The organism is Rhodococcus sp. NPDC127527, assembly GCF_042672245.1.
GTDB lineage: Bacteria > Actinomycetota > Actinomycetes > Mycobacteriales > Mycobacteriaceae > Rhodococcus_G.
In genome coordinates this window covers 166599-265638 of sequence record NZ_JBHXVP010000001.1, presented here as the reverse complement: position 1 = coordinate 265638, position 99040 = coordinate 166599, and the positions used below count along the sequence as shown (strand labels likewise).

Annotated in this window: 86 protein-coding genes, 3 tRNA genes and 1 pseudogene (1 of these 90 running past the window's edge); 38 read left to right on the top strand and 52 right to left on the bottom strand. The window is 69.3% G+C overall.

The features are described 5' to 3' along the window. The 4 genes and pseudogenes from ACFVH2_RS01210 to ACFVH2_RS01195 all read right to left on the bottom strand — a co-directional run. Window positions 1–737: pseudogene (locus ACFVH2_RS01210) on the bottom strand (Ig-like domain repeat protein); the annotation flags it as partial. Window positions 738–966: 229 nt separating this feature from the next. Further along, entirely contained in the window at window positions 967–2421 is a 1455-nt protein-coding gene (locus ACFVH2_RS01205; RefSeq protein WP_378420745.1) for a glutamate synthase subunit beta, read from the bottom strand. After that, a complete protein-coding gene (gltB, locus tag ACFVH2_RS01200; protein ID WP_378420743.1) occupies window positions 2414–7015 on the bottom strand; it encodes a glutamate synthase large subunit in 4602 nt (1533 codons plus the stop codon). The genes ACFVH2_RS01205 and gltB overlap by 8 nt, the downstream gene beginning before the upstream one ends. A 379-nt stretch (window positions 7016–7394) precedes the next feature. Then, complete coding sequence (locus ACFVH2_RS01195; RefSeq protein WP_378420741.1) at window positions 7395–7976, bottom strand: TetR/AcrR family transcriptional regulator; 582 nt, start codon at window positions 7974–7976, stop codon at window positions 7395–7397. Window positions 7977–8029: 53 nt separating this feature from the next. On the opposite strand from ACFVH2_RS01195, the gene ACFVH2_RS01190 reads away from it, so the two are divergent. Beyond that, window positions 8030–9046, top strand: a complete 1017-nt coding sequence (locus ACFVH2_RS01190; protein ID WP_378420739.1) for an FAD-dependent monooxygenase — start codon at window positions 8030–8032, stop codon at window positions 9044–9046. A gap of 217 nt (window positions 9047–9263) precedes the next feature. On the opposite strand, the gene ACFVH2_RS01185 is transcribed toward ACFVH2_RS01190, so the two are convergent. Next, window positions 9264–9512, bottom strand: coding sequence for a hypothetical protein (locus ACFVH2_RS01185; RefSeq protein WP_378420737.1), 249 nt, complete (start codon window positions 9510–9512; stop codon window positions 9264–9266). A 108-nt stretch (window positions 9513–9620) separates the two neighbouring features. After that, a complete protein-coding gene (locus tag ACFVH2_RS01180) occupies window positions 9621–9944 on the bottom strand; it encodes a hypothetical protein (RefSeq protein ID WP_378420735.1) in 324 nt (107 codons plus the stop codon). Between the two features lie 206 nt (window positions 9945–10150). On the opposite strand from ACFVH2_RS01180, the gene ACFVH2_RS01175 reads away from it, so the two are divergent. Then, window positions 10151–10630 (top strand): hypothetical protein, encoded by a 480-nt coding sequence (locus ACFVH2_RS01175; protein ID WP_378420733.1) that lies wholly within the window; start codon window positions 10151–10153, stop codon window positions 10628–10630. Window positions 10631–10866: 236 nt separating this feature from the next. Here the strand turns inward: ACFVH2_RS01175 and ACFVH2_RS01170 are convergent, their stop codons facing one another. The 3 genes from ACFVH2_RS01170 to ACFVH2_RS01160 form a co-directional block, all read right to left on the bottom strand. Then, complete coding sequence (locus ACFVH2_RS01170; RefSeq protein WP_378420731.1) at window positions 10867–11724, bottom strand: DUF1707 domain-containing protein; 858 nt, start codon at window positions 11722–11724, stop codon at window positions 10867–10869. A 35-nt stretch (window positions 11725–11759) separates the two neighbouring features. Then, complete coding sequence (locus ACFVH2_RS01165) at window positions 11760–12620, bottom strand: DUF1707 domain-containing protein (protein ID WP_378420729.1); 861 nt, start codon at window positions 12618–12620, stop codon at window positions 11760–11762. Window positions 12621–12755: 135 nt separating this feature from the next. Next, window positions 12756–12841: transfer RNA gene (locus ACFVH2_RS01160), tRNA-Leu, on the bottom strand. A gap of 162 nt (window positions 12842–13003) precedes the next feature. Here ACFVH2_RS01160 and ACFVH2_RS01155 point away from each other — a divergent pair. From ACFVH2_RS01155 to pknB, 7 genes are all read left to right on the top strand, one after another. After that, window positions 13004–14296, top strand: a complete 1293-nt coding sequence (locus ACFVH2_RS01155; RefSeq protein ID WP_378420727.1) for an FhaA domain-containing protein — start codon at window positions 13004–13006, stop codon at window positions 14294–14296. 172 nt (window positions 14297–14468) lie between these two features. Next, a complete protein-coding gene (locus ACFVH2_RS01150; RefSeq protein WP_378420724.1) occupies window positions 14469–14933 on the top strand; it encodes an FHA domain-containing protein in 465 nt (154 codons plus the stop codon). Next, window positions 14930–16411 carry a protein phosphatase 2C domain-containing protein gene (locus ACFVH2_RS01145; protein WP_378420722.1) on the top strand — a complete coding sequence of 494 codons (1482 nt, stop codon included), beginning with the start codon at window positions 14930–14932 and terminating at the stop codon, window positions 16409–16411. The genes ACFVH2_RS01150 and ACFVH2_RS01145 overlap by 4 nt, the downstream gene beginning before the upstream one ends. After that, window positions 16411–17865, top strand: coding sequence for an FtsW/RodA/SpoVE family cell cycle protein (locus ACFVH2_RS01140; RefSeq protein ID WP_378420720.1), 1455 nt, complete (start codon window positions 16411–16413; stop codon window positions 17863–17865). The genes ACFVH2_RS01145 and ACFVH2_RS01140 overlap by 1 nt, the downstream gene beginning before the upstream one ends. Continuing rightward, the gene (locus ACFVH2_RS01135; RefSeq protein WP_378420718.1) at window positions 17862–19352 is read left to right on the top strand and encodes a peptidoglycan D,D-transpeptidase FtsI family protein; all 1491 of its coding nucleotides are present in this window, start codon (window positions 17862–17864) and stop codon (window positions 19350–19352) included. The genes ACFVH2_RS01140 and ACFVH2_RS01135 overlap by 4 nt, the downstream gene beginning before the upstream one ends. A gap of 3 nt (window positions 19353–19355) precedes the next feature. Further along, entirely contained in the window at window positions 19356–20726 is a 1371-nt protein-coding gene (locus ACFVH2_RS01130) for a serine/threonine-protein kinase (RefSeq protein WP_378420716.1), read from the top strand. Further along, window positions 20723–22651, top strand: coding sequence for a Stk1 family PASTA domain-containing Ser/Thr kinase (gene pknB / locus ACFVH2_RS01125; RefSeq protein ID WP_378420713.1), 1929 nt, complete (start codon window positions 20723–20725; stop codon window positions 22649–22651). Before ACFVH2_RS01130 ends, pknB begins: the two co-directional genes overlap by 4 nt. A 115-nt stretch (window positions 22652–22766) precedes the next feature. Here the strand turns inward: pknB and ACFVH2_RS01120 are convergent, their stop codons facing one another. Then, complete coding sequence (locus ACFVH2_RS01120; RefSeq protein WP_378420711.1) at window positions 22767–23426, bottom strand: aminodeoxychorismate/anthranilate synthase component II; 660 nt, start codon at window positions 23424–23426, stop codon at window positions 22767–22769. Window positions 23427–23508: 82 nt separating this feature from the next. Continuing rightward, the gene (locus tag ACFVH2_RS01115) at window positions 23509–24255 is read right to left on the bottom strand and encodes a DUF881 domain-containing protein (protein ID WP_378420709.1); all 747 of its coding nucleotides are present in this window, start codon (window positions 24253–24255) and stop codon (window positions 23509–23511) included. Between the two features lie 222 nt (window positions 24256–24477). Between ACFVH2_RS01115 and crgA the strand changes: the two genes are divergently transcribed. Both crgA and ACFVH2_RS01105 read left to right on the top strand, forming a co-directional pair. Then, on the top strand, window positions 24478–24741 hold the full coding sequence (gene crgA, locus ACFVH2_RS01110; protein ID WP_378420707.1) for a cell division protein CrgA: 264 nt from the start codon (window positions 24478–24480) through the stop codon (window positions 24739–24741). A gap of 92 nt (window positions 24742–24833) precedes the next feature. After that, on the top strand, window positions 24834–25304 hold the full coding sequence (locus tag ACFVH2_RS01105) for a PH domain-containing protein (RefSeq protein ID WP_378420705.1): 471 nt from the start codon (window positions 24834–24836) through the stop codon (window positions 25302–25304). A gap of 55 nt (window positions 25305–25359) precedes the next feature. Here the strand turns inward: ACFVH2_RS01105 and ACFVH2_RS01100 are convergent, their stop codons facing one another. Together ACFVH2_RS01100 and ACFVH2_RS01095 are read right to left on the bottom strand one after the other, a co-directional pair. Next, window positions 25360–26316, bottom strand: a complete 957-nt coding sequence (locus tag ACFVH2_RS01100) for a rhomboid family intramembrane serine protease (protein WP_378420703.1) — start codon at window positions 26314–26316, stop codon at window positions 25360–25362. A gap of 16 nt (window positions 26317–26332) precedes the next feature. Further along, complete coding sequence (locus ACFVH2_RS01095; RefSeq protein ID WP_378420701.1) at window positions 26333–26893, bottom strand: peptidylprolyl isomerase; 561 nt, start codon at window positions 26891–26893, stop codon at window positions 26333–26335. A gap of 16 nt (window positions 26894–26909) precedes the next feature. Between ACFVH2_RS01095 and ACFVH2_RS01090 the strand changes: the two genes are divergently transcribed. Then, complete coding sequence (locus tag ACFVH2_RS01090; protein WP_378420700.1) at window positions 26910–27365, top strand: hypothetical protein; 456 nt, start codon at window positions 26910–26912, stop codon at window positions 27363–27365. Between the two features lie 45 nt (window positions 27366–27410). Here ACFVH2_RS01090 and ACFVH2_RS01085 read toward each other — a convergent pair whose 3' ends face one another. The 20 genes from ACFVH2_RS01085 to dnaA form a co-directional block, all read right to left on the bottom strand. After that, the gene (locus ACFVH2_RS01085) at window positions 27411–28715 is read right to left on the bottom strand and encodes a lipase family protein (protein ID WP_378421369.1); all 1305 of its coding nucleotides are present in this window, start codon (window positions 28713–28715) and stop codon (window positions 27411–27413) included. Window positions 28716–28918: 203 nt separating this feature from the next. Next, window positions 28919–29614: a hypothetical protein gene (locus ACFVH2_RS01080; RefSeq protein WP_378420698.1), complete on the bottom strand. Its 696-nt coding sequence runs from the start codon at window positions 29612–29614 to the stop codon at window positions 28919–28921. Window positions 29615–29704: 90 nt separating this feature from the next. After that, window positions 29705–29777: transfer RNA gene (locus ACFVH2_RS01075), tRNA-Ala, on the bottom strand. 7 nt (window positions 29778–29784) lie between these two features. Next, window positions 29785–29895, bottom strand: a complete 111-nt coding sequence (locus tag ACFVH2_RS01070) for a DLW-39 family protein (protein ID WP_378420696.1) — start codon at window positions 29893–29895, stop codon at window positions 29785–29787. 27 nt (window positions 29896–29922) lie between these two features. Next, window positions 29923–29996 (bottom strand) — tRNA-Ile (locus tag ACFVH2_RS01065). Between the two features lie 100 nt (window positions 29997–30096). Beyond that, entirely contained in the window at window positions 30097–31527 is a 1431-nt protein-coding gene (locus tag ACFVH2_RS01060) for a DUF3566 domain-containing protein (protein ID WP_378420694.1), read from the bottom strand. Then, window positions 31528–34041, bottom strand: a complete 2514-nt coding sequence (gene gyrA, locus ACFVH2_RS01055) for a DNA gyrase subunit A (protein ID WP_378420692.1) — start codon at window positions 34039–34041, stop codon at window positions 31528–31530. It abuts the gene before it with no gap. Window positions 34042–34245: 204 nt separating this feature from the next. Continuing rightward, window positions 34246–34797 carry an ATP/GTP-binding protein gene (locus ACFVH2_RS01050; RefSeq protein ID WP_378421367.1) on the bottom strand — a complete coding sequence of 184 codons (552 nt, stop codon included), beginning with the start codon at window positions 34795–34797 and terminating at the stop codon, window positions 34246–34248. A 16-nt stretch (window positions 34798–34813) separates the two neighbouring features. Then, window positions 34814–35188: a DUF742 domain-containing protein gene (locus ACFVH2_RS01045; protein WP_378420690.1), complete on the bottom strand. Its 375-nt coding sequence runs from the start codon at window positions 35186–35188 to the stop codon at window positions 34814–34816. Between the two features lie 13 nt (window positions 35189–35201). Then, the gene (locus ACFVH2_RS01040) at window positions 35202–35642 is read right to left on the bottom strand and encodes a roadblock/LC7 domain-containing protein (protein ID WP_378420688.1); all 441 of its coding nucleotides are present in this window, start codon (window positions 35640–35642) and stop codon (window positions 35202–35204) included. Continuing rightward, the gene (locus tag ACFVH2_RS01035) at window positions 35639–38320 is read right to left on the bottom strand and encodes an ATP-binding protein (RefSeq protein WP_378420686.1); all 2682 of its coding nucleotides are present in this window, start codon (window positions 38318–38320) and stop codon (window positions 35639–35641) included. Before ACFVH2_RS01035 ends, ACFVH2_RS01040 begins: the two co-directional genes overlap by 4 nt. Before the next feature lie 321 nt (window positions 38321–38641). After that, a complete protein-coding gene (gene gyrB, locus ACFVH2_RS01030; RefSeq protein ID WP_378420684.1) occupies window positions 38642–40651 on the bottom strand; it encodes a DNA topoisomerase (ATP-hydrolyzing) subunit B in 2010 nt (669 codons plus the stop codon). Between the two features lie 187 nt (window positions 40652–40838). Further along, window positions 40839–41792, bottom strand: coding sequence for an alpha/beta fold hydrolase (locus tag ACFVH2_RS01025; protein WP_378420682.1), 954 nt, complete (start codon window positions 41790–41792; stop codon window positions 40839–40841). An 11-nt stretch (window positions 41793–41803) separates the two neighbouring features. Further along, complete coding sequence (locus ACFVH2_RS01020; protein ID WP_378420680.1) at window positions 41804–42910, bottom strand: PDR/VanB family oxidoreductase; 1107 nt, start codon at window positions 42908–42910, stop codon at window positions 41804–41806. Between the two features lie 25 nt (window positions 42911–42935). Then, the gene (locus ACFVH2_RS01015) at window positions 42936–43844 is read right to left on the bottom strand and encodes a metal-dependent hydrolase (protein WP_378420678.1); all 909 of its coding nucleotides are present in this window, start codon (window positions 43842–43844) and stop codon (window positions 42936–42938) included. Window positions 43845–44006: 162 nt separating this feature from the next. Then, window positions 44007–44558 (bottom strand): DUF721 family protein, encoded by a 552-nt coding sequence (locus ACFVH2_RS01010; protein ID WP_378420676.1) that lies wholly within the window; start codon window positions 44556–44558, stop codon window positions 44007–44009. A gap of 37 nt (window positions 44559–44595) precedes the next feature. Then, window positions 44596–45786 (bottom strand): DNA replication/repair protein RecF, encoded by a 1191-nt coding sequence (recF, locus tag ACFVH2_RS01005; RefSeq protein ID WP_378420674.1) that lies wholly within the window; start codon window positions 45784–45786, stop codon window positions 44596–44598. Beyond that, window positions 45787–46680 (bottom strand): phosphogluconate dehydrogenase (NAD(+)-dependent, decarboxylating), encoded by an 894-nt coding sequence (gnd, locus tag ACFVH2_RS01000; RefSeq protein WP_378420672.1) that lies wholly within the window; start codon window positions 46678–46680, stop codon window positions 45787–45789. Window positions 46681–46728: 48 nt separating this feature from the next. Next, window positions 46729–47913 carry a DNA polymerase III subunit beta gene (gene dnaN / locus ACFVH2_RS00995; protein ID WP_378420670.1) on the bottom strand — a complete coding sequence of 395 codons (1185 nt, stop codon included), beginning with the start codon at window positions 47911–47913 and terminating at the stop codon, window positions 46729–46731. A 699-nt stretch (window positions 47914–48612) separates the two neighbouring features. Beyond that, window positions 48613–50175 carry a chromosomal replication initiator protein DnaA gene (dnaA, locus tag ACFVH2_RS00990; protein WP_378420668.1) on the bottom strand — a complete coding sequence of 521 codons (1563 nt, stop codon included), beginning with the start codon at window positions 50173–50175 and terminating at the stop codon, window positions 48613–48615. A 561-nt stretch (window positions 50176–50736) separates the two neighbouring features. Between dnaA and rpmH the strand changes: the two genes are divergently transcribed. From rpmH to ACFVH2_RS00945, 9 genes are all read left to right on the top strand, one after another. Continuing rightward, window positions 50737–50880, top strand: a complete 144-nt coding sequence (gene rpmH, locus ACFVH2_RS00985; RefSeq protein ID WP_072754329.1) for a 50S ribosomal protein L34 — start codon at window positions 50737–50739, stop codon at window positions 50878–50880. 21 nt (window positions 50881–50901) lie between these two features. Next, complete coding sequence (rnpA, locus tag ACFVH2_RS00980) at window positions 50902–51279, top strand: ribonuclease P protein component (RefSeq protein ID WP_378420666.1); 378 nt, start codon at window positions 50902–50904, stop codon at window positions 51277–51279. Continuing rightward, window positions 51276–51656, top strand: a complete 381-nt coding sequence (gene yidD / locus ACFVH2_RS00975) for a membrane protein insertion efficiency factor YidD (protein WP_378420664.1) — start codon at window positions 51276–51278, stop codon at window positions 51654–51656. Before rnpA ends, yidD begins: the two co-directional genes overlap by 4 nt. Window positions 51657–51660: 4 nt before the next feature. Next, window positions 51661–52722, top strand: coding sequence for a membrane protein insertase YidC (yidC, locus tag ACFVH2_RS00970; RefSeq protein WP_378420662.1), 1062 nt, complete (start codon window positions 51661–51663; stop codon window positions 52720–52722). 35 nt (window positions 52723–52757) lie between these two features. Beyond that, a complete protein-coding gene (locus ACFVH2_RS00965; protein WP_378420659.1) occupies window positions 52758–53321 on the top strand; it encodes a protein jag in 564 nt (187 codons plus the stop codon). Window positions 53322–55334: 2013 nt separating this feature from the next. Continuing rightward, on the top strand, window positions 55335–56006 hold the full coding sequence (gene rsmG, locus ACFVH2_RS00960) for a 16S rRNA (guanine(527)-N(7))-methyltransferase RsmG (protein WP_378420657.1): 672 nt from the start codon (window positions 55335–55337) through the stop codon (window positions 56004–56006). A 61-nt stretch (window positions 56007–56067) separates the two neighbouring features. Further along, complete coding sequence (locus ACFVH2_RS00955; protein WP_378420655.1) at window positions 56068–57072, top strand: ParA family protein; 1005 nt, start codon at window positions 56068–56070, stop codon at window positions 57070–57072. Next, window positions 57072–58169 (top strand): ParB/RepB/Spo0J family partition protein, encoded by a 1098-nt coding sequence (locus ACFVH2_RS00950; RefSeq protein ID WP_378420653.1) that lies wholly within the window; start codon window positions 57072–57074, stop codon window positions 58167–58169. The genes ACFVH2_RS00955 and ACFVH2_RS00950 overlap by 1 nt, the downstream gene beginning before the upstream one ends. A 234-nt stretch (window positions 58170–58403) precedes the next feature. Next, window positions 58404–59084 (top strand): GNAT family N-acetyltransferase, encoded by a 681-nt coding sequence (locus ACFVH2_RS00945; RefSeq protein ID WP_378420651.1) that lies wholly within the window; start codon window positions 58404–58406, stop codon window positions 59082–59084. A gap of 122 nt (window positions 59085–59206) precedes the next feature. Here ACFVH2_RS00945 and ACFVH2_RS00940 read toward each other — a convergent pair whose 3' ends face one another. The 5 genes from ACFVH2_RS00940 to nox all read right to left on the bottom strand — a co-directional run bounded on the left by ACFVH2_RS00940 (window position 59207) and on the right by nox (window position 63942). Continuing rightward, a complete protein-coding gene (locus ACFVH2_RS00940; protein ID WP_378420649.1) occupies window positions 59207–60406 on the bottom strand; it encodes an N-acetylmuramoyl-L-alanine amidase in 1200 nt (399 codons plus the stop codon). A 108-nt stretch (window positions 60407–60514) separates the two neighbouring features. Continuing rightward, the gene (trxA, locus tag ACFVH2_RS00935; RefSeq protein ID WP_378420648.1) at window positions 60515–60838 is read right to left on the bottom strand and encodes a thioredoxin; all 324 of its coding nucleotides are present in this window, start codon (window positions 60836–60838) and stop codon (window positions 60515–60517) included. A gap of 82 nt (window positions 60839–60920) precedes the next feature. Further along, window positions 60921–61910 (bottom strand): thioredoxin-disulfide reductase, encoded by a 990-nt coding sequence (trxB, locus tag ACFVH2_RS00930; protein WP_378420646.1) that lies wholly within the window; start codon window positions 61908–61910, stop codon window positions 60921–60923. Window positions 61911–61954: 44 nt separating this feature from the next. Beyond that, the gene (locus ACFVH2_RS00925; RefSeq protein WP_378421365.1) at window positions 61955–62566 is read right to left on the bottom strand and encodes a TetR/AcrR family transcriptional regulator; all 612 of its coding nucleotides are present in this window, start codon (window positions 62564–62566) and stop codon (window positions 61955–61957) included. 146 nt (window positions 62567–62712) lie between these two features. Then, entirely contained in the window at window positions 62713–63942 is a 1230-nt protein-coding gene (gene nox, locus ACFVH2_RS00920; RefSeq protein WP_378420644.1) for a 4,4'-dithiodibutanoate disulfide reductase, read from the bottom strand. A gap of 96 nt (window positions 63943–64038) precedes the next feature. Here nox and ACFVH2_RS00915 point away from each other — a divergent pair, with 96 nt between their 5' ends. Continuing rightward, window positions 64039–64608, top strand: a complete 570-nt coding sequence (locus tag ACFVH2_RS00915; protein ID WP_378420641.1) for a TetR family transcriptional regulator — start codon at window positions 64039–64041, stop codon at window positions 64606–64608. A 17-nt stretch (window positions 64609–64625) separates the two neighbouring features. On the opposite strand, the gene ACFVH2_RS00910 is transcribed toward ACFVH2_RS00915, so the two are convergent. From ACFVH2_RS00910 to ACFVH2_RS00890, 5 genes are all read right to left on the bottom strand, one after another. Continuing rightward, window positions 64626–65366 carry a hypothetical protein gene (locus ACFVH2_RS00910; RefSeq protein WP_378420639.1) on the bottom strand — a complete coding sequence of 247 codons (741 nt, stop codon included), beginning with the start codon at window positions 65364–65366 and terminating at the stop codon, window positions 64626–64628. 92 nt (window positions 65367–65458) lie between these two features. After that, window positions 65459–66055 (bottom strand): RNA polymerase sigma factor SigM, encoded by a 597-nt coding sequence (gene sigM, locus ACFVH2_RS00905; RefSeq protein ID WP_378420637.1) that lies wholly within the window; start codon window positions 66053–66055, stop codon window positions 65459–65461. A gap of 68 nt (window positions 66056–66123) precedes the next feature. Further along, a complete protein-coding gene (murJ, locus tag ACFVH2_RS00900) occupies window positions 66124–69804 on the bottom strand; it encodes a murein biosynthesis integral membrane protein MurJ (protein WP_378421363.1) in 3681 nt (1226 codons plus the stop codon). Window positions 69805–70127: 323 nt separating this feature from the next. Continuing rightward, complete coding sequence (locus ACFVH2_RS00895) at window positions 70128–72539, bottom strand: glycoprotein (protein WP_378420635.1); 2412 nt, start codon at window positions 72537–72539, stop codon at window positions 70128–70130. Then, a complete protein-coding gene (locus ACFVH2_RS00890) occupies window positions 72536–73093 on the bottom strand; it encodes an NUDIX hydrolase (RefSeq protein WP_378420633.1) in 558 nt (185 codons plus the stop codon). Before ACFVH2_RS00890 ends, ACFVH2_RS00895 begins: the two co-directional genes overlap by 4 nt. Before the next feature lie 113 nt (window positions 73094–73206). Here ACFVH2_RS00890 and ACFVH2_RS00885 point away from each other — a divergent pair, with 113 nt between their 5' ends. Continuing rightward, a complete protein-coding gene (locus ACFVH2_RS00885) occupies window positions 73207–74658 on the top strand; it encodes a CCA tRNA nucleotidyltransferase (protein WP_378420631.1) in 1452 nt (483 codons plus the stop codon). Between the two features lie 20 nt (window positions 74659–74678). On the opposite strand, the gene ACFVH2_RS00880 is transcribed toward ACFVH2_RS00885, so the two are convergent. After that, complete coding sequence (locus tag ACFVH2_RS00880) at window positions 74679–75401, bottom strand: hypothetical protein (protein ID WP_378420629.1); 723 nt, start codon at window positions 75399–75401, stop codon at window positions 74679–74681. Between the two features lie 17 nt (window positions 75402–75418). Continuing rightward, window positions 75419–76945 (bottom strand): DUF4185 domain-containing protein, encoded by a 1527-nt coding sequence (locus ACFVH2_RS00875; RefSeq protein ID WP_378420627.1) that lies wholly within the window; start codon window positions 76943–76945, stop codon window positions 75419–75421. A 175-nt stretch (window positions 76946–77120) separates the two neighbouring features. On the opposite strand from ACFVH2_RS00875, the gene ACFVH2_RS00870 reads away from it, so the two are divergent. Further along, window positions 77121–77558, top strand: a complete 438-nt coding sequence (locus ACFVH2_RS00870; RefSeq protein ID WP_378420625.1) for a hypothetical protein — start codon at window positions 77121–77123, stop codon at window positions 77556–77558. A 36-nt stretch (window positions 77559–77594) separates the two neighbouring features. Here the strand turns inward: ACFVH2_RS00870 and ACFVH2_RS00865 are convergent, their stop codons facing one another. Together ACFVH2_RS00865 and ACFVH2_RS00860 are read right to left on the bottom strand one after the other, a co-directional pair. After that, window positions 77595–78884, bottom strand: a complete 1290-nt coding sequence (locus ACFVH2_RS00865; protein WP_378420623.1) for an MFS transporter — start codon at window positions 78882–78884, stop codon at window positions 77595–77597. A 9-nt stretch (window positions 78885–78893) separates the two neighbouring features. Further along, window positions 78894–79841, bottom strand: coding sequence for an NAD-dependent epimerase/dehydratase family protein (locus tag ACFVH2_RS00860; RefSeq protein WP_378420621.1), 948 nt, complete (start codon window positions 79839–79841; stop codon window positions 78894–78896). A gap of 132 nt (window positions 79842–79973) precedes the next feature. Here ACFVH2_RS00860 and ACFVH2_RS00855 point away from each other — a divergent pair, with 132 nt between their 5' ends. From ACFVH2_RS00855 to ACFVH2_RS00815, 9 genes are all read left to right on the top strand, one after another. After that, window positions 79974–80672 (top strand): TetR/AcrR family transcriptional regulator, encoded by a 699-nt coding sequence (locus ACFVH2_RS00855; protein WP_378420619.1) that lies wholly within the window; start codon window positions 79974–79976, stop codon window positions 80670–80672. Between the two features lie 58 nt (window positions 80673–80730). Then, window positions 80731–81336 (top strand): YqgE/AlgH family protein, encoded by a 606-nt coding sequence (locus ACFVH2_RS00850; RefSeq protein WP_378420617.1) that lies wholly within the window; start codon window positions 80731–80733, stop codon window positions 81334–81336. Window positions 81337–81513: 177 nt separating this feature from the next. Next, complete coding sequence (locus ACFVH2_RS00845; protein WP_378420616.1) at window positions 81514–82020, top strand: sigma-70 family RNA polymerase sigma factor; 507 nt, start codon at window positions 81514–81516, stop codon at window positions 82018–82020. After that, window positions 82017–82739, top strand: coding sequence for an anti-sigma factor family protein (locus ACFVH2_RS00840; protein ID WP_378420614.1), 723 nt, complete (start codon window positions 82017–82019; stop codon window positions 82737–82739). The genes ACFVH2_RS00845 and ACFVH2_RS00840 overlap by 4 nt, the downstream gene beginning before the upstream one ends. A gap of 83 nt (window positions 82740–82822) precedes the next feature. After that, window positions 82823–84559, top strand: a complete 1737-nt coding sequence (locus tag ACFVH2_RS00835; protein ID WP_378420612.1) for a thiamine pyrophosphate-binding protein — start codon at window positions 82823–82825, stop codon at window positions 84557–84559. Next, window positions 84556–85227 (top strand): SRPBCC family protein, encoded by a 672-nt coding sequence (locus ACFVH2_RS00830; RefSeq protein ID WP_378420610.1) that lies wholly within the window; start codon window positions 84556–84558, stop codon window positions 85225–85227. The genes ACFVH2_RS00835 and ACFVH2_RS00830 overlap by 4 nt, the downstream gene beginning before the upstream one ends. Window position 85228: 1 nt before the next feature. Then, on the top strand, window positions 85229–86272 hold the full coding sequence (locus ACFVH2_RS00825; protein WP_378420608.1) for a 3-oxoacyl-ACP synthase III family protein: 1044 nt from the start codon (window positions 85229–85231) through the stop codon (window positions 86270–86272). Continuing rightward, window positions 86269–87348: an aminotransferase class I/II-fold pyridoxal phosphate-dependent enzyme gene (locus tag ACFVH2_RS00820; protein ID WP_378420606.1), complete on the top strand. Its 1080-nt coding sequence runs from the start codon at window positions 86269–86271 to the stop codon at window positions 87346–87348. The genes ACFVH2_RS00825 and ACFVH2_RS00820 overlap by 4 nt, the downstream gene beginning before the upstream one ends. Before the next feature lie 78 nt (window positions 87349–87426). After that, window positions 87427–87765, top strand: coding sequence for a hypothetical protein (locus tag ACFVH2_RS00815; protein ID WP_378420604.1), 339 nt, complete (start codon window positions 87427–87429; stop codon window positions 87763–87765). Between the two features lie 7 nt (window positions 87766–87772). Here ACFVH2_RS00815 and ACFVH2_RS00810 read toward each other — a convergent pair whose 3' ends face one another. Next, window positions 87773–88777, bottom strand: a complete 1005-nt coding sequence (locus ACFVH2_RS00810; RefSeq protein WP_378420602.1) for a bile acid:sodium symporter family protein — start codon at window positions 88775–88777, stop codon at window positions 87773–87775. A gap of 85 nt (window positions 88778–88862) precedes the next feature. On the opposite strand from ACFVH2_RS00810, the gene ACFVH2_RS00805 reads away from it, so the two are divergent. Further along, window positions 88863–89723: a LysR substrate-binding domain-containing protein gene (locus ACFVH2_RS00805; RefSeq protein ID WP_378420600.1), complete on the top strand. Its 861-nt coding sequence runs from the start codon at window positions 88863–88865 to the stop codon at window positions 89721–89723. A gap of 84 nt (window positions 89724–89807) precedes the next feature. Here the strand turns inward: ACFVH2_RS00805 and ACFVH2_RS00800 are convergent, their stop codons facing one another. Together ACFVH2_RS00800 and ACFVH2_RS00795 are read right to left on the bottom strand one after the other, a co-directional pair. Further along, a complete protein-coding gene (locus ACFVH2_RS00800) occupies window positions 89808–90767 on the bottom strand; it encodes a DUF1648 domain-containing protein (protein WP_378420598.1) in 960 nt (319 codons plus the stop codon). A 58-nt stretch (window positions 90768–90825) separates the two neighbouring features. Further along, complete coding sequence (locus ACFVH2_RS00795; RefSeq protein WP_378420596.1) at window positions 90826–91305, bottom strand: SdpI family protein; 480 nt, start codon at window positions 91303–91305, stop codon at window positions 90826–90828. A gap of 99 nt (window positions 91306–91404) precedes the next feature. On the opposite strand from ACFVH2_RS00795, the gene leuS reads away from it, so the two are divergent. Then, window positions 91405–94266, top strand: a complete 2862-nt coding sequence (gene leuS, locus ACFVH2_RS00790; RefSeq protein ID WP_378420595.1) for a leucine--tRNA ligase — start codon at window positions 91405–91407, stop codon at window positions 94264–94266. Between the two features lie 69 nt (window positions 94267–94335). Here leuS and ACFVH2_RS00785 read toward each other — a convergent pair whose 3' ends face one another. Next, the gene (locus tag ACFVH2_RS00785; protein WP_378420593.1) at window positions 94336–95775 is read right to left on the bottom strand and encodes a lipase family protein; all 1440 of its coding nucleotides are present in this window, start codon (window positions 95773–95775) and stop codon (window positions 94336–94338) included. 438 nt (window positions 95776–96213) lie between these two features. Here ACFVH2_RS00785 and ACFVH2_RS00780 point away from each other — a divergent pair, with 438 nt between their 5' ends. Continuing rightward, the gene (locus tag ACFVH2_RS00780; protein ID WP_378420591.1) at window positions 96214–96588 is read left to right on the top strand and encodes a nuclear transport factor 2 family protein; all 375 of its coding nucleotides are present in this window, start codon (window positions 96214–96216) and stop codon (window positions 96586–96588) included. Between the two features lie 157 nt (window positions 96589–96745). Here the strand turns inward: ACFVH2_RS00780 and ACFVH2_RS00775 are convergent, their stop codons facing one another. Then, window positions 96746–97351 carry a hypothetical protein gene (locus tag ACFVH2_RS00775; protein ID WP_378420589.1) on the bottom strand — a complete coding sequence of 202 codons (606 nt, stop codon included), beginning with the start codon at window positions 97349–97351 and terminating at the stop codon, window positions 96746–96748. 223 nt (window positions 97352–97574) lie between these two features. Here ACFVH2_RS00775 and ACFVH2_RS00770 point away from each other — a divergent pair, with 223 nt between their 5' ends. Continuing rightward, window positions 97575–98738: a Rieske 2Fe-2S domain-containing protein gene (locus ACFVH2_RS00770; RefSeq protein ID WP_378420587.1), complete on the top strand. Its 1164-nt coding sequence runs from the start codon at window positions 97575–97577 to the stop codon at window positions 98736–98738. A gap of 43 nt (window positions 98739–98781) precedes the next feature. Beyond that, window positions 98782–99040, top strand: the start of a protein-coding gene (locus ACFVH2_RS00765; protein WP_378420586.1) for an acyl-CoA dehydrogenase family protein. Its footprint extends 923 nt past the window's final position; the window shows 259 of its 1182 coding nt (coding positions 1–259); it begins with the start codon at window positions 98782–98784; its stop codon lies beyond the right edge, outside the window.

The window sequence follows — 99040 nt, the reverse complement described above, 5'->3', positions numbered from 1 at the left end:
ACCGTCACCGGCCCACCGATGTTGTTCGCACCGTCCTTGAACTGCACCGAGCCGACCGCATTCGCCGGACCGACGTTCGCGGTCAGGTCCACCGACGTGCCGGTGACCGCACCGGGCGGAACCGACAGCGTCGTCGTGGTCGCCGCGTCCGGAGCGACGACACGCACCCACGCGCCGGCCGGGTTGGCGCCCGACTGCGTACTGAAAGCGTAGACGTCGAACACGAAGCCGGCGTTGTAGTCGCCTACCGCCTGGGTCGTGGGGACCTTGTAGGTGACGGCGAAGTCCACGTTGTCGAGGTAGCCCTTGGTGCCCAGAAGCGGCACCGAGCTGCAGCCGCCCCCGGAACACGTCGCCTTGACGCCCGCGGCGCCCTCGTTGGTGACGTTCGACTGCTTGCTGATCGTATTCGAGACGTACTCGAAACCGGCGGGCTGGATCTGACGGATCGCGGTCATGTACCGGCCGATGCCACTGGTCTTCCAGATCTTCGCGGTGTAGGTGACGGTGTCGCCCGGGTGGACGATATTCACACCCGGCTGGGCGGGGTTGACCGTGGTGCCGTTCACCGCGGTCAGGCCCAGGTTCCACCGGAGGTTGTCCACCGACTTGTCGCCCGACGACGCGGGCGGCGGATCGTCCGCGGCGGCGATGCCGGCTGCACCGAACATCAGTGTCATCGCGGCACCCGCCGCGATGAGAGGTGTCGCCAGGCGACGGGTCTTGGACAAGAGCACGGTTACCTCCTGAGCGGCCCACCCGTGGTGGGTTTGCAGTGGCGTGACTCACATCACAGAATCGCCGCGAAGCCTAGTCATCACGAAACGATCACGTGGGCAGTCCTTGAACATTCATCCAATTGACGGACACCACTCCAACCCAAACCCGGAAACGGGCAAACCCGCCGTCCAGGCTGGCTGGACGGCGGGTTTGTCGAGAAGGTGCCGGTCGCGACCGGCTCGTTACCTAGCGCTGCGGAAGATCCGTCGGCTTGATCGGCGACGGCAGCGAGGTGGTGCCGCCCTCGAGGAAGGCGTCGACGGCGGCCGCGCAGGAGCGACCCTCCGCGATGGCCCACACGATCAGCGACTGACCGCGGCCCATGTCACCGGCGACGAACACGCCGGGGACGTTGGTCGCCCACTCGCTCGACCGGGCGACGTTGCCGCGGTCGGTGAGGTCGACGCCCAGGTCCGTGAGCAGACCCGGCTTCTCCGGGCCGACGAAGCCCATCGCCAGCAGCACCAGGTCGGCCTCGAGCTCGAACTCGGAGCCCTCGACCCGCTCGAAGCGGCCGGCCTTCATCTCGACCTCGTGCGCCTTGAGCGCCGTGACCTTGCCGTTCTCGCCGACGAACTCCTCGGTGTTGACCGAGAAGACCCGCTGGCCACCCTCCTCGTGCGCCGAGGACACCCGGTACATGAGCGGGTAGGTGGGCCACGGGGTGGAGTCCGCGCGGGACTCCGGCGGGCGCGGCATGATCTCGAACTGGTGCACGATCTCCGCGCCCTGACGCAGGGAGGTGCCCAGGCAGTCCGCACCGGTGTCGCCGCCACCGATGATGACGACCTTCTTGCCCTCGGCCGTGATGGTCGGGGCGTCGAGATCGCCGTTCTGTACACGGTTCGCGATCGGCAGGAACTCCATCGCCTGATGGATGCCGTCGAGCTCGCGGCCGGGGATGGGCAGGTCGCGGGCCTCGGTGGCACCGCCGGCCAGCACGACCGCGTCGAAGTCGGCGCGCAGCTGCTCGACCGAGATGTCGACGCCGACGTTGACGCCGGTGCGGAAGACGGTGCCCTCGGACTCCATCTGGACCAGGCGCCGGTCGATGTGGCGCTTCTCCATCTTGAACTCGGGGATGCCGTAGCGCAGCAGGCCGCCGATGCGGTCCTCGCGCTCGAACACCGTCACCGTGTGGCCGGCGCGCGTGAGCTGCTGCGCGGCGGCCAGACCCGCGGGGCCGGAGCCCACGATGGCCACCTTCATGCCGGTCAGGCTGGACGTGCGGACCGGCTTGACCCAGCCCTCGTCGAAGGCGCGGTCGATGATCTCGACCTCGACCTGCTTGATGGTGACCGGGTCCTGGTTGATGCCGAGGACGCACGACGCCTCGCACGGCGCGGGGCACAGCCGCCCGGTGAACTCCGGGAAGTTGTTCGTCGCGTGCAGCCGGTCGATGCCGTCCTGCCAGCGATCCTTGTGGATCAGGTCGTTCCACTCGGGAATCAGGTTCCCGAGAGGACAACCGTTGTGGCAGAACGGAACACCGCAGTCCATGCATCGGCTGGCCTGGGTGCGGAGGGTCTTCGAATCGAAGTCCTCGTACACCTCCTTCCAGTCCATCAGGCGCAGCGGCACCGGCCGGCGGACCGGCAGTTCACGCGAGGTGTGCTTGAGGAAGCCTGTCGGGTCACCCACGAGCTGCCTCCATGATTGCCTCGTCCACGTCAGTTCCGTTCTTCTTCGCGGTGTCGATCGCCACGAGCACCTTCTTGTAGTCGCGCGGCATCACCTTCGCGAAGTGATTGACCTGCTGAGACCAGTCCGAGAGGATGCGCGCGGCAACCTCGGATCCGGTCTCGTCCCGGTGCCGTTCGATGGCACCCTTGAGCCAGACGAAGTCCTCGTGCTCGAGATCCTCGAGATCCACCAGTTCGGTGTTGAGGTTCGCCTCGAAGGACTTGTCGGCGTTGTAGACGAACGCGACACCGCCGGACATGCCGGCACCGAAGTTGCGTCCCGTCGTGCCCAGGATCACCACGCGGCCACCGGTCATGTACTCGCAGCCGTGGTCGCCCACGCCCTCGACCACCGCGGTCGCGCCCGAGTTCCGAACCGCGAACCGCTCGCCCGCGATGCCGCGGATCAGGGCCTCGCCGCCGGTGGCACCGAACAGGATCACGTTGCCCGCGATGATGTTCTCCTCGGCGACGAACCCGGCCGCGGTCTCCAGCGGCGGGCGCACCACGATGCGGCCACCCGACAGGCCCTTGCCGACGAAGTCGTTGGCATCGCCGTGGAGCCGCAGCGTCATGCCGCTCGGCACGAACGCACCGAAGCTGTTGCCCGCCGAGCCCGTGAACGTGATGTCGATGGTGTTCTCGGGCAGGCCCGCACCGCCGTGCACCTTGGTCACCTCGTGGCCGAGCATGGTGCCGACCGTCCGGTTGACGTTGGTGATCTTCGACTCGAACTGCACCGGCACGCCGTCGTCGATGGCCGCACGACTCTGTGCGATCAACTGCTGGTCGAGTGCCTTCTCCAGCGCGTGGTCCTGGCTGCCCGTGCAGTACAGGTCCTGGTCCATGAACGCCGACTCGGTCTGCGCCAGGATCGGCGACAGGTCGAGCTTGGAGGCCTTCCAGTGCTCGAGCGCCTTGGTGGTGTCCAGTGCGCCGACCTGTCCGACCGCCTCGTTGAGGGTGCGGAAGCCGAGCTCGGCGAGGAGCTCACGCACCTCCTCGGCGATGAACATGAAGAAGTTCTCCACGAACTCGGGCTTGCCCGCGAAACGCTTGCGCAGCACCGGGTTCTGGGTGGCCACACCGACGGGGCAGGTGTCCAGGTGGCACACCCGCATCATCACGCAGCCCGAGACGACCAGGGGCGCGGTCGCGAAACCGAACTCCTCGCCGCCGAGCAGCGCGGCGATGACCACGTCGCGGCCCGTCTTGAGCTGGCCGTCGACCTGCACCACGATGCGGTCGCGAAGACCGTTGAGCAGCAACGTCTGCTGGGTCTCGGCCAGGCCGAGCTCCCACGGCGCGCCCGCGTGCTTGACCGAGGTCAGCGGGGTGGCGCCGGTGCCGCCGTCGTGACCGGAGATGAGCACCACGTCGGCGTGCGCCTTGGAGACGCCCGCGGCGACGGTGCCGACACCGATCTCGGAGACCAGCTTCACGTGGATGCGGGCCTGCGGGTTGGCGTTCTTCAGGTCGTGGATCAGCTGTGCGAGATCCTCGATCGAGTAGATGTCGTGGTGCGGCGGGGGCGAGATCAGACCGACGCCCGGCGTGGAGCCACGCACCTCGGCGACCCAGGGGTACACCTTGTGCGGCGGCAGCTGGCCGCCTTCGCCCGGCTTGGCGCCCTGCGCCATCTTGATCTGGATGTCGGTGCAGTTGGACAGGTAGTGCGAGGTGACGCCGAAGCGTCCCGACGCGACCTGCTTGATCGCCGACCGTCGCCAGTCGCCGTTCTCCTCGACCTCGAAACGGGAGGGATGCTCGCCACCCTCGCCCGAGTTCGACCGCGCGCCAAGACGATTCATCGCGATGGCGAGGGTCTCGTGCGCCTCGGCCGAGATCGAGCCGTAGCTCATCGCGCCGGTGGAGAACCGCTTGACGATCTCCGAGGCCGACTCGACCTCGTCGATCGAGATCGGCTCGCGCACACCCTTCTTGAACTCGAACAGGCCGCGCAGCGACGCCAGTCGCTCCGACTGGTCGTCGACGAGCTTGGTGTACTCCTTGAAGATCGAGTACTGGCCGGTGCGGGTCGCGTGCTGGAGCTTGAACACCGTGTCCGGGTTGAACAGGTGGTACTCGCCCTCGCGACGCCACTGGTACTCGCCGCCGACCTCGAGCTCGCGGTGCGCGCGCTCCTCCTTGCGGGGCAGGTACGCCGAGGCGTGCCGGACCGCGATGTCCGCCGCGAGCTCGTCGAGCCCGATGCCGCCGAGGCTCGAGTTCAGGCCGGTGAAGTACTCGTCCACGAGCTCCTGCGACAGGCCGATGACCTGGAACAGCTGCGCGCCGGTGTAGGAGGCGAGCGTGGAGATGCCCATCTTGGACATCACCTTGAGCACGCCCTTGCCTGCCGCCTTGATGTAGTTCTTGACCGCGGCGTCGAAGGTGATGCCGGTGAGCTCGCCGCCCTCGATCATGTCCTCGATGGTCTCGAAGGCCATGTACGGGTTGACCGCGGCCGCACCGAAGCCGACCAGGGTGGCCATGTGGTGCACCTCGCGGGCGTCACCGGCCTCCACGACCAGGCCGACCTTGGTGCGCGAGCGCTCGCGCACCAGGTGGTGGTGCACCGCCGAGGTGAGCAGCAGCGACGGGATCGGGGCGAAGGTCTCGTTGGAGTTGCGGTCGGTGAGCACGATGATGCGTGCGCCACCGGCGATCGCCTCGGAGACCTGGAAGCGAATGTCGTCGAGGGCCTTGCGCAGGCCCTCGCCGCCGGCCGCGGCCCGGTACAGGCCGGGGATGACCACCGAGCGGAAGCCGGGGAACTCACCGTCGTCGTTGACGTGAACCAGCTTCGCGAGGTCGTCGTTGTGCAGGATCGGCTGCGGCAGCGCCAGCAGTCGGCAGGACTCCGGGCCGGGGTTGAGCAGGTCGCCCTCCGGTCCCAGGCTGCCGCCGAGGCTGGTGACGACCTCCTCGCGGATGGCGTCCAGCGGCGGGTTCGTCACCTGGGCGAACAGCTGCGAGAAGTAGTCGAACAGCAGCCGCGGGCGGGACGAGAGGACCGCGATCGGGGTGTCGGTGCCCATCGAACCGAGGGCCTCGGCCCCGGTCTTGGCCATCGGCGCGACGAGGACGTTGAGCTCCTCGTTGGTGTACCCGAACACCTGCTGACGGATCAGCACGCGCTCGTGGTTCATGTGCACGACCTCGCGGGCCGGCAGGTCTTCCATCTTCACCAGGCCGGCGTCGAGCCACTCCTGGTACGGGTGCTCGGCCGCGAGCTGGGACTTGACCTCGTCGTCGCTGACGATGCGTCCCTGCGCGGTGTCGACCAGGAACATCCGGCCCGGCTGCAGGCGGGTTTTGCTGACCACCTTGGCGGGGTCGATGTCGAGGACGCCGACCTCGGAGGCCATGACGACCAGGCCGTCCTCGGTGACCCAGATGCGGCTGGGGCGCAGACCGTTGCGGTCGAGCACGGCGCCGACGACGGTGCCGTCGGTGAAGCACACCGACGCCGGTCCGTCCCAGGGCTCCATGAGGGTCGAGTGGTACTCGTAGAACGCCCGGCGGGCCGGGTCCATCGTCTCGTGCCGCTCCCAGGCCTCCGGGATCATCATCAACACGGCGTGCGGCAGGCTGCGGCCGCCGAGGTGCAGCATCTCGAGCACCTCGTCGAAGCGCGCGGTGTCGGAGGCGCCGGGGGTGCAGACCGGGAAGATCTTGTCGAGGGCGCCGTCGCCGAACACGTCGGAGGAGATGAGCGCCTCACGCGCGCGCATCCAGTTCTCGTTGCCGGTGACGGTGTTGATCTCGCCGTTGTGCGCGACGCGGCGGAACGGGTGCGCCAGGGGCCACGACGGGAACGTGTTGGTGGAGAAGCGCGAGTGCACCAGGCCGAGGGCACTCTCCATCCGCTCGTCCTGCAGGTCCAGGTAGAAGCCCTTGAGCTGCGGCGTGGTGAGCATGCCCTTGTAGACGAACGTCTGCCCGGACAGGCTCGGGAAGTACACCGACTCGCGGCCGGGAGCGTCCTGACCGGCGCCCTCGTCGCCGAGCTCGTGCTCGACGCGCTTGCGGATCACGAAGGCGCGGCGCTCGAGGTCCATGCCGGTGACCGCCGCGTCCGCCGCCGCCACGAAGAGCTGACGGAAGGTCGGCATCGCGTCGCGGGCCAGGGCGCCGAGCGAGGAGTCGTCCGTGGGGACCTCGCGCCAGCCGAGGACCTGCAGGCCCTCCTCCACGACGATCCTCTCGACCGCCGCGACGGCCTCGTCGAGGTCGTCGTGGGCCTGCGGGAGGAACGCGATGCCGGTGGCGTACGCGCCCTCGGCGGGCAGCTCGAAGTCGACCACGGCGCGGAAGAACGAGTCCGGGACCTGGAGCAGGATGCCGGCGCCGTCGCCGGTGTTCGGCTCGGATCCGGCCGCTCCGCGGTGCTCGAGGTTGACCAGCGCGGTGATCGCCTTGTCGACGATGTCGCGGCTGCGCCGACCGTGCATGTCGACGACGAACGCGACACCGCAGGCGTCGTGCTCGTTCGCGGGGTCGTAGAGGCCCTGGGGTCCGGGAGACCGGTGGCCTGGAAGTTGCTTCATACCTAGCCTTCGTGTGCGTCAGATGCACAGACGACCAGCAACGCTGATGGCCATCACGTGGCAATACAAGCGCCGACACAGCGTCGGGTCGGCGCGCCTCGTCAACGGCGGCGGCGGACGGCGGTCGGGATGTGATCCCGCCTCCGGCGACGACGCTGACTGACTATCTGGACGGTTGTGTGTCCAGCATGTTCCGAAAACGATAATTCAGAACCCCAGGTTTGCGCCAACTTAGGGTAGCCTGGCACCCCTTCTGACCTCGGGTTCGACCGGCGGCTCGGCGGCCCGCGAGAGGGCTCGGCAACAGGGTCGACCGCGTAACAAAGCCGTGCCGTCGGGGGTCGCCGGGAGAGTGATGCACCGTCGGCGCCCCGACGGGCTACCCCGTCACCCGTGTCGCGCCGGCATCGGGCACGAGCGCCCCGAGAACGGTCGCGATACCCGGACCCGGATCGAATTCCATTGCAGGGGTTGACAACTGGTGAAAGATCACACCGTCGAGATAGTCCACCAGGATCCGGCAGCCACGGGCGGGCTCGTCCGAACCCAGTGCGGCGAGCATCCGCGTACCCCACTCGACCAGGTCCGCCCGGCCCGCGGCGAGCGGCTCGGCAAGACCCGGGACCGACACCGCCTCGGCGAACAATGCGATCCGGGCGGCGGTCCGCACCCGGTTCGCACCTGTGGCGACAAACACGTATCCGGTCAGCCCGTCGGCCAGGTCGCGCACCGTGGCGGGGATCGGCCGCACCCCGAGCAGCCGCCAGTCCTCGCGGTCACACTCGACCAGTCGCAGGATCAGCGCCTCGAGCAGGGCAGCCCTGGTCCGGAAGTAGTTCGACGTGGATCCCTCCGGCATGCCGGCCGCCGCGTCGACCCCGCGATGGGTCAACCCGCGCAGACCGCGGGTACCGAGCAGCTCGATCGCCGCGTCCAGGACCCGTTCACGCTTGTCCGCCATGCCTGCACACTACATCGGTAGTAAATTCACTACATCGGTAGTACCTTCGGTTCATGCGTGGAACAGCGACGGTCATCGGCGGCGGCATCGGCGGGCTCACCGTGGCGAACTACCTCGTGCGCGCGGGCTGGGAGGTGCGCGTCCACGAGCGCGCCGACGGCCCCCCGGCGACGGGGACGGCGCTCGGCATGTGGCCGCAGGCACTGGCCGCCCTCGACGAGGTCGGCCTCGGCGACCAGGTCCGGGCGCGCGGCGTGCCCCAGTCGTCCGGAACCATCCTGAGACCCGACGGTTCGACGATCGCGCGCGTCGCGGTTCGCGGTGGCACGACCCGACTGATCTCCCGCCCGGCGCTGCTGCGAATCCTGGCCGAGCCGGCGTCCAGGGTCCTGCGCTACGGCAGCGCCGTCACCGGTCCGGCCGGCTACACGTCCGACGTGGTGATCGGGGCGGACGGCATCAACAGTCGGGTCCGGCACGCGCTGTTCGACGACCGCCGCCCGCGCCCGCTACGGATGGCCGCCTGGCGCGGTTGGACCCCGGGAAACGCCGTCGGAGCCTGCGAAACCTGGGGCGAGGGTGCACTGTTCGGAACGACCCCGCGCGACGGAGACCTCACCAATTTCTTCGCCGCCGTCCGCATCGAACCGGGTGCCCTCGACGGTGGGATCGAGTTCCTGCGCGCGAAGTTCGGCGCCTGGCACCCCGGGGTCCGCGAGATCCTCGACCGCCTCGACCCCGCCGCCGTGCTGCACCACGACCTGTACGACTCCCCCGCGCTGCCGTCCTACGTACGCGGGAACGTCGCACTCATCGGTGACGCCGCGCACGCGATGGCGCCGAACCTGGGCCGCGGCGCCTGTGAGGCGATCGTCGACGGGGTGGCGCTGGGACGGGCACTGACCGAGAGCCCGGACGTCGCGGGCGCCCTGCGCCGCTACGACCGCGCCCGACGCCTCCGGACCCGCATGCTCGTGCGCGCGTCGGCCACGATGGCGCGGGTGGCCACGGCCGGACGTGGACGACGGGTGCGGGACGGGGCGCTCGGGCTGGTGACAATGCGCCGATGACGGCGAAAAGGGCCCTGAAATGACTACTGACCGCAGCGAATCGTGTCAGCTGCGGTCAGTGCTGACGTAACCATAGCGTGACCGGATCGTGACTTCGCGGGATTGTGGGGAGGGTCACTCTCGTGGGTCGTCCGACACTCACCGATCTCAGCCGGCAGGTCGCGCGCATCGCCGGCACCGCCCTGGTCCAGTCTCGCGAGCCGCGGGGCGACCCCAGTCAGCGTCCGGAGCGTGCTGCACGCCAGACGGCGTGGTCGACCTCCCACGGGGTGACCGGGCCGCCCTCCGATGCGCTCAGCTCTCGCGCGATGTCCTCGAGCAGGGTGCGGGCCGAGTCCACGGTGACCGTCGCGCCGTGGCGGGCGAGCCAGCGCAGCACCATCCGATCGGGTTTGACGGTCTGCTGGTCCCCGATCAGCACATCCACAGGTAGTCCCGGCGGTTCGATGCTGTCGTCGACGTGCACACCCCGGAAGTTAGCCGCCCCGTCCGACAGGACCGGTGATCTCCGGTCTCGACACCGGCCCGCTCCCCAGGCATGAACTCCCCACGGTCGCGAACGGGACTTGTGGACTCAGCTGAGCTCTTCGAGCGCGAGGCGGCGAGCGTGCCCGGCTGAGGATTCGGGATCGCGCCCAGCGGTGACGATGTCGGTCATGTCCTCGTCCTCGGCGATCAGATCGAGGACCTCGGTGACCGTGTCCGGGGACAGGTTCAAGGGGTCCTCGTCCGGGTCCTCGACGTCCTCGGGCATCGTGGCCGGCGCCCTCAGGATCAGCGGGAGCTCGTCACCGAGCACAGTGGTCGTGATCCGCGTCAACTCGCCGCCCCGGATCTCGCGTAGGTCAGGGTCCGCGGCGATCGCCTCGACAGCGGTGGAGCCCGTCACGGGCGTCACGCCGCCGTCGTGGTTGCGCCGGCGCACTGCCGTCCCGTCCGACACCAACTCGAACCGCTCGACGAGGCGGTCGCCATCGTCGCGGTAGCGGGCAATCTCGTAAACCTTCGTGGTCGCTCATGAACGCGGTCCCCTCTCTCGGATCGGCGGTGATTCGGCTCGTTGTTGGGCGGCAACGGAATCCAGCGTCAGACGCAGGTGGTCGCATGGGCTCCTTCGGCAAGGGTGAGTCGGTGCAGGTCGACGAGTGTCGTCTGGTCGAGGCGGGATCCGATGTAGCCGCCTGCCAGGACGAAGGCGACAGGCAGTCTCCGTTGACGGCACCAGTCGAGACGATCCGCTCGCGTTGCCCGAGAACCTCGGGCGGTGATCCCGTCCAGGCCGCCGATACCGCACCCCAGATAGGGGTGCATGCCTGCGTTGTACAGGCACAGGTCGAACGGGCCGATCCGGTCGGCTTGTGCCACAGCCTGTTTGACGGTGAGCAGGTTGTGACTGACGCCGTAGTTCGACTCGTGAGTGTTGGATGGCCAACAAAAAAACGAGGCCGCGACCTCGTTCGAGTTCGTGACCTCGTTCGTCGCAGTTCGTGGAACTGCTGGTGGCGTGAGGTTCGCGTTGCCTGGTCACAGGCGGTTTCTGATTCGTCGATCCAGAAGATCTATCCGCGATTTCCAGAGAATTGACCACCTAGTCGCAAGGAGACGGGCAAGCGCCCCTCACCGGCCACTCGGCCGTTTCGCGGGAGTCAACCGTTGAGCGGGAGCGCACTTCGTAGACCGGGGTTGTGGCTCAGTCTTGTCTGCCGATCATCCAGCCGGGCCGTGCTGTGCCTGGTGCTGCGGGCTGCGGGCTGCCGCGGCGTGTTACCTGGGGTGGTGGGTCACCCGTACCCGCGACCTCGCCTGATGCTGGTCCGCGCTCACTGGTCCGCTCGGTGGATTCGTCGGATGACCCCGTCGAACCCGACGCTGAGGTAGCCCCTGGTGCCCTGCTCGTCATTCGTCAGGTTCATCTCGACGATCGGCCCGCTCGCTCCGATGATCACGTGCGCCGAGGTCGGGTTCTCGACCCGGAGGGTCCGGTCTGCTCCGGAGAACAGCCCGATCAGGCGAGGCAGGTTCTGCCGGAGCGGAGCGAGATCGTTGGGCACCGCGTCACTGCTACGCGAGGACGTGCCCTGGTCGGTGAGTTCTCCTGTACCGGCGGTGATTCGGTAGCGGTAGCTCTGGTCCTGGCCGGGCTTGCCGGAGATGGGCCGTTCGATCTCAGCGCGGTCAGGGTAGATCGTGATGCGGTCGACTACCAGGTCACCGAACTCACGCTGCATGGCGTCGAGCATCTGTCCGAACCCCGCAACCGTGAACAGCGCATTGCGGTCCGACGTCTCGGGCGACGCCCAGTTCTTTCCCGAGTGGGGGGCCTTGCCCACCAGCGTCACGAACAGCAGCCCACCGACGAGTGCCGCGCCGGCCAGGACCACAGCGCGGCGCCGTGGCGTCGGCCTCAGGGGCGTCGCCGCGGTAGGAGTCGACGTAGTAGAAGTCGACGGCGCGGGCTGCCGATCCGGAGGAAGTGGCGTGAACCGTGTTCTCCCGACGACCTCGTCGGTGAGCTGCAGGTCGCCGACGAGCCGGTCGAGTTCGTCGAGGGTCGCCGCGGCGGCGGCGGATTCGACGCGCGCACTGTGTTCGTCGGGGCTCAACTGCCCAGTCTCGTAAGCGGCGTCGAGGAGAGCGCGGGCATCGGCCCGGTCGATGTCGCGAGCGCGTAGCGGCACGGTCGTAGTGTGTAGGCGGCGGTTGGTCGCCATCGTCAGCGCTGCTCTGCGGTCTGGACATCGACGACCTCGCCGTCGAGTGTCGCGGTCACGCTCCCCTTGGACTCGTCGTTGTCCACGACGTACACCGTGACGCGCGGCTGGCCGTCGTAGGCGCGGATCGCGACGAGATCGATGCGACCGCTGGGCCGACGCACCTGCTGCGGCGCGCTGGCGATGAGCGCACCGATGCGGTCGGCGTCGAGCTGAGTGAGGTCGACCGTCTGCTGATCCCGATCCCGGATACCGGGTAGGTTGGTCCACTGCTCGAACCCGCCGCTGAACCGCCACCGCAGGTACCGGTGCGGCTGGCTTGGGACCATCCGTACGACGATGGCATCGTCCCGGTACAGATCGACGTCGTCGGCGATGGTGTCGTGGAACTGCAGTTCGAACAATCGCACGAACTCGCGGATGCCGTCGGCGGTGTGCAGGTCGATCGGTTCGACTGCGATCGGGTCCGGTTCACCGGCCGCCGCAGGCTGGGCGGCAGTCGATCCTGACGCGCCGGTCGACTGGTCACCACCGGCAGCGCTGATGGACAGCAGGTAGCCGGTGATGCCGCAGACCACCACCGCCGCAGCGGCCACCGCGGCCAAGGCGAGGCCACGGCGGTGGGACTGTCCGGCCTCGTCGGCGGGCGTCTCCGGCGACTCGCGAAGATGGTCGGGCACCTGCAGATCCTCGGTGAGTGTCCACAGATCGCCGAGCGTCTCGGCGTGCATCGCGTCCGCAGTGCGCTCCTCGTAGTCGTCGACGCCGAGCTGACCGTCGCCGTACGCGGCATCGAGCCGGCTGCAGGTCTGCGCGCGGTCAATGTCCCGCGCCCGAGTTTTGGGTGATCTTGGATCGGGCACGCCCCGATCCTAGGAAACGTGCTGTGACACCGAGGTGTCGAGGCAAGCATGATCTCAACTCGCCCAGGACGAAAACGAGGTCACGACCTCTTTCGAGTTCGTGACCTCGTTCGTCGCAGTTCGTGGAACTGCTGGTGGTGGGCGAAGGGGGACTTGAACCCCCACGTCCCGAAGGACACTGGCACCTGAAGCCAGCGCGTCTGCCATTCCGCCACTCGCCCGAGCGACGCTGGAAACACTAACACGACCCGCCCCGGAATCACGATTCGCCCCCCTCACCTGCGGCGGAGCACCGAGGCTCCACCGCCCCGAAGGAAAGGTAGATATCATGCAGAGGCGGCGCTGACGCCGCGACACGCGGAGAACGTGGGAGAGGAGGCACCATGGGGATCGTCCAGCGATTCGAACGCAGGCTCCAGGGCGCCGTCGGCGACGGATTCGCCCGGGTGTTCGGCGGCGGAGTCGTCCCCCAGGAGGTGGAGGCCGCGCTTCAGCGCGAGGCCGCCGACCGGGTCGAACACCTCGACGGCGGACACCTGCTGGCCCCGAACTCCTACGTGATCACGATCAACGAGTCCGACCACGAAGAACTGGCCGCGGACCGAGACTTGACAGTGAAGGCATTCGCCCGACACCTTGAGGGCTTCATCCGCGACCAGGGATGGCAGACATACGGACCGATCACCGTTCGGTTCGAGTCGTCACCCACGCTGCACACCGGTCAGTTCCGGACCAGCGGAGCGGTGAACCCGGACGTGGGCGCAACTCCCCACCCCGACCGGGGGCAGGCAGTACCGTTACCGCCCGCGCAGGCACGACCCTCCGCACCATTGAACCCAGGAGCTGGCTACATGACGCAGAACTCAGGCTTCGACCCCAATCGTGAGCCCGCGGACGACCGCGGCGAGGGTCGGTCCGGGTACCAGCAGGACTATCCGGTCAACGGATACGCACAGAACGGCAGCAGCTACCCGGCATATCCGGCTGCCGCGTCGCAGACCGGGTACGACCAGGCCGGTCCGCACAACGGGTACGCCCACAACGGGCACCGCAACGGCAGCGAGTACCCGACCGGCGGCGGCGCCGGAACGCAGCAGCAGCAGTCGCCCGCGTACCCGCCGGCGCAGCCCCAGGCGCAGGGCTACGACTACCCGCAGGCCGACTACCAGCCGGCCGACTACCCGGCGAACCCCTACCCGCCCAGCGACTACCCGGCGCCGGACTACGCCGCGAACCCGTACCCGCCTGCCGACTACGCGGCGAACCCCTACCCGCCCAGCGACTACCCGGCAAACCCGTACGCGCAGCAGGACTACCCGGCCTACGGTCAGCAGCAGGCCTACGCCCAGCCGTACGGATCCGAGTACGGCGGCTTCGACCCCAACCGCACCCTCACCGCAACCCTGCAGCTCGAGGACGGCAGCGGCCGCAACTTCCAGCTCCGGGAGGGTCGCAACGTCATCGGCCGTGGCCAGGAGGCGCAGTTCCGGCTCCCCGACACCGGCGTCTCGCGCCGGCACATCGAGATTCGCTGGGACGGCCAGGTCGCCATGCTCTCCGACCTCGGCTCCACCAACGGGACCACCGTCAACGGTGCGCCCGTGCAGGACTGGCAGCTCGCCGACGGCGACGTCATCCGCGCCGGCCACTCCGAGATCCTGGTGCGCATCATCTAGTCGCCACGATCGACAATCACAGAGCCGCACCACCGGAATTCCCTGCGAGTTCCGTATTGTGGTTGGGCACGCTCATATCGCGATCGACCTCGGCCGCATCGCCATAGGATGCTGCCAGCAAACGCCGGAGTACTCGGGGAAACCCGCTCGCCAGAGGAGGAGGTGGACCGCTGTGCAGGGACTCATCCTGCAGCTGACCAGGGCAGGCTTCCTGTTGCTGCTGTGGTTGTTCGTGTGGGCGGTCCTCCGGACGCTGCGCAGTGATGTGTACGCCGCGTCCGGTGTTCGGGTGCCGACCCGTTACTCCCGCAGCTCCTCGGTCCTGCCGACCTTCGGCAAGCAGAAGGTCGCCAAGAACCTGGTCGTCACCCAGGGCGCGCTCGCCGGCACCCGGATCACGCTCGGCACCCAGCCGGTGCTGATCGGGCGGGCCGACGACTCCACCCTCGTCCTCACCGACGACTACGCCTCCACCCGCCACGCCCGCATCTCGCCACGCGGAACCGATTGGTACGTCGAGGATCTCGGCTCCACCAACGGCACCTACCTGGACCGCGCCAAGGTGACCACCGCGGTTCGCGTGCCGCTCGGAACCCCGGTGCGAGTGGGCAAGACCGTGATCGAGCTGCGCCCGTGACCCTCGTCCTCCGCTACGCGGCCCGCAGCGACCGCGGCCTGGTGCGCTCGAACAACGAAGACTCCGTGTACGCGGGCCCCCGACTGCTCGCGCTCGCCGACGGCATGGGCGGTCACGCCGCCGGCGAGGTCGCCTCGCAGCTGATGATCGCCGCCCTGGCCCACCTCGACGACGACGAACCAGGCGACGATCTGCTCGGCAAGCTCGAGGCCGCCACCCGCGACGGCAACGCCGCCATCGCCGAACAGGTCGAGGAGGAGCCCGAACTCGACGGCATGGGCACCACCCTGACCGCAATCCTGTTCGCGGGCAGCAAGCTCGGCCTCGTGCACATCGGCGACTCCCGCGCCTACCTGCTGCGCGACGCGACGCTCACCCAGATCACCCGCGACGACACGTTCGTGCAGTCCCTCGTCGACGAGGGCCGCATCACCGCCGAACAGGCACACACGCACCCGCAGCGCTCGTTGATCATGCGCGCGTTGACCGGCAACGAGATCGAACCCACCCTCACCGTCCGCGAGGCCCGCACCGGCGACCGGTACCTGCTGTGCTCGGACGGGCTGTCCGACGTGGTGAGCGACGAGACCATCGCCGAGGTGCTCGGCGACGGCGACCCCGGCGACTCCGCGGACCGGTTGATCGAACTCGCCCTGCGCAGCGGCGGACCGGACAACGTGACCGTGGTGGTCGCCGACGTGGTCGACGTCGACTACGGCCAGAGCCACCCCATCGTCGCGGGGGCCGCCTCCACCGAGGACGAGGAGGACGCCCCGCCGCCCGACACCGCCGCCGGCCGCGCCGCGGCGATGCGTCCGCCGCGCGCCATCCCGCGCCGCGTCGCCGTCCCGACCGATCCGGAGCCGGCGAAGAAGAGCCACCGCCTGCGCTGGATCCTGTTGTCGCTCGGCCTGATTGCCGTCGTCGTCGCGGGCCTGGTGATCGGCCGGGTGCTGATCCGGCACAACTACTACGTCGGCGCCAGCGACGGTCGCGTCGCGGTGTTGCAGGGCGTACCCGGCTCGGTGCTCGGCTACTCGCTGCAGGAGGTCGACCTCGTCGGCTGCGTCACCGACGCCGGCAAGCTGAGCCTCGTCCCGCCGGACTCCAAGCCCGCGACCTGCTCGGTGCTGATGGTGGACGACCTGCAGCCCTCGGCCCGCGAACAGGTCCGCGCCGGGCTGCCGTCCGGCTCCCTCGACGACGCCAAGAGCCAGATGACCCGGCTCACCGTCGGCGACCTGCTGCCGGTCTGCAAGGTCGCGACCAGCACGCCGACCCCGACGCCCACCCCGGCCGCACCCGTGCCGACGCCCACGCCGACCCCCGGACCGGCGCCCGCACCCGCACCCGCACCCGCGCCCGCTCCGGAGCCCGGCCCTGCTCCCGCCGCCCAACCGGCCCCCACCACCGAGCCCGTGTCCGCGCCGACGACTCCCGCCCTGGTTCCGGGGCAGAACTGCAGGACCGGTCGCTGATGTCAGTGTCCGCCGCACCGTCGGGCGCCTCCTTCCCCAGCCCACCCGGAGGATTCGCGCCCGCGCCGCCACAGTCGAACCGACGCGGCGTGGAACTCGCGCTGATCGGCTGCGCGATCGTCATCACCACGATTTCGCTGGTGCTGGTCGAGGCCAGCCAGGAGCAGTCCATCACCTGGGACCTGGCCAAGTACGCCTTCGCGTACGCCGCCCTGTTCCTGATCGCGCACCTGGCGGTGCGTCGTTTCGCCCCGTTCGCCGACCCCCTCCTGTTGCCGATCGTCGCGCTCCTCAACGGTCTCGGCCTGGTGCTCATCCACCGACTCGACCTCGCCGACGCAGCCACCGCCGCCTACTTCGGCCGGGCCATCCCCTCCCCCGACGCGAACCAGCAGGTGATGTGGACCGCGCTGGCGATCGCCGGGTTCATCGCGGTCCTGGTCTTCCTGAAGGACTACCGACTGCTCGCCAGGTACAGCTACACGCTGGGCCTCGCCGGTCTGATCCTGCTGGCGATCCCGGCGGTGCTGCCGGCCTCGATGTCCGAGGTCAACGGCGCGAAGATCTGGATCAAGCTGCCGTTCTTCAGCATCCAGCCCGGCGAGTTCGCGAAAATCCTGCTGATCATCTTCTTCGCGTCTGTGCTGGTGTCCAAGCGTGAGCTGTTCACCACCGCGGGCAAGCACCTCTTCGGCGTCGACCTCCCCCGCGCGCGGGACCTGGGGCCGATCCTGGTGGCCTGGGTGGTCTCCATCGGCCTGCTGGTCCTCGAGACGGACCTGGGGAGCTGCCTGCTGCTCTTCAGCACCGTGCTGGTGCTGCTCTACATCGCGACCGAACGCGTCGGGTGGCTGCTGATCGGCGGCGGACTGCTCGCCATCGGGTTCGTCTTCGCGTACCAGGTGTTCGGGCACGTCCGGGTCCGGGTGGACACCTGGCTGGACCCGCTCGCCGACTACAACAACACCGGATTCCAGATCTCGCAGTCGCTGTTCGGTCTCGCCACCGGCGGGCTGGCGGGCACCGGCCTCGGCAGCGGCAGGCCCTCGCAGGTGCCGTTCGCCAAGACCGACTTCATCGTCGCCACCATCGGGGAGGAACTCGGGCTGATCGGCCTGGCCGCGGTGCTGATGTTGTTCCTCATCTTCGTCATCCGCGGGCTGCGGACCGCGCTCGCCGTGCGTGACAGCTTCGGGAAGCTGCTCGCCGCCGGGCTCGCGTTCACCGTCGCGATCCAGGTGTTCGTCGTCGTCGGCGGCGTCACCAAGCTGATCCCGCTGACCGGCCTGACCACACCGTTCATGTCCTACGGCGGGTCCTCGCTGCTGGCCAACTACCTGCTGCTGGCGCTGCTGATGAAGATCTCCGACTCCGCCCGCACCCCACCGCAACCGAAGAAGAAGGGACCCGCACCCATCGCGGACGCACCGACCGAAATGCTGAGGCGCCCATGAACACCCCCCTGCGGCGCGTCGCGATGGCGGTGATGGTGATGGTCGTCGCTCTGCTCGCCAACGCCACCTACGTCCAGGTCATCAAGGCCGACGACCTGCGCACCGACCCGCGCAACTCGCGGGTCCTGCTCGACGAGTACTCCCGTCAGCGCGGGCAGATCTCGGCGGGCGGTCAGGTGCTGGCGGCCTCGGTGCCGACCGACGACCGGTACAAGTACCTGCGGACCTATCCGCCGAACCCGGCGGCGACGTCGAGTCCGTTCGCGAACGCCCCGGTCACCGGCTTCTACTCGATGCTCTACGGCAACACCGGCCTCGAGCGCAGCGAGGACGCGGTGCTCAACGGCTCCGACAACCGGCTCTTCGGCAGGCGATTCTTCGACCTGGTGTCCGGTCGCGACCCGCGCGGCGGAAACGTGGTCACCACGATCAACCCGGTCGTGCAGCAGGTCGCGTACGACCAGCTGACCGCGAAGGGCTACACCGGATCGGTGGTCGCGATCAAACCGAGCACCGGCGAGATCCTGGCGATGGTGAGCACCCCCAGCTACGACCCGAACCTGCTGGCCAGCCACGACGGGACCGTGAGCACGCAGGCCTGGGAGTCCCTCAACGCCGACCCGGACAAGCCGCTGCTCAACCGCGCGGTGTCGCAGACCTACCCGCCCGGATCCACGTTCAAGGTGGTCGTCACGGCGGCCGCGCTGTCGAAGGGCTCGACGCCCGACGAGCAGCTGACCGCCGCGCCGAACATCACCCTGCCCGGCACCAGCACGACGCTGGAGAACTACAACGGCACCACCTGCGGCGGCGGCCCGACCGCGTCGCTGCGGGAGGCGTTCGCGCGGTCCTGCAACACCGCCTTCGTCGAACTGGGCATCAAGACCGGTGCCGACGCCCTCAAGGACAAGGCCGCGGCGTTCGGCGTCGAACCCGACTCACCCGGGATCCCGATCCCGGTCGCCGACGGCACCGTCGGTTCGATCCCCGACGACGCCGCGCTCGGCCAGACCAGCATCGGCCAGCGCGACGTGGCGCTGAGCCCGCTCGAGAACGCGGTGATCGCCGCGACCGTCGCCAACGGCGGCGTCCGGATGCAGCCGCACCTCGTCGCGCAGCTGCAGAGCCCCGACCTGTCGAACCTGGCCACCACCAACCCGGAGTCCAAGGGGCAGGCGGTCACTCCGCAGGTCGCGGCGACGCTCACCGATCTGATGGTCGGATCGGAGAACAACACCGGCGGCGGCGGGAAGATCCCCGGCGTGCAGATCGCGTCGAAGACCGGCACCGCCGAGCACGGCACCGACCCGCGCAACACCCCGCCGCACGCCTGGTACATCGGCTTCGCCCCCGCCCAGAATCCGCAGGTCGCGATCGCCGTGATCGTGGAGAACGGCGGCGACCGCGCGCTCGCCGCGACCGGCGGCTCCGTGGCCGCCCCGATCGGCCGGGCCGTCATCTCGGCCGCACTGAAGCAGGGGGGCTGAACGTTGACCCTCAACAACGGCGGCGTCATCGCGAACCGCTATCGACTGCTGCGCCTGATCGCCACCGGCGGCATGGGCCAGGTCTGGGAGGCCACCGACAACCGGCTGCACCGGCGGGTGGCGGTCAAGGTGCTCAAGGCCGAGTTCTCCACCGACCCGGAGTTCCTGGAACGGTTCCGGACCGAGGCACGCACCACCGCGCAACTGAACCACCCCGGGATCGCCGGGATCTACGACTACGGCGAGACCCGGGACGCCACCGGCCAGGCGACCGCCTACCTGGTGATGGAGCTGGTCAACGGCGAACCGCTGAACACGGTGCTGGCCCGCGTCGGTCGGCTGTCGCTGCCGCACGCGCTGGACATGCTCGAGCAGACCGGCCGCGCGCTGCAGGTCGCGCACGCGGCCGGCGTGGTGCACCGCGACGTCAAGCCGGGCAACATCCTGATCACCCCCGCGGGCCAGGTGAAGATCACCGACTTCGGGATCGCGAAGGCCGTCGAGGCCTCACCGGTCACCCGGACCGGGATGGTCATGGGCACCGCCCAGTACATCGCCCCCGAGCAGGCCCTCGGCCAGGACGCGTCGCCGGCCAGCGACGTGTACTCGCTCGGCGTGGTCGGCTACGAGGCGCTGGCGGGATTCCGTCCGTTCACCGGCGACGGGGCGCTGACGGTCGCGATGAAGCACGTGCAGGAGATTCCGGCCCCGCTGCCCGCGGACCTGCCGCCGAACGTGCGCGAACTGATCGACATCACGATGGCGAAGGATCCCGCCGCCCGGTACGGCAGCGGCGGCGAGTTCGCGGACGCCGTCGCCGCGGTTCGCTCGGGTCTGCGCCCGCCGCTGCCGGGTGCCGGACGCCCGACCGCCGCCACCACGGTGGTCGTGTCGCCCACCGCCGGGACCCAGATGCTCCCGTCGTCCCAGTCCGAATATGCTGGCCCCGAGTCGGGTTCGGTGCCGGCGCCGCCGCCCGGAATGACCACCGGGCAGAAGGTGATGGCGTGGGGCGGAGGCGGCCTGCTGCTGGCGGCGCTGCTGACCGGCGCGGGGATGCTGCTGTTCGGCGGTGGCGACGCGCCGTCGACCACCCCGGTGACCACCCGGCCCCCGATCACGACGACGCACGTGCCGACGACCACCAGGCAGCCGACGACGACGACGGAACCGCCGATCACGACCACCACCGAACCACCGACCACCACGACGACGGAACCGACGACGACCACCACCGAAGCACCCACCACGACCACCACCACCGAGCCTCCGACGACCACCACGACGAAGGCCACCACCACCACGAAGCACGCGACCACGACCGCCACCACGCCGGGCGAGACGACGAGCCCAGCCCCCCAAGGACAGCCATGACCACACCGCGCAAACTCTCCTCCCGCTACGAGCTGGGCGAGATTCTCGGCTTCGGTGGCATGTCCGAGGTGCACCTGGCGCGCGACATGCGCCTCAGTCGTGACGTCGCGATCAAGGTGCTGCGCGCCGACCTCGCCCGCGACCCCACGTTCTACCTCCGCTTCCGGCGTGAGGCGCAGAACGCGGCCGCGCTGAACCACCCGGCGATCGTCGCCGTCTACGACACCGGCGAGGCCGAGACGGACGCGGGCCCGCTGCCGTACATCGTCATGGAGTACGTCGACGGCGTCACGCTGCGCGACATCGTCCGCGGCGAGGGCCCGATGCCCTCGCGCCGGGCGATGGAGGTCATCGCCGACGTGTGCGCGGCGCTGGACTTCAGCCACCGCAACGGCATCGTGCACCGAGACATCAAGCCCGCCAACATCATGATCAACCGCGCAGGCGCGGTGAAGGTGATGGACTTCGGCATCGCCCGGGCCATCTCGGACAGCTCGAGCCCGATGACGCAGACCGCCGCGGTCATCGGCACCGCCCAGTACCTCTCCCCGGAGCAGGCCCGCGGCGAGCAGGTCGACGCGCGCTCGGACGTGTACTCGCTGGGCTGTGTGCTGTTCGAAATCCTCACGGGCGAACCGCCGTTCAAGGGCGACTCGCCGGTAGCGGTTGCGTACCAGCACGTCCGGGAGGACCCGGCGCTGCCGTCGTCGGTCAACCCCGACATCCCGCGGGAGCTGGACTCGATCATCCTCAAGGCGATGAGCAAGAATCCGGCCAACCGCTACCAGAGCGCCGCCGAGATGCGCAGCGACCTGGTGCGGGTGCTGGGCGGTCAGCGCCCCGGCGCCCCCATGGTGATGAACGACGAGGACCGCACCACGATCCTCGGCGCGATGGACTCGTCCGGCGGGTACGCCGCGGCCCCCGCCGCCGAGCCGGTCCCGGCCGCGGCGCCGGGCCCCCAGAATGCGGCGCCCGGCAAGAGCAAGGCGATGCGGAATGTGCTGCTCGCCGTCGGTGCGCTGGTCGTCGTCGGCATCGTCGGCGCGTTCCTGTGGTCGCTCGGCCCCGGGTCGAAGGCCGCACAGAAGATCGTGCCCGACGTCACCAACCAGTCGTCGCAGACCGCCCAGACCACGATGCAGAACGAGGGCTTCCGGGTGCAGACGCAGCCGAAGCCGAGCGCGGTCGTGGCCAAGGGCAACGTCATCGCCAGCATTCCCGTCGCCGGGAGCAAGGCCGACGAGGGCACCACGGTGACCCTCGACGTGTCCAGCGGCCCGGAGCAGGTGGAGGTCCCGAAGCTGACCGGGATGAGCCAGGCGCAGGCCGCGCAGGCGCTCAACGCGGTCGGCCTGACCCTCGATCCGACGGTCACGCGCGCGCCGTCGACGACGGACCAGCTCGACAAGGTGACCGCGCAGGATCCCGCGGCGGGCGCGAACGTCGAGGTCAACGGCCTCGTCAAGCTCACCCTCGGTAGTGGTCCGGAGCAGGTGCGGGTCCCGAACGTGGTCGGCCAGACGCTCGAGGTGGCGCAGCCGAACATCGAGGGCGCCGGGTTCAAGGTGCAGGTCGAGAACGTCGACTCCGGGAAGACGAAGGGCCAGGTCGTGTCCACCGACCCGACCGGCGGCACCTCCGCGGCGCGGGGCACCACCGTCACGCTCAAGGTTTCCAACGGCAACATGATCCAGATGCCCGACCTGAGCAACCTGACCGTGTCGCAGTCGCTGGACGCGTTGCGGCGGGCCGGGTGGACCGGGTCGTCGAGCCAGCTGTCGCAGCACCCCGAGGCGACGCTCGAGACCGATCAGGTGGGCAAGGTCGTCACGCAGGCTCAGCCGCCCGGATCCGAGATGTCCAAGACCGCGACGGTGTCGATCGGCGTCGGCCAGCTGGGCATCCCCACCGGCCCCCGCTAGCCGGCCGCTCCCCCGTCGAGTGAACGGAATCGTTCACTCGATCAGATCGAACGAACGGTACGTTCACTCACCCGGAAGGTGAGCGGACGTACCGTTCGTCGTTTGCGCGGAATCCTCAGGAGTGGGTGAGCGCGTCCCCGAGAGCGCGCGCGACCTCCGACTCGAGGGTCCCGACGAGGGATTCGGCAGGTCGCTCACCGCACACCTCGAGCCAGTTCGCCAGCATCCGGTGCCCGCCCTGGGTGAGCACCGACTCCGGGTGGAACTGCACCCCGTGAATGGGCAGCTCGCGGTGCCGCATGGCCATCACGACGCCGCTGTCGGTGCGGGCGGTGACCTCGAGCTCGTCGGGGATCGTGTCCTTGAGCACCGTCAGCGAGTGGTACCGAGTTGCGGTGAACGGGTCGGGCAGGCCGGCGAGCACTCCGCCGCCGTTGTGGTGGACGATGCTGGTCTTGCCGTGCAGGAGCTCCGGCGCGCGGTCGACCGTCGCGCCGAACGACGCGCCGATCGCCTGGTGGCCGAGGCAGACGCCGAGCAACGGCGTCCGCGCGTCCGCGCACGCGCTCACGAGGTCCATGCTCGCGCCCGCGCGCTGCGGGGTGCCGGGCCCCGGGCTCAGCAGGATGCCGTCGAACTCCGCCGCGACGGCGGCGCGGTCGTCGAGCCGGGGGTCGTCGTTGCGCCAGACGGTGGCCGTCGTCCCGAGCTGACCGAGGTACTGGACCAGGTTGAAGACGAAACTGTCGTAGTTGTCGACCACGAGAATGCGCATCGGCCCAGGATATGCGCCGCTGCGACCGTGCGTGATCGGTACCCCTGGCGGGGTGCGGAACGCGCACGGGCGGCGGAGCCGGTCAGCGGGCGAACTTGGTCCGCAGCTGGCCGTTGTACGCCGGGACGGTCAGCGAATCGGACGCGGTCTGGGTGTAGCCGAGTCCGTACCGGACCGCGTACTGCTTGAACGTCCGCACGCCGGGTTCGGCGTCCAGGGCGGCCGCGATGGCGGCCGGGTCGCCGATGGCCGTCATCACGTACGGCGGGCTGTAGGTGCGACCGTGCAACAGCAGCGTGTTGCCGATGCACCGCGGCGCGGTGGTCCCGACCACCCGCTGGTCCTGCATCCCGACCGCGGTCGCCCCGCCCGCCCAGAGCGCGTTGAGGACCGACTGCACGTCCTGCTGGTGCACCACCAGGTCGTCGGGCCGGGCGTCGGCCGGGTAGTTGCCGTCCGAGTCCCGCGGCGCATCGGTGAGGGTGACCCGCACACCCGATCCGCTGACCTCGGACAGACCGGCGTCCGCCTCGAGGGCGTGGACCCTGTCGAGGGTCGCCGCGACGCCGCCGTCGGAGTGTGCGGCGGTGGCCTGCAGCGACTCGACCTGGGCGGCGAGGGCGTCCCGCTCGCTCGACACACGGTCGACGTCGTTCTGGGCGCCGCGCACCAGGTCCGACAGTCGGGTGGTGTCGCCGCGGCGCAACTCGTTCCCGGCGGACACCTCACGGGTCGTCGCGAACAGCAGCCCAGCGATCAGGCAGACCAGCGGGACGCACACGATCCAGAACGTCGACCGTCGACCGCGACGGGGTTCGTTCTCGGTCATCCGTGGTGCCTCCCCTCGGCGCGCGGACCACGCCGCGGATGCGGCCTGCTGGGCGATTTCGGTGCTCGGTCCTTGGCCGACGACGTCGGTGCTGGGTTAGCGTGTACCCGCGACCGGTAGGTTCGAAGATACCTGGTAGGCGTCGATGGCGACGGCTGCCACGGTGGCACGTGTCATCCCTTGAAGTCAGTTCATCCACGAGTCAATCCACACGAGGACGTCATGCCCAAGTCGAAGGTCCGCAAGAAGACCGACTACACGATCAATCCCGCGAACCGCACCCCGGTGAAGGTGAAGGCCGGCCCGTCGAGCGCGTTGTACGTCTCCGTGATGCTCGGTTTCATGCTGGTCGGGCTCGCCTGGCTGATCGTGTACTACCTCGCCGCGGACCAGATCGGATTTATGAACAGCCTGGGGGCGTACAACTTCCTGATCGGCTTCGGTTTCATGGTCGTCGGCCTCGTCATGACGATGAGATGGCGCTGACCTCGACTTTTCGTCGCGTGGCGCTTCCCAATTACATCGGTGTCATTCATCCCCAGTGTGGATAAGCCCTGTGGATAACCTCGGGAGTACGTGTGCATAACCCCGATCCGAGCTGGTCCACACCCACCCCCGCGCTCGTCGCGACGGGCGTCGGCGGGGTGGCGATGGCGCTGGCCGCGTCGCTGCTGCCGTCGGACCCGGCGGGCCGGTTCCTGATCGGCCTCGCCGCTGTCGGACTGCTGGCGGTCACCGCGCTCGGGGTGCGGCAGCGACCCCGCCTCGCCGTGCTCGACGGCGGGCGCGGTATCGCGGTCCGGCGGCTGCGTGGCCGGCTCGAGTTCGACCGGACCGACCTGGCCCAGGTGCGGATCGTGCGCTACCCGCGCTTCGGCCGCCGGGTTCCCATGCTCGAGATCGACGTGCGTCCCCCCGGCACCGACGACGACCGGCTGATGATCTTCGGCCGCTGGGACCTCGGCACCGACCCGACCGACGTGTTCGACGCCCTCACCCTCCGGGGCCTGGTGCCGCCCGACCGCAAGGGAACCTCCGCCGGCGGGTGAGGGGAACCGTCGACCAGTCCGGCCGAATGACGGTTCCCGTCACCCGAGCGGGACGCTAGAGGCCGAGTTCGCTACGCAGTTGCACGACCCGGACACCGACCACGCCCAGCGTCGCGACGGCGACAGCGGCGAGCCCGATCCACCCGATCCGCACGGCCTTGTCACGGTCCTGGCCGGCACCGAGCCACTGCGGCGCGTACAGCAGCGCGGCGGTCGCGGCGGCGCCCGCGACCAGACCGCCCAGATGACCCCAGAACGAGATTCCGGGCAACGAGACGCTGATGATCACGTTGATCGCGATCACCCCGATGATCGGAGCCGGGCTCCGGCGGAGTTTGAGCAGGATGATCGCCTGGGCACCCATGATGCCGAAGATCGCGCCCGAGGCACCGGCCGTGAAGCCGCTCCCCTCGAACGCCATCACCGACGCGGAACCGCCGAGCAGGGCGATCCCGTACACCGCGAGGTACCGCGCCCGCCCGAGGATCAGTTCGGTGTCGCGACCGAGGATGTACAGGGCGAACATGTTGACGGCCAGGTGGATCAGGCCGAAGTGCAGGAAGCCGCTGCCGATCAGGCGGATCCAGTCGCCCTGGGCCACGTCGTCGGGCGAGAGGACCCACCAGCCGAACAGCGGCGACTCGAACGTGGCCACGCCGGTGAACCTGTTGATCGTGCCCGCGCCGTTGTCCATCAGGGACTTGGCCTGCAGCACCGTCACCAGGAACACGAGGATGTTGACGGCCATCAGGGCGTAGGTCACCACCGGCGTCGGCCGGGTGGCGGTCACGGCGTTGCCGGCGACCCCGCGGACGGGCCGGACGTCTCGCTGAGCGGCGGCAACGCAGTCGACGCAGTGGTAGCCGACCGAGGCCTCACGCAGGCAGTCCGGACAGGCGGGGCGTCCGCAGCGCGTGCAGGACAGCCCGGTCGGGCGGTCCGGGTGTCGCACACACCGCGGTTGGGGCGGCGTCCCGTCGCCGGGCCCGCCACCCCAACCGGGGTTCGTCATCTCGAGTGCTTCCCGCTCAGGAGATGGTGATGCTGTTGATCACGACCGGCTCGACGGGGCGGTCCGTGCGGTCGACCGGGGTGCCGGAGATGGCGTCGACGACCTTCTTCGACTCGGCGTCCACGACCTCGCCGAAGATGGTGTGGCGACGGTTCAGGTGCGGGGTCGGACCGGTGGTGATGAAGAACTGCGAGCCGTTGGTGCCCGGGCCGGCGTTCGCCATCGCGAGCAGGTACGAGCGGTCGAACTGCAGCTCCGGGTGGAACTCGTCCTCGAACTTGTAGCCCGGGCCGCCGCGACCGGTGCCGGTCGGGTCGCCGCCCTGGATCATGAAGCCGTCGATGACCCGGTGGAACACGGCGCCGTCGTAGAACGGTCCGGCCTTGGTGCCGGAGGCGTTCTCGGTGCTGTAGTCCTTGGAGCCGTCGGCGAGGCCGACGAAGTTCGCGACGGTCTTCGGCGCGTGGTTGCCGAACAGGGCGATCTTGATGTCGCCGCGGTTGGTGTGCAGCGTTGCGGTTGCGGTCTGATTCGGTGAAGTCACCCCACCATCGTGCCATTCACCTCCGCCGCGCATGTGCGACAGTGGACAGATGACCCGCGCGACGAAGAACGCACCCGTCCCTGCCCGAGTCGAGACCGCGGCCCCGTCGGTCGACGAGGCCCCGTCGACCGCACCCGAGTCGGTCGCGCTGACCAGCGCACTCCGGTTCGCCCAGGGTGCCGCCCTGGGGCTGGCCAAGGGCACGGGCGGCCTCGCGAAGGGCACCGGCGCGGTGACCATGTACCTGCTCGGCCAGGGCGTCTCGCTGGCCAAGTCCGCGCGATCGCGGCGCCGGAGCGCGCCGGTGCTGGCCCTGGTGGACGAGCAGGCGGTCGCCGACGCGGTCAAGCCCGTGCGCGGCAAGCGTCGTGGCCGTCGGGTGGTGCTGGTGCTGGTCACCGGCGCGGCCGTCGCCGCGGTCGCCGTCCTCGTCAAGAAGCAGCGCACCGAGGCGCCGCCGGTGGCCGACGCGCCGCCGAGCCTGCGGGATCTCGAGAACGCCTGACCGACCGGTCGGGGGCGACCTGTCCGCCGTCCCCGACCGCAGACGTCAGCTCGCGCAGTTCCCCGCCACCGGCCGGCCGTTGAACCGGTCCAGCAGGAAGCTCGTGGCCTCAGGCAGCCCGAGCACCAGCGGGGCCCCGTGGTTGACGCCGAGGCCGGGAGCCAGGGCCGGCAGCGGATTCTCGGTGAACTGGACCGTCGCCCCGCGGCCACACCAGTCCGCGGCGAGCTGGCGGGCCTGACCGAATGGCACCACGTCGTCCCGCACGCCCGACTGCACGAGAACCGGCGCCGACGGCGTCAGCCGCCCGATCCGCTGTCGGTCGATCAACTCGTTGGCGAGGGGCAGCCGCGCCAGGACGGCGCCCAGCGGTTCCCCGGTACGGGTGTAGTCGCTGGTCTTCTGGAAGGCGAAGGCCGCCGCAGTCTCGGTGACGCACTGGTTCGCCACCTGCGCCAGCATCGCGCGTCCGCGTTCGTTGATCTCCGCGTCGACGGTCTCGTGCAGCTGGGGATAGGCCTGCAGCAGGCTGTTGATCGCGTAGCCGATGACACCGACGAGGGACGAGCCGTCGATCTGCGCCAGCGTGGCCGCCAGGTCGGCGGGTGGGGCTCCCGCGTACGTTCCCTTGACGTCCAGTTCCGGGGCGTAGCTCGACGCGAGTTCGGCGGCGGCCGCGGCCGCGCCGCCGCCCTGCGAGTATCCCCAGAACCCGACCGGTCCGTCGGGAGTGATCGCGGTGCCGGGGAGGCGCTGCGCGGCCCTGGCAGCGTCGAGCACCGCGTGCGCCTCGGCCGCCCGGTTGACGTAGGTGTGCACGCCCGGGGTTCCGAGGCCCTCGTAGTCGGTGACGACCACGGCGACGCCCTGCAACAGCAGGGCGTTGATCGCGAGCACCTCGTACTCGGGCATCGGGCCGTGCCCGGGTTCCATCGAGACGAGCTGGCCCAGGAGCTTGGACGGTGCGCACTGGTCGCCCTGGCCGTGGGTGCCGACCGCGAGGCTGACCAGCGGGCGGGCACCCGTGCCCGTCCACGGCGTCTGCGGATTCAGGTAGGTGCCGGTGACGGCGATCGGGGCGTCGTTGGCGTCCGCCGAGCGGTACATGATGCGGGTGGCGTCGGCGGGGAACCCACCGGTGGCGCTGGGCAGTCGGAGTGCCAGTGCGGCCGGTTCGGTGCGGACGAGGTCGCCGGCCGTGCCGGGGTCGAGCGGCGTGGGCGGGGTGTAGAAGTCGGGCGCTGCCGACGCGGGCGAGCCGACCGAGGAGAGCAGGGTGAGTGCCGCCGCGGCGGCGACCGCTCCCCGCGACGTCGCCTGCCACCACCGGATCGCGCGCTTGCTGTTCAACACCTGTGGCCCCCGCCGTGACGATTACTGTGACCCTGAGTACCGGGTCATCGGGACCGTAGCACAGGCCCCTACCGACCGGTAGGGACCTGTTCACGATCCCGACGACTGTCGAGGTGGTCCGTCAGATGTACTGCAGCACAACAACTCGCACGACCAACGTGAACGACAGGCGACCGAATTCGATTGCTACACAGGTTTGTTCACAATTCCACAGGCATGCCGCCCCAAGCGGTCGCTCGATTGGCTGCGACGGTCGCCCGGGCCGGGCGCGCGACCGCCAGCACGGCAGGCGCTTCCCGGCCCGGCCAGGTGCCGGTGAGCGTGTGCCGCTGGTCGGGTCCACAGGTGCCGTCGACCACCCGGACGACGTCCAGCTCCACAGCTCCCGCGGACACGGTGGTCACCGCTCCCCCTTTCACGGCAACGACCGCGGCGACCGGCTCGGGGACCGCGCTGCCGGCCCTGCCGCTGCCTCGCACCCGGGTGGTCACCTCGCGTCCGACTGCGCCGCCCGGTGACGCGTACTCGAGTTCCGCCTGCGTGCCACCGGTCAGGATCGCCGTGAGAACGGCGCGCACGTACACCGGGTCCGCGACCGCGTCGTACACCCACCTGCGCCCGAGGACGGAGTGCTCCATGGTCTCGACCAATGCCGATTCGGCGCCGGTCAGCGGGGATCCACGGTAGGTCAGCGGGACCTGCAGCACCTGCCCGTCGCCGGTACCCAGCAGGTGGGTCTCGATCCCCACCTCACCGTCGGGATCGTCGAATCGATACGCGCCGACGGCCCGCAGCGTGCTGGTGTCGGCGTCGCCGGCCCAGGGTTGGATCGGAACCCAGTTCCCGAGCAGTTCGATCTTCGACGGGACCAACCGGGCCTGATGGATGAGCGCCATGCCGCCGACAGTACGCACGGCGTGGGCGCCAACGAGAAAGAGCCACTTCCTCGTCGCGAGAAAGTGGCTCTGTCGTGCAGTCCAACTTTGTGGAGCCTAGGAGATTCGAACTCCTGACATCTGCCTTGCAAAGGCAGCGCTCTACCAACTGAGCTAAGGCCCCGTCCGCGTCAGCGGCTGGTGACCTCGTGCCAGACGTCCGCGCTGCGGTGCTGCGACCGCAGCTTGGTCAGTCCGAAGAGCACCGTCACAACGGCCGCTGCGAGTAGCAGAACCTTCATGCTCGAACCCTTCGTCGGCACGGGGAGTGGGCCTAGGAGGACTTGAACCTCCGACCTCTTCCTTATCAGGGAAGCGCTCTAACCGCCTGAGCTATAGGCCCGTATTCGGTACGAAGAACGTGTCTCTCGAACCGAGGCATGAGATTACCCCACCGACCCGCGGCCACCAAAATCGGGCCGGTGGGGAATCGAAATGCCAGGTCAGTCGCGGTCCGCCAACGTCACCTCGACGCCGCCGACCAGGTCGGTGCAGAGGTTGTAGATGAACGAACCGACGGTCGCCAGCGCGGTGAACAACACGACGTTCACCACACCGATCAGCGCCGAGTAGCCGAACACCTGACCCGCCGTGACGAGACCGGTGTTGCCGGACTCGGAGACGATGTCGGTGAAGGCGTTGTTCAGCCGGTCCCAGACGCCCATGCCGTCGAGCACGATGTACAGGAACCCGACCGCGAACATCCAGACGAAGAACAGCGCGACCGAGAGCACGAGGGACACCTTGAGCGTGGACCACGGATCGATCTTGCGGATCTGGACGGACGCCCGCAGCGGGTCTCCGACGGGGGTGGTCGCGGCGACCACCAGCGCGGGCTGCTGGCCGGTGCCCGGCGCGTGCACCGGCTCCGCGGGGATCGGGTGCTTGACCTCGGAGAGGTCCGGCAGATCCTTGGCGAGGTCGGTCCGGTCGATGTGCCGGGTCGGACCGTCGATGACGGCGGCCTTGGCCTTGGCGGTCTCGCGCTGCGCTGCCCGCGCGGCCGGGTCGGCCGCCGGCGGCCGCTTGGCGGCCGGCGCGGCGCTGGGCTGCCCGGGACCCGCCGGTCCCCCGTTGACCTGGGTACCGCGCTGCCACGGCGGGGTCTGACCCTTTCCGGGCGCCGACGCCGCGCCCGGTCGCGTGACTGGGCCCGCCGGGTCCTGCGGCCGGGCCGAGCCGGGCTGCGCCGGACGGGTGCCGGCGGCAGGCGGCTGCTGCGCGGGCCGTCCGGTGGGGGCGGCGGGCGGCTGCTTGCCGGCACCCGGCTCGGCCGGTCGCTGGGTGGGCGGCTGCGGCGGCTGCGCACCCGCCGGACGGCCGTTCTGCGGCCGCGGAGCGGTGGGCGGCGGCTGCGGTGCCGCGGGCGGCTTCGACGGTGAGACCGGTGCCGGCTGCGGCGCCTGCGCAGACTCGGCGGGCGCGTTCGGTGTCGCCGGTGCGGACTTCGGCGGCTCGGCCACCCGGTCGGCACCGGCGGGGGTCTCGGCAGAGCCCGCGGGCTTCGCCGGTGCCGCGGCCGGAGCCGGGGTGGAAGGCCGCGCTGCACCCGTCTGAGGAGCCTGCGACGGTGCACCCGACTGCGGGCCCGGGGCCCCCGGCTGCCCGCCACTCGCGGGCGCCGACTGGGGTGCGGCGGGCGCCGGAGCGGACGGCGGGGTGACCGGTTTCGGGGATCCGCCTGCGGGCTGCGCGGGACCCCCCTGCGGCGCCGGAGCGCCCTGGGCCGCTGACTTCTCCGCCTGCGCGGGACTCGGGTTCGGGGTCGGTGCCCCGCCCGGCCGGTCCCCCTGCGCCGGCGCACTCGGCGCCTGCTCGGCGGGGCCGGTGGCGGGTGCCACGCGGTCGCTGCCGGGCTGATGGGGAGTGGTCACTTACGACTCCTTCGGTGCGTCGGTCGCGGCGGCGTCGGACTCTTCCGGTTCGTCGGCGTTGCGCGCGATCGCGAGCAGGGTGTCGCCGTCCCCGAGGTTCATCAGACGCACGCCCTTGGTCTGGCGGCCGGCCTTCCGGACCTGCTTCGCAGCGGTACGGATGACACCCCCGCCGGAGGTGATGGCGTAGAGCTCGTCGTCGTCGTTGACGATGAGCGCTCCGACCAGGGTGCCACGGCGCTTGTCGTACTGGATGGTGAGCACGCCCTTCCCGCCGCGGCCCTGGACCGGGTAGTCCTCCATCGGGGTGCGCTTGGAGTAGCCACCCGACGTCGCGACCAGCAGGTAGGTGCCCTCCCGTACGACGTTGAGCGAGAGCAGCTCGTCGTCGCCGTTGAACCGCATGCCCTGCACGCCGGAGGTGGCGCGACCCATCGGCCGCAGCGCCTCGTCGGTGGCGGAGAAGCGGATCGACTGCCCCTGCGCGGAGACCAGCAGCAGGTCCTCCTCGGACGAGCAGAGCACCGCGCCCACCAGTTCGTCCTCGCCGCGCAGGTTGACGGCGACGATGCCGCCGCTGCGGTTGGAGTCGAAGTCGGTGAGCTTGGACTTCTTCACCAAGCCGTTGCGGGTGGCGAGCACCAGGTACGGCGCGTCCTCGTACGTCTTGATCTGGATGATCTGCGCGATCCGCTCGTCCGGCTGGAAGGCCAGCAGGTTCGCGACGTGCTGACCGCGGGCGGTGCGGCTGGCCTCGGGCAGCTCGTAGGCCTTGGCCCGGTAGACCCGGCCCTTGGTGGTGAAGAAGAGGATCCAGTCGTGGGTCGAGCTGACGAAGAAGTGCTTGACCAGGTCGTCCTGCTTGAGTCCCGCGCCCTGGACGCCCTTGCCGCCGCGCTTCTGCGAGCGGTAGAGGTCGGTCTTGGTGCGCTTGGCGTAGCCGGTCTCGGTGATCGTGACGACCACGTCCTCGCGGGCGATCAGATCCTCGTCCGAGACGTCCCCGTCGGCCGCGATGATGCGCGTGCGGCGGTCGTCGCCGTACTTGTCGACGATCTCCTTGAGCTCGTCGCGGACGATCGCGCGCTGACGCTCGGGCTTGGCCAGGATGTCCTCGAGGTCGGCGATCTCCCGCTCGATCTCGGCGAGCTCGTCGATGATCTTCTGCCGCTCGAGGGCTGCGAGGCGACGCAGCTGCATCGCCAGGATCGCGTCGGCCTGGATCTCGTCGACGGTCAACAGGTTGATCAGGCCGGCGCGGGCGATGTCCACGGTCTGCGACGCCCGGATGAGCGCGATGACGTCGTCGAGTGCATCGAGCGCCTTGACCAGGCCACGCAGGATGTGGGCCCGCTCCTCGGCCTTGCGCAGCAGGTACCGGGTGCGCCGGACGATGACTTCGAGCTGGTGGTTGACGTACAGCCGGATCATCTGGTCGAGCCGCAGGGTGCGCGGCACGCCGTCGACGATCGAGAGCATGTTGCAGCCGAAGCTGGTCTGCAGCTGGGTGTGCTTGTAGAGGTTGTTGAGCACGACCTTGGCCACCGCGTCACGCTTGACGGTGACGACGATCCGCATGCCGACGCGGTCCGAGGACTCGTCGTGGATGTCGGAGATGCCGGCGATCTTCGCGTCGCGCACCTGCTCGGCGATCGAGGTGATCAGGTTGTCGGGGTTGACCTGGTACGGCAGTTCGGTGATGACGATCGTGGTGCGCCCCTTGGCGTCCTCCTCGATCTCGACCACGCCACGCATGCGCACCGAACCGCGACCGGTCCGGTAGGCGTCGCCGATGCCCTGGCCGCCGACGATCAGGCCCGCGGTCGGGAAGTCCGGACCCTTGATCCGCTCCATGACCGCGTCGAGGGTCGCTTCCTCGTCGGCCTCGTAGTTCTCCAGCGCCCAGTAGATCGCGTCGGCCACCTCGCGCAGGTTGTGCGGCGGGATGTTGGTCGCCATGCCGACCGCGATGCCGCCGGAACCGTTGATCAACAGGTTCGGGACGCGGCTCGGCAGGACCGTAGGTTCCTGCGTCTTGCCGTCGTAGTTCGGTGTGAAATCGACCGTGTCGTGGTCGATTTCGCGGAGCATCTCCATCGCCAGCGGCGTCAGGCGACACTCGGTGTACCGCATCGCGGCGGCGCCGTCGTTGCCGCGGGAACCGAAGTTGCCCTGACCGTCGACGAGCGGGTACCGCAGCGACCAAGGCTGCGCCATGCGGACCAGGGTGTCGTAGATCGAGGTGTCGCCGTGCGGGTGGTAGTTACCCATGGTGTCGGCGACGGGACGCGCAGACTTCACGTAGCCGCGGTCCGGGCGGTAGCCGTTGTCGTACATCGCGTAGAGCACGCGGCGGTGCACCGGCTTGAGGCCGTCGCGCACGTCCGGCAGGGCACGCCCAACGATCACGCTCATCGCGTAGTCGATGTAGCTGGACTGCATCTCCTGCTGGATGTCCACCGGCTCGATGCGGTCGTGCCCCGGTTCCTCCGGCGGCAACGTGGTGTCAGTCATCGGCTCCTCTTCTTCTCAGCGAACGGTCCTGGTAGAGCCTGCGGACCCGGGGCGCGCGAAGCGTCGAAGATCGAAGGCTCCGATGCCAGGCACACGCAACCCGCCAAGTCTATAGGTGCAGGTCAGCCAGACCCGGCAGCACTCGCTGATTGTCCGGCTTTCCGCGTCGAGTGGGATCGGCCGGCGAGCGTGGTGACGACCGCTCTACCCGACCGGCTGGTCGAGCCGGGTGAGGGCGTACTCGGTGATCGCGACCAACGCACCCTTCGCCGACTCCCGGCTGCGAGCGTCGATGGACATGATCGGCACGTGCGCCGGCACCGCGAGGGCCTGCCGGATCTCCTCGAGCGGGTACCGCGGCGCGTCGTCGAACTCGTTGACCGCGACCACGAAGGGCAGGTTGCGGGCCTCGAAGTAGTCGACGGCGGCGAAGGACTCGTCGAGGCGGCGGGTGTCGATCAGCACGATCGCACCGATGGCACCGCGGATCAGGTCGTCCCACATGAACCAGAACCGCTGCTGGCCCGGCGTGCCGAACAGGTAGAGGACCAGGTCGGGGGCGAGGCTGATCCGGCCGAAGTCCATGGCCACGGTCGTGGTCGCCTTCTGCGGGGTGGCGCTGAGGTTGTCCACACCGTCGGAGGCGTTGGTGACCAGCGCCTCGGTCCGCAGCGGGACGATCTCCGACACCGCTCCGACAAGGGTGGTCTTGCCCACGCCGAAGCCACCGGCGACGACGATCTTGGTCGAGGTCACCCGGTCGCGCTGGGGCCTAGATGTTGCGTAGTCCACCGAGGACCCTTTCGATAAGTTCACGACGTTCACTGTCGCTCGAGTCGTCTTGCAGCGTTGCCAGGATCCGCAGGTGGCCCGCCTCGACGAGATCGGCGACGAGGACCCGCGCCACGCCGATCGGCACGCCCACCCGGGCGGCGATCTCGGCCACCGAGGGCGACTGCGCGCACAGCGCAATGATCGTCGCCTCGATGTCCCCCAGGTCTGGGGGTTGGTTGTCCCGCAGCGGCATCGTCTGGATCAGGGCCTCGAGGGCCAGTTCCACCGCCGGCTTCGTCCGTCCCGAGGTGAGCGAGTACGGGCGAACCAGGCTGGGTCCGCGCTCGCTCGCCTCGTCGTGCTCGTCGTTCATGGCCACATCCCGGTCAGGTTCCGAGGACCGCTCGCGGCGTGGCCTGCACCGAGCTGCCGACCCGCTCCACGAGCAGTGCCATCTCGTACCCGACCTGCCCGATGTCGCAGGACGAGGAGGTCAGCGTGGCCAGGTGCGAACCGTCGCCGACGCTCATCAGCAACAGGTAGCCGCGCTGCATCTCGACGACCGACTGCAGAACCCCGCCGCCGTCGAAGAGGTTCGACACCCCGACCGACAGGCTGGCGAGGCCCGAGGTGACCGCCGCGAGCTGCTCCGCTCGGTCGAGCGGGAGGTGGGCGCTGCCCGCCATCAGGAGGCCGTCTGCGGACACCAGCACGGCGTGCGACACGCCGGGGATCTCCCTGGCGAAATTCGACACCAACCAGTCGAGAGGACGGGCGCCGCCAGAGCCCTGCTCCCCGTTCGACGCGATTCCCTGATCGATGCTCATCTGTCTCCTCCGATGCTGGCGCGCTCGGCCGAGCTCGCTGCGCGGCCCTCGCGAATTCCCTTTTGGTGGCGGCTCAGATTGTCCCGGACGGCCTCCGGATCACGCAGCCGAGGGCGGGCTGCACCCCCGCCGTTGGCGTCGACGCCACCCGGCACCAGCCGATGTCCCGGCCTGCGCTGCGGCAGACCCGATTCGGTCCTGGCCTCCACCGGTGCCTCGCTGGCCCGGTGCGCGGCGGTCCAGCCTTGGTCCGCCGCGGACGTCCACTCGCGGTTTCCGTTGTTGGTCGACGAGATCGGATCCGTGAGCCAGTCGGTGACCATGCCGGAAAAGATCGGCGTTCCGGTGGTCGTAACATCTTGGGACGCAGTGACATTCGGACGCGCCTGGAAGAACGACGCAGTCTTGGCGGCGTTGGTCCGGTAGCGGTGACGCGTCGCCCGAGGAGAGTCGTCGAACGACTCGGCACCCGCAGGCTCGGAGAGTCCGACACTTCCGAAGACCGGCGCAGCGGGCACCGGCGTCGTCGGCACCGGAATCTGTGGCGCGGGAGTGTGTTGCACGGGCTCCGGGGTCATCGGGAGCGGAGCGGGAACCGCGGCACCGGGCATGCGCTGCGGCAGCTCCGTCGCGCCGGGAGTACGCCGGGGCAGCGATCCGGCCGGGTTCGGCACCGGCGCCTGCTCCTGCCGGGCCGGTTCGGTGACCAACTGCGGCATCTCACCGGACCGGACGACGGTCACCTGCGGCATCTCACCGGACCGGACGCCGGCCACCTGCGGCATGCCCGCGGTGTCGACGCGCTGGATCGGACCGGTCTGAGTCATCTCCAGCGGCGAGACCAGCAGGGCGTCCGGAATGTGCACGCTCGCGGTGACGCCCGGATCGCGCGCGGTCTCGGCCGTCCGCCGCAGCCGCACGGTGAGTCCGTGGCGCGCCGCCAGGCGGCTGGCCACGAACAGGCCCATGTGCCGGGCCGTATCCGGACTGACCTCACCACCGGAGGCGAGTCGATCGTTGATGTCGGCCATCTGGTCTGCGGGAATACCGATTCCCGTGTCGGCGATCTCGAGCAGCACGCCGCCGTCGGCCGCACGGTTGAAGGCGATCCTCACCTTGCTGTCCGGCGGGGAGGCCCGCAGCGCATTGTCGACCAATTCGGCCAGCAGGTGCACGACGTCGGTCGCGACGGCGCCGCTCAACGCACCCTGCGGGGTGGACCCGACCTGAACCCGCTGGTAGTCCTCGACCTCGGACATCGCGGCGCGGACGGTGTCGCCGAGCTGCACCGGGGCGGACTGGGCGCGGCGGACCCGGTTGCCGGAGAGGATCAGCAGGTTCTCGCCGTTGCGGCGCATGCGCGCGGCGAGGTGGTCGAGCCGGAACAGGCTCTCGAGCCGGCGAGGATCCTTCTCTTCGAACTCGAGGTTCTCGATCAGGCCGAGCTGCTGGTCGACGAGCGACTTGCTGCGCCGGGCGAGGGTCTCGAACATGTCGCCGATCTGCAGGCGCAGGTGTGCCTGCTCGCCGGCGAGCTTGAGCGCCTGACCGTGCATGTCGTCGACGGCGCGGGCGAGCTGCCCGATCTCCTCGTTGGTGTGCACCGGAATCGGTTCGAAGTCGGTCACCGCCGAGGCGTCGCCGACCTTGATCTGCTCGATCGCCCGCGGCAGGTCCTCGTTCGCCACCTGGAGCGCCCCGTGCCGGAGTCGGCGGATCGGCCGGATCAGCGAGCGGGCGACCAACAGGCCGAGCAGGATCGTCGCGAGCAGCGTGCCGAGCACCACCGCGGCGTCACGCAGCGCGGCGGAACGGGTCTCGCTCGCCTTCGCGGCGACCTTGTTGGTGATCGAGGTCGTCGAGTTCTTGATCAGGTTGGTGTAGATCTGCTGGCTGGCGATCATCGAGTCGCGCAGCTCGAACAGGGGCGGCTGACCGGGGGGCGCGGCGGACACCATGTCGGTGCGGTCCTTGACCGCCTGGCGCAGCGTGGTCAGGGTCGGGTCGTTCTCGGGAAAGTAGCGGGCCAGGACGTCGATCAGGGCCAACTCGGAACCGTTGGCTGAGATCAGCCCGGTGTTGGGGGCCTTGGGATTCTCGACGAGCGCGAGGATGGCCATCGTCTGTCCGAAGAGGCGGCGCTGCGCGGCCCACGCATCGACGAGCCGGTTTCCCTCCTTGAGAATCGTGTCGTCACCGATGGGAGAGATGACATCCGCGACGGTCTTGGCTGCGTCGTCCTGGATCGCGACGGTACGGGCGGCGAGCTCCTGGACGCCCAGCTTCGCAATCTGCCCGCGGAGCGCGTCGGTCTCGGCGATCACCCGATTCACATTGGTCACCACGGTGGGGTCCAAGTTGGGGTTCGCGGCGGTTTCGCGCATCGCCGCCATCGTCTGGGTGACCTCGTCGGCGTCGGCCGGGGTGCCCGTGTGCGAGACGGCGCCGCCGACGTACAGACCGAACGCGGTGTCCATCGCCAGCAGCGGCGCGACGATGGAGGTCTGGTCCGCCGCCTTGCCGAAGTGGGAGGCGGAGCTGAGCTCGTCCTGCACGCGGAGACCGCCGAGGATCATCGCGACGGTGACCGGGATGGCGACCACCGCGGTGACCTTCCAGCGCAGACTCCAGCCCTCGATGTTCCACGGCCTGTTGCCAGGCGGCGATTGGGTCTTCATCTTCCAAGCTCACTTTCCACCCAGGCCCGGTACGAGGCCCCGCGCTCGCGCCGCTCCCCGAGATCACTGAACGAGTGTTCGGCGGGGAGTCGAGAACAGACTCCTAGGCGGTACCGGAGTGTAGAGGCTCCGGGGCCATAGACAGAAGTCATACCGTTCCCAAGTCGTTATCGGGTCGTGATCATGCGTCCCCGACGCCGGACACGTCAGGCGCAGCAGTCACAGTGATGTCACCCCGCCTCAACAGCTTCACCATTAAACACCGAGCAGGCGGAGAAAGTGATCTACATCACAATCTTCCTGCTCGGCGTCATGGGTTACTCAGACGTCGAGGAATCGCACGTCCTTCGCGTTGCGGGTGATGAAGCTTCGACGCGCCTCGACGTCCTCGCCCATGAGGATGCTGAAGAGTTCGTCGGCGGCCGCAGCGTCGTCGAGCGTCACCAGTCGCAGCACCCGCACGCTCGGGTCCATCGTGGTCTCCCACAGTTCCTTGGCGTTCATCTCGCCGAGGCCCTTGTAGCGCTGGATGCCGTCGTCCTTGTTGATCTTCTTGCCGGCCTTGAGGCCCTCCTCGAGCAGGCCGTCGCGTTCCCGGTCGGAGTAGGCGAAGTCCGGCTCGGACCGCTGCCACTTGAGCTTGTACAGCGGCGGCTGGGCGAGGTAGACGTGCCCGTGCTCGACCAGCGGCCGCATGAAACGGAACAGCAGGGTCAGCAGCAGGGTGGCGATGTGCTGGCCGTCGACGTCGGCGTCGGCCATCAGCACGATCTTGTGGTACCGGAGCTTGGCGATGTCGAACTCGTCGTGGATGCCGGTGCCGAACGCGGTGATGATGGACTGGACCTCGGCATTCTTGAGGACGCGGTCGATGCGGGCCTTCTCGACGTTGATGATCTTGCCGCGCAGCGGCAGGATCGCCTGGTACATCGAGTCACGGCCGGACTTCGCCGAGCCGCCGGCGGAGTCGCCCTCCACGATGTAGATCTCGGACTTGCTCGGGTCGTTCGAGCGGCAGTCCGCCAGCTTCCCGGGCAGGCCACCGAGGTCGGTGGCGCTCTTGCGACGGACCAGCTCGCGCGCCTTGCGGGCGGCGACTCGGGCCTGCGCCGAGGAGACTGCCTTGTTCACGATGGTCTTCGCATCGGCCGGGTTGGACTCGAACCAGTGCCCGAGGTGCTCGTTGCAAGACTTCTGCACGAACGACTTGACCTCGGTGTTGCCGAGCTTGGTCTTGGTCTGGCCCTCGAACTGCGGCTCGCTGACCTTCACCGAGATGATCGCCGCGAGACCCTCGCGGATGTCGTCGCCGGTGAGCTTCGGGTCCTTGTCCTTGAGCAGCTTCTTGTCGAGTGCGTACTTGTTGACGGTCGCGGTGAGGGCCGCGCGGAAGCCCTCCTCGTGGGTGCCGCCCTCGTGGGTGTTGATGGTGTTGGCGAAGGTGTGCACGGACTCCGAGTACCCGGAGTTCCACTGCATCGCGACCTCGAGCTCGTGCCCGGTGCCCTTCGCGGTGAACCCGACCACCGAGTTGTGGATCGCCTGCTTCGTGCGGTTGATGTGCCGCACGTAGTCCTCGAGGCCGCCGGGGTAGTGGTAGGTGCGGGTGCGCACCGACTGCACCTCGGGCGTCTTGTTCTCGCCCGTCTCGTACTCGGCGTCCGCGGCCACCTCCTCGTCGGTGATCCGCTCGTCGGTCAGGGTGATGGTCAGACCCTTGTTGAGGAAGGCCATCTCCTGCAGGCGGCGGGCGACGGTCTCCGCGTTGTAGGTGGTGGTCTCGAAGATGTCCGGGTCGGCCCAGAATCGCACGGTGGTGCCGGTCCGGTTCGTCGCCTCGCCCTTGACCAGCTCACCGGGCACCGCGTTGGTGTAGGTCTGATTCCAGTGGTGTCCGTCGTTGTCGATCTCGACCTCGACCTTGGTGGACAGCGCGTTGACCACCGAGATGCCGACGCCGTGCAGGCCACCCGAGACGGCGTACGCGTCGGAGTCGAACTTGCCACCCGCGTGCAGCTGGGTCATGACGACCTCGACGGTGGGGACACCGGAGGCGTGCATTCCGGTCGGGATGCCACGGCCGTCGTCGACGACCTGGATGCCGCCGTCCGCCAGCAAGGTGACCCCGACGGTGGTGGCGTAGCCGGCCATCGCCTCGTCGACGGAGTTGTCCACGACCTCCCAGATCAGGTGGTGCAGACCTCGCTCGCCGGTGGAACCGATGTACATGCCGGGCCGCTTGCGGACCGCCTCGAGGCCCTCGAGGACGGTGATCGAGGAGGCGCCGTACTCCTTGTTTCCAGTGCTCTTGTCTGACTTCTGGGCAGCCACGGGAGGGGTGCTCTCCTTCTCATCTGCACGACGGTCTCATCGGCATGGCGATCGCGGCCGGCCGGGCGGCCACGAGGTACCCGCCCATCCTACTGGCACGAACGAGGCCGAGGACGCGTACGACACCCCTGAGCTGGCCGTAGGCGCAGTTTCGGCCACCCGGGTAGGTCCGGACCTGCCCCGGCCGTCAGGAAATGGCGGCGGAGTCCTCACTCACCCCGCGGTCGATCACCGACGTCACGAACTCGGTGGTGAGCCGGGCGAGGTCCTCCGGGTGTGAGATCGGCGACCAGTGGCCCGACGGGATCTCGCGTCGCCGCAGGTCGCTGACCCATTCCTCGGTGTCCTCGTAGCCGACCGGGCGCACGGCCTTGTCGTGCAGGCCGAGGATCAGCTGCACCGGGACGTCGGTGCGACGCTGCGCCGGGTTGCCCAGCTTGGCCCGGATGTTCGCCCGGTACAGGTTGAGCCCGTTGATCATGTCCGCCCGCAGGGTCGGCGACGAGTGCACCGCCTTCGGATCCTGGCCCTCGAAGAAGCGCAGGAACTGCGGCCAGATCCGGTCCATGCCGAGGCGGAAGGGCAGCGGTCCGAGCACCGGCGTCTGGAAGAGCACCGTGTACGCCGAGGCCACCGCCTGGGTGAGCCGCTTCCACACCTTGCCCGGGGTGGGGGCGGCGAACCCCCGCCGGGTCCAGGTACCGAGGTGGTCGAGGTTCGGCCCGGACACCGACGTGAACGAGGCGATGCGCGCCCGCGCGTCCGGCTCGCACACCGCCTCCCACGCCTCCACCGACCCCCAGTCGTGCGCCAGCACGTGCACCGGCTCCCCCGGGCTGACCGCGTCGATCACCGCGAACAGGTCCTGGGCGAGCAGCGCGAGCCGGTAGTCCGCGACCGCCGTCGGCACCGTGGACTGCCCGGCGCCGCGGCTGTCGTACCTGATCACCCGGAACTCGCCGGCGACCAGCGGGACCACGCGATCCCAGAGTTGCTGGGTGTCGGGCCAGCCGTGCACCAGCAGCAGCGTGGGGCCGGTCGGGTTGCCCTGCTCGAACACCGCGAGGCTGACGTCCCCGTTCACGACCGTGGTCGCGACGGCCGGCCTGTCGGATCGGAAACCGTTGGTGCTGTTGTTCATTCGATCTTCCTTCACAGGTCGAGGACCAGTCGCGGCCCCGCCGAGCGGGACACGCAGATCAACATCTCGGTCTCGTGTTCGGCCGCGGTCAGCCGGGTCTCGCGATGGTCGGGTTCGCCGGCGAGCACCCGGACCTTGCAGGTACCGCAGAAACCCTGCTGGCAGGAGTACCCGACGCCGGGCAGCCGTTCCCTGATCACCGACAGGGCCGACTCGTCGGCGGGCACGGTGAGCACCTCACCGGTGCTCGCCAGTTCGACCTCGAACTCGGTACCGTCGAGAACCGGTGGGGCACCGAATCTTTCGAAGTGCAGTGCGGTGGCCGCCGTGGCCGGGAAGTTCTCCCGCACCAGGTCCAGCATCGGCGTCGGCCCGCAGCAGTACACGGCCCCGCCCGCCGCCGCCCGGCCGAGCAGGTCGTCGGCGGTCGGAACGCCGAATTCGTCGTCCGGGCGGACGAAAACCCTGTCCTGTTCCCAGGTTTCGATCTCGTCGAGGAAGGGCATGGACTCGCGGGACCGCCCGGAGTAGACGAACTGCCAGTCCATTCCGGCCGCGCGGGCGGCCCGCACCATCGCCAGGATCGGAGTGATGCCGATGCCGCCGGCGACGAACAACGCGCTGCCGTGCCCGACGAACGGGAATCCGTTACGGGGTCCGCGGACGGTGACCGTGGTGCCCGGCGCCAGTCCGTGCATCTCGATGGATCCGCCGCCGCCGTCCGGAATGGCGCGGACCGCGATCCGGTAGCGGGTCCGGTCGGCGGGGTCCCCGCACAGCGAGTACTGCCGTCTGCGTCCCGAGGGCAGGTGGAAGTCGAGATGGCAACCCGGCTGCCAGGCCGGCAGCTCGCTGCCGTCCGGGGCGCCGAAGGTCAGCGCGGCGACGTTCTCGTCCTGGGCCACGATCGTGCGGTCGGTCACCACGAGGGTCATCGCGGAGTCCGGATTGTGGCCCGCGTGCCCCGGGTCGTAGTCGCGGCGGGCGACCACGCCGACGTACCGGTCCGCGAAGGCCTCGAGCGCGGTCATCACCCGGTCCCGCCGAGGTCGGCCGCGCAGATCGGTTGGAACTGCGACTCGGGACTGGTGGGGTCGACGAATCATGTTCGGCAGCATTGGTTTTCGTGTCCTGATGTGGGGGTCAGCGGAGCGCGGCCTGCGCGGCGGGCGACGACGCGAGGTACGCCACCGCCTGCGCGGTGGACCCCTCGCGGGAGGGGTGGTAGTCCCGCCGGAAGTACCGGCTCATCCGCTTGGCCAGGTCGGTCGACGTCGGCAGCACGCCCCGACGGCCGGCGGCCCGGAAGTCCGACAGTCGCGGACGACGCCGGGACGGCGCCCAGTGCGCGAGTTCGGGATCGTTGGCCATGAGGAACCGGGTGCCCCGAATCCACAGGTACACCAGGACGGGGGTCGCCACCAGCTGGGTGCGCAGTCGGCGGCTCTCCCGCTTGTCGAAGTAGCGCATCACGTCGTAGGCCACCGAGCGGTGTTCGACCTCCTCGGAACCGTGCCAGCGCAGCAGGTCCAGCATCGTCGGGTGCACGCCGGCGGTGTCGAGGTCCCGGGCGTTGAGCACCCAGTCCCCGAGGAACGCCGTGACGTGCTCGATCGCCGCGATCAGCGCGAGGCGTTCGACGAGGTAGTTCTCCCGGCGTCCGGCGGTGAGGGGGCGGGGCCCGAGCAGCGTGGTGAACAGCCAGTTCATCTGGTCGGTGTACGGGGTCGTGTCCAGGCCCTTCGCCGCGAGGTGCCCGAGGACGCCGGAGTGCGCGTGCGAGTGCATCGCCTCCTGGCCGATGAAGCCGGCGACGTCGTCGCGCAGCTTCTCGTCCTCGATGAGCGGGAGCGCCTCCTTGAAGGTCTCGACGAACCAGTCCTCCCCCGCCGGCAGCAGGATGTGCATCACGTTGAAGACGTGGGTGGTGAACGGATCGCCGTCGACCCAGTGCATCGGCAGGTCGGACCAGTCGAATTCGACGTCACGGGCCTGCAACAGGATGTGGTCCGGCTCCGCGGGCGCCGGTGCGTGCGCTGTCTCGGTGGACATCTGCGGTTCCCTTCGGCGTCGCAGGTGACACAGTTCACCCGCACTCGCGGTAACTGTAACACCGAGTAATACGTAACGGAATCGACTGAGTGAACGGAAGCGTTCACTCGATCAGATCGAACGAACGTGCCGTTCACTCGGTGTCCGACGCCGCGGGACGGATCAGCCGTAGGTGTCCCGAGGCCCGCGACCGCGAATGTGCCGCTCACCCTTGCGCCAGCTCGGCGCGCTCGGTCCGGTGATCCGCAGGCTGGTCACGACGCCGTTCCCGACCGCGGCCGCGATCTTCGCGAGGATCTGGGACTGCATCATCCGCAGCTGGGTGGCCCACGCGGTCGATTCGGCGGAGATGCTCAGGACGCCGTCGCGCAGCCCGACCGGCTCGGCATGCGAGGCGATGTCCTCGCCGACCACCTGGTGCCAGCGGCCGAGCACCGTGCCCTCCGAGACCCTCGGCGACCAGCCCCGGCTCTTGGCGACCGCACCGGTCAACGACCCCAGCGTCTGCGGGTCACGACCGTCCGGGCCGGCCCCCGACCAACTGCGACGGTTGCCGCCGCTGCGCAGCTTGGCCCGCGGTGAGGAACGACCCTGACCGACCGACTTGCCGCTGGCCTTCGCCGCGGCCCGAGCCTCCTCGAGGGCTCGCCTGGCGAGGTCGATGCCGCGAAGCTCCGGTTCGGGCGCGGTACCGCCCGTCGACTCGTCTGCCATTCGCGTTCCCTTCGGTCCGGCTCGATGATAGATCCGCTCAGCCGAGCTTGGAGATCCGTCCGGAGGGGGTGTCGACGGCTTCGACGGAGAACCTCGTCGCCTCGAGTTCCGGTGGCACGTCCTCGGCGACCGCAGCGGTGATCAGCACCTGCTCGGCGTCGGCCGCCACCATCGCCAGCGCGCGACGGCGCTTGCGGTCCAACTCGGCGAACACGTCGTCGAGCATGAGCACCGGGTCGGTGCCGTCCGAGCGCAACAGGGCGAAGGCGGCCAACCGCAGCGACAGCGCGAACGACCACGACTCGCCGTGGCTGGCGAACCCCTTCGCCGGCTGATCACCCAACCGCAGCTCGAGGTCGTCGCGGTGCGGGCCGACCAGACAGACGCCGCGCTCGATCTCCCGCTGGCGGGCCTGCGCGAGCTCGACCAGGAAACTCGCCTCGAGCAGCTCGACGTCCTCGCGCACCCAGGTGCGGCCCCGCTCGAGCAGCTCCGTCGGCAGCGACCCGCCCAGGCTGCTCCGGTAGCCGATCGAGGCGGGGCGCGACTCCGGCGCGATGTCGGCATAGGAGCTCGCCACGTGCGGCCCGAGCTCGTCGACCAGACGCAGTCGCCCGGCCAGCAACTCGGCTCCGTGCGCCGCCAGATGCCCGTCCCAAACATCAAGTGTCGCAAGAGCACTCGTGCCGTCACTGGACCTGGTTCCGCGACGCAGCGCGCCACCGGCGGTCTTGAGCAGGGCCGAGCGTTGCCGCAGCACCTTCTCGTAGTCCGCCCGGACCGCGGCCATCCGCGGAACTCGCGAACACAGCAGTTCGTCCAGGAAGCGGCGGCGATCGCCCGGATCGCCACGAACCAGCGACAGGTCCTCGGGCGCGAACAACACCGCGCGCAACACGCCGAGGATCTCCCGCGGGCGCCGCACCGGCGAGGTGTTCATCCGTGCCCGATTGGCCCGGCCGTCGTTGATCTCGATGTCGATCGCCAGCTCGCGGGAGTCGTTGACCACCACGGCACCGATCTGGGCCTGACCCGCGCCGGACCGGATCAGCGGCGCGTCGGTGGAGACCCGGTGCGAGGACAGCGTCGCGAGATAGCCGAGCGCCTCGAGCAGGTTGGTCTTGCCGTGCCCGTTCGGTCCGAGGAACAGCGTGGTGCCGGGTCCCGGCTCGAGGGTGACGGCGTCCCAGGACCGAAAGTCCCGGAGCGAGAATTTCCGAACGAACACTTAGCCGGATTCCGAAACCCGTTGCACCGCATGGCCGCCGAACTGGTTGCGCAGGGCGGACACCGCCTTCATGGCGGGCGAGTCCGACTGCCGGGAGGCGAACCGGGCGAACAACGCCGCGGAGATCACCGGGGCCGGCACGGCGTGGTTGATGGCTTCCTCGACGGTCCAGCGGCCCTCGCCGGAATCCTGCGTGTACCCGGAGATGTCGGCGAACTCGGGGTCCTCCGCCAGCGCCTTGACCAACAGGTCCAGCAGCCAGGACCGCACCACGGTGCCCTTCGTCCAGGCGCGCAGCACCCCGTGCACGTCCGTGACCAGGTCTTCCGCCTCGAGCAGCTCGTAGCCCTCGGCGTAGGCGTGCATCAGCCCGTACTCGATGCCGTTGTGGATCATCTTGGCGTAGTGGCCGGCACCGACCGGGCCCGCGTGCACGAAACCGTCGGCCCGCTCACCGTCGGGACGCAGCGCGTCGAAGATCGGCATCGCCCTCGCCACGTCGGCCTCGGAGCCGCCGACCATCAGGCCGTATCCGTTCTCGAGGCCCCAGACCCCGCCGGACACGCCGCAGTCGAGGTAGCCGATCCCGTGCTGCGCGAGCAGGTCCGCGTTCGGCTTGTCCTCGGTGAAACGCGAGTTGCCGCCGTCGATGACGAGGTCGCCCGCCTCGAGGACGGTCGCAAGCTCGGCGATCGTGTCGCGGGTGATGTGTCCGGACGGGACCATCACCCAGACCACCCGCGGACCCTCGAGGGCACCGGCGAGATCGGCCAGCGAGCCGACGTCGGTGACCTCGGGCCGCGGGTCGAATCCGACCACCTGGTGACCGTGCGCGCGCAGGCGCTCCCGCATGTTGAAACCCATCTTGCCGAGGCCGACCAGTCCCAGTTGCATGATGTGGAAGTCCCTTCGCTCGGAAAGACGGGTTCGAACGTACGAGGGTCAGCCGGGGAGGCGGACCGGCATCAGGAGGTAGGTGTAGTCGCTGTCGGGAGCGGCGAAGGTGCCGTTCTCGCCGGGCTGCGGCTCCTCCTCGGCCGCGGGACGCAGGACCGCGGGCCGGCTCGGGGTGGTGAACCCGAAGGTGACCCGGTCGCTGTGCAGCGAGCTCAGGCCCTCGGTCAGGTAGGTGGGATTGAACGCGATGGTCAGGCCCTCGCCCTGGAACTGTGCCTCGAGGGCTTCCTCGGCCCGGCCGGCGTCCTCGCCACCCGCGGAGAGCAGCAGCCCGTCCTCGGAGAACTGCATCCGGACCTGGGCGCCGCGCTCGGCCACCAGGGCGACACGCTTGATGGCCTCGACCAGCGGGGTGACCTCGACCGTCGCGATCGCGGTGTGCTCGGGCGGCAGCAGCTGACGGAACTTCGGGAACTCCGCGTCGAGGAGCCTGGTGGTGGTGCGCCTGCCCTCTCCGACGATGCCGAGCAGGCCGTCCGAACCGACCGACGAGCCCGAACCGAACGCGAGCTCGACCGGCGAATTCGATCCACTGCCAAGGGTTTTCGCGGACTCGGAGAGCGTCTTGGCGGGAATGAGAACGGCGGCGCTGGTGTCCGGGTTGGCCGGCGTCCACTCGATCTGGCGAACCGCGAGGCGGAACCTGTCGGTCGCCGCGAGCACCACGTTGGTGCCCTCGATCTCCACCCGGATTCCGGTGAGCATGGGCAGCGTGTCGTCCTTGCCTGCAGCGACGGCGACTTGCCCGATCGCCTCGGAGAACACGTCGCTCGGGAGTGAACCGGTCTGCTGCGGAAGCTCGGGCAGCTGGGGGTAGTCCTCGACCGGCATCGTCGGCAGTGAGAACTTGGCGCTGCCGCACGCGATCAGGACGCGGGTGCCGTCGACGGTCACGTCGACGGGCTTGGCGGGCAGCGACCGGGTGATGTCGGCGAGGAGCTTGCCGGACACGAGGGCCTGGCCAGGAGTGGAGACCTCGGCGGAGATGCGGACCTGCGCGGAGACCTCGTAGTCGAAACCGGAAACGGTCAGGCCCTGCTCGTCGGCCGAGATCAGGACGCCACCGAGAACTGGGACGGGAGGCCTGGACGGAAGGCTTCGGGCCACCCACGCGACGGAATCCGCGAAATCTTCCCGAGCGACCCGAAACTTCATACTCCCGAGCTCCATCGCTGGGTTGATCCTCTCCGTAGGCATCGAACGACATGCCGCGCCTGTGCGAACAGGCGGCAGATGCACACCGTATGCCCTCCGGGCCGAAGTTGAAAGCCGAAACGGCGGCCGCGGTAGCGGCCCCGGTCGGGTGTGAACAGCGGCAGTCCACAGGACCTGTTTTCAGAGGATTAATTACAGGTAGAGATCAGCAGTAGTAATAGGCACTGTGGATTCTGTGGATCGAGGCGACAATTCGCAGGTCCGTCGGTGTGGCGGTGTGGGGATGGCTCGAGGAGCGGCTCGAGGACAGATCGGCGTCGTTGTGGACGAAGAAGTTGTCCTTCGCGACGATCCTCGAGCCATCCACAGATTGTCCGGGTTGTCCACATGGTTATCCACAGATGTGCATAGGTTTCGAGGAATCACAGAAGTCGTCGGATTCGGACGCTGCTCGAGCGGATGCCGTCACGCGCGAGTGGTCGGTGCCGGTGTGGGGGCGTGCGACCCCCTGCGACGCACGCCCCCACACCTGGCTACATGGTGGCTGCATTCGGCGGGCCCTGCCGCACGGTAGTCGCGATCGCCCGCGCGGCCGCGGTGCTCGCTCGAGGCGTCGGTGCAGGTCCGGACAGTCTTACGGACCGCGGCCGCAGATGTGGCGGCGCGGTGAGTGTCGTGCGTTCGGACGACAGAAGAATCGCGGAGCCGACCGGATCAGCGCTTGGATCGCTGCTTGATCCGCGCGGTCAGCTCCTGCACCTGGTCGTAGACCTTCCTGCGCTCGGTCATCTCCTTGCGGATCTTCTTGTCCGCGTACATGACCGTGGTGTGGTCGCGACCGAAGGTCTGGCCGATCTTCGGCAACGACAGGTCGGTGAGCTCGCGGCACAGGTACATCGCGATCTGCCGGGCCTGCGCGAGCGGGCGTGCCTTTCCCGGGCCGCAGAGATCCTCGATGCTGGTGGTGAAGTACTCCGCGGTCACGGCCATGATCGTCGCGGCGTTGATCTCGAGGGTCGACGAGTCCGGCATCAGGTCGCGCAGCACGACCTCGGCGAGAGTGAGGTCGAGGGCCTGACGGTTGAGCGAGGCGAACGCGGTGACCCGGATGAGGGCGCCCTCGAGTTCGCGGATGTTGCGTTCGATTCGGCTGGCGATCAGCTCGAGCACGTCGTGCGGCACGTCGAGCCGATCCATCCGCGCCTTCTTGCTGAGGATCGCGATGCGCGTTTCCAGCTCGGGCGGCTGGACGTCGGTGATCAGGCCCCATTCGAACCGGGTGCGCAGTCGCTCCTCGAGGGTCGCGAGCTGCTTGGGCGGCCGGTCGGAGGTGATCACGATCTGCTTGTTCGCGTTGTGCAGGGCCTCGAAGGTGTAGAAGAACTCCTCCTGGATGCCCTCCTTGCCCTCGATGAACTGGATGTCGTCGACGAGCAGCACGTCCGTCTCGCGGTACCGGCGCTTGAACGCGACCTTCCGGTCGTCGCGGAGGCTGTTGATGAAGTCGTTGGTGAATTCCTCGGTGGAGACGTACTTGACGCGCATGCCGGGGAACAGCCGCTGGGAGTAGTGCCCGGCGGCGTGCAACAGGTGGGTCTTGCCGAGACCCGAAGAGCCCCAGACGAACAGCGGGTTGTAGGCCCGCGCCGGGGCCTCGGCGATGGCGACCGCGGCGGCGTGCGCGAAACGGTTCGAGGCACCGATGACGAACGTGTCGAAGGTGTACTTCGCGTTGAGGCTGTTGCCGCCGGAGGCGGCCGGCGTGGTGGTGGGCGGCTTGGTGAAGTACGAGGGCCACGACTCGTGCACGCTGGCGATGGCCTCGCGGTCCTCGTCGATCTCCTCGTGGTCGACCGGTTCCGGATCCGGCAGGTCGGCGTCACCCGCTCCGGGCCGGCGGCGGCGGAAGGTCGGCATGCTCGCCGCGATGGGCTCGGCGAACGACTGCTCGGGAGGACGCGTCGCGACCGCGACCGGTTCCGGCTCGAGAACCTCGTCGGTGGGCGGCGCGATCCGCACCCCGAGTCCTTCGACGTCCTCGGTGAGGTGTCGGTTGAGAGCCTGGAGTATCGGTTCGCGCAGGTCGCGTTCGATCGCCTCCTGGACGAAGGAGGAGGGGACGGACAAGAGTGCGAAGCCCTGCGCGAGGGTGAGCGGGCGAACGAGCGCGAGCATCGCCTTCTGCGCTTTGGTCAGCGGGGGTCCGGACTCGGCGGCCGTCAGTTCCGCGAGGACATCCACCCATACCTCTGCCAGGGTGTTTGATTCCTCGTTCAACGTCGGTCCTCCCAGGTCAGTGCAGCAGAGTGAAGTCCGGACAGCTCTCGGTCACGTCAGCCGGCCGTGGTCTCCACCCCTGGGGATAACTTCCCCGCACAAGGCTACGAATATGCCACCTGATCTGTATTTCCACACAATTATCCACATGTGTGGATAAAGCACAGGGATGTCAGTCGACCTGACGACTTGCGTGGCGCGAACGAGGTGACACGCGCTTCACCTGCGAAGACGGGCCTTGTGGTGGTGTCCTCGGGGCGATCGGGCGGAGACGGGAGGGCTCGCCGCGGCTGTTACCCGGCTTACAGCGCGACCGGTGCGGCACAATCGGAGGCCGGAAGCAAGCACCACGGCACAGTCGCGTGTCCGTGGGCATCCTGGTTTGACCTGACCGGCGGCGCTGCGTACTCTCGTACAGTCACCTGAGTTCGAGGTGGCGGTTTCGCGCTGGCTGAATTCTGTCGGCATCAGCGGGACCGCCGCGAGTTCGTCGTCGGGGACCACCAATTTTCAGCTACAGATGGCGTCGAACGGCGCCGATGATCTCGAGGAGTGTTGACCGTGGCCAAGGGCAAGCGGACGTTCCAGCCGAACAATCGCCGCCGCGCGCGCGTTCACGGCTTCCGTCTCCGGATGCGTACCCGTGCGGGTCGCGCCATCGTTTCGGCGCGTCGCCAAAAGGGCCGCGCCTCCCTCACCGCCTGATACCTGGCGCGGGAGCTCGGGGTGTTGCCTGAGCCGCACCGGTTGCGTCGACGGTCGGACTTCTCGTCCACCGTTCGTCGCGGTCAGCGTGCGGCCCGCCGGGACGTGGTCGTCCATGCCCTGGCGGGAACTCAGGCGGAGTCGCTGATCAGCGACCCGGGTCCGCGTTTCGGTTTGGTGGTAAGCAAAGCTGTCGGGCCGGCGGTGATTCGACATCGAGTCGCACGCCGGCTTCGTCATATCTGCATGGGCCTCGTACCCGAGGTGCCGGAGGGCACCAATGTGGTAATCCGGGCTCTGCCCGGCGCCGCCACGGCTTCGTCGAAGGACCTCGACCGGCAGCTCCGGTCCGGTCTTCGCAAGCTCGATCTTCTTGTCCCCGTGGGTAATCGGGTATGAGTGACAGTCGCGGCGAGGCGCCGTCCGGGTTGCCGGCGTCGGTTCGACGCGCCCCGGCCCGCGCGCTGATCTTCTGCATCGAGCTCTACCGCTCCTACGTCTCACCGCTGCGACTTCCGACCTGCCGATTCACCCCGACCTGCAGCGAGTACGCCGTCGATGCACTGCGCGAGCGCGGCGCGGTGATCGGCCTCGGGTTGACCGTTGTGCGCCTGCTCAAGTGCGCACCGTGGCACCCTGGAGGCTGGGATCCGGTACCGCCGCGCAAGTCCCGTCGCGGCCACGACCACCGCGCCGCCGAAGCCGAGCGAGCCGGTAGGGATACTGGCAATCAACCCCACGCTCTGGTGGACGTGACCGAACAGAGGAGTACCTAGAGCCGTGCTCGACTTCATCTACTATCCGGTGTCCGGGATCCTCTGGGTCTGGCACAAGGTCTTCGGGGCGATTCCGTTCCTCGGGCCGAACAGTGGCATCACCTGGGCACTGTCGGTGATGTTCCTGGTGTTCACCCTGCGCGCCATCCTCTTCAAGCCCTTCGTCAAGCAGGTGCGCACCACCCGCCAGATGCAGGAGCTGCAGCCGCAGATCAAGGCCCTGCAGAAGAAGTACAGCAACGACCGCCAGCGGATGGCGCTGGAGATGCAGAAGCTCCAGAAGGAGCACGGCTTCAACCCCGTCATGGGTTGCCTGCCGGTGCTGCTGCAGGCGCCGGTCTTCATCGGTCTCTTTCACGTCTTGCGTTCGTTCAACCGCACCGGCACCGGCGTGGGTCAGCTCGGCATGACGATCGACCAGAACGCCAACACCCCGAACTACTGGTTCAGCGTGGCGGACGTGCAGTCCTTCCTGGACGCCAGGCTGTTCGGCGCGCCGATCTCCGCTGCGATCACCTCCAAGCCGGACCAGCTCGCGGCGTTCGGCGTGCCGATCCCGACGACGCTGACCATCGCACTCGTCGCGGTCCCGCTGATGGTGATCGCGTCGATCGCGACCCACTTCAACTCGCGGGCCTCGGTGGCCCGCCAGAGCGCCGCCGCGGCCGCGAACCCGCAGTCGGCGATCATGAACAAGCTCGCGCTGTGGGTCTTCCCGCTCGGCGTGCTGGTCGGTGGCCCGTTCCTGATGATCGCCATCCTGCTGTACTGGGTGGCCAACAACATCTGGACCTACGCGCAGCAGCATCTCGTCTTCCGCCGCATCGACGCCGAGGAAGAGGAGAAGAAGAAGCTCGCACTCGAGCGACGCGCGGAGAACGCGCCGAAGCCCGGGGCTCGCCCGGACGTGGCGAAGAAGCGCAAGGCGACGCCCACGGCGGCCGCCGCTGACAGCTCCCCCGCGGACGTCGTGGAGACCGAGGACAACAGTCCGGGTCAGACGCCGAAGCCCGCGGCGCGCCCCGCAGGCAACAGGGGCAAGAACCCCAAGCGCAAGCGGCGCTGACCGACGCAACGCTGACTCAAGGAAAGAGAACGACGATGGCGAATGATCCGGATACCGGACGGGACGGAGACGACGAGGTCGTGGCGGTCGAGACCAAGGTGGAGACGGTGAACGTCGAGCCGGACACCGATGATGTCGAGGACGAGCTGGTCGAGGAGGGCGAGATCGCCGGCGACTACCTCGAGCAGTTGCTCGACGTACTGGACTTCGACGGCGACATCGACCTCGACGTCGAGGGCGATCGGGCGATCGTGAGCATCGACGGCGGCGACGACCTGAGCAAGCTGGTAGGCCGCAAGGGCGAGGTGCTCGATGCCCTGCAGGAGCTGACGCGGCTGGCGGTGCAGCAGTCCACCGGAGAGCGCAGCCGCCTCATGCTCGACATCGCGGGCTGGCGTGCCGGCCGGCGGGCCGAACTGACGGAGATCGGTCTGGCCGCGGCCAAGCGGGTGCTCGAGTCGGGCGAGCGCGAGTCGCTCTCGCCGATGACGCCGTTCGAGCGCAAGATCGTGCACGACGCGGTTGCGAGCGTCGAGGGTGTGTCCAGCGAGAGCGAGGGCGCCGAGCCCTCGCGGCGCGTGGTCGTCCTCAAGGACTGATCGCACTCCCCCAGGCTGTTCCAGTTGACCCCCGACCGTTCTCGGTCGGGGGTCGACTGCTTTCTACGATTACGTCACCGTGACGAATGGTCCCGGTGTGGCGAGGTCGGCGTTTTCCCGCGCGATTTCCGGGGTTTCACGTGAAACGACGTGATGCGGGCCGGGCGCGTGCGGAGGTGTGCACACCGCGCATCGGATCTCCGGCCGACGGCGATCGAGACGTCGACAGCTACTTCGGCGTGATTCCGTAAGGGAGATGAAACGGGTGCTCCGCCGTTCTGCGTGGTGAGGTCTGGCCGGGCTCACTGCTCGACGGGCCGGACGCCACTCCCCTCCCCCGGACCGTGCCGGGGTGCTCTGGAGTCATCGACGTTTCACGTGAATCCGATGCAAAGGTCGGCGGGCGTCCGATGCTGCGGCATCCCGTAGTCGACGGCGGATCTCGGGAACCCTCTCCTGGATCCGCCGGCGATGGTCTCTGTTCCGGTCACGTCCGGCCGCCGTGGATTCGAACATCGGAGGCGTCCCGCCGGGGGCTCGTCGTAGCCCACCCGCGCCGGCTCGGGCATCGGTCGAGGGATGGAGGAACTTCGTCCGGACGAGCCCGGCCTGCGTCGCGTGAACCGTGCTTCCCCCCTGTCTCCCGGGGGTCACGATCGATCGAACCGTCCTCGAAGCGATGGTCGATTCGACGACGCGAACGAGTCGCACCCCCCGGAACCGCACGCCTGGTGCTGTCGCGTCGTCGACGGTGGCGGCGGTCCGTTGCCGTGCCCGCCGCAGTGGTGGTCATGGCCGACGCGCTCCGATCGGGGGCGGAATCTGCGGCTGCGATGTTTCACGTGAAGCCGTTCCCGGTGAAGCGACCCCCCGTTCGGGGCGACCGGCGAAGACGGATCGGACGACGCCGCTCGACCATGTTCACGAGTGCGTCGGGCGCGTCGTCCGATCGGGGGTGTCGCCGTCGCGACGATCAGCCGGCCTCGACCACCGGAGACGGAAATGCGGGATTGCGATCTCGTCTTCTTGCTCGGGAATTCCGTTCGTACCCCGCATGGTCAGCCGGACCGGGCTGGGGCCGCAGCCGCGGCGGGCGGGCGCACCCGGTGCACAGGGTGCTGGTTCTTGGTCAGTCTCGCTGGCCGGCAATGTTTCACGTGAATCGATGTTTCACGTGAATCATCGACGAGGCTGCAACCCGATCCGAGCACCCGCTGCCCGCAGCGAGCTTGACGGGCTCCCACTCGTGAGGAATCGCATCCGGCCCCTCCCCTCCCCCGCCGCGGCGGGTTGTTCCGTCCAACTCGGTGCAGCGACTGCTCCTCCACCCACGTACGAACGCCGTCAAGCATGGACGGGGTCTCAGACTGGCCCCGGGCGGCTCTTGAGCTGCACTCCCCGCGGGGATGGGCGTCGTGGGCTGCGGGACCCATGAGCAAGGAGCCTGTACCGGATGTGTCGAGACGGCCGTGGCCGCTCCCCTCCCCCGCCCACCGCGCGGACGCGATCCACGACGACGAGGGAGAACCGGGTTGAGGCTGGAGGTCGAGCGGAACCCGACGCGATGTTTCACGTGAATCAGTGCGCCTCACAGCAGTCGCCCTCCGGGCGTCCCGTGCATGGGTAGTGAGCGAAGGGAGGATCGCCCGGTCCGGACTGCGGAACTGTCGTTGCGGCCCACTCGAGGAGGTCCCGGACGGCAACGTCCGCATGAGGTTTGGTGCCGGCGGACAATCCACACGGACGGACAATGCACGCGGAGTGGTCGCCAGCAACGTTCCATCCATGGTCCTGGTGTGCGGTGGGTACGCCGCCGCATCACGCGGAGGATCAACGGGGTGCCGCAGGGAGTCGTCGGTCTCGAACGCGCCTGCTGCCGTCGCGCAGCGGTCGGTGCGGACCGCCCGCCGGCCCTCTCTCGGCCGTCGAGTTCACTCGAGACGGTTCCAGTAGAGCGTTCGCGCAGACGATTTCGTCCGTTCGGTTTGTGCAATGTAGAGCCGGCGCGGGAAGATGTTTCACGTGGAACAGACCGAGTCCGAGGACATGCCCGAGGCCGCCAGAACAGTTTTCGGGGACCGCCTCGACATCGCCCGGAAGTATCGTGACTCCCTCGCGACGGACGGCGTGGAGAGGGGTTTGATCGGACCGCGAGAGGTCCCCCGACTCTGGGATCGGCACCTGCTCAACTGCGCGGTGATCGGTGAACTCATCGACGAGGGCGAATCTGTCGTCGACGTCGGCAGCGGGGCCGGCCTGCCCGGAATCCCTCTGGCGATCGCCCGCCCGGACCTCCGGATCACCCTCGTCGAACCCCTCCTGCGACGATCGGTGTATCTGGCCGAGTTCATCGAGGCCGCCGGTCTCGACGTTCGAGTGGTGCGCGGCCGCGCCGAACAGCCCGGAGTCCTCAAGGAGGCGGGCGGGGCGGACGTCGTGACGTCGAGGGCGGTGGCGCCGCTGGAGAAGCTGGCCCGGTGGTCCATCCCCCTCGTACACGAGCACGGCCGGATGCTTGCGATGAAGGGATCCAGCGCGGCGGAAGAGATTTCGCGTGACCGCGCTTCCCTTACCCGGTTGGGTGCTGGCAAGCTAGAGATCGTCGAATGCGGTGTCGACATTCTTCCCACTCCGACGATTGTGGTTCGTGCGGAACGTGTTCCGAAACGGTCCCATCGCCGATGAGGGTGGTCGAGCCGGTGGGTTCCGTCGTCGTGGTCGAGTCAGTTCAGTGAAGGAGCAATACATGTCGGGTGGACCCGAAACCTCTGTTTCACGTGAAACGGAACACAGCGCCTCGAGATCCACCGACGAACCTTCCGGCAACGGGACCGGACCCCACTCCCCCGGCCCGTACGCGGGCATCTCCGTGGAGGAGACCCCGATCGGGGCGGCGGCCCAGCGCGCCAGTCAGGTACTCCACCCCAGCAGCGTGACCCTGCCGAAGCCGGACCGCAGGCGGATGCTCACCATCGCCAACCAGAAGGGCGGCGTCGGCAAGACCACCACCGCAGTGAACCTGGCGTCCGCGCTCGCGGTACAGGGCCTGACCGTGCTCGTGGTCGATCTCGACCCCCAGGGCAACGCCAGCACCGCACTCGGCGTCCCGCACCACTCCGGAACCCCGTCGAGCTACGAACTCCTCATCGGCGAGGTCACCGCCCAGGAGGCGATCCAGAAGAGCCCGCACAGCGACCGACTGTTCTGCATTCCCGCGACGATCGACCTGGCCGGCGCCGAGATCGAACTGGTCTCGATGGTCGCCCGCGAGGGCCGGCTGAAGAATGCGCTGTCCGAGGCCGCACTCTCGGAGATCGACGCCGACTTCATTCTCATCGACTGCCCGCCCTCGCTCGGGTTGCTGACGGTCAACGCGCTCGTCGCCGCCAACGAGGTCCTCATCCCCATCCAGTGCGAGTACTACGCGCTCGAGGGCGTGGGTCAGTTGCTGCGCAACATCGATCTGGTCCAGTCGCATCTCAACCCCGATCTCCACGTCTCCACCGTGCTCCTGACCATGTACGACGGACGCACAAAGTTGGCGGACCAGGTTGCCGAGGAGGTGCGGAACCACTTCGGTGACGCCGTCCTGCGGGCCGTCATTCCCCGCAGCGTCAAGGTCTCGGAGGCACCCGGGTACGGGATGACAGTGCTCGACTACGATCCGGGTTCACGTGGCGCCATGAGCTATCTCGACGCCGGCCGTGAACTCGCCGCCCGCACCGCATCGACCAACGCGCAGGAGAACTAGTGAGTCAGAGAAGCAAGGGCGGGCTCGGCCGCGGCCTCGCGGCGCTCATCCCCACGGGTCCCGACGCCGGTCCGAGGCTCGGTAGCGCTGCCGCCGACGTCATCATCGGCAATGCGACCGCCCCGGTCGTTCCGAAGCCCGCGCTTGCGGATCCCCTCGAGGAAGCCGCGGTGGACCCGGCAACGAACGGGAAGACCGACGGCAAGAGCACGGGCAAGAGTGCCGGCAAGACCGTCGCGCCCTCGGTCGAGGTGGAGCTCGACGAGGCCACCGACCTCTCCCCCGTCGGCGCGAGCTACCGGGAGATTCCGGCGGCACAGATCGAGCCGAATCCCAAGCAGCCTCGCTCGGTCTTCGACGAGGAGGCGCTGGCCGAGTTGGTGCACTCGATCCGAGAGTTCGGGCTGATGCAGCCGATCGTGGTCCGTCGGATCGCCGCGGACCGCTTCCAGCTCGTGATGGGCGAGCGCCGTTGGCGGGCCAGCCAGGCCGCCGGGCTGGTGAAGATCCCGGCGATCGTGCGCGAGACCAACGACGGCGCCATGCTGCGCGACGCCCTACTCGAGAACATACACCGGGTCCAGCTGAATCCGTTGGAGGAGGCGGCGGCCTACCAGCAGCTGCTCGAGGAGTTCAACGTCACGCACGACGAGCTCGCCACGCGGATCGGGCGGTCCCGGCCCGTCGTGACCAACATGATCCGACTGCTCAAGCTTCCGATCCCGGTCCAGCGCCGAGTCGCGGCGGGGGTGCTCTCCGCGGGCCACGCCCGGGCGCTGCTGTCCCTCGAGGCGGGTGCGGACGCGCAGGAACTGCTCGCCGCCCGCATCGTCGCGGAAGGGCTGTCGGTCCGGGCGACCGAGGAGGCCGTCACCCTCGCCAACCGCGACGGCGGCGATCTGCCCACCCCCCCAGTCAAGCGCAAGCCGATCCAGATGCCGGGCCTCCAGGACGTCGCGGATCGGCTCTCCGGCGCCTTCGACACTCGCGTGACCGTCAGCCTGGGCAAGCGCAAGGGCAAGATCGTCGTCGAATTCGGATCCGTGGACGATCTGCAGCGCATCGTCGAGATGATGGAGAACCACGGCCCCCAGTAGGCTCGAAAACCCGGGTCCGGGCACCCTCGGCAGATCCGTCACTGTGACAATAGTGCGGATCGGCCGAGGGCCCGTGATTGGGAAGGTGACGAAATCTTTTGTTCTACAACAGATTTCGTGCTGCACCCGTGCGGTGGGGGCCGCGGTCGGACGGATCGCCTATCCTTGAGGGTGCGAACGTGTCAGGTGGGGTCTCGGGGACCGCCACTGCTATGTCTTGGAGGCGGAGTCAGGGTGACGATGCGCATCAACCCGCTCACCCTCGACGGTCTCGACCAACTCCCCCGCCACTCCCGTCGGTGCGTCTTCTGGGAGATGGACCCCACCGCTCTCCGCCGCTCCCGCGAGTTCTCCGATCCGGAGTTCGAGAAGGAAGCGTGGCTCTCGATGGTCATGCTCGAGTGGGGTTCGTGCGGTCAGGTCGCCACCCTCGACGGCAGGCCCGCCGGGTGCGCCCTCTACTCGCCGCCCGGCGACGTGCCGCGCGCCAAGCTCTTCCCCACCTCGCCGGTGAGTCCGGACGCGGTCCTGCTGACCACGATGAGGCTCGAACCCGCCGCGCAGCTGGACGGTGTGGGCCCGAGCCTGATTCAGGCCGTTGTGGGCGATCTGGTGCGTCGCGGGGTGCGGGCCCTCGAGGCGTTCGGCATCGTCCGCGGTCCGGAAGACGAGGAGTCGGCGGGCAAGGCCGGCCACGAGTGCGGCCCCGAGGAATGCATGATCGAGGCCAGCTTCCTCGAGGACATGGGCTTCGAAGTCGTTGCCGCACACCGTCGCTATCCCCGCTTGCGGCTCGAGTTGGACCGTGACCACGGGTGGAAGGCGGACGTGGAGTCGGCCCTCGAGCAACTGCTGATCGCGGCCGCGCTGTCGGTGGTCGACATCGAGCACAAGTCCACCGTCGGCGCCGTCTGACCCGCCATTCCGCGCGCTCCCCCATCGAGTGAACGGAAGCGTTCACTCGATCAGATCGAACGAACGGTACGTTCACTCGGCGGACCCGCGCCAGGACGGTCAGGCGATGGTGCCGCGCGGGGTCAGGCCGGGTCGGCCTTCGCGAGCTCCTCGGCGAGAAGTTCCTTGAAGGTGAAGGTCCCGGTGGGCTGGTCGTCCTGACCGAGCAGGTACAGCCGCTTGACCGCGATGAGGATCGCCTCGGCGATGATGTCGCGGTTGCGCGGGTTGATGAGGGTCTTCACGTCGGAATCGTTTGTGAGGTAACCGATGTCGACCTGAACGGTCGGCATGTTGGTCAGCCGCAACACGTCCCAGGTGCGACCGTGGGTGCGGCAGTCCTGTAACGGTGCGCGCGCGACGATTTCGCGTTGGATGAAGCTCGAGAGCACCTGCCCGATGCGGGAGGTGGCGCCGTGCGAGTTGCCGAAGTGGAAGCTGGCGACGCCGTTGGCGTGCGGGCTCGTGCTGCTGGCGCACCGCAGCGAGATCATCAGGTCGGCGTCGAAGGCGTTGGACCGCTCGGCACGTTCGGCGGTCGACGGGTTCGCGTTCTGCGGCCGCGAGAGGAAGGTCTCCATACCGGTCGCCGCCATCCGGCCCTCGAGGCGGCTGGCGAGGTCCCAGAGGATCTGGGCCTCGGTGACGGGACCGTTCGGTGTGTTGAGCAGCGCACCCGTCGCGTCGCCGCCGAGGTCGGGGTCGATCACGATGCGCTTGCCGCTGAGCTGCGGGCCGGAGCGCCGGACCGACTCCTCCTCGGTGATCGCGTGCGGCGAGCCGCCGGTCACCCGGGTGCCGAGCAGGTCCAGCGACCGCAGCGTCGCAGGACCGCAGATGCCGTCCGAGGAGATGCCGATCTCGCGCTGGAAGGACGACAGTCCCTCGTGCGTCTGTGGGCCGAAGTAGCCGTCCACCCGGCCCGGGTAGAAACCGAGGTCCTGGAGCCGGGTCTGCAGCGTCGCGACGTCGTCGCCGTACAGCGGCGCCGACAGTTGATAGGCCAGGGTGCGCGCGCCGAGTCGATACGACGCCTCTTTGAGCGAGCGGTACGTCGCGGCGCCGACGACGCCGTCGACGAGCAGACCCCGCTGCTGCTGGAAGGCCCGGACCGCGCTGTCGAGGTGGTGGTCGAACACCGCGTCGGGTGCGATCCACTGGGAGCCGTTGACCGGCTCGCGTCCGACGACGGAGAGGCCGTTGTGCAGGAATCCCAAGGCTGACAGGGTGCCTCGAATCTCGGCAACGGCGGGACCGTGGTCGCCGTGACGGAGTCGATGCATATCGTGCTGGCCTTTCCTTCGTCCTGACGGCGCTACGAAGCACGCAGCGTCGATCGATTGTCGCAGAAGCCCCCGAGATTCTGGGAATCTCGGGGGCTGCGATATCGGCTACAGGACGTCGGAAAGGTCCTTGAGCAGGGCGGCCTTGCCCTTGGCGCCGACGATCTGCTTGATCGGCTTGCCGCCCTGGAACAGGATCATCGTCGGGATCGACATGACCTGGAAGTCACGCGCGGCCGACGGGTTGGCGTCGATGTCGAGCTTGGCGACGGTCAACTTGTCGCCGTGCTCGCCCGCGATCTCCTCGAGGACCGGCGCGACCATCTTGCAGGGTCCGCACCACGTCGCCCAGAAGTCGACCAGCACGGGCTTGTCGGAGTCGAGGACGTCCTGCTTGAAGGAGTCGTCGGTGATGGTGATCGTGTTCGCCATGGGGGTCTCCTCGGGTGACGGAACTACGGGGACGTTCGGTGGTCAGGCCTCACTCGGGATCAGGCCTCGCGGGTACTCGGGCTCAAGCATCGACGGCGACGGTCGCCCCTGCTGCGTCGACGGTGTTCGCGGTGATGTCGCCCCTCTCGGCCAGCCAGCGCTCGGCGTCGATTGCGGCGGAGGCACCGGTGCCTGCGGCGGTGATCGCCTGGCGGTAGGTGTGGTCGACGAGGTCACCCGCGGCGAACACGCCCGGGGCGGAGGTGTGGGTCGTCGGCGACTGCACCCGCACGTAGCCCTCGTCGTCGATGTCGACCTGACCCTTGACCAGCTCGCTGCGCGGGTCGTGGCCGATGGCGACGAACATCCCGGTGATCGCCAGGGTCGACTGCTCGCCGGTCACGGTGTCGCGGACCACGAGGCCCGTGACGCTGTTCTCCCCGAGCACCTCGATCGGCTCGGCGTTCGTGACGATACGGATCTTCTCGTTGGCCTTGGCGCGCTCGAGCATGATGCGGGAGGCGCGGAACTCCTCGCGGCGGTGCACGAGGGTGACCGAGCGGGCGAAGCGGGTGAGGAAGGTGGCCTCCTCCATCGCCGAGTCGCCGCCGCCGATGACGGCGATGTCCTGGTCCTTGAAGAAGAAACCGTCGCAGGTGGCGCAGGCGCTGACGCCGCGCCCGAGCAGGCGCTCCTCACCGGGAATGCCGAGGTAGCGGGCGGCCGCGCCCATCGCGAGGATGACGGCGTGCGCGTAGTAGGCCTCGCCGTTCACGACGACCTTCTTCACCTCGCCGGTCAGGTCGATCTCGTCGACGTCCTCGGTGCGGATGTCGGCGCCGAAGCGCTTGGCCTGCTCGCGCATCTCGTCCATCAGGTCCGGGCCCATGATGCCCTCACGGAACCCGGGGAAGTTCTCCACCTCGGTGGTGGTCATCAGGGCACCGCCGAACTGGGTGCCCTCGAACAGCAGCGGCTCGAGTTCCGCGCGGCCGGCGTAGACGCCGGCGGTGTACCCGGCGGGTCCGGAACCGACGATGATCAGGTCGCGAACCGAGGTCGGAGTAGTCATGCGGGCCTTCCAGGAGAGTGAACGTTGTCTGGCTCAACACCAGACTAGGGGGTGATGTTCCCGGCACCCGAGCCCGAGGCGGCGAGTGTCACATAGGGCCCGATCAGCTCGGCGGCCCGCGCCTGCACCGATTCGACGTCGGCACCCGCCTCGATCTGCCGGGTAGCGGCGTGCACCACTGCGTTGATCAGTTCCGCAGTCGCGACCGGATCGCTGGCGCCGAGCTCGGCGAGCGCCGCGGTGAGGGGGGCCACCAACTGCCGGTGCATCATCGCGCTGGTCTCGTTGATGCGTTCGCGCGGTGCGATCGAGGAGATCGCCGACGCGATCGCGTGCTCGCCGTCGGCGACCAGGTCGAGGTTGGCCCGGACGTAGGCCAGCACGCGACGGTCGGGTGCGCCCGCCGCGACCATCTCCCGTTCGACCCGCGCGGACCAGCGCGGGAACGAGTCCTCGATGAGCGCGTCGAGGAGGTGCTGACGGGACTTGAAGTACTGGTACATGCTCGACCGGGCCAGTCCGGCCCTGGCCGCGACCTCGGCGAACCCGGGGATCTCGGCGGTGCCTTCGGCGAGGAGGTCGCGGGCGGCGTCGAGCAGGGCGCGCTGCTGGGCTGCCCGGTGCTCGGCGACGGTGGGTGCGCTGATCCGCGGCAACGCTCCCCTTCCGGTGCTGGCAGCCCGGGCGCTGCGCTCGGACCGCGGTGGGGCGACCCCGGTCATCGGGTCACCTCGGTCGAGCACATCGTAGTCATGGCGAACCGTCAGGGTGGCGAAGTGCTCGCTCTCCGACGATCCGACGGTTAGCCGGTCGCGACGGCCGGCAGCGGGAGGTTCGAGATGGTCTCGCGCACCACGCACCGGGTGCCGGTGTAGATCGTCGGCATGCACTTGTTGCAGTGAATGCACAGACCTTCGGCCGTCTGATCGTCCCGCATCCGGTTGACGAGGCCGGGTTCCCGCAGGATCGCGCGCGCCATCGCGACGAACTCGAAGCCCTCGCCGAGTGCGTTCTCGATGGTGTCGACCCGGTTGATGCCGCCGAGCAGGATCAGCGGCATCGAGAGGGCCTCGCGGAACTGACGGGCGAAGGGAAGGAAGAAGGCCTCCTCGAACGGGTAGGTCGGGAACAGATGCGGGCCGTACACCTTGAGTCCGAGCCCGACCAGTTTCGGTTGGGACGCAACGAATTCCGCCATCGGAACTTCGCCTCGGAAGAAGTACATCCCGTTGAGCAGCGAGCTGCCGCCGGTCAGCTGCAGCGCGTCGAGGTGCCCGTCCGACTCGAGTAGCTTCGCGATCTGCAGGCTCTCGTCGAGCCAGAGTCCCTTCGGCACGCCGTCGGTCATGTTGAACTTGGCCGTCACCGCGACCGTGTCGCCGACCGCGGCACGGACCCGTTCGATCACCTCGCGGGGGTACCGCGCCCGGGCCGCGACGCTGCCGCCGTAGCGGTCCCGGCGCCTGTTGAGGTTCGGGCTCATGAACGAGCTGAGCAGGTAGTTGTGGCCGAGGTGCACCTCGATCGCGTCGAACCCGGCCTCGACCGCGACCCGCGCCGACCGCTCGAAGTCGGCGGTGACCGAGGCCAGCTGCGCGGTCGTCGCTCCGCGCACCAGACCCATTGCGGGAGCGCTGATCCGCGTGGACGGAGCGAGTGTCGCCTGCTTGTTGGACAGGGTGTTGGCGACCAGTCCGGCGTGCCCGATCTGGGCCGCGACCAGGGCGCCCTCGGCGTGCACGGCTTCGGTAAGCCGGGTCAGGCCGGGCAGGCCGGCCTCGTTGAGCACGAGGGTGTTCCGGTGCACTCGGCCCGCCTCGGATACCGCACAGTAGGCCACGGTGGTCAGCGCGGCGCCGCCCGCGGCCACCGCACGGTGGAACTCGACGAGCTCGTCGGAGACCGCGCCGCGAGGCATCACGCCCTCGAACGTGGCGGCCTTGACGATGCGGTTGCGCAGCGTCAACGGTCCGAGCCGGGCGGGCTCGAAGATCCGCGGCGCGGGGGTCGGTGCGGGGTGGGTGGTCGTCATGGGTGTCCTCGTGCTCCGCCCGGCATTACGGTGCCACCGGACTCGTAATTGGACACGTTATAGCCCCGACGGTCGCGATGGAAGAGAATTCGGTGGATGAATGCCACCGGATCGGGACGACCCCGCGACCCCCGCATCGACGCCGACGTCCTCGCGGCGACCAGGGCCCTGCTGTTGGAGGTTGGATTCGACCAGCTCAGCGTACGAGCGGTCGCCGGGCGGGCGGGTGTCAGCCGGGCCGCGATCGCCCGGCGCTGGGAGTCGAAGGCGCAGCTCGTCCTCGACGCCGTGCTGGGCGTCACCCCCGACCTGACGCCGTTCGAGGGCGCGGACCGCGCCGGTTGGATTCACTGGGTGGTGACCGGCAGCTCGGCGCTGTTCCGGCAGCCGGAGGTCCGCGAGGCGGTCCCGGGACTGCTCGCGACGTTGCGGGACCACGACGAACTGCGCGCCGCGCTGTGGCGCAACTTCGCGGATCCGGCAGCCGAGCTGTTCCCGGGTTCGTCTGGTTCGGCGGCGGGCGACCCGGACACGGCGAGAGCTCTGCTCGTGCTCGGCGCGGGCGCAGCGTTGTTTCTGTCGTTGATCGCGCCGGAGGAGGACACCCCGGAGGTACGGGCGAAGGTGCTCGAGATCCTGCTTCCGGTGGCCGACGGGTCGAGCTGACGGCCGGAAGTGCCGATTCAGCCGATGTCGGCGCGCGCCAGCGTCGCGGGATCGTCAGTGCTGCAACCTGTTCCGACCACCAACGCGGTGATCTGTGGCGGACGCGGCCCGGCGAACAGCATCAGGATTCCCGTCACGCCGCGTAGCCGCACCGGCCCGGATCCGAGCAGCGGACGCGAGGGGTCGACTCCGTTCGCGAGCAGGCAGGACTCGCGTGCGGCCGGGGACTCGAGCGGGCCGAGGGACGAGTGGCCGAGCATGCTCAGGGCGGACACGGGGCTCAGGGAGTCGCCGAGTTCGACTCCCGCGCCGGATCCGCCGGTCGGTGAGTGCGCGAACAGGGGGGTCCCCGGCGGCGTGGAGTCCGGCTGCGACTCGGTGGTCAGTCGGGCGATGCCGATTCCGGCTCCCGCGGCAACGACGACCACGGCGGCGGCCGCCGCCGCCAGCCGGACCGGGTCTCGCCGTCGGCGTGCGGAGAGCGGGATCGAGGGGGCGGGAGCCTCGGCCAGCGCGCCCTGGACGCGGGCGAGGACCTCGGGCGGGATCGGTGGCGCGGGTGTGTCACGGGCACGCAGCGCACCGAGGTCTGCCTGGACCGCGTCGAGTGCGTCGAGGGTGCGCGTCGCCTCGGGGTCCTCGAGCGTCGCGGCCCGGAGTCGATCGGCGAACTCGGGGTCGAGTACCCCGGCGTGAAGGTCGGCGAGTAGTTCGGGGTCGAATGGGGGGAACAGGGCATCGTCTCCCGGGGCGACCATTGACACCTCCCTGCGATGTTGGAGCTACTGGCTGTACCGAACTCGGTGCAGGGACGCGCGCTGTGCGTCCGCTGCGGTTCCCCTCACAGGAATTAGACCCCGTCCGGCGTGATTTGGTTCCGATCGTTCTGCATATATTTGAGCCGTTGCTTGAGTTTGCTTCGGGCGCGGGCACATCGGCTCTTGACGGTGCCCTCGGGCACACCGAGCAGAGCCGCGGCCTCCGCCACCGTATAGCCCTCCAGGTCCACCGCGACGACCGCCGCGCGTTGCTCCGCCGGCAGCGTGAACAACGCCTCCTCGATCGCCATCGACGTCTCGCGATCGGACATCTCGTCGCGGGCCCCCGCCGGCTCGTACTTCTCGTCGTCGGAGAGCGGCACGGTCGGGCGGGCACGGTTGCGCCGTATCCGGTCGAGGCAGGCGTTGACGACGATCTTGTGCAGCCAGCTGCGCACCGCCGCGTCCGCCCGGAAACTCGCCGCGGTGCGGTGCGCGGACAGCAGCGCCTCCTGCAACGCGTCAGCGGCGTCCTCCGGCGTGTAGCTCGTCCGTTTCGCGGTCTGCCACAGGTGGTCCTGGTGCCTACCGAGTAACTCTGCAAATGCGCGTGCGTCCCCCGACGCGTGCGCCGCCAGCAGCTGGGCGTCAGTCATGCCCTCGCCGGCGATCCCCCTGTTGATTCGCACGCGCGGATGCTAACCGACCGCGAGGTCTGCGGCTACTCCCAAGCGCCTGAGCTGGGAGAGCTCTGTGGCTACCGAGCCTTCGAGAAGCCCAGTTCGGCGATCGAGGTTTGGTTCTTGCCGTCGTCGGTGCCGAGCTTGGTGATCCACACCAGCACCCGGGTCGCGTTGCCGTCGCTGGTCACCGGGATCGTCGTCACGCCGTCCTTGAGCACCCCCGTCCCGATCACCTGCGTCTGGTCCAGGGTCGGGTTGTCGCTCGGGGCGGTACGGATCTCGACTGCCGAGCCGACGCTCGGAGAGGTGATCGTGACTTCCTTCAGCGCGGCCGGCTGCGCGAGGTTCACCAGCAGGCCGACGCCGGTCTTGAACGACGGGAACTGCTGGAAATACGTGTCCGTGCTCCACTTGGTGGCCGGATTGCCGTCCACCGCCAGCCCGGCGGTCGCCGGGTTGTCCGGGGACCCCTGTGGGGAGTAGACGGTGGCACCGGCGGGCAGGATCGGAGCGGACGCCGCCACCGGAGCAGCCGAGGGCGAGGGGGTGTCGCTCGGGCCCGCCGCGCTGGTGGTGAGGCCGATTTTCTGCTCGTTCAGCGGCTCGGTCGAGCTTCCGCCCGCGAACAGGTTCGCCAGCCACCAACAGACCAGTGCCAGCACGATCACGGTGAGCACACCGAGGCCGGCGAGGGCGATGAGCATCCGGTTGCTCCGGACCTTCTGCTCCTCGGGATCGGCGAGGGCGTGCCCGGACGCACCGGCGGGCCGCTGGCCGAGCCGCAGCGCGGGCATGAGATCGGTCTTCTGGTCGACCACCGAGGCCTGGTCCAGCACGTGCTGGACGGTGGCCGCGGTACGGATGCCGCCGCCCTGCTCGAGCGAGCGGACAGCGACCGCGGAGATCTCGAACGGAACCTCGGGGCGGATCTTGCGCGGCTCGACCGGCTGGCCGTCGTCGCCGCGGTCGGCCAGCTTCATGCCGCCGACCGTGTTGGCAGGGCGCTCCCCCGCTGCGGGCGGCAAGGCGCCGGCCTCGGGTGCGGGAGCGGGCTCGCCGAGCGGCCAGCGGGCGGTGATCAGGCCGTAGAGCATGGCACCGAGGCCCCGCACGTCCGAGCTGGCGTCCGCATCGGCCAGGGTCGCGGGGAACGCGAGCACCGCGTCGCCGCTGGCCGAGATCCGGACCCGGTCCGGATGGTCGATCGACAGCGCGCCACCGCCGCGATGCGCGGCCTCGGCCGCCGACGCGAGGGCACGGATCGCCCGGGCGGCACCGATCGGTGACGGCACCGTCTCGGCCATCTCCCGCAGCGACCGGCCGGGGGTCCACTCGGCGACGACGATGCCGCCCGAGCTGCCGCGGACCACGTCGAGCACGCGGGCCAGGCCCGGGGAATTGATCCGGCCGAGCCGCAGGGTGCGCGAGAGCACCGCCTGCGGACCCTCGGCGTCCGGGGTGTCGGCGCCGGCGCGCTGGTCGGCATCGACGAACGTCAGCGCGACCTCGCGGTCGAGCTTGGTGTCGTGTGCCTGCCAGAACTTGAGCCCGCGCGCACCGCCGTGCGGGGCGAGCAGCCGGTACCGGCCACCCGCGACGGAGGCGCCCGCCAGGAGCTTGGGCCCGCGCTGGGTGCGGCGGGCCGCGGGCTCGCCGACGCGCATCGGCGGCAGCTGCGGCGAGCCGATCGGGATGATCCCCGTGTCGACCGTGAGGTCACGCTCGGGCCGCGCGGAGTCGGCGGGCCGCTTCTCCGTGCGCTCGACCGCGTTCTCGGTTGTGCGCGTTGCGGATTGGGGTGCCGACGCCTCCACCGTGGACCCGGCAGACTTGCCGCCGGTAACGTCTTCGTCGCTCACCCTCGCTCCTTCGCGCATCTGGCTGGAATTCCCCCCGCCCGAGATCGGCGCCCCGGTACGCCCGGCACCAGGGTACGGGAGTTGCTGCCTGCTATTGAGTGGTACCTGAGCACGTCCGATCACGGGAAGCAACTCGGTGTCGGCCTCGTACAGCGAGACCGATTCCGCCGTGGCGGTCGTCGAGACCTTCGGTGCCCTGCCGAGCAGTCGGTTGACCAGACGCGTCACCGCGACGGTCCCGGCCACCACCTCCGGGATTCCGGCGATGCGGAGCAGCGCGAAGGTCAGCCCGAGCATGATCACCGCGGAGACGCCGACCTCGACGAAGGCGCCGGGTCCGCCGAACTTGTCGGCGAGCCTGCCGAGGCCCAGCAGCTGCTCGGCGGCGAGCATCGTGATCCCGCCCGCCACGGACGCGACCACCACGAGGAAGGCCGTCTTGCCGACGTTCGCCATCCGCAGTGAACCGAGGCTGCGCCGCAGCAGCACGCCGCCGATGATCGCGCCTGCGGTGAAGCCGAGACCGTTCGCGACACCGAGCAGGCTGACCACCTGGCTGTCGTCGGAGGCGACCGTCGGTGCCAGCAACGACAGACCGACCTTCACACCGGTGATACCGAGGATGATCCAGGTGGGCGTCCAGGCCTGCTCGCGGGCGTAGAAGACGCGAAGGTGGATGAGTACCAGCGCGTACGGGATCAGCGTGAACGCCGACCAGCTGACCGCGTGTCCGAGCCGCTCGGCGTCGGCCGACCCGAAGTTGCCGTAGCCGAAAAGTGCGTGCCCGACCTGCGGTCCGGCGAAGGTCAGGAAGATGACGACCGGCACCAGCGAGACCATGGTCAGTCTGGTCGCGACGGACAGGTCGTCGACGACTGCGGGGGTGTCCTCGGCGGCCGCGTTGCGGCTCAGTCGGGGCATGATCGCGGTGAGGACCGTGACGCCGAGGATGCCGTACGGCAGCTGCAGCAGCAGCCACGCCTGCTGATAGATGACGGGTCCGGCGGAGTCGACCGAGGCCGCGACCCGGGTGCCGATGGTGAGACCGATCTGGCTGATCAGCACGTACAGGACGATGGCTACGCCCATGCCCGCGAACAGCTTGAGCCGGTTGTCGATGCCCCACAGCGGCTTGAGGCTGATGCCCTGCCGCCGGATCGAGGGCACCAGGGTCAGGACCTGGACCACGACACCGAAGGTGAAGCCGAGGCCGAGGACCAACAGGCGTGTGGTGGTGACCTCGTCGCCACCGGGCAGCAGCCAGTAGATCCCGAGGACCACCAGGACGGTCAGGTTGTTCAGGACCGGCGCCCAGGCCCCCGGCCGGAACACCTGTCGCGTGTTCAGCAGCGCGGTCAGCAGTGCGGAGAGGCCGTAGAAGAAGATGGCGGGCAGCAGCAGGTAGGCGAAATTCGTGGAGAGCTGCTCGTCGACCTTGCCGTGTTCGGGCAGGAACAGCCGGGTCAGCAGCGGGGCGGCCACCACGGCCGCCAGCGCGGCGGTGCCCAGGGTGACGACGGAGAGGGTGAACAGTCGCCGGACGAACGCCGCCCCGCCGTCCTCGTCCTCGTTCTCCGCGCGGACCAGCACCGGCACCACGATCGCGGTGAGGACCGCGCCGAGCACCAGCTCGGAGATCATGTTCGGCATCGTGCTGGCGACGGTGAACGAGCTGGCCGCGGCAGCACCGAGGGTGGTCAGGAGCAGCACCTGCTTGAGGAAGCCGGTGATCCGACTGACCAGGGTCGCGATGGCGATGGAGCCGGTCGACGCGATCAGTCGAGAGTTCGAGTTGGGGTTGTCGTCCCCGCCGTCCTGCTCGGTGGGCGGCTCCGGGGCCGTCGGTGCCTCGACCACGGGGGTGGACACGGGTCGTCGGGCGGGGTCACTCGGCAGGTGGCGCTGCGGGGCGGCGCGCTGCGGGGCCGGTTGCGGGCGGTAGGGCTGGGGCGGGCCCGGCTGGGACTGCTGGGGACGGCGAGGCTGCTGTGGTTGTTGAGGCTGTTGTGGGTACGGCTGGTGCTGCTGAGGACGAGGTGCCGGCCGCGGATCGGGGTAGGACCGTTCCCAGGGGGCGGAAGACGAGGGGCCTGCCGCGCCCGATCGTTGCGCGGGCTCCGGTCCGGTTCCCGCGGGTCGCCGCGCGGGCTCCGCTCCGGTGCCCTCGGGTCGCTGCGCAGGCTCCGCTCCGGGACCCGGTGGTCGCTGCATGCTCCCAGTCATCGAGCTTTGTACCCTTCATCCGCTGGGTCCGGCTGACCCCGGAACCGGTGCCAGAGCCGCCGTCCCGCAAGTAGCAACAGTAGTGCGCCCGCGCAGCCGGTGATGATCACGAGCACCTTGCCGTACGCATTCGAGCGAACCGACACGGCCGCCGGCTCGCCCAACTCCCGGTCGCTGGTCGTGGTCAGCGCGACGTTGACGACCATCTTCCCCGAATCGGCGACCTTGGCCGGGACCTGCAGCGCCCGACTGCCGCGCGCCGGGAGTTGCTGGTCGCCGATGTCGGTGACGGTCATCCCCGGCGGTGCCGAGATGCTCAGTCGGACCGTGATCCCGACCGGCAGGTCGTTGCGTGCGACGAAGAGCAGCGGGCTCTGCTCCGACGCCAGCGTGTAGGCGCCGCCGGGCGCCAGCACGGTCACCGAGCCGTAGATCCCATGCATCGCCGCCTGCACCCGCGCGATCCGCTCGTCCGCCGCCGCCGAGGCTGCCGGCCTGTCCCCGCCTCGCCTGCCGGAGGTGCTCATCGCCCGCAGCAGGTCCTCGTTCAGCGGAGCGGTGTACCGGACCGGCGTCAGGGTCGACTGCGGATCGTTGACCAGCGTCGCGGTCAACGCGTCGACCTCCGGTGCCAGCGCGGCCGCACCGTCCTGCACCGACGCCGGCGCACCGTCCTTGACGGCCTGTTCGGGGTAGTCCAGGTCGAACGGCGGCGGCGGCGCCGCCCGGTCCACGAGTTCGGACAGCGCGCGCGGCGTCGCCAGGCCCGACCGCAGCATCGTCGAGACGGTGGAGAGCACCGCGCGGGCCTCGTCGCCGTCGACCGTCCACTGCTGCGGCGGTACCAGCAGCAGCGGGCGCGGGTTCGCGTTCGACAACCGGGTCTGGGTGGACCGGGTGGTAAGCGACAGCCAGGTGACGGCGCCCAGCGCGTCCTGCAACCGGGCGGTCCGGGAGTCGTCGGCAAGGTCGTAGCGGGTGCCTGCGGGCGCGAATGTGGGGGTCTGCGGAGCATCGCCGACCCCGGCGAGGGCGGTGGCCGCGGGCACGTCGAACAGGGCCGCGTACAGCGGAGCGCCGTTGTTGCCCCCGTTCAGCGGGACCTTCGCCTGGGTCGTGTCCTCGGTGAGGGCGTTGGCGGCGAGCAGCGTCGTCGGCCCGAGGCCGGGAAGCCCGGCCGCGGTCGCCGGATCGAGGACACCGGCGTCCGGCCAGGTCAACCCGCGCAGCGAGGTGACACCGAGCAGGGTGTCGACGATGTCGGCGGGAGAGGTCACGGCACGCGCGGTCAGGGTCGGGTCGCCCACGCGGTGCAGCGCGGTCAGGTCCACCTGCGCGAACGGGACCGCGGTGGTGCACATGTGCGGGGCGAGCTTCCGGAGCCGAGCCAACCAGTCCACCGCCGCCGCCTGGCCGGTGCCGGGGTGCGCCCGGCCGGTCGGGTCGGCCGGATCGTCGACCACCAGGTATCCCGCGGTCATGTTGCCGACCGTGATCAACAGGTCGGGGTCGATCGCCAGGCACATGCTGTCGGCGAGCTTGTGGTCCCGGTCCACTCCCTCGCCGGTCGCGAACTCCGCCGCCGCCACGAGCTGCTCGAGCCGGCCACCGGTCGCGAGCGAGGACGCGAGGTCGTCGTCGACGAGCCGCACCTTCTCGTCGGTCGAGCCGGGGATGCCTGCGGCCAGTCGCGGCTTGTCCGCCAGCGGCCACATCAGCGTCGTCGCGACCGGGTCGGCCGTGGACGGGGGCACCGGCGCGGCGTCGGGTCCGTTCGGGTCGCCGCTGCTGGGGTCGCGGGGCACACCGAGGACCGGCAGGAGGAAGCGGGCGTCGTCGAGGCGAGCCTGCCCGCCGTACTCGGGGATGCCGTTGACGTTGACCAGCATCGGGTACACGCCGGGATCGGTGATCTCGAGCGACGCGCCGGTCGTCGAGCGCAACGGCATCGAGAGTCGGAACTTCTCCGACTGCCCGACCTCGAGTCTGTCGCGGACCGGGGTGAACTTCCCGATGACGTCGAACTGCTCCTGGTCGGCGCTCAGTACCGTCCGCAGCTGGTTGGGCGCGGACACCGCGGGCGCGCGCTGCAGCCGGACCTGCAGGTCCCGGACGGGCCGATCCCCGACGTTGGTGACGCTGCCTGCGACGGTGACCACGGGATCGCTCGAGGTGGTGACCGTCGACGGGGTCACCGTGTCGACCGACAGCGCGACGAACCGCTGCTGCGTGGGACCGGTGGTCGCGTGCGGGGTGCTGGTGCGGGCGGACGCCGGCGCGCTCGAACCCGCCGTGGGTGTGGTGGTCGTCGGCGCTGCGCTCACCGAGGCGAGGAAACCGGGCGGTGTAGCGGCAAGAGCCAATGTGGTCAGGGTCGTCACGGTGAGGCGACGCAGGAACGTCCTCATCCGTTCTCTCTGGTCGTTCGGCCGGACCCGGAACCCATCCGGTCTATGAGCGCACCCGCGACCTCGGCCAGCCGACGTTCGTCCGCGTACGCGAGTCGCGTTCCCAGCTCGGCCAGCGGGACCCACGCCACTTCGGTGACCTCGACGTCCTCGTCGGACAGTTCGCCGCCCTGGAAGCGAAGCAGATAGTGGTGCACGGTCTTGTGGACGCGACGGCCCTCGGTGACGAACCAGTAGTCGATGCTGCCGAGTTCGGCGAGCACGGTGCCGCGGATCCCGGTCTCCTCGGCGACCTCACGCATCGCGGTCTGCTCGGCCGTCTCGCCCTGCTCGATGTGCCCCTTCGGCAACGACCACAGCAGCCGACCCCGACGATCGGTGCGGCCGATGAGTGCCGCGCACTGCTTGTCGCGGGGTCCGTCGAGACCGTCGACGACCAGGCCGCCGGCGGAGGTCTCGCGGACCGTGCGCATGCGAGCGTTCGAGCGCTCGCCGTGCCCGCTGCGACGCCGCGGGTTGCGGCGGCTGCGATTCGCACGTTCGGCAGGAGACACCCAATCGATACTAGTTGTCCCGCCCAACCAGTCCCGAATCCCACACCGGGTGGCGGGGGTGCGGTGTCCGCGGCGGCGGAGCCGGCCCGTGGGGGTCGGTAAGCTGCACAGTCGTGGTTTCCCCTACTCCCGACGCCGACCGACGCGCTCGACTCCTCGCCTCCGCGACCGAGACACTGCGCGCCCTCTCGGACGTGCTGACCCCGCTCGGTGCGCGATTCGCCGACGCGGGACACGAGTTGTACCTGGTCGGCGGGAGCGTGCGGGACGCGGTGCTGGGCAGACTCGGCACCGATCTCGACTTCACCACCGATGCGCGCCCCGAGCAGGTGCAGGGACTGCTCAAGGGCTGGGCCGACAACCAGTGGGACACCGGCATCGACTTCGGCACCGTCAGCGCCGCGAAGGCCGACCAGCAGATCGAGATCACGACCTTCCGCACCGACGCCTACGACGGGGTCACCCGCAATCCCGAGGTCCGCTACGGCACCAGCCTCGACGAGGACCTGATTCGACGCGACTTCCGGGTCAACGCGATGGCGGTGCGGATCGGGGCGGACGGTCACCAGGAGTTCGTCGACCCGCTCGGCGGCATGGACGATCTGCTGGCGGGCGTCCTCGACACCCCCGCCGCCCCCGAGATCTCCTTCAACGACGACCCGCTCCGGATGCTCCGGGCCGCCCGGTTCGTCTCGCAGCTCGGCTTCTCGCTGACGCCGCGGGTGCACCAGGCGATCGTGGACATGGCCGGACAGATCGACCGGATCACCGCCGAGCGCGTGCACGCCGAGCTGGACAAGCTGATCCTCGGCGAGTATCCCGTGGACGGCATCAACGTCATGTGCGAGACGGGCCTGGCCGCGCGGGTGCTCCCGGAGATCCCGGACATGGAGCTCGAGATCGACGAGCACCACCAGCACAAGGACGTCTATCAGCACTCGCTGACCGTGCTGCAGCAGGCGATCGACCTCGAGGACGGCGACCCCGACCTGGTGCTGCGCTGGGCCGCGATCCTGCACGACATCGGCAAGCCGGACACCAAGCGCAACGAGCCGGGCGGCGGCGTCAGCTTCCACCACCACGAGGTGGTCGGCGCGAAGATGGTGCGCAAGCGGATGCGGGCGCTCAAGTACTCCAAGCAGATGGTCGACGACGTCGCTCAGTTGGTGTTCCTGCACCTGCGCTTCCACGGGTACGGCGAGGGGCAGTGGACGGACTCGGCGGTGCGCCGCTACGTCACCGATGCCGGGGATCTGCTCCCCCGGCTGAACAAGCTGGTCCGCGCCGACTGCACCACCCGCAACAAGCGCCGGGCGGCGAAGCTGCAGGCCACCTACGACGACCTGGAGCGGCGGATCGCGCTGCTCGCCGAGCAGGAGGACCTGGCGCGGGTGCGGCCCGATCTCGACGGCAACGCGATCATGGCGTTGCTCGGCATCCCGGCGGGACCCGAGGTCGGGAAGGCGTGGACCTTCCTCAAGGAGCTGCGCCTGGACCGGGGGCCGCTGCCCCGCGAGGAGGCCGAGGCCGAACTGCTGAAGTGGTGGGCCTCGACCGAGCACTGAGCGCCGGTCGCGCGATCCGTTCAGCCGGTGACCGCCCGGATCAGCTGGGTGAGGTCGAAAGAAGTTGTGAGGCTGGGTACTTCGAGCGTGAAGCTGACGACGTCCTCGTCACGCGTGGCGTTGACACCGCGGATCCCGTGCGGCAGCGCGGGTAGCGGGACCGTCCGTCCCCGTAGGTAGCGACGCGGCACCGGGACGCCGCGCCACCGCGCCTCGACCACCCCGATCCGTATCGCGTCGTCGATCAGCGCCGCATCGACGACGGCCCGCAGGCGCCGGTCGCGGTGCTCGGCGTGGAACAGCCCCGACTCCCCGTCGCGCACGATCCAGTCGTGGCCCCGGCCGTTGATCCAGTCCAGCAGGTCGGGCACCGCGATCCGGCCCCGCACCTCGATCTGCGCGGTGTGGACGCGCGACGGCGCGCCGGGCACCAGCCGTACGCCGTTGGCGACCGCGATCAGTTCGGAGACCGGTGGTCCGGTCCACACGACGTCCGTCAGCCGGACCCGGGACTGCAGGTGCGCCCCGCGGCGGCGGATACGCAGCGATCCGAGCAGCGCGGTCACCGGGACACCCTGCGGGCTCACGGTGATCCGTCGTCCGACGTAGCGGCGCGCGATCCCGGTGCTGACCGCGGTCACCAGGGTGTCCGGCAGCAGCGCGGTCGTCGTGCCGGCACCGAGCGTCGCCACCGGATCGAGCCAACCCGATGCCAGCGAGGTCCACGACCTTTCGGCGCCCATCAGGGCGACGATAGTCGTCAGTTCAACTTCGCGTGCATCAGGTAGACGTTGTAGCTGTCCCACTCGGACATCGTGAAGTACAGGTCGTGTTCGGTGGACCACGGGTGGATGAAGCCGCCGTACATCTTCGGGTAGTCGACGGAGCGGACCATCGGAGTCCCGTCGGTCCAGGCTCCCTGCGGACTTGTAGCCTGGCGCAACACGATTGCGCCCGCGATGGTGTCCAGGTAGCTCATCTGCCAGAGCCCACGGGACTCGTCGAAGCGCACCGACAGCTCGGCGGCGGTGCCCCTGAGGATCGGGGTGGGCGACGACTCCCCGATCGGCGTCCAGTTCCCGTCCTTCCAGTACTGGTAGGCGGTCTTGTTGAGCACCTGGTCCTTCTGTACCCGGGCCACTGCGACGGTGCCGAGCCGGCCGTTGGGGGTGCCGAACATGTACACGTGGTCGCCGGCCGGGACCATGCTGGCCACCTGGAAGTGATTGAGACCGAAGATGTTCTCCCACTGGGCATACGGATCCTTGGTCCAGGTCTGACCCTGGTCGTCGGAGTACGCGATGCCGCCACGGTTGGTGTACCACATGCCGGGGATCATGCTCCAGCGCCGAACCGACATGTAGCTCATGTACTGCCGGTCGCCGATGGCGAAACCGGAGGTCGGGATGGTGGTGGTCTCCCAGTTCTTGATCTTGCGGCTGCCGAGTACCTCGACGGCGTGGCAGGGGCTGTCCTGCACCATGGAGTCGATGGTCATGCCGTCGGAGAGGTTGCGATCGGTGCTGTGCCCCAGCACATTCGACCGCCAATCCTGTCCGTTGGCGCCCGGCGGCGCCCAGTCCTTGCCGAAGGTGTCGCCGAAGACCACGGCGACCTCGCCGGGCTTGGACTCCCAGGTGATGCCCAGGTCGGTCCCGTTGACCTGCCAGCGCTTGTCGGTGCGGTTGATCGAGCCGTGCCCGGTCAATTGCGCGACGAGCGAGACGTCGCCGACCTTCGGCGCGGACGCCGCGCCGGCGACCGGTCCGGGTTCGACCGGCGGGGACTGCTCGAGCGGTGCGGGTGGAAGTGGTTGGCCGGGACCGGGAATCGGGATGGGGATGGGTTCGGGGTCGGGGCCGATGGAGAAGCGCGGCACCGACGATCCCCACGATCCCGACCCGGACGACGCGGAACCCGACTCGTTCGACGAGGAGCCGGACGACCCCGAGGAACCGGATTCGGGTTGCTCGGTTGTGGTGTCGGTGATGTCCGGGCACGGGTCCGCGCACGGGTCCGCGGGCAGCGGCGCCTGCGGTACCCGGGTCTGGTCCTGCGGCGGGTCGGGAACCGGGACGGGAACGATCTCGGGCCACGGGATCTTGATGTCCAGGCTGCCGGGAAGTACGGACTGGTCGCCGCCCTTCGAGGACGGGTCGAAGCCCACCTCGCCACAGGCGTTGGTCGGCGGGATGGTCGGCGCCGCGGTCGCGGGTACGGCCGTCAGGAGCGTGCCCGACGCCGCCAGCGCCAGCGCACACAGTGGTGATCCGATCCGTTGGAACATGGTGCCCCCGTCGCCCCGGTCGGCACGGCCGCACGGCCATGCGAGTTTCGGACAATTTACCAGCGACGCTTCCGTTGTCTCGGAGCCGTCGATCGTTGGGCGGGCAACGATTTCGAAACGCATCCAGTCCGCCGTTGCGGTGGAACCGTTCGCTCGGGTCGCACGTCCAACACGTATGAGCCTGCTGGAGTATGCGTTCGGGACCGGTGACGGCGATCCGCACACCTGGGTGTCGGAGGCGGATCTCGATCTCGGTGATCCCGGCGCGCCCGACGCCGTCGTCCTCGACTTCGACGGCGACGGACTGCTCGACGACGCGCTGTGGGACAGCGACGGCGACGGCTGTGTCGACCGGTCCGTCCTCGACGTCGGAACGCAGGCAGCCCGCTACTTCACGGATCCGAGCGGCCTCGGCACCTGGGACCGCGAGGTGTCCGCCGGACCGGAAGCACCCGCGCCCGACGGCTGGTGGTGGGGCGCGGATCGACACACCCTGCTGGTGGACGAGGACCTCGACGGGCGCGCCGACACGTCCCTGTCCGACACGGACGGTGACGGCCGCCTCGACACGGTCCGCCGTCACCATCAGTCGACCGGTACTCCTGACGCGTGACCGGTGTGCTCGACGCCGGGAGCGGGCACCTGTGGCTCACCGCCGCAGCGAATTCGCCCCGACCCCCGCCAGCCCGAGTGCGTACACCCCGGCACCCGCGAGTACCAGCCCCAGGGATCGGCCGTCGGGCGCGATCACCGTCGCCGCTGCCGCGATGGCGGCGATGAACGCGACGTTGAAGACCGTGTCCTGCAGTGCGAACACCTGACCGCGCCGGGTGTCGTCGATGTCGATCTGCATGGCCGCGTCGCCGGTCAGCTTGATCGTCTGTCCGGCCAATCCGAGCAGGAACGCGCCGACGAGCAGCATCGGCGGGGTCAGCGCGGTGATCAGCCCGAGTTGCACCGCGATCGCCGCGACCAGACCGGCCGCGACGGTCCGCGGTCGTCCGAGCCGGGGAATCAGGAAGGGGGTCGCTGCAGCGGCGGCCAGCATGCCCGCGGCGGTGGCGCCGACCGCCACCCCGAACCCGGCGAGTCCGCCGGGCAGCGAACTCGACGTGGCTGGATCGCGCAGCACCAGCACCATCACCAGGGTGTTCACTCCGAACACGATGCGATGCGCGCCGATGCCGATCATCGCGGTGGTCACCCCGGGCGCCTGCCACACGGCGGTGGCGCCGGTCCGCAGGCCGGCGGCGACCGCGCGCACGGCGGCCAGTCGGGTGGGGCCGGCCGCCGCCAGCTCCGCCTCGCCGGGACCGAGGCCGTGGGTCGGGAACCCGGCGGCCGCGACCGCGCCGATGACGGAACCGGCGGTCGCGGCGGCCACTGCCACCCCGGAACTCCAGTCGCCGCCGCCGAGCAGTCCGACGATCGCGACCGCCGTGCCGGCCCCGGCCGCCGCCACCGCGGAGCCGGCGGTGGCGAGAACCGAATTCGTTGGCACCAGCCAGGACTGGCGTACCACGTGTGGCAGCGCGGCGGACACCCCGGCGAGCACGAATCGGCTGACCCCGACCGCCGCGAGCGAGACCAGCAGCAGCGGCGTGTTCGGGGCGTTGATCAACAGGAGCACCGCGGCCACCATGATCAGCGCGCCGCGAAGCAGGTTGGCCCACATCAGGACCGCACGCCGGTCCCAGCGGTCGAGCAGTGCACCGGTGAACGGACCGAGCAGCGAATAGGGCAGCAGCAGAACGGCGAATCCGGCGGCGATGGCCAGCGGGTCGGTCTGGCGTTCCGGGTTGAAGAGAATGGCGCCCCCGAGCGCGGCCTGAAAGAGGCCGTCGCCGAACTGGCTTGCGAATCGAACAGCGGTGAGGCGGACGAGTCCGGGCGAGCGGCGGAGCACCCCGTGCGGAAGTCCCCGGGGTGCCGTCGCCACCGCACGACCCTATCGCGGGGCAGGCGCCGCGTCGCGTGCCCGCCACCACGCCACGGTCGCGGCCGCCGACTCGGGCAGTGGGGTCGGTGCCAGCCCCAGTAGCCGCTCGCTGTGGGTCGAGTCCAGGACGAACGGACGCTCGAACTGGTAGAGCATCTCGGCGAGCTCGCGGGTCGGCCCGTGCACCGCTCCGATCCCGCGCACCGCCCACCCGGGCAGCACCCCGACCTTCGGGTTGTCGACACCCGCCGCCTCGGCGAAGGCGTCGACCATCTGCCGCTGGGTGAGCGCGGGTCCGGTCGGGGCGTGCAGCACGGTGTTCCACAGCGTCGGATTCGCGGCCGCGGCGATCATCGCGGCGGCCAGGTCGGGCACGTAGGTGAACGAGTGCGGGACGTCGAGGGCGGCCATCACCCGAACGGTCTTGCCTGCCAGGATGACCGGGACCATCCGTTCGCCGGCGTGGGCCTTCAGCGCGTGCGGGCCGAAGAAGTCGGACGCCGCGACGCTCACCGTCGGTGTCCCCGAATCCGCCCGCTGCCGAAGCAGTTCGGTGCGCACGCCCATCTTCCCGGTGGTGGCGGTGCGCGGGGTGTCCTCGGTGATCGGGCCGTCGACCGGGCCGTAGGAGTAGAGGCTCTCCGGGAACACGACGACCGATCCGGCCCGACCCGCGGCGGCGAGCACCGCACGCTCGGTGGCGGGCAGTTCGCGCCGCCATGCCGCGGCCGAGTACGCCGATCCGTGCGTGCAGTGGTAGATGGCTGCCGCGCCGTCGAACGCCGCGTCGAGTGCCCCGGGCTCGGAGACGTCGATCCGCATCCGCTCGACGTTGGGATGGTCGGGCCCGGACCCTGAGCGGGTGAGCACCCGGACTCGGTCTCCGCGCTCGGCGAGCTGATGGGCGACCGTCCATCCGACGGGACCTGCCCCGGTCACGACCTGCAGTGTCGACATCGCGATCTCCGTTCTCGAATCGGGCTAGAGAGCAGTGCTCTCGAAATTGATGATGCACCCTCCGCGACCGCGAGTCAAGAGCAGTGCTCTCCAAAGTTGACGGTGCTCGCCTGCCGCGTCAGGCTGGGAGCCGTGACCGGTACCCCCAGACAACGCGCCCGCGCGCAGACGCTGGCCGACATCACCCGGATCGGCCGTGACCATCTGGCCCGCGACGGGGCGGCGGCGCTGTCGTTGCGGGCGGTCGCCCGCGACCTGGGTGTGGTCTCCTCCGCGGTGTATCGGTACGTCAAGAGCCGCGACGACCTGCTCACGCTGCTCGTGGTCGAGTGCTACACCGAGTTGGGCGACGCCGTCGACGCAGCGGTCGAAACGGTGCCCGTCGACGACCCGCGGGGCCGACTGCGCGCGCTCGGACACGCGGTCCGGGAGTGGGCCCTACGCGAACCCGCCTCCTACGGGCTGCTGTTCGGCAGTCCGGTGCCCGGGTACCAGGCCCCCGCCGATCGCACCACGGGTCCCGGAACCCGGGTGATCGTGGCGCTGGTGGCGATCTTCGACGCCGCGCACCGGGCCGGCCTGCTCGTCGATCCGCCCGAGCTCCCGATCGCCGCGCCGCTGCGCGCGAACCTGCGCGGCATCCGGACCGAAATGGCGCTCGACCTGCCGGACGAGGTGCTCGCGCGCGGCGTGCTGGCCTGGGCGTCGCTGTTCGGGGCGGTGAACTTCGAGGTGTTCGGCCAGTACGGACCCGACACCTTCACCGATCCCCGCGACCTGTTCGACCACCACCTGTCCGTACTCGAGGAGATCGTCGGGCTGCGCCCCTGAAGGCGGCGGCCCGCCCTCACGCGGCACACGCCCGGGTTCGCGGTGCGATGATTACCCGGTGGAGCACGCTGAGGAACCCGACGATCGAACGGCATCAACCGAACCAGTCGTGCGTCCCGGCAGCCTGCTGGTCTCCGCCACCGACCTCACCGAACCGGCCTTCCGCCGCACCGTGGTCTACGTGATCGAACACAACGACGCCGGCAGTCTCGGAGTCGTCATCAACCGCGCCTCCGAGACCGCCGTGCAGACGGTGCTGCCCCAGTGGGTGGGGCTGTGCGCGCGGCCGCAGGCGCTCTACATCGGGGGCCCGGTCAAGCGGGACTCCGCACTGTGTCTGGCCACGCTCCGGACTGGCGCTCGCGTCGAAGGCGCGCCCGGACTGCGCCGGGTGCACGGTCGGGTGGTGATGGTCGATCTCGACAGCGACCCGGACCAGGTCGGACCGCTGATCGAGGGCGCGCGGGTGTTCGCCGGCTACGCGGGCTGGACGATGGGCCAGCTCGACGGCGAGTTGCAGCGCAACGACTGGATGGTGGTTTCCGCGCTGCCCTCGGACGTCATCGGCCCGCCCCGCGCCGACCTGTGGGCGCAGGTACTGCGTCGCCAGCCGCTGCCCCTCGCTCTGCGAGCGACCCACCCCATCGACGTCGAGCGCAACTGACCCCTCCCCGCGCCCTCTCTTGCACTGAGTGAACGGAAGCGTTCACTCGATCAGATCGACTGAACGGTACGTTCACCCACCGCGAACCACCTGTGACGGGCGACCGGATTCGAACTGCCCGACCCGCCGCGTGAACCTCTATGGCCTTTGTATCGTGAGTACGGCTGGAGGTGCCCGATGCCGGAGGACCAGGCAGAACTGATGCGTGTTCTGTACGGCGAGCATGCGTCGGCCCTGTGGAGATACGCCATGCGACTTACCGGTGATCGGGCTAGGGCCGAGGACGTGGTCCAGGAAACCCTGCTGCGGGCCTGGCAGCGACCGAGGGTGCTGGACCAGAGCGAGAACTCGGCTCGGGCCTGGCTGTTCACCGTCGCGCGGAACATGATCTTCGACGACTTCCGCAGTGCCAGGTCGAAACGGGAAATCGGGACGGACAATCCGCCGGAGCAGGCGAGCCCGGACGCGACGGATGCCGCCCTGGATTCATGGCTGATCGCCGATGCCCTCGCGGCGCTCTCGCCGGAGCATCGGGGCGTGCTGGTCCGCTCGTACTACCGGGGGATGTCGACCCATCAGATCGCTGACGACCTCGAGATCCCGGAGGGCACCGTGAAGTCGCGAATGCACTACGCGATCAGGGCACTGCGGCTGATTCTGCAGGAGATGGGGGTGACGCAGTGACCATCGAGACGGATCCGTACGCGCACTGGGACGCCGCCTACGTCCTCGGCTCGCTCAGCGCCGCGGATCGCGACGAGTTCGAGCATCACCTGGCCACCTGTGTCAGGTGCTCGGTCGCGGTCGCGGAGGTCGCGGGCATGCCGGCCCTGCTGGCGAAGGTGCCGGTGGACACGGCACTCGAACTCGGCTCGGCCCCCGCCGCCGACGAGCCCCCCGAGGACCTGCTGCCGAAACTGATCGAGCGCGCGCGGCCGCCGCGTCGGCGGGCCCGGTATGCGGTGCTCGTCGCGGCGGCGGTCGCGGTCGTCGCCGCCGCGGTCGGCGTCGGGGTGGCCGTGCTGCCCTCGCAGGGCGAGGGACCGTCGCCGTACGCGCCGCACGGGCCGTCCGCGCCGGTGGTCGCCCAGCCGATGAAGCCGGTCACCGAGAGCCCCCTGACCGCCGACGTCTCGCTCATCGAGCAGGACTGGGGCACCCGGATCGACGTCACCTGCCGCTACGACGCACCTCCCGGCGGCGGATACGGCACCGACAAGAACGAATACGCGATGGTGATGACGGACAAGAACGGGGCCACCCAGCAATTGGCGACGTGGACCGCCGTGGCTGGACAGACGGTCACCCCGTCGGCGACCACCAGCGTCCCCATGCTGTGGGTCGACCGCGTCGACATCCGTTCGGTGGCCACGAATCAGGTGCTGCTCACCAGCACCTTCTGAGGTCCGGTCGACGGATCTGAACCATTCGTAGCGTTGAACCGTACCTACCAGTGCACGCAAGAGTGCACATGGAAGGTGTACCGATGAGACAAGCCGTACCTGTCGTGCGACGAGGCGAGACCCGCGTGGTCGACTACCTGGTGGATGCCCTCGCTGCCTACGGAATTCAGCACGTCTTCGGGGTGGACGGAGCGAACATCGAGGACGTCTACGACGCGTTGTTCTACACCCACAGGAACATCACCGGAGTTGTCGCCAAACACGAGTTCTCCGCCGCGACGATGGCCGACGGCTACGCCCGCACCTCCGGCCGGCTCGGCGTGGTGATGGCCACCTCCGGCGGTGGCGCGTTGAACCTGGTCGCCGGCCTCGGGGAGGCCTTCACGTCACGGGTTCCGTTGCTGGCGTTGGTCGGTCAGGCACCCACCCCGCTCGAGGGCCACGGTGGATTCCAGGACTCGAGCGGGCGGGCGGGCTCGATCGACGCGGTCCGCCTGTTCGCCGAGGTGTCGCGCTACTGCGCGCGGGTCGAGGCGGCGGCCGACGTCGGGAAACATCTGAACCGGGCGGTGTCGGCAGCGTTGCGGGGCGGGCCCGCCGTGCTGCTCCTGCCCAAGGACGTCCAGCAGTCGCCGATCACCCCCGAGCAGTGCCGGCCGATCACGCCCAGACCGGCTGTCGCGGTGGACAAGGTCGGACTGGAGCGGCTCGCCAGGCGCGTGGCGGCGGCACGTCGGCGCGGCAAGGTGCTCGTGATCGCGGGTGACGAGGTGGCGCGCGCCGACGCCCGGCACGAGCTCGCGGACCTGGTCTCGGTCCTCGATGCCGCCATCGGTGTCACCCCCGACGCGAAGGATGTCGTCGATCCCGGCAGCCGTGGCTACTGCGGAGTCGCCGGCAGTATGGGACATCCGGAACTCGTTGACGCGCTGCGGTACTCGGAGTTGTGTCTGCTGATCGGCACCCGTCTGCCGGTGATGGCACGGACCGGCCTCGACGAGGGGTTGCGCAGCACGCCGATCGCGTCGCTCGGGTGCGCGCCACCGCACGTGCCGTCGACGCACGCCGCCACCGTCGATCTGCGGTCCTCGCTGCGCCTGCTCGTCGACGTGCTCGGACCGGTCGGTTCGTCCTCGTCGCCCGTCACGACCCGGCCTCCCAACCTGACCAGGCTGGCGGTCCCCGCAGCGACCGGCCCGGGACTGCGGTATCGAGACGCGGTGGCGGCGATCGAACGGCACCTGCCGGCGGGAACGGATGTCTTCGCCGACGCCGGGAACACCGGAGCCGCAGTGGTGCACCATCTCTCGGCTCGCGGAGGAGGACGCTTCGTCGTCGCGCTCGGCATGGGAGGGATGGGCTACGCATTCGGCGCGGGAATCGGCTCGTGCTTCGGACGCAGGCGGCGGACCTTCGTGATCGCAGGCGACGGCGCCTTCTACATGCACGGAATGGAGTTACACACGGCGGTCGAGCATCGCCTTCCGGTGACCTTCGTCGTGTTCAACAACAACGCGCACGCGATGTGTGTCACCCGCGAGCAACTGCTGTACGAGAACAGATACAGCTTCAACAGGTTTCAGCCGTCCTTCATCGGCGAGGGCATCGCCGCGATGTTCCCGACGCTCGACACCTACTGCGCGACGACGGAGGCCGAGCTGGACGGCGCCCTGGCCGCGGCCGCGCACTCGCTCGGGCCTGCATTCGTCGCCGTCACCTGCGATCCGGACGAGATCCCGCCCTTCCTGCCGTTCCTGTCCACCTCGGCCGCACCGATCACCGCGTTCCGCGATCCAGTTCGAGAAGGAGTACAACCGTGACCACCAGCCGCACCGCTGCACTGTCCGCGCTCAACGACCTCGACCCTTCGTTGATTCCGGGTGTGTACCGGATCGAGAACACCAGCCGGGAGGAGGGCACCGCGATGGTCGTCGACATGCTCCGCTCGGTGTACCCGCACCAGCAGATCTACGGCGACTACATCACCGTCCAGGACTACATCGACTGTCCTCCAAGGGAACTGTACGACTATCTCGCGGACACGCGCAGCCTCGAGGAGTGGACCGGAAGCCTGCGTGGATTCACCGAGACCGACGAGCCCGGACTGTGGGTGGCGTACGACCGGATCGACGACGACCAGACCGAGATCTACACCCGCACCGTCGCGAATCGCGAGGCGATGACGGTCGACTACCACTGCGCCTGGGACCAGGGCACGCACCTGTGGATGATCTACCTGATGCGAGTGATCGACGCCCAGGTCGTGCTCGACAGACCGGGATCGTTGGTGCTGTGGACCAATTGCCGCCATCCGTTCTACGAGCACAACCCGTTCCCGGAGACCGCACCCGCGGACCGCGCGACGTGGGTGGGCGACCTGTGGGACATGTTTCCCGCCGGGCACCTGATCGAACTGCACAACCTCAAGGCCATCGCCGAGTACCGGCACGCGAACGGCCTGCCGGTGACGCCCCAGTGGATGCAGTGAGATGAACACGCCCACTGTCAGTCTCGTGGACATCGCCAGCTATCTGCCGGAGAAGCGGGTGCCCGCCGAGTACTTCCTCGAGTTCTCCAAGAACAAGCGTCAACCGAAGGGTCCGATGTTCCGGGCCCCGAGGTTCCGGCATCACGTCGCGGACGACGAGACCGCGGCGGACATGGTGATTCGCGCGACCGCGCCTCTGGCCGAGCGGCACGGTGCCGAGGTGCTCGAGAACGTGGACGTGCTCGTCACGCACACCCAGCTCCCGGACCTGGCGGTGGTCGGTTGCGGTGGTGAGGTGGCGCACCGGCTCGGTGCCAAGCCGGACTGGGTGATCGACGTGCACAACAGCGGCTGCGCCTCGTTCGTGTACATGATGCAGATCGCGGCACAGATTCTGCGGAGCGGTGGTGGGCGCAGCGCCCTCGTCGCGGCCACTCAGAACTGTGCCGGCCAGGTGTTCACGCAGACCGAGGTCCGCGGGCTGGCGCAGGCACCCGTGCCGGGAGACGGATGCGGCGTCGGTCTGCTCACCCTGTCCGACGGTGCACCGCTCCTCGGCACCGAATGTCGTTCCTACGGTGAGTTCTTCGGTGACATGACCGGCGAGGTCGACCCGCCGCGCAAGTACTGGGAGCCCGGCACCGGGCAGTACCACATCTCGTTCACGGAGAGTAAGATCGCGAAGGTCTTCGCCCGCGGCAACCGGCTGGTCCCGGAGATCTCGCTGGCCTTGTGTGACCGACTCGGCATCGAGCCGAGGACCGTCGACACCTTCGTCACCAACCAGCCGAACCGGCTTTTCCTGCGCAATTGGCGTGACGCACTGGAACTTCCGAAGGATCGGCATCCCGACACCTTCGACGAGTGCGGCAACCTGTTCGGGGCGGGCATCCCCGTGACCCTGGACGTGGAGAACCGGGCCGGACGGATTCCGAACGGGTCGCTGGTGCTCATGTCGGCGTTCGCGCATGCGGGCGACTTCGCGGGTTCGGCGGCGGTGCGGTGGGGCGCCGCGCCCGACGGTGCGGGGGTGGCGGTCCGATGAGCGTGCTGGCTCTGGACGGCCCGAGGTTCGAACTGGCGCTGAGCGAGAACCCCTTCCGCCCGCTGAGGTCGGTGCGCCGCGCCCTCGAGCGGGCCGCCGCACAGGCCAACCGGTATCCGGAGTTCCTGCCGCACAGGTTGCCGGCACTGATCGCCGCGCGGCTCGGGGTCGATCCCGCGCAGGTGGTGGTCGGGTCGGGCGCGACCGGTGTGGCGTTGCAGGCCATGCAGGCGCTGGCCCGGCCAGGCCGGCGAATCGTGTTCGCGGCGCCCACCTTCGACGGGTACCCGATTCTCGCGTCCATGGTCGGGCTGGAGCAGGCCGCGGTCCCGCTGGGGCCGGACGGGCAGCAGGACCTGGCGGCGATGTCGGAGGCGATCGACGATCGCACCGCGCTGGTGGTGGTGTGCCGGCCGCACAACCCGACCGGCACGGTCGTCGGTGCGGACGCCCTGCTCGCGTTCCTGGCGGCCGTGCCCGCCCACGTCGTCGTCGTACTGGACGAGGCGTACGTGGAGTTTCTCGCGCCCGCGTTGACCGTCGATGCCCGGAAGCTGGTGGGCGCGTTCCCGAATGTGCTGGTGCTGCGAACCTTCTCGAAGGCCTACGGGCTGGCAGCGCTGCGGATCGGATTCGGCTTCGGGGCGCCCGAGCTGCTCGAACGGGTGCACCGGATGCAGCTGCCGTTCGGGGTGGGAGGCCTGGCCGAGCCCGCGGTCCGGGCCTCGTTCGAGGCGCAGTCCGAATTGGCCGAGCGGGTCCGCGCGATCAATGCCGAACGCGATCGGATGCGGTTGGAGCTGTCCGCGATCGGCATCGAGACCCCGTGCAGCCACGCGAATTTCCTGTACCTGGCCGCCCCGGATCGTCCGGTGGCCGCGTTGCTGGCCGATGCGGGCGTGGCCGCCAAGACCTATCCGTCCGGGGCGGTGCGCATCGCCGTCGGCGACCCGATCGCGGGCCGTGCCGTCGTGCACGCCCTCACCCCGACATCGGGGAGATCCGGGGGGTGTCCCTCTGGTTCCCGTCAAGCCGCCGAGGTTGGTCCGGTGCCCGGTAGACGGTCTTGTTCCTGAGCGGGCCAGAGCGAGGCGGTAACACCCGCCGGTGCCGAACCGACGAACAGGACGATTCGACAAGAAGGGGGGATCGCCATGAAGGTGGCACGAATTGCGGCGGCCGGCGCACTGGCAGTTGCCCTGGGGGGCATCCTGACGCCGACAGTCAGCGCGCAGGACTTCGGCAACTTCGGCCAGTACGGTCCGTGCAGCGAACGGTTCCGGCTCCCGTGGGAACCGTCGTCACGCACCACGAACGTAGTTGTCAGCCCGTTCGGCAAGGCCGAGATGTTCTGCGCGTCATGGCACGGGATGACCGAGATCTACCAGCTCGACCCGTGGGGCAAGAAGCACCGCATCGACATGGCCACGGTCAACCTGGGCAGCATCAACCCACCCCTGGGGTTCTACGTGTGGGATCCGGCGACGTTCTGACAGAAGCTCAGCCGGCGGTCGGGGCGCCGGCGTCGACCGCGTCCGGGTCGGTGCGCTTGGCGAAATGCTGTGCCAGGGCCGCGCAGACGATCAGCTGGATCTGGTGGAAGATCATGAGCGGCAGCACGATCAGCCCGACGGGTTGGCCGGCGAACAGTACAGAGGCCATGGGTAGGCCAGTGGCGAGGCTCTTCTTGGAGCCGCAGAAGATGATCACGATGCGGTCCGGCAGGGAGAAGCCGAGTGCCCGCCCGGCGAACGCGGTCGCGCCGATGACGATCGCGAGTATGCCGCAGCACACCGCGACCAGCGCGACCACCCGCCACACCGACAGCCCGGACCAGGCGTGCTCGACCATCCCCGCACTGAACGCGGAGTACACCACCAGCAGGATCGAGCCGCGGTCGACGAGCTTGGTCGGCTCGGCGTACTTCTTCAGGAAGTCCTTGACCCAGGGCCGGATCAGCTGGCCGACGATGAACGGGATCAGCAACTGGACCACGATGTCGACGATGGAGGACGCGTCGACGTGCGCCTCACCGGTGGTGTTCATCAACAGGATGACCAGCATCGGGGTGACGAACACGCCGATGAGGTTGGAGGCGGACGCGCTGACGATGGCGCCGGCGACGTTGCCGCGGGCGATCGAGGTGAACGCGATCGAGGACTGCACGGTGGAGGGCACCAGGCACAGGTAGAGCACCCCGGTGTAGAGGTCGTCGGTCAGGACCGACGGCACCAGCACGTGCAGCGCCAGGCCGACGAGCGGGAACAGCACGAAGGTGGAGGCGAACACCACCGAGTGCAGGCGCCAGTGCCTGAGGCCCTCGAGGGCCTCGCGGGGATGCAACCGGGCGCCGTAGAGGAGGAACAGGAAGCCGATCGCGATCTTGGTGGCCCAGCTCAGCACGGTCTCGCCGCTGCCCGTCGCCGGGAAGATGCTGGCCAGCACGGCGACGGCGATGATCGACAGGATGAACCCGTCGATGTAGAACCTGCTGAGAAACTTCACGCTCTGAACGTTAATCCGACGCAGAGGCATCGTGAAAGTCGATAGCGCCGTTTAGTTCCATCGCCATTCGTGATAAATCTGGGTCATGCTGGATCCGGTGCTGCTGCGCAGCTTCGTCGCCGTCGAGCGGTCGGGCGGGTTCACCGCCGCCGCGCGCCGGCTCGGTTTGCGCCAGTCCACGGTCAGCGGCCACATCGGCAGACTCGAGCGCAGCGTCGGTCGGGAGCTGTTCCGGCGCGACACCCGCAACCTCGAACTCACCGCCGACGGCGCCGCGATGCTCGGGTTCGCCCGCACCATCCTGGACGCATCGCAGCAGGCAGAGACCTATTTCGCCGAGTCGGAGCTGTCCGGGCTGCTGCGCTTCGGCGCGTCCGACGACCTGGTCGCGGCGGAGTTGCCCGAGGTGCTGCTCGAGTTCCGTCGGAGCCACCCTCGGATCGACCTGGAGCTGACGGTGGGGCTCAGCGAGAATCTCGGGGCCAAGCTCGCGGCGGGCGAGCTCGACATCGCGTTCGGCATGCGCAGGCCCGGGGAACGGCACGGTGAACTGGTCTGGCGCGACCGCCTGGTGTGGGCAGGATCTCCCGGCGCGGACGTCACCGAGCTGGGGAGCGGACCGGTTCCCCTGGTCACCTATCCCCCGCCGAGCATCACCCGGCGTGCGGCGATGGAGGCGATGGATCGCGCCGGCCTGGTGTGGCGGACCGCCTGTGTCACCGACAGCCTGCTCGGGTTGCGTGCGGCGGTGCTCGCCGGTCTCGGCTTCATCGTGCACTCGGAGTCGCTGCTGCCGGACGGCCTGGAGCCGCTGCCGGGGCACGCCCTGCCGGACCCCGGCGACGCCGACTTCGTGCTGATGCGCCGCCCCCGACCCGCGACCGGGCCCGAGGCGGCGCTGACCGCGGCGATCCTCGCGAACGAGCGGCGCCTGCGCCGCACCTGAGGGCGCTCCCCCCGCGCGTTCCCGAATGGCCCACCGGGTCGGTTCAACTGAACGAATGGGCCATTCGGGAAGGAGCGAGGGGTGTCAACGCGAGGCGTCCGCGAGGGCGTTGAGCGCGCCCGCCATCTGCTCGGCCCGGTCGGTGCTGACGGTCAGCCGCTGGCCGTTCGCGGCGGTCAGCATCAGCGCGGGACCGGTGTCGGTGACCAGCCCGTAGTTGCCGCGGCCCTTGATCCGCAACCCCCAGCCGCCGAAGTCCTTGAACGGGTTGACCTCGTCGACCTTTGCGCCGACGATCTCGTCGACCCGGTAGTCGAGGGCGCACATGCCCATGTTGTAGATGCGAATCCCGTTCTCGTCGACGGTCACCCGGAACCGCAACAGCCCGACGATCAGCACGCACACGGGCAGGAAGATCGCGAGCAGCCACCACGAGCCGGCGAGCCGGCACAGGCCGAGGGTGATCGCCGCGCCGACCGCGATCAGCACGGCGGTGGTGCCCGCACCCAGTCCGCGACGGTCCACGATCGGCAGGTCCAGCGGCCCCCGCGGCAGGCTCGGGTCGGGTCGGTCGGTCGTGGCGGTGCGGGGCCGGTAGTCGCGCAGCAACGACCCGCCCAGCAGCCCGACGGCGGCGCCCGCCAGCACCCCCACCCCGATCGCCGCTGTCGGCAATCGCGCCCCCTCCGCGGCGGCGAGGTCGAGGTGCGCGCGCAGCAGGGCCACCCAGATCGCGAACATCAGCCCGACCACCGTCAGCCCGACGATCAGCATGGTGCGGCGCATCATCAGCAGTGCGCCCGCGATCGCGGCGATCGCGGCGGCGCCGCCGCCGATGAGCACGATGACGATCGCGAACGTCCAGGCGGCCGACCACAGGGTGGTGAAGCCGTCCGGGTTCTCGCCCGACCAGTGCGTGGCGATCGAGGCGGGCAGGCGCTCCTGCCACATCCGGGTGAGCACCAGACCCGCGGCGGCGGCGAGCACCGGGATCGTGACCCCGAACAGGACACCGGCCGGATCGAAGGTCCGCGTTTGGCTCATGGGGGCCGATTCAACCAGCCGAGCCTGCGGGTCGGGCGGTTCGGTCGGTGGCGGCCGCTCAGCTCGGCTGGCAGGCGCCCTTCAAGGAGCAGGCGCCGCAGGAGTCCATGCCGCAGTCGGCCGCGGCCGCGATGTCCGCGGCGCTCTCCTCGACCGGTTCGGGGGCGCTGCCGCAGTTGCAGTCGTGGCCGCAGCCGGACGCCTCGGCGGGCAGCGCGGCGGCGACGCGGGCCCCGATGGACCCGCCGGCACCGGCGGTGACCAGGGCGGCGGCAGTGGCGACCACCGCGGCGACGATGGCGCCGGCGGTGGGGAGGACGAGGGCGGCGACGCCGCCGAGGACGAGCAGGCCGGCCGACCCGAGCAGGGCGGGCGCGGCAACCTTGTTGGCCAGCGCGAACGTCGCGTCGTCGCGCAGCGTGGCCTCGGTGCGGACGCCGGCCCAGCGGTTGCGCGGCAGCTTCCCGACGAGCCCGGCGACCGCCACCCCGCCGACGGCGAGGGCGACTACGAACAGCACGGTTGCGACGATGACCACGGATCCAGGGTACGGCGGGGACCGAGGGGCGGGTCGTTGCGGGTGACGCTTTAGGCTGGTGGTGACCTAAACCCCCAGCACAGAGAAGACAGCGATCACGTGAGCGAGTCAGTGCAGCAGCCAGCGGACGAGGCGACCCCTCAGCACCGATACACCGCGGACCTCGCGGGCCGGATCGAGGAGCAGTGGCAGGAGCGCTGGCGCGAGCGCGGCACCTTCTACGCGCCGAACCCGGTCGGAGACCTCGCCGGCGAACTGCCCGCGGACAAGCTCTTCGTCCAGGACATGTTCCCGTACCCGTCCGGTTCGGGCCTGCACGTCGGGCATCCGCTCGGCTACATCGCCACGGACGTGTTCGCGCGCTTCCACCGCATGCACGGACGGAACGTGCTGCACACCCTCGGCTACGACGCGTTCGGTCTGCCTGCCGAGCAGTACGCGGTCCAGACGGGTACGCATCCGCGCACCACGACCGAGGCCAACATCGCGAACATGAAGCGGCAGCTGCGCCGCCTCGGGCTCGGACACGACGAGCGTCGCTCGCTGGCCACCACGGACGTGGACTTCTACCACTGGACGCAGTGGATCTTCCTGCAGATCTTCAATTCCTGGTACGACAGCGACCTGGGTCGGGCGCGGCCGGTCGAGGAGCTCGAGGCCGAGTTCGCCTCCGGCGCACGTATTCCCGAGGACGGACGGGCGTGGGAATCGCTCACCGCTGCCGAGCGGCGCGCGGTGATCGACTCGTATCGTCTCGTCTACCAGTCCGATTCGATGGTCAACTGGTGCCCCGGGCTGGGCACCGTGCTGGCCAACGAGGAGGTCACCGCCGACGGTCGCAGCGAGCGCGGCAACTTCCCGGTGTTCCGCAAGCACCTGCGCCAGTGGATGATGCGGATCACCGCGTACTCCGACCGGCTCACCGACGACCTCGAGCACCTGGACTGGCCGGAGAAGGTCAAATCCATGCAGCGCAACTGGATCGGACGTTCACACGGCGCCCAGGTCCGGTTCGACGCGCGCGCCGAGCGCAGTGACGGCGACGCCACAGTGCACGGGATCGACGTGTTCACCACCCGGCCCGACACCCTGTTCGGTGCGACCTACGTGACGCTGGCACCGGAGCACGAACTCGTCGACCAGCTCGTCGCGGACGGCTACCCGGAGAGCGTGGACCCGCGCTGGACCCGCGGCGCCGCCACCCCCGCCGAGGCCGTCGCCGAGTACCGCGCGGCGATCGCCGCGAAGTCCGACCTCGAACGCCAGGAGAGCAAGGAGAAGACCGGCGTCTTCCTCGGCTCCTACGCGGTCAATCCCGTCAACGGGCACAAGGTTCCGGTCTTCATCGCGGACTACGTGCTCACCGGTTACGGCACCGGCGCGATCATGGCGGTGCCCGGCCACGACCACCGCGACTGGGAGTTCGCCACCGCACTCGGCCTGGACATCGTCGAGGTGATCGCGGGCGGCGACGTGACCGACGCCGCGTACACCGGCGACGGCCCGTTGGTGAACAGCGGCTTCCTCGACGGCATGAACGTCGAGGAGGCGAAGGCCGCGATCACCGCCCGTCTCGAGGCGGACGGGGTCGGCAAGGGCACCATCCAGTACAAGCTGCGGGACTGGCTGTTCGCCCGTCAGCGCTACTGGGGCGAGCCGTTCCCGGTCGTCTACGACGCCGACGGTGTCGCTCACCCTCTGCCGGAATCCGCTCTGCCGGTGGAACTTCCGGAGGTCGAAGACTACGCGCCGGTCTCCTTCGACCCGGACGACGCGAACTCGGAGCCGTCCCCGCCGCTGGCCAAGGCGGCCGACTGGGTCAACGTCGAACTGGACCTCGGCGACGGGATGAAGAGCTACCACCGCGACACCAACGTGATGCCGCAGTGGGCCGGCAGCTCGTGGTACCAGCTGCGCTACATCGATCCGACCAACCAGGATGCGTTCTGCGCCAAGGAGAACGAGCAGTACTGGATGGGGCCGCGACCGGAGCTGCACGGTCCGAACGACCCGGGTGGACTCGACCTGTACGTCGGCGGCGTCGAGCACGCGGTGCTGCACCTGCTGTACTCGCGGTTCTGGCACAAGGTGCTCTTCGACCTCGGGCACGTGAGCTCGTCCGAGCCGTACCGCCGCCTGTACAACCAGGGCTACATCCAGGCGTTCGCCTACACCGACAGCCGCGGTGTGTACGTGCCCGCGGCCGAGGTCACCGAGTCCGACGGCAAGTACTTCTACGAGGGCGCCGAGGTCAACCGCGAGTACGGCAAGATGGGCAAGTCCCTGAAGAACGCCGTTGCGCCGGACGAGATCTGCGACGAGTTCGGTGCGGACACCCTGCGCGTCTACGAGATGTCCATGGGTCCGCTGGACACCTCGCGCCCGTGGGCGACCAAGGACGTCGTCGGTGCGCAGCGCTTCCTGCAGCGGGCCTGGCGCACCGTCGTCGACGAGGAGACCGGCGCGCTGCGGGTCACCGACGCCGCGCCGACCGAGGACACGCTGCGCGCGGTCAACAAGGCGATCGACGGCGTCAACGCGGATTACGCGGCGCTGCGCGACAACACCGCCGCGGCCAAGCTGATCGAGCTCACCAACCACCTCACCAAGGCGTACCCCGAGGGCGCGCCGCGGTCGGCGGTCGAGCCGCTGGTGCTGATGTTGGCCCCGCTGGCCCCGCACATCGCCGAGGAACTGTGGTCGCGGCTCGGGCACGAGAAGTCCTTGGCGCACGGACCGTTCCCGGTGGCCGAGGAGCGCTGGCTGGTCGCGGACACGGTCGAGTACCCGATCCAGGTCAACGGCAAGCTGCGCAGCCGGCTCACCGTGGCGGCGGACGCGGATCCGAAGTCCATCGAGGCCGCGGCCCTGGCGGACGAGAAGATCGTCGCGTTCCTCGAGGGCAACGCGCCCCGCAAGGTGATCGTGGTTCCCGGCAAGATGGTCAATATCGTCAAGTAGGCGCTCCGCGCCCGTGTGCGGTTAGCGGGTCTCTGGACTCGTCAACCGCGCACGGGCGGCGGAGCCGCCTCAGCACTCGGTCGGAGCCGGTTCCCCACGCAACCGGGCGTCGACCCAGTCGAATGCCCCCGGGTTCCCGGTGAGAGCGGCGATGAGGTGTTCGCCGGGTACCTGCCGGTACACCGCACGCACGCCGTAGCCGCACTGCTCGTTGTACAGGTTGTGTGAGCCGAGCGCCGGGACCCAGAACTCCTGACCGCCGCTGTAGATGTACAGCGGGGTGCCGGACTTGCGGTCCGCCATCTTCATTTTCGTGTAGATGTCATGTGCGACAGGTGAATCCAGCGCGCGCCGGATATTGGCGAGCGCCTCGGCGGGTATCCCGGGGATGCCGGCGAGGGCGAGGGTGTTCGCGCACTGGTCCTTGATCGACGTGATGCCCATCTGCTGTCCGAGACTGTTGATCAGCGGCAGGATCTCGGTGTTCTCCCTCGCGATCCCGAACACCGCCGCGAGGAACAGTCCCCCGGCGAGGTTGCCGTTCATGGTGCGCCCGAGCATCTCGAAGTCCGCCGGTACCCCGCCCATCGCGGCGCCGACGATGTCGCCGGCCAATTCGGGGGCGTAGGTGTCGATCAGCTTGACCGCGCCGTGCGTCGCGATCGCCCCTCCGGAGTACCCCATCATGGCGAGCTTGCTGGCGCCGAACTCGGCGGGGAAGACGGTGCGCATGCCGCGGATGGAGTCGAGGATCGCGTGCCCGGCGACGAAGGGTTCGGCGTACGCCATCCGGGGACCCTCGTGATCGGTGACGAGTACCGCGTAGCCGCGTTCCTCGGCCTTCGTGGTGTCGGGCCGGAGAAAGTCGAAGAAGTTCTGCGACTGCGTGATCCCGTTTCCGAGGGTGTGGCCCGGGGTGCAGGACCGCCCGAGACCGTTGATCGGCACGTTGTTCACCAGGACCGGGCGCGGACCCGGACCGGGCCAGGGCGTGGCGGGCACGACGAGAGTCGCGGTCGCGAACGACGGCGCCCCGGCCGAGTCGGTGCTCTTCACCTTGATCTGGCGCACCTCCCGGACCGGCCCGCGCAGGAGGGCCCGGGCGGCCGGCGTGACGTCGCGGGTCTCGATGACCTGGCCGTTGGTCATGCCAGGCAGGCCTGGCGGGTACTCGTCGAAGAACGGGTCGCCGACCGGTTTGGGCAGCATCTTCGCGTACAGCGTCTCCAGCGGCGGCGGGGGATCGAGATCGGGCCCCGGGATCACCGAGCCGACCACGCCCGGGATCGCGGACCCCAGCGGCGACCCAGCCGCCGACCCGGTCCCGAGAGAACCGGTGATCATCGTCGTCCCGTTCAGGGGCGAGCCGTCCGATGCGGTGCCGTCCGTCAGCGACCCGGTGCCGACCGACCCCTCCCCGCCGGCGCTACCGGACGATTGCGCCAACGCCGTGCCCGCGGACGCACCACCCCCGACCGCAACGGTCGCCGCGAGTGCAGCGATCCCCATCCGAACCCAAAGACCCCGACCTTGGACTGGCATGTGCGGCACGCTAACACCGACCTGGCGCGGGTGCCCGGGTTTGGACGACCCGAATCCGAAGTGTTGCAAGGCAATCCTGCTCATCTTTTGCTCCTGTGCGCCCCCGGGACTCGGTGGGTCCCGCCTTCCCGCGGAGTCGGGCGTCGATCCGATCGAAGGCAGGCGAGTTTGTTTGCCACGGAAAGAAACTCGTGATTTTCGCGGGAGCTCCGAACGGCGCCTCTCGTCGAAGGAGGGTTTGCCCAGGGGGGCGTGGACACCGTTCCGGCATGCAGTGTGTCGGGATCCGGCGGGCGCAGGTGCGGCTCGAATCGGTTCGGTCGGGGACCGGAAAGGCTCACGGGTGACGCGGTCGCCTGTACCCTCGCGATTAGAACAAGTTCTAGTCAACGAAGGGTTTCCGGCATGGCGGCATCACGCGAGAGCATCCTGAACACCATCGAGTCCTACGTGAAGTCGGTGGCCAGCGGCACCGTCGACGACGTGCTCGCGCTGTACGCGCCCGGCGCGACGGTCGAGGATCCGGTCGGCACCGATCCGCGCACCACGGAGGCGTCGCTCCGTGAGTTCTACGGCATCATCGAGCCCCTCGAGCAGACCGCGGAGCTCGGCGTCGTCAAGATCGCCGCCGGCACCGCGGCGTTCAACTTCACCCTCACCACTCACATGGGCGAGCAGAAGATCGACATCTCCGTCATCGACGTGATGACCTTCGACGACGACGCCAAGATCACGACCATGAAGGCGATCTGGGGTCCGGAGGACATGGTCACCCGCTGACCCGGGCGATTCGTACAACCCGGACACGCTGAGCCTGGCACGGGCGTGCGCCTGGAGCCAACGTGTGTCGAGCACGCAAGGGCCGCGATCTCATCAGAGGTCGCGGCCCTTGTCGTGCTCGTCGATTCCGTTGCGAGAGTGAGTAGAGGAGACTTCCTCAGTCGGCCCGAGCGAACGTCGCCCATCCGCGTGCCGCGACCTGTCCGGTCGGCCGGATCGCCGCGAGCACCACGTCGACTCGCCGCTCCCCGTCCGCGACGTACTCCTGGACGATCTCGCCCGTGCAGGTCAATGACTCCCCCGCCGGCACCGCGCCGGTCGATCGGGTCCGGAACCGGCGCACCGACTCGGGCCCGAGCCAGTCGGTCGCGTAGGTCGCCAGCAGATCGGCGGCGGTCGAGGTCGCATTCGCGGACCCACCCTGGGTCCAGGCATCCGCGACGAGTCGGCCGTCGCCGTCGCGGAACTCGGTGAGTCGTTCCGCGTCCCCGCCGCGCGAGGTCATGACGAGTCGATCCCCCGCGCGCGGGGGAAGTCCGAAGAACCGGCAGTCGCGCTCGATCGGTGCGTCCTCCGCCGACGCGGCAGTGGTCTCGACGAAGCGTTCGACGCACAGATACGTCGGCGGCACCACCGGCAGTTCGGCGTCGCGGTAGGCGCTGTGCATCGAGCTGGTCGCCTCGGCGAACTCGAGAATGCTCGCGCGGTCCAGTGCGACGGTGCGCGGCGCGGACGCCGGCGCTTCTGCGGTTGTGGCGGTCATCTGTCCGCACCTCCCTGGGTCGGTTGCTCCCCACGAAGGTATGCCCGGGCCGAACACGCCCGAACTGCTCTTCCCGCTGATCGGGAGGCCGGCGGCACCGGTGTGCTGGGCCGTCGGGAAAGCGTCCCGCTGATTGGGAGAGCCTCCTGAAATCGCCCCGCCCCGCCCTGACTATGAAACACATCACACCACTGGGTGTACGAGCGCGAGAGAAGAGGTAACGATGGCGCTGCAATCGGAGTCCGGCGTGGACGAGGTCAGGATGATCGAGGCGGCGGCCGCCCCGACCCGGTTCGCCCGCGGTTGGCACTGCCTGGGCCTGCTGAAGTCCTTCCAGGACGGCAAGCCGCACCAGATCGACGCCTTCGGCACGTCGCTCGTGGTCTTCCAGTCCGAGTCCGACGGCAAGCTCAACGTGCTCGACGCGTACTGCCGGCACATGGGCGGCAACCTCGCGCAGGGCACCGTCAAGGGCGACTCCATCGCCTGCCCGTTCCACGACTGGCGCTGGGGCGGCAACGGCAAGTGCACCGGTATCCCCTACGCCCGCCGGGTCCCGCCGCTCGCCCGCACCCGCACCTGGCCGACCCTGGAGCGCAACGGCCAGCTGTACGTCTGGCACGACCCGCAGGGCAGCAAGCCCACCGACGAGGTCAGCATCCCGGAGATCGAGGGCTACGGCTCCGACGAGTGGACCGACTGGACCTGGAACTCCATGCTGATCGAGGGCTCGCACTGCCGCGAGATCGTCGACAACGTGGTGGACATGGCGCACTTCTTCTACGTGCACTACTCGTTCCCGCGCTTCTTCAAGAACGTCTTCGAGGGCCACGTCGCCACCCAGTACATGCGCTCGACCCCGCGCCACGACATCTCCGTGGGCACCAGCTACGACGACCCGAACTCCACCCTCCGTTCGGACGCCTCCTACTTCGGCCCGTCGTACATGATCGACTGGCTGTGGAGCGACGCACAGGGCATGACCATCGAGACGGTGCTGATCAACTGCCACTACCCGGTCGACGAGAACTCCTTCGTGCTGCAGTACGGCGCGATGGTCAAGAAGCCCCAGGGCATGTCTGACGAGGCCGCCAACGCAATGGCGAAGCAGTTCGCCGAGGGCGTCGAGATGGGCTTCGAGCAGGACGTCAAGATCTGGCAGAACAAGGCGCCGATCGACAACCCGCTGCTGTCCGAGGAGGACGGTCCGGTGTACCAGCTGCGCCGTTGGTACAAGCAGTTCTACGTGGACGTCGAGGACGTCACCGAGGACATGACCAAGCGCTTCGAGTTCGAGATCGACACCGACCGCGCCGTGCAGAGCTGGGAAGCGGAGGTCGCCGAGAACATCGCCAACGGCGTCGTGCCGCTCCAGAGCAACGCCTGACCGCACCCAGCCAGACTTACCGCTAGACAAGAAGGAATCGAAGATGACGAACAAGGCGCTCGACAACATCATGGAGATCGCGGATCAGCTCCGCGAGCAGGCGACCGAGGCCGAGCGGATCGGTCGGCTGCCCGACGAGACCGCCAAGAAGCTCAAGGCGGCAGGCGCGATCAAGCAGCTGCAGCCCAAGCAGTACGGCGGATTCGAGGTGCACCCGCGCGCCTTCTCCGAGACCGTGATGAAGGCGGCCTCCCTCGACCCGGCCACCGGCTGGGTGTGCGGCATCGTCGGCGTCCACCCCT

What these genes read in the sequence shown, in the direction of transcription:
- ACFVH2_RS00915 (WP_378420641.1), top strand. Translation starts at nt 64,039, where the DNA reads ATGAATGCCACCGGATCGGGACGACCCCGCGACCCCCGCATCGACGCC.
- ACFVH2_RS00895 (WP_378420635.1), bottom strand. Translation starts at nt 72,539, where the DNA reads ATGAGGACGTTCCTGCGTCGCCTCACCGTGACGACCCTGACCACATTG.
- yidD (WP_378420664.1), top strand. Translation starts at nt 51,276, where the DNA reads ATGAGTGACAGTCGCGGCGAGGCGCCGTCCGGGTTGCCGGCGTCGGTT.
- ACFVH2_RS00955 (WP_378420655.1), top strand. Translation starts at nt 56,068, where the DNA reads ATGTCGGGTGGACCCGAAACCTCTGTTTCACGTGAAACGGAACACAGC.
- ACFVH2_RS01015 (WP_378420678.1), bottom strand. Translation starts at nt 43,844, where the DNA reads ATGTCCACCGAGACAGCGCACGCACCGGCGCCCGCGGAGCCGGACCAC.
- dnaN (WP_378420670.1), bottom strand. Translation starts at nt 47,913, where the DNA reads ATGGAGCTCGGGAGTATGAAGTTTCGGGTCGCTCGGGAAGATTTCGCG.
- ACFVH2_RS01070 (WP_378420696.1), bottom strand. Translation starts at nt 29,895, where the DNA reads ATGAAGGTTCTGCTACTCGCAGCGGCCGTTGTGACGGTGCTCTTCGGA.
- ACFVH2_RS01080 (WP_378420698.1), bottom strand. Translation starts at nt 29,614, where the DNA reads ATGGCGCTCATCCATCAGGCCCGGTTGGTCCCGTCGAAGATCGAACTG.
- trxB (WP_378420646.1), bottom strand. Translation starts at nt 61,910, where the DNA reads ATGACTACTCCGACCTCGGTTCGCGACCTGATCATCGTCGGTTCCGGA.
- gnd (WP_378420672.1), bottom strand. Translation starts at nt 46,680, where the DNA reads ATGCAACTGGGACTGGTCGGCCTCGGCAAGATGGGTTTCAACATGCGG.
- ACFVH2_RS01155 (WP_378420727.1), top strand. Translation starts at nt 13,004, where the DNA reads ATGGGGATCGTCCAGCGATTCGAACGCAGGCTCCAGGGCGCCGTCGGC.
- gltB (WP_378420743.1), bottom strand. Translation starts at nt 7,015, where the DNA reads ATGAAGCAACTTCCAGGCCACCGGTCTCCCGGACCCCAGGGCCTCTAC.
- ACFVH2_RS00775 (WP_378420589.1), bottom strand. Translation starts at nt 97,351, where the DNA reads ATGACCGCCACAACCGCAGAAGCGCCGGCGTCCGCGCCGCGCACCGTC.
- ACFVH2_RS00845 (WP_378420616.1), top strand. Translation starts at nt 81,514, where the DNA reads ATGCCGGAGGACCAGGCAGAACTGATGCGTGTTCTGTACGGCGAGCAT.
- trxA (WP_378420648.1), bottom strand. Translation starts at nt 60,838, where the DNA reads ATGGCGAACACGATCACCATCACCGACGACTCCTTCAAGCAGGACGTC.
- ACFVH2_RS00860 (WP_378420621.1), bottom strand. Translation starts at nt 79,841, where the DNA reads ATGTCGACACTGCAGGTCGTGACCGGGGCAGGTCCCGTCGGATGGACG.
- ACFVH2_RS01010 (WP_378420676.1), bottom strand. Translation starts at nt 44,558, where the DNA reads ATGGCAGACGAGTCGACGGGCGGTACCGCGCCCGAACCGGAGCTTCGC.
- ACFVH2_RS00820 (WP_378420606.1), top strand. Translation starts at nt 86,269, where the DNA reads ATGAGCGTGCTGGCTCTGGACGGCCCGAGGTTCGAACTGGCGCTGAGC.
- ACFVH2_RS00805 (WP_378420600.1), top strand. Translation starts at nt 88,863, where the DNA reads ATGCTGGATCCGGTGCTGCTGCGCAGCTTCGTCGCCGTCGAGCGGTCG.
- ACFVH2_RS01045 (WP_378420690.1), bottom strand. Translation starts at nt 35,188, where the DNA reads ATGAACGACGAGCACGACGAGGCGAGCGAGCGCGGACCCAGCCTGGTT.
- ACFVH2_RS01195 (WP_378420741.1), bottom strand. Translation starts at nt 7,976, where the DNA reads ATGGCGGACAAGCGTGAACGGGTCCTGGACGCGGCGATCGAGCTGCTC.
- ACFVH2_RS00940 (WP_378420649.1), bottom strand. Translation starts at nt 60,406, where the DNA reads ATGCATCGACTCCGTCACGGCGACCACGGTCCCGCCGTTGCCGAGATT.
- ACFVH2_RS00880 (WP_378420629.1), bottom strand. Translation starts at nt 75,401, where the DNA reads ATGGGCGCCGAAAGGTCGTGGACCTCGCTGGCATCGGGTTGGCTCGAT.
- ACFVH2_RS00800 (WP_378420598.1), bottom strand. Translation starts at nt 90,767, where the DNA reads ATGAGCCAAACGCGGACCTTCGATCCGGCCGGTGTCCTGTTCGGGGTC.
- ACFVH2_RS01090 (WP_378420700.1), top strand. Translation starts at nt 26,910, where the DNA reads ATGACCCGCGCGACGAAGAACGCACCCGTCCCTGCCCGAGTCGAGACC.
- ACFVH2_RS01040 (WP_378420688.1), bottom strand. Translation starts at nt 35,642, where the DNA reads ATGAGCATCGATCAGGGAATCGCGTCGAACGGGGAGCAGGGCTCTGGC.
- ACFVH2_RS01025 (WP_378420682.1), bottom strand. Translation starts at nt 41,792, where the DNA reads ATGAACAACAGCACCAACGGTTTCCGATCCGACAGGCCGGCCGTCGCG.
- ACFVH2_RS01135 (WP_378420718.1), top strand. Translation starts at nt 17,862, where the DNA reads ATGAACACCCCCCTGCGGCGCGTCGCGATGGCGGTGATGGTGATGGTC.
- gyrA (WP_378420692.1), bottom strand. Translation starts at nt 34,041, where the DNA reads ATGACTGACACCACGTTGCCGCCGGAGGAACCGGGGCACGACCGCATC.
- ACFVH2_RS00825 (WP_378420608.1), top strand. Translation starts at nt 85,229, where the DNA reads ATGAACACGCCCACTGTCAGTCTCGTGGACATCGCCAGCTATCTGCCG.
- ACFVH2_RS01190 (WP_378420739.1), top strand. Translation starts at nt 8,030, where the DNA reads ATGCGTGGAACAGCGACGGTCATCGGCGGCGGCATCGGCGGGCTCACC.
- ACFVH2_RS00910 (WP_378420639.1), bottom strand. Translation starts at nt 65,366, where the DNA reads ATGGTCGCCCCGGGAGACGATGCCCTGTTCCCCCCATTCGACCCCGAA.
- ACFVH2_RS01120 (WP_378420711.1), bottom strand. Translation starts at nt 23,426, where the DNA reads ATGCGCATTCTCGTGGTCGACAACTACGACAGTTTCGTCTTCAACCTG.
- ACFVH2_RS00870 (WP_378420625.1), top strand. Translation starts at nt 77,121, where the DNA reads ATGAGCCTGCTGGAGTATGCGTTCGGGACCGGTGACGGCGATCCGCAC.
- ACFVH2_RS00835 (WP_378420612.1), top strand. Translation starts at nt 82,823, where the DNA reads ATGAGACAAGCCGTACCTGTCGTGCGACGAGGCGAGACCCGCGTGGTC.
- crgA (WP_378420707.1), top strand. Translation starts at nt 24,478, where the DNA reads ATGCCCAAGTCGAAGGTCCGCAAGAAGACCGACTACACGATCAATCCC.
- ACFVH2_RS00815 (WP_378420604.1), top strand. Translation starts at nt 87,427, where the DNA reads ATGAAGGTGGCACGAATTGCGGCGGCCGGCGCACTGGCAGTTGCCCTG.
- ACFVH2_RS00875 (WP_378420627.1), bottom strand. Translation starts at nt 76,945, where the DNA reads ATGTTCCAACGGATCGGATCACCACTGTGTGCGCTGGCGCTGGCGGCG.
- ACFVH2_RS01035 (WP_378420686.1), bottom strand. Translation starts at nt 38,320, where the DNA reads ATGAAGACCCAATCGCCGCCTGGCAACAGGCCGTGGAACATCGAGGGC.
- ACFVH2_RS01140 (WP_378420720.1), top strand. Translation starts at nt 16,411, where the DNA reads ATGTCAGTGTCCGCCGCACCGTCGGGCGCCTCCTTCCCCAGCCCACCC.
- ACFVH2_RS00780 (WP_378420591.1), top strand. Translation starts at nt 96,214, where the DNA reads ATGGCGGCATCACGCGAGAGCATCCTGAACACCATCGAGTCCTACGTG.
- ACFVH2_RS00785 (WP_378420593.1), bottom strand. Translation starts at nt 95,775, where the DNA reads ATGGGGATCGCTGCACTCGCGGCGACCGTTGCGGTCGGGGGTGGTGCG.
- ACFVH2_RS00965 (WP_378420659.1), top strand. Translation starts at nt 52,758, where the DNA reads ATGGCGAATGATCCGGATACCGGACGGGACGGAGACGACGAGGTCGTG.
- ACFVH2_RS01175 (WP_378420733.1), top strand. Translation starts at nt 10,151, where the DNA reads ATGGGCTCCTTCGGCAAGGGTGAGTCGGTGCAGGTCGACGAGTGTCGT.
- ACFVH2_RS01115 (WP_378420709.1), bottom strand. Translation starts at nt 24,255, where the DNA reads ATGACCGAGAACGAACCCCGTCGCGGTCGACGGTCGACGTTCTGGATC.
- ACFVH2_RS01095 (WP_378420701.1), bottom strand. Translation starts at nt 26,893, where the DNA reads ATGCGCGGCGGAGGTGAATGGCACGATGGTGGGGTGACTTCACCGAAT.
- rsmG (WP_378420657.1), top strand. Translation starts at nt 55,335, where the DNA reads ATGTTTCACGTGGAACAGACCGAGTCCGAGGACATGCCCGAGGCCGCC.
- nox (WP_378420644.1), bottom strand. Translation starts at nt 63,942, where the DNA reads ATGACGACCACCCACCCCGCACCGACCCCCGCGCCGCGGATCTTCGAG.
- ACFVH2_RS01020 (WP_378420680.1), bottom strand. Translation starts at nt 42,910, where the DNA reads ATGCTGCCGAACATGATTCGTCGACCCCACCAGTCCCGAGTCGCAGTT.
- ACFVH2_RS01100 (WP_378420703.1), bottom strand. Translation starts at nt 26,316, where the DNA reads ATGACGAACCCCGGTTGGGGTGGCGGGCCCGGCGACGGGACGCCGCCC.
- pknB (WP_378420713.1), top strand. Translation starts at nt 20,723, where the DNA reads ATGACCACACCGCGCAAACTCTCCTCCCGCTACGAGCTGGGCGAGATT.
- ACFVH2_RS00770 (WP_378420587.1), top strand. Translation starts at nt 97,575, where the DNA reads ATGGCGCTGCAATCGGAGTCCGGCGTGGACGAGGTCAGGATGATCGAG.